Here is a 115,343-nt window from a genome sequence, read left to right as displayed (position 1 = left end):
TTTTGTAGTAAACGAAAAAAATAGTTTAGAAGGCGAAATCAAGGTGGGAATAATTACTACGTTATCTCCATATTTAATCCCATTGTTTATTAATCGTATCAAAGAAGCTACTCCAAAAGTTCATTTTATAATAAAGGAAGCCAATACTGGTCAATTAATGAATGATCTCGAAACAGGTTTATTAGATGTTGCAATAATGGCTACCCCCACAGGTAATACAAATCTAATTGAACATCCCATTTTCAAAGAGCCCTTTATGGCCTATTTAAATGCAAATCACCCAATGGCAAAAGATGATTTTTATGAAATGCAACCCGCTGATAAAGCAGAATTATTATTACTTCATAGTGAATTTTGCTACAATGCTCAGTTACTTGATATTTGTGGATTAGAAAATCCTGAAAAGATAAAAGCGCAGTTTACATACGATGTTAGTTCAATTGAAACTTTAAAAAATTTAGTGCGTGCAGATCTAGGATTTGCAATAATTCCTGAATTATCCATTGTTTACGAAAAGGATTCTAGGCTTATTAAGCCTTTTAAAGAGCCAGTACCAGTTAGGGAAATTAGTTTAGTTGTTTCAGATTCTTTTTCAAAAAAATTACTACTTGAAAAAATGAATGAAGCCATCTGGAGCTCTTTACCTGACTCCATCAAAAAAGACTTTGCCTATCGAAAAATAAGATGGAATGATTCTCCATACTTTGTAAAATCTATAAATAGTTTTATGTAATGTAAAAAAACCTGACAGGAATGTCAGGTTTTTTTAATGTATAATTAAATAACATGTTATTTTTGTACAATTGTATTTTTAGAAGCAGTTACAATTACTTTTGCAACGCCTTCAGGCTGGGACATAAATACTACATGACTACCTTTAATTTCAGTAATTTTTGTATTAGAACGTTTGTACATCATACGTTGAATTTGTGGGGCGATACTTTTATCATTTGTAGCAACTACTGCATAGGTTGGTTTATCTCTCCACGATGCTTTTATAATTGGTGTTGCAAATCCTTTACCATAAAAAGCCCCTTGTGAAGCAAACATAAAAGCAGCTTCTTCTTTACTTATGTCAGCACAGAATCCTGCATGATATTTTGCTTGGTCATAATAAACAATTCCTTTTGCATCAGGAGCTAAGACTCCATTTTCTGGAGATGGTGGCACTGTTTGGAACCACTGCAGTGCTGTTTCACCATTATCAGGCTGAAAGGCTGCAATATAAACTAGAGCCACAACATTTTTATGATTACCAGCTTCTGTTATTACAGCACCTCCCCATGAATGTCCTACAAGAATTGTTGGACCAGTCTGTTTGTCAAGTACTACATTAGTTGCTGCAACATCATCCTCAAGAGACGTCAGCGTGTTTTGAACAATCGTAACATTATATCCTTTTTTGCTAAGTGATTCATAAAGTGCTTTCCATCCAGAACCATCAGCAAATGCACCATGCACAAGCACAATGTTTTTTACGGATTTTGTTCCAGTCTGTGCTATCGAAGTAGTGTTTACTAATAAAAAACTAAATATAAATAGTGCAAATAAGTAACAAGGATTCAACTGTTGTTTTAAATTAATTGGTTTCATTTTTTTAGGTTTTAAAATTATTATTTTTAACTACAAAATTAAGGTTGCTAATAAGCTGATTTCGGTGTTTAAAAGTTTCGATATAGGACAAATTTCTTTAGCTTTTTTTGCTAAATTCTGAAACTCTTCCTCACTAATTTGTGAAACTTTCCCACTAAGTTCTAACGCAATTAACGTTATGGTGCCATCTTCAAAAGTTACTTTAGCTTCTGTTCTCAAATCTTCTGCTATATACCCTACTTCACTTAATAGAAAGCTTAATTGCATAGTAAAACAACTAGCATGTGCCGCAGCAATTAATTCTTCAGGATTCGTTCCTATGCCTTGTTCAAAGCGAGTTTTAAATGATACTTGAGTACTGTCTAAAGTCTTGCTTTGTGTAGTGATAGTTCCATTCCCATCCATTCCAGTACCCTTCCAATTTGCATTTGCTTTTCTTGTAAATTTCATAATCTCAATTTTAATAATTATTATTTATTTATGTTTCAAACCATTCTTTTGATTTGATGGGACAAATTTATGTTTGATGCTTTCATAAATCAAATTAATAATTTTTGAACTTCATAATTTTTTTTTATAATTAGTTGATTGTTTTAAATAAATATTTGAGTTTATTTCTTTGATACATATAATACTTACCTAGTTGTTTATAGATTATACTTTTATAGATTATACTAAATTAAGTCAACTTTATCATCAATATTAATTGAGTTATTTTATTATAATATCAAACCTAGCATTACGATTGGCAATGTTTTAAAACGATATTAAAAATGCAGAGAAATGATTTACATATAGTAAGGGTTTATATAAATAAAATTCTAGTCCAGTAAGTGGTAATAAAAATTAAAAGTGGATTATTTTATCTTGAACTTTTCCTTGTCCTTTGCAACTTGTGTTGAATTTTAATAAGTAGATGTAAATGGTTTAAATCTTAATTCTAGCTATGGACATTAAAGAAGATATAAAAACTGAAGAAAATATAAAAACATTAATTTATGCTTTCTACGATATAGTGAGAAAAGACGAGTTACTGTCTCCCATTTTTAACGAAGTAATAAAAAAGGATTGGGACACTCATCTTGAAACAATGTGCCGGTTTTGGAGTACGATGCTTTTATATAGCCGCACTTACAAAGGAGATCCCATGTCAAAACATATACCACTTATACTTTCAAACGAACATTTTGAAAGATGGTTTTTACTTTTTACAGAAACTGTTGACAAGCTATTTCAAGGAAAGACTGCTAACGATGCTAAAAGAGCAGCAGAGAATATTGGCAGAATAATGCAGAAAGTAAAAGGTATAAATACCAAAAATTAAAAACTATGTTATCCATAAGAAAAATAGCAATAACTGCAATTAGCTTCACTTGGTGTGGTTTAATTATAGGAATAAGTTTTATCGAAAGTTGGTTAAAATTTAGAGCACCTAATGTTACTTTATCTATAGGACTGGGCATTGGAAAACTAGTTTTTGGAGTACTAAACAAAATAGAAATACTTCTATTATTTACGATAATTATAATTTCATTTAATATTATGTCTCAAATTTTAAAAATTAATAAACTTTTGTTTTTAATAGTAATAATTGCACTAGTGTTACAAACATTTTGGATACTTCCAATACTAGATTTCAGAGCAAAAAGTATAATAGAGGGATTGAAACCAATTCCATCGTTCTTTCATTTATATTTTATTTTACTAGAACTTATTAAGTTAGTCGCTCTTTTCACTTTTGGACTTCTTATCAATAAATCAATTAATAAAAAAATATAAAAATTAAATTATGGAAGATCAATGGCTTAAATCATTAATAACAAAAACGCCTCAAGAAGGATTTGAATTAGCAATAACACTCTCGAGAAAAGGGGTACGATATACCCAACCTGATCCAGAGGTGTTAAAAAAACTTAGACCAGAATATGCAAATGATCCTGAAAAATTAACTGCAGCATCACATGTAATAGCAGTAAATTTTCAAACGATTGCAGCAGCAAACAATTATTGGAAATAATACTAAAAAAGCTTTTCCTAAATCAAACTTAAACTAATATTTTCAATGTACTCTTTATAAAAATTAGTTTAAGTTATGGGCAGGTTGAATTTTCAGAGTTAATAAGCGCTTAATAAAATATGGTGATCACTTATAAAGAAATGAATTAAAAATAAAATAACTGCTATTACAGGCTAATGAAGAATTACAATTCATATAAAAGATGAATTGGGTCAAATCAATATTTATAGGAGCTTTTAAAAAACTTAACTATTTTAACAAGTTTAATGATCAAATTCTACAATATAAAGCTTTACGAACTCGAAACCACAATCATCGAAATGGAGGTTGACACAAATGGTTCAATACTTAAAATTGAGTCTGTTATATTCATTATAATACAGTGTCTTGCCGAATTGAAAGAATATGTTTTAGAAAACAAATTTAAAAATATTGAAGAAGAAATCAGCTTCTTTAAACATCAAAAGCCGGTTATTGTCTCAAAACTTATTTATTACAACGCTATTTATAAGATCGAAACAAAAAAGCCTAACGATAAAAAAGCTGTTAGAAAATATTTGAACGCCGAGTTAAAAAAGCTTAAAATATATTTTGATAACAACCTTGAATTCTATAAATATTACCGAACAAACAATTCATTTATTGATGAAAAGCTTTTTGTTCGGGGGAAACACGATATTAAACTAAGCTTGGATACTGTCTATTTTGAAACAGATCATAGGTTTTCAACCTCTCACGATTATAAAGCTGCAAAAATTATTGCAAATGACCTGATACAAGTATATCTAGAAGACCAACTTAATAATAATAGGCATAAGCCAACGGATAAAACTACTCTAAAATGGACAGGAAGCAAAACTGCGCTAATAGAATTGATATATTCACTTTATTCAAAGGGTGTATTCGATAATGGCAATGTAGATATTAAAGTCATTGCAAAAGTATTAGGAAGTGCGTTTGATATCAATTTGGGTGATTTTTACCACACCTTTATGGAAATTAAAAGCCGAAAAATAAATCGAACCAAATTTCTAGACAGTTTGCGTGATGCTTTGATTAAAAAGATGGATGAAGATGACAAAATTTAGAATAGTTTCGCTATCTACTGCCTGGACTATGAAAACTTTTTGTTTTTAAAATATCTGGATTTTCTGTCTTATTTTCAGTCAAATCCTTAATTTCCTTTTTTTCAGGAGCAATAGACAACTGTATCTTTCGTTCAATGGCCGCCAGTTCGGTTTTTAGTTCGCTCAATCTGATTTCTTTTGTCCAAGTACCATTGACCACTTCTTGAAGAACAGGTAAATCTTTTTCCAGTTCAGCAATTTTCTTTTTTTTTTGCTCGATATAGCTGGGCAATTTTTCCAATGCATTGAGAAAGTTCATACAAGCCAATTTTTCATCTTTGGCAATGATACCATTATTGTAGGTATATTTGATATTGCCCTCGCCCATTACCAAAAAGCGGTTTACCCGTAAATCTACACCCTCTTTTTCGGAGATTTCGGTTTTGACTAATAAGGTAAATCCGTATAAACTGCCGATTTCTTCATACTGACCTCCGGTTCGGGCTTTATCTGCAAGTTGATTGAGCTTTGCACCGATTTGTTTGATATCAGCATTGGACGGTAAACTGTCCAATCGCAACTTATTTTCTATAGTACCATCCGAAGATTTTTGTATGCGTTGCAGTAAGTTTTCCCAATCAAGGCTCATTCGGTTAAAACTGGATTGAGCACTTTCAAGTAATTCAGTAAAGTCCTGCAGTTTGTATTTGGCACTGAATTTAGAACGATTGAATGCCTGTTTTTCGCTTTCCAATCCTGCAATCTGCTTTTCTAATTTGGCTTTATCTAATAGGTCAGTATTTCCCGAAAGGATAGCGACGTATTCCGAGAAGTTCATTCCTGATTTTTCATCCATACTTCCTTCGTCAATCGTTCGCTTGCCAAGGTTATTGTTTTTTAATTGGTCTATGAATAGTTGCTTATTGTACAGGAGGTTAAACTTATAGCTATCCAATGATTTTTCTACGGCATAGATAATCACATCTACTTTATTGTCTGCAAAATGTTTCGCAATTTCATTGCCTTTGCGAACAGCCCTTCCGTCACGTTGAGCAAGGTCGCTTGGTCGCCACGGTGTATCGAGATGATGAACGACAACGGCTCTTTTCTGTGCATTAACACCTGTTCCAAGCATACTCGTAGAACCAAAAAGTACACGAATTTTTCCCTCATTCATTCCTTTGATAAGTTCCTTTCGTTGCTTATCACTTTTAGCTTCTTGTATGAAGCGAACTTCGTGTGCAGGTATGCTGTGGTCTTCCACGAGCTTGCGTTTGATTTCGGAGTACACATTCCATTCGTTTGATTTGTAGGTTCCTAAATCGGAGAAAACGAACTGCGTTCCTTTCTGTGCATTGTATTGGTTGTAATATTGGGCAATATTTTTTGCACAATGCGAAGCCTTGTTGTCGGGATGGTCTTCATATATTGCACTTACCATCCGCATATCCAAAGACATTTTTCGGGCATAATCTGTAGCGATGAGCATTTTTGCTTTTTCTTCACTTTGTGACAATGGAGGTCTTCCGAGCAATTCGCCATTTCCTGTTTTGGCAAAATCCATTAATTTTTGAATAAACACAGACTGGTCTGGAGTTGGAGGAATGTTGTATAAAACCTCATTCTTATTCGGTCGGTCAATGCCTATATCTTTTGCCGTTCGGTAATCTGTAATTTCCGAATAGAATTGCGCCAATTCTGGCACTTTAATAAAAAACCGAAAACGTTCTTTTGCAACAATGTTATTAGCAACAGAAAATTCATAATCGGTCGTTTTTCTTGCATAGATAGCCGCCCACGCATCAAAAGAATGAATGCCCTGTTTTTCCATTGCCCTTGGTCGCAGATATTTGAACAGCAGGTACAGTTCAGTTAATGAATTACTGATAGTTGTCCCCGAAAGAAAAGTGGCTCCCATATCTGCATTGGTACGTTCCTGAATGGTGCGGATAGCGAACAACAGGTTCATTGCCTTTAAACTTCCGTCCACGTTTCCCAATCCAGCAACCCTTGTATGCCTTGTGTTGAACATTAGGTTTTTAAATTGGTGGCTTTCGTCCACAAACAAATGGTCTATTCCCATCATCTTAAAATCCACTACATCATCTTTGCGGTTTTCAATATCGTGTTGTAACGTTTTCAGTTTGACTTCCAGGTTTTCTTTCCGCTTGATAACTCCGGCAAGCTTACCTCTGGTAACTTCCTTGCCCTGTGCTTGAAGTGCATCGAGGTTTCGTTCTACGCTGTCTAATTCTACTTGGAGAATTTCTTTTTGCATTTCTGGCGATTGCGGTATCATTCCGAATTGGTCGTGTGTGAGGATGACACAATCCCAATCGTTATTTTTAATGTCTCCAAATTTTCGCAAGCGTTTTTGAGGTGTGAAATCTTCTTTGCCCGGAAACAAAATTTTTGCATGTGGATAGGCAGTACGGTAGGCTTCGGCGATTTCGTGAACATTGCTTTTCAGCCCGATTATCATTGGTTTGTGTGCCAATCCCAAACGCTTCATTTCTTGTGCTGCGGTACACATTACCAACGTCTTTCCTGCACCTACTTCGTGGTCACAGATAGCACCGTTGTTCAGTTTTATCATCCAAACGGTGTCCTTTTGGCTTGAATACAGGTCGTCAATACCTAATGCTTTACGGTCTAATCCTGGAAAGTCTTGATGCGTTCCGTCATAGTTTGGTCGGACGAAGCAGTTAAAAGTATCGTTGTATTGATCGGTCAGCCTGTTTTTAAATTCATCATTTTGGTCGTGAAGCCAACCGGTAAAGGCGGTACGAATTTCGTCAATCTTGGTGTTCGCCATTTGTATAGCTTCCATATCCCGCACCTTAACCTCTTGGTCTCCAACCTTAATTTTCTTGGTAATGTCTGGTGTGGTATTGACAAGTGCGTGTTTGAGCAAGGCAATTCCGTCAAACGTCCTGCTTTCGGCTTTGACTGCATATTTATCCCAGATATGAACATTCTTCTGGTTACATGTTACGTAAAAGTCATCGGCGCTTTCGGAATAATGAATGGCTACCTCTGTATCGAACAGGTGCGAAGCAAATCGTGCATAAAGGCCTGTGGGAATCCAGCGTTCGCCCAAATTAAAATCGAGTTCCTCAAATTCTATACGTCTTGGTCTGGCTTCTTCCAGAACAGTTAGGCTTGCTTTGGCTTGACTATCTTCAGGATTCTTTTCAAGGTAGGCTTTAACCTCTTGAGCTTTTTCTATTACGTTACCTGCAATCCAGCGTTCGGATATTTCGTATTCTTTTTGCAGAGGATTGTAGTAAATACGACCGTGTAAAGCTTCTTTCAAAGCATCTTTAGGCATACTACTGACTTCGGACATATATTCCAAATCCACGCTTCCGTATTTGTTCAGCGAATTCGCTAATGCTTCTTCGGGATTGTCTGTCGCTATTGTTAAGGTAGAGAAACTCACTGGACGGCTGAAAATATCCGCTTTATGAACTACACCGCCAACAACACGTTCCAAATAAGGGATTTCCTTACCAGAACTATCTGTTTTAATCAATTTAGCATTATCGGCACTGTTGAGATTGCCGTACTTTTTGACAAAGGCATCGTATAAACGGTTAAGGTTTTCCCTTTCTCCTTTGTGTTCGGTCTGAAGCGATGCCTCTTTATTGTAAAGCTCTTGGTAAACATCACGTACAGCAATGTATGCTTCGGCTCTTGCTTTTTGTAAAGGTGGTAATTGCAAAGGGTTAAAAACAGCAGTACCGTTTGATATATCTACATCTTGCAGATGACCGACCCAGCCATTATCCACGACAAGGCAATCGTTACGGTAGAACGGTTGGAGTTCGCTACTATACGGAGAAGGTTTGGGAATGGTGTCGAGTATGGCTGACTTATCAGCTTGTCCGTTCCCGTTGCTACTCGAAAACAGGTCGACGATAGCTTCCTGTTTTTTGCCGTTGACTGATGTACTTCCGTTAGTAATTCTATTTGTGATTGGAGGTGTATAAGTTTGTTGCATCGCATTAAACAGATCGGTTTGGCGGCCTATTGCACGGCTACTTTTTTTAGTACTTTGTCTTTTGGCTTGTGTCGTTGTTTTGGGTGAAACAAGAACCATTACAGGTTCTCCCTCATTTTCAAACAGGTCAAAAAAGCTTAACTGTTTAAATTCCTGTGGGTTTTGTCGATTGATTGATAAAGGTTGTTTTTCTGACTGAATGTTTACTGGTTGGACAATTGGAGGTGTTACCTTTGGAGTAGTGGGAATTTGTACAATGGGTTCATCGTTCCGTTCGCTTTTGTATAAAATCAAATTCAGATGCTTGCCAAAATCTTCGGAAAGCATTTGTTTGAGGTCTTTGGCAATTCCCTCAACACCCTCTTTATGTGTATAGATCATAGCAGGTTGTCCATAAGGGTCGGTATCTAATTTGCGAGAGGTATGTACAATTCTTGTGCTGTCCTTAAACAATGTATTGCTTGGAATATCGTATTCCGTTCGGTTGCTTTGGCAAAACAAATCTTCCCTTTCTGTCAGACCTTGTTTTGCTGTGTTCTTTTGCAGTATAATCAAATCACTGCCAACCTCCGTACCTGCATATTGTGTAAAAAGGTTGTTGGGTAATCGTACAACCGAAACCAAATTATTATCCTGCATTAACGCCCTGCGTATCGGTTCGTTCTTTGGGCTATTTAGAATGCCCTGTGAAGTAATGTAAACCAACAAACCGCCTTCTCGGAGCATATCAGTACCTTTGAGAAAGAAGTAATTGTGTATGCTTCGGGAAGCCTGTACTTTTGCACTATCTCTGCTTCGGGAATAGGAAAGGTCAAATATTGAAGTGTCCCCAAAAGGAATATTGCTGGCAAGTACATCATAGCTGTTTTGTTCCTTTTCAGGAATTTCCTCAAAACCACTTATACGGATATTGCTTTCAGGATAAAGCAGTTTTAAAATTTTACCTGTGAGCAAGTCTTTTTCATAAGCGGTAACACTGGCTTTTTGATTTTCTGAAAAGGATTGTATGAATGAGCCGTTACCAGCGGAGGGGTCGAGAAATTTATCAATGTTCAGACCATTATAACGTAAGGTTGCGGAAATAGCATCTATAACCTGTGGCGGTGTATAAAAAGCCGTCAGTACGGAGCTTTTCATACTATCAACATACCTGCGGTATTGCTTTTCGTCTTCGGAATTTTTCTTTAGTAATTGATGGAGTTCCTGCGTGAGTGGAAAAAGATCGTGTTCCGTTTTTCTCCAATTGTTGATGTCTATTTCGTTTGCTATGGGGTTCAACACGAATTTAAGACCGCCAAATCCGCTGTATCGCATCATTAGCAATCTTTCGCCTGCGGTGGCTTGTCGTTTCTCCTTTTCAAGTTTGAAAGCAATTCGTAAGGCATCAATATTCTGTTGGAGATGTTGCTTTTTACTGAAGCCCATTTACAGCTATCCATATTGCGATGGTTCCCGTTATTTCGGTATATAGCAAGTCAAACTCATAACCGTATGCGAAATCATCGGTTAGTTCATAATTGGAGAAAACAGACTCACAAACAGGAAACATTTTCAGAGCAAACGGGCGCAATTCCTCATCTGCCATTATGGTATCAAACTCATTGCATACCACCTGAAACAAGGTATCGAATTTGGAGAAATGCAGTTTTTCAAACAGGATATGATGGGCTATTTCGTTGCATTGCTCAATTGTATTTCCCGTACGAAAAGCACTCTCATAAGCATTGGAAGCCCACGAGGAACGTTGCTCAATAAATTTTTGGTCGTTTGCTTTTTCGGGAAAGCTGGTGTTTAATAATTCTTGCAGTCGTAATCCGAAATACGATAAGTCTTTTTGCTGTGTATTCATAACTATACTCTTGTTTAGAATTTTACTTAAAGCCTAAAATTATAGCAGAGATTAACAGGGTTTAAAGAAGTGGCAGGGTTTGGCTTTGAGAGGTAGAATTTGGCGTGAAACAAATTACTATCAAGGGTATTAATTTGTACTTTTAACATTTCAATAAATAAGCATTTATAAATCCAGTATTAAAATGAATGAACAAATAGAAAACCTTGAAACACAATTATCTTATGAGGACTTATCAGAGTTAAATGACATGAAGCAACATGCTGATAAGATTATTCAAGGGATAAAAAAATTGGAAGAAAATGACGCCAATCGTGCAATTTGGGAGCTTTTTCAAAATGCCATCGATTTAAGTGACAATTGCGATATAACTATTACTCTAACAGAAGAATATTTAGAGTTTAAACACAATGGACAGCCATTTACACCTATGACACTTGACTGTCTTTTCAAACAAGTTAGTTCAAAAACACTCGAAGAAAGAAAGATAACTTTTGAAGATAATGAGCCAGTTGGTCAATACGGTACAGGTTTTATTACTTCTCATACATTTGGAAAGAGAATTGAGGTAAGTGGGGCACTCATAAAAGATGAGGGATATGTAGCTTTAAATAATTTTTTTATTGATAGAAATACAGATAATTGGAAAGAACTTGGACAAAGGATTAGACTTCTAAAAAAAGAGGTAGGCAGATTACTAAAAAAAGAAAGTACATTACCACCGTATCCAGATACCGTATTTTCATTTCAAACAATTTCAAAGAATAATAGAGATTGTGCAATAAAAGCAGTAAACTCTTTACGAACAATTTTGCCCTACGTAATAACTTTAAATCCAAGATTGCAAAAAGTCAAGGTAAAAGATTTATTAGGTGAAACAACAGTTTATCAACGCAGTGGATATTCTTGTGAAGAAGGACTTCACGCTACTTCCATTCTTATTAATAGCAATAGTGTTGAGGTTTTCTATCTAAAATCAAAAGACAATAAAATCACTGTAATCTTACCTTTTTCTGGAAGTCTGACGGCCACAGACTTAAGTGGCGAATTACCAAAACTATTTTTGTTCTATCCGTTGGTCGGAACTCAGGATTTTGGAATTAATTATCTTTTGCATTCAAGGCATTTTCTACCGAATGAACCAAGAAATGGGTTATACTTGAAATCGAGTAATGAGGACAACCAAAATGAAGAAGAAGCAAACCGCAACTTAATAGATATTGCGTCACAGTTAATTTTTGAATACGTGGAATCAAATGCAAAAGAAATAAGAAATCCAATCAAATTAGCTCGTATAAATTTTAGAACAGATAGTGATAAACCTTTATTAAATGAATACTTTAAAAGTTTAAAATATTCTTGGATAAACAGCTTTAAATCTTTTCCATTAGTTGAGTCCAAATCTGGAAATATTCTTGTGTCTAAATCCGTTTTTATTGCTCCAGTTTTACTCCAAGACGACAGTGTTTTTGAATCAATTTTTACATTAATAGATTTCTTCTGGGATAATACACCTCTAAAACACTTAACAAAAGAATGGTCATCAATTATTCAAGAATGGAATCTCGATGAAATTGAATACATCGGCTATAAGGATCTTGCTATCAAAATTAAGGAGGTCGGTAATCTTACAGCGATTCCACACATACAAGAACTTAAAATTCTATATCAACATTTGATTAAAGAGGAGCATGGAGATTTGTTCAATTCATTTGAACTCCTTCCTAATATCAAAGGAGAATTTAGATTGCTATCGGGTTTGAACAATAATATCAGTTTACCAAAAGAATTGATTGATATTGCAGATATTGTTATGCCAGATATACCAAAAAGGCATATAGATCCAGAATTTAGATTTGAATTGGAGCTAAACCCTTACACGAGAAAAAATTATACAACCGACATTAATGCAACAATAGGTGAAAAAATCAAGGACAAAACACTCACTTCTGAGATCTCGTCAGAATTTTTAGAAGCATTAATCAGCTATTCAAAAATATGTTCATCAGTTGAGTCTAATAGCGTACCTACAAAATTAGTCAAACTGATTTGCGATTATTATCACTCTGATAGTTCCATTTTAGAAATCCCCAGTGTAAAGGATGATGAGTTAGATAATAGAGTATCACAACGTCGGCTAATCCGTTTGTTCTTAAATGATTTAAGTAAGGAAGATTCCCAGTGGGTAGTTGAAAATCGAGAATTTTTAAAGGACATATTAGAAATAGGGCCTTCATATTATGATTATGAAGAAATGTTCAGCACTTTGGCAGTATTTCCAAATCAATTAAACGAGCTTACAACGCAGAATTTTTTAAAGGTTGATGATAATATTCCTGAAGAAATTAAAGATCTTTATGACAAAATAGTAAAACCAAATTTTCCGGTTAGAGCAAATCTAATTCAAAAGGAATTTGCTAAATACTTAAAAGTTCAAGACAAGAAAACCGTTAGAAATCTTACAGAGAAAATCGAAACAGTATTTTTTGAGACTTCCCAATTCACCGCTATAGAAAATCATCCACTTAAGGAATATATTATTGATATAATTCAAAAGTTCAAAACCACAGATGAATACGAAAAGTATTTCCCAATCGTGTTCAGTAAACGATCATCTATCCTTGTTGAACTTGCGGATGGGGATGACTCATTCTCAATCTTAAGTCTTGATTCTTCAAAAATTAAGAAGCTTGCTGAACTTGGTAAAAATCCTAATATTGAAGAAATTATTAATCTTGGTAAGGAAGCATTTATGCAGAAGCAACAAGAAAATGCTAACTTTCAACACAAATATACCATAGGAACGCACATTGAAAATGTTTTAAGGAATGCGATAACAACTCTAATCCCTACCGCTATTAAAGCTGATATTAAAAATGTTCAGGATGGACAGGATATCGTTATTTTAATAAATACAGTTCCCGTATATTTTATTGAAGTTAAATCAAGGTGGGACGCTAACAATTCCGTAAGAATGTCAAAAAATCAGACACTTCGAGCATTTGAGCAAAAAGAAAACTATTCATTATGTTCTGTCGATATGACAAATTACAATGGAGATAATAAGTATAAGGTAGAAGATATTAATGAGATTAAAGACCTTATAAAATTCAATACGGACATAGGTAATAACGTTGTACATTTAATTGATGTATTGAACAAATCAAGTGAACCGGAAACGATACATCTCGATGGTGATTTTAGAACTTTAATTCCACAAACTTATATTGGGAAAGGGATGAATTTGGATAAATTTGAAACTTTTATCATTGATTTTCTAAAAATTAAAATAAACTAATTAGTTGTAAAACATTCAATTAATGATTTTCCCGTTACGTCAGGAAACTGAGCATCCTACCAACCTCAATATCCATTCTAGAAAACGCAAACCATTTTTTACCTAGGTCTTTCAGTGATGCTCCGATATGGTAAAGTTCCGTATTGTCAATAATCAAGAAGCGGTCGTGAGCATCGGAAAAAACTTCAATTTCAATAGGAGGATATTGGCTGTTGTATCGTTGCACATCCAGCCGTAGCTGATTGCTGATGCTTTTGGTATAGATTGTCGCGATTACATCATCGCTTCGCTTGCCTAATAAGATCAATACCGTATCATCAGTATAATTATCCAAAAGAATAATAGAACTTTTGGCACTCCGGATAATATCCGAAACAAATGTATAGGCATCAAAAATCTGCCCGTTGTAGAAAATACCTTTTTCGCTGTGGAGCTTATCGCTTTCCAAAGCCTTAAAAAGCTCTTCAAATTTTTGGTCAGCTTCCAGTTGTTTTAGTTCAATTTTATCCAAACGATGAAATAAAGAAACATTGCTCATTAGTATTCTACGCATTTCTACAAAGGCTTCCATAATTTCAACGCTGAGTTTAACAGCTATATCTGAACGGAGTATTGCAGAAGCCATTGCGACCCCTTGTTCGGTAAATACATAGGGCAAATAACGTCTTCCGCCGTAGCTCAAACTTGAGGTTCCAATTTGGAACCTCAAGTTTTCAACTTCCTCTTCGGTCAGTTGAAAACAAAAAGAAACGGGAAATCTTTCAATATTTCTTTTTACGGCTTTGTTAAGGTTCTTTGTTTCCACTTGGTATAATGACGCAAGGTCACTATCCAACATCACTTGTTTATCACGTATGGTATAAATGAGGTTTCTGATTTCCATTGGGCTAATGGTAGATTAATTTTCCATTACTTTTTATAGCTTTTGTTTTTGGGAAACTCAAAGGAACTTTCGGCTTTGTCATTCAATACGATATAAGCATCGAATTTCTTTCCTGCCTTGCTTTTCATCCCTTTGATGAGTGAAGTTTTTCCCTTGCTGACAAGGCTTTCAATATCGGTTATACCAATTTGTATGCCACAGATATTGCGGAACTGCACCCAATTACAAACCTCATCGGGGCATTTGACAATTTTATCACGGATAAAGAGTTGTTGGCTTTTGCATTTCGGACAAACCAATTTAGGCAGGTTATTTTGGGCAATGGAAGTTTGCAACAATTCATTGGTAATAGATGAAGCGTAAGTTTCCATTTCCTTTTGAAATGCTCCTGCATCTGCTTCGTTGTTCTCGATTTTCTGGAATGCCAATTCCCATTCGGCAGTCATTGCTACATCTGCAATTTTCCTATCTTTTACCAATTCAAAAACTTGGAATCCTTTTTCGGTTGGGATTAAATACTTCTTTTCCCGTTGGATATAATTGCGTGTAAACAATGTTTCGATAATTGAAGCTCTTGTAGCTGGAGTGCCGATACCGATATTTTGCAGGGCTTTCCGTTCCTCTTCATTTTCGATTTTCTTTCCAGCACTTTCCATAGCCGACAAAAGACCTGCTTCGGTATATAACACAGGCGGTTTGGTTTGCTTTTCCAAAACGGTAGCTTCCTTGATTTTGAGCTGATCGCCTTTTTTCAATTCGGGTAAATCCTGTACAGATTCTGTATCATCATCAGAGAAACTGCCTTTAATGGAACGCCAGCCTGCTTCCAAAATCTTGCAACCTTTTGCGGTAAAATCGTAATGTAATACCTGTAAATCAACATCGGTTATCTCTTTGATGCAGGCTTGTGAAATGGCTTCGAGTAAGCGAAAGGCAATCATATCATAAACGGCATTTTCCTTTGCATTCAGTGCTGACGGGATTTTATCTGTAATCAATAATCCGTGATGGTCGGTAACACGCAAATCATTCACGATACGTTTATTGAAACGTCCCCATTTCATTTTTGATACGGCTTGCTTGCAGGTTTCTTTGTCCTGCAAAGCCCTCACTAGGTTGGGAATTTCAGTCCATACATCTTCAGGAATATATTTGCTTCCGGTACGTGGGTAAGTGACAAACTTTTTTTCGTACAAACTTTGGGCAATGTTCAGGGTTTCTTCAGCAGAAAGGTTCAGTTTTTTATTCGCTTCTTTTTGCAAGCCAGTAAGGTCGAATAATAAAGGTGGTTGTTCTGTAACACTTTTTGTTTCTACCGATGTAATTGTTGCTGTTTCGCTTCGCTGAATGGCTTTCAGAGCATCATCGGCAATTTTTTGGTCTTCCCATTTGGTTTTGGAAAGACTTTTAAAATCTAGCAACTCTTTGTTGTGCGATAACTGTATCTGCCAGTATTTCTTTATAGAGTAACTCTTGTTTTCCAGATAGCGTTTGCATATCAAAGCCAATGTAGGCGTTTGCACCCTTCCGAGTGAGTAAATGCCATTTCCTGCAACAATGCTCAACGCTTGTGTAGCATTGATGCCCACCAACCAATCGGCACGGCTTCTGCCTTGTGCGGATTGAAATAATCCGTCAAATTCTTTTCCATCTTTAAGATTATCAAAACCCTGTTTGATGGCTTTTTCGGTAAGCGAACTAATCCAAAGGCGTTCAAAGGGCTTGTTACATTTCAGGTATTCATAAATGTATCGAAAGATGAGTTCGCCCTCACGACCTGCATCGGTTGCCACAATAATACTATCGCTTCTATTAAAAAGTTGTTCGATAACTTTCAGTTGTTTTAATGCTCTTGTATCGGTGGTATAGCCTTTGTCTTTTTTGACCTTGCGAATGGTCAGCAAAAAAGGGTTGGGAAGTATTGGTAGTGATGCTTTGTCAAATCCCGTAATCCCGTAATCTTCTGGCATTCCTAATCCTATTAAATGACCGAATGCCCACGTAACATAATAGCCGTTACCTGTCAGGTAGCCGTCCTTTTTCTCGGAAACTCCCAACAAGCTGGCTATTTCTCTTGCTACGCTTGGTTTTTCTGCAATTATTGTTTTCATACTTTATTACATTTTTCTGCCTTTGGATTTTGCAGGTGCTTCTGGTTTTTCCTGTTCTTCCTGTTGCTTTTTACTATCAGGATTTTTTTGTCCTGATTTTAATGGCTCTTTGATGTTCTTGGTTGCCTCATTGGTTTTACCTTCTGAATTGACGGCAGTTTGTGTTTTATGAGCTTCAGTAGGTTTTATCCTTTCCTTGTATTGATTGGGAAATTCAAAATTGGTTTTCCCATTTTCTTTATTGAAAGTGATATAGCCTTGATAAGGTTGTCCTTTTTTATCTGTCAAGCCGTCAATGTAAATGGTTTGACCGTTTTTGAAATCCTTATTTTGCTCATCGGTCAGTTCCTTACCACGGAATGTTTTTGGAGCTTCCTGTGGTTGATTTTGCTGATTGCTTTGTTGATTGTTCTGTCCGTTGCTTTGCGTTTGCTGATTAGAATTACTTCTATCAAACAGAAACTCAACATAACGCTTGTCTGCATTGAACTGTACTGTTGCCGAAAATTCTGTTCCTTTCGTGGAAATCATACCCTCTAACTTTAGCGGTTTACCCTCCATTAAGGTTTGCTTTTGGGTATCGTCCAATTTAACGCCTTTAATTTCATCTGGGATTTTTATAAAATCCGTTCGTAATGCCACTAGCTCATTAGTAAGCCTGTCCACACTGATAATGGAAGGCATTAGTTCGCCTGTTTTGGAGTTTTTCAAATCAACTACTCGACCCATATTTCCAGTTTCGAGCAGGTTTTTCTTGTCCTCATTCGTAAACTTGTGTCCGAAAAACTCAAAGTTAAGGTTAGGTTCTTTACGGATGCCGTTCAATGCAGGAACTACTCTTCCGTCTTCGGTAGCCTGTAAAGACAAGCGTACATCTGTGCGGAGAATGGCTGTACCGAAATTAACGCTCACAGGTATAAGTTCATTGGTTTTGTAACCTTTCAATAAAGGTTCTAAGAGGTTTCTTTTTTCAAGGTATTCCTTACTTAATCCTAGATTGTTCATTGTATCCCAATCAATCTGTTCCGGCTTGTAGCGGAATTCGCTTGCTTCCGGCGTTGTTTGTGCTGTTTCCATATTATTTTGATTTTCTTGTTTACTATTTTGTTTTGCTTCGACTTTTACTTCGTGTTCTTTCATCACTTTTTCACCTTTGGGAGTTGGGTTATCTACCTGCTTTTGCATTTCCTTTGCTTTATTTACAGCTTCATCAGCCGATACTTTAAAAAATGACAAATTGGTTGGGTTCTTCAGTTGGCTAAAAAAATTGGAGAAGAAGTTGGAAAAGAAATCACCACTTTTGTCCACACGCATAAATTGGTTTTGGTTCTTTTTCGTTGGTTCAACGGTTTCCATTTTTCCGTTTTCGTCAATACTCTTTACTGCTTGGATTTTCATTTTTTCTTTATCCAGCACCAATAATATGTCCGATAGCTGTTCGGGCATTTCCTGTTTATTTGTTGTTTCTTCACTCATAGCCTGAAAATTTTAAAATTCACTGCCGAATGTAAAAGAAGCTTTTATTGCATTACCCAAAGTGGCAGTCAAAGGCAGTGTTTGTCACTTATTGGCGTTCAGTTTAGTTACGGAAGGATTAAAACTCTCCCTTATAAACTGATGAACATCAGACAGCTTGTAATACAATTTTCCGCTAATGGTATAATAGCGCAGTTTTCCGATTGAGCGGTACCGTTGCAGAGAACGGTTACTGATTTTTAGCATTTGGAGCAAATCCTGATTATCCAACAATTCCTCACCGTCTATATTGTTGCGTTTCTTTTGTAATTCGGCTATAGTGTCGCCCAGCATATCAAGGCGACCCATTAGGCGTTCCATCCACGCCAAAAATTCCATTCTATCTATATTCATAGGGATATACTTTAAAGGATTCTTCCTATTTTTTATCTGTCTTTAGCTTTCTGCCTTTTTCGATATAGCTTTTGCCTTTTGCCATAAGTTCCTGTACAAACTCATCGCTACTCTGAATAGCATTGGCATTAAGCATATCCTTAATAGATCCAATAGTATAGAAGTATTGACTATATATTTTTGAATACGTTATCTCTCCTTTGGTACGCATACGCCAAAGGGTTTTTTCGCTGATATGCAGGTATTGGCATACTTCGTGGTTATTGAGCCAAAGGCCATCATAGCTTTTATCTTCTTGTCTTTTCAGATAATCTGCAATGGCGTTGATACGGCTGTTTAGCTGTTGCCAAGCTTCTTCTTCAATGGTTATTATTTTCATTACACAGCATTTAAAGTTCACTATGCAAAATTGTGAAAGGTGGCAGTGGTTGTCTGCCAATACTTGCCAATTGGTTTGGCGTTTTTTTGATTTTTTTTACAATTATGAAAAACCCTTGTTTGGTAAAGGTTTTGGAGGATTAGGGATGTTTTGTAGATGAGTTTTGCCCATATTTACCAATTGGCAGATATGGGCAAAGAAAAAGCTGTACATTTTGTGTACTGCTTTGAACAGGGTTGTTTAATTTAGTTAAAGCTCTTTGTCCATATACTCTTCGAGGGATATCTTTAGTTGGTCTAAAAATGTAGTTCTAGAACCTGTGCGGGTTTTCATACGATGGAAAGCATGATGCAAATCTACGAGAGGAACCCGGAAGAGTATCTGAAACATTAAGCTCATTTTTCGGATACCAATTTTACCGTGAGAAATCGCTCCAGAAGCATAAAGAGCATAAACCAATTCTATGAGTGCATTTTTACTATTTGTCCAAAAAACATCATTTGTTGATTCAGAATTTTTTAAAATGGCATCGGGGTTTTCGTCGAGGTTAATTTTTGTAAGCAAGTAATTATACAATAATTCATTTGCTATAATATAAGCTTTCTTGTTATCATAATAAGTTGAAAAACTAAGATCAATTTCAAATACGCCACTCTTTAAACCATCGTGGTAATTAACTTGACCTAGCCTAAAATATTTATGGTCACGGTCTGTCCTGCCTGCGCGATAGTATCTATAAAAATCCTCATTGCAAATCCTTTCTTTATATTCTGACTTAAGGATTTTTAATAGGTTCCCATAGTAACTTTTATATATCTTACCATTGCTCACAGGGCAGGATGTTTCAATACGGAATACTTTATTGTAATAAATGAGTTTTCCTAAAATTTGCGGTTTAATATTCTTGAAAAAATCAATTTCCTGTTTTTCATTCGCAAAGCTATTTTGTAGTACTTTATCTTTTATGATGTACAACATCTCGTTTAGAAACAAGGTCATTTGGTATGCCTCATCTGCCGTTAGCATCATTGTAGAAGAAATTTTATCTTCCTGAAGATGAATTTGTGTTAATATTTTACTCAACATTATTTCCATAGCATAATCTTTTTTAGTTATCCTATTTATTTCGGATACACAACGATTGTTGCAATGCCAAAATTTCGAAATAATATTGAAAACAATGCCACAGTTTACCCCCTATGGGGTTATATTTATTGATAGTGTAAGTAAAAAGAAGTAAAATAAATAGTAAAGTACTATTATATCTTACTCTTTATTTCATTACATTTGCAGTGCTGATTTACAAGGTATTGAAATGAAAGAAAGTGCAGTAAGCACCATTACTAAATCGTTACTGATAATGTTAACGAATGTTATAAACTACTATTAATAGCGACTTTTATCTTTACTTATTTTTTTAAAGAAAAAAGCTAAAGGATACCGCTTCTATCCCTAACCCAATCTCAGGTAATGAAAAGTTTTAAGGTTTTCAATTTTTATAGTTAGGGAGAGGAAAAATAAAAAAAGACTCGCTTAGTAACTCAGAACCTAAGCGACTTAGTATCTTCTTCCTTAATCTAAAACATTCAAAATCTTAATTCCAAGAACAATTCCGTTTTGCTCGATGCCGCTTTGGTAAGAATGAACATAATCTAATCTGAATAATTTAAATTTTCCAAATCCTAAATTGTCTAATCCCACTGTAAATTCAGAATACGGTTTTCTATCTGGGATAGCCAGAGCATGAAAACCAATATTCATAGTCGACTTTAAAAGGTTCAATAACGGAATTTTATTCATAATAAAACCTTGGTCATTGTGCTCCAAATGTGCTTCAAAATAACTATTATTGGTACTGTTGCTGTAATACGGCATTAGATTAAAAACATTCAGATAACGATCTGCCTGACCAATATGAGTTTGATTTCCGTTAAAATGTCTGTAATCTATAAACGAAATATTCTCGGCATTAAAGAACTTTCCGGCCTTAAAATTCATTCCTAAAATTCCTTTGTTTCCAATTGGTAAATCGTATTGTACAGCAGCGCCAATGCGTTCAAATTCATATTTTTTTTCACTTCCTGCAAATGCTTTTTCAAAGGCCAATAGTACCGTTGGATATTTATCATCTTTAAAATTATACCTGCCATCAGGTCTCGAAATATATTTATTTCCAAAATTGATTCTGGCACCTAAAGTAGCTTTAAATAAATTATGTTTTTCAAAAGCTGAAGTAGTAAAATCATTTGGCAACAAAGGATTGTTAGAAGAGTAGCTGTCGTCTCTCTTGAAGAAAGAATAATCGGTGGTGTTGAATAAAGGTTTGCGCTGCTCGTAACCAAGTTTTGCATTCAGATTTACACCATTTGCAATGTCCTGGACATAGTTTATTTGAGCAAATTCTAAGTTGTAAAGCTTCATATAATTGTCTTTAAAAAATAAAGAACTTACAGAATTGATTAACTTACTGATGGGGTTGGCGTTGTTAAATTGTGCCACTTTTGTCCCTCCAGAAACCGAAAGTGTTGCATAATTGATACTATTAAATCGATGTGTAAAATTTCCTGTAACACGTAAGCGTTCCTCAGAAAAACCATAATTAACATCAGTATTTATAGTGGTGCTTTTTCCGTTTTCTTCATTCCATTTTTTGAAAGTAAAACCACTACCGATATTAAGCCCCTGAACAGTGTTGAAACTTGCCGAAGTGAGGTCCAGTAAACCTTTGTATTCAAAAGAACGACTTTTGAAAGTGTTTTTGTAATCATATCCCATCATGATATCCAAAATTTTAAATTTATTGTTTTTGGCATCAACAGAATCAATATATTTTTGCGATTTACGAATCGTAAGCAGGCTGTCTTTTTTGACATAATCAGTGCTTTCTTCGATTGTCAAAGGTATAGGGCGAATTTCATTCCAGAACGAATCGTCTTTTTTGTTGGCATTTAATTCAAAAGCCACAATTTCGTTGCCAAAAGTCTTCTTCTCAAAAGAACTTGGAAATTCATAATTAGAATAGATATAATTAAATTGTCCCGAAAATTTAATGCCAAACGCACCTGCATTAAAAGCTAAGGTTTGGGAGTTTTTAGACCAAATTTTATTTTTCTGATTATAAGTGAAAGTCTGTTTAAGATTCATTTTTTCGGTAAATTCCTGCTTCATTCTGTAGCCTGGTATGTCTACATCTACGGCATAAATAGCAAAACTATCCTCGACAATATAAATATAGCCCTCAAAAACGGGTTCTTTATCACGTTTCGGTTTGACCTTTATTTTGTTAATCTGCTGATTATTTTCATCAAAAAAAGTACCTTCAAGGGTATAGGTGTAATAATTAAAGGCATTAAAAGCTATTGGCGAAATAATATTAATGCTAAATTCTAAAGTATTTTCATAAAAATCATAAGTTGATAAACTGGCTGTATTGTAGCTGTAACCTCTGTTGTTTCCGGAAATTTTTGAAGCTATAATTTTCTCTTTTATTTTGTTGGGTTTTTCAAAAGTAATTTTTGATAATGTCTCAGATAAATATAAAATTCCCGTTCCGGTAGAGTCGAGATTAGAGGCCATATCTGCACCTAGATCCACTTTTTGTCCAAAGAGTTTTTTAGGTAAGTCTTTGACTTTAAACATTCCTTTCGAATAAAAATCGGCAGTATATCGTGCTGTTTTTTCAGAATTTTCTTTCCTGTTGGCTATCGCACTTTTTATAATGGCGTTTGCAGGATTGTTTTTGGGGTCAATTATTACTTCGTTTAGCGTAAAACTTTCCTCTAGCATTTTTACATTCAAGGTTAGAGTTTTCGCTTCTGGAGCAACATCTATTTTTTGAGTTTTGAAACCTAAATATTGAAAAATAATTTTATTTTGCCCAAGTTTTTTCACATTCAACTGATAAACTCCCTGCTCGTTTGATGTAGTGCTGCTATAGGTGTTTTCTTCAAAAACAGAAACAAAAGGAAGCGGGTTTCCTTTTTCGTCTGTAATAGTCCCTTTGATTTGGGAAAAATGCGAAATCGAAAAAAATAAAAGGGCTAGTAGGTAGTGTTTTTTCATGAAAGTTTTTTCTCTCACAAAAATAGGATAAGTTAGTGGTGTGGTTATTAAAAATTTGTTAAAAATCAAACCAGAAAAAAGGATTGAATGGCTAATTCATAACTTTTTAATCCAAAACCCAGAATCACGCCTTTTGCATTTCCAGACAAATACGATTGGTGTCTGAAGCTTTCGCGTGCATACGTATTCGAGATATGTACTTCTATTACTGGTGTTGTAATGGCTTTTATAGCGTCACCCAAACCTATAGAAGTATGTGTGTATGCACCCGCATTGAGAATAATTCCGTCGTATGAAAAACCATATTCCTGAATTTTGCCTATCAATTCGCCCTCAATATTACTTTGAAAGTAGGCGAGCTCTGCATTCATAAATTTCTTTTGCAGGCTTTCAAAATAATCTTCAAAATTCTGACTTCCATATACTTCGGGTTCTCTTTTTCCAAGAAGGTTTAAATTGGGACCGTTGATAATTGCAATTCTCATAAAAATAATTTTTGTAAAAATAAAAAAAACCGTCCTAATTAGAACGGCTTTTATAAAACTATATGTTTTTTTAGAATAAAAATCCTGCAGATAATTGTACTGTTGAGTTTTTAACATCAGCATTTTTTGAAGCTTCTGTCAATCCTAAGCTATAACGTCCCTGAATAAACAAACTTTTTGTTATTTTAAAACCTAATCCTGCATTAACTCCAAACTCAAAAGTTTCAGCATCTTTAACATCAAAATCGTTTTTTTCGCTTAATAAAAATGAAGCTTGTGGCCCAACTTCTAAGCTGAATGAATCTGTTAAATATAATTTAGCCATTACAGGAATAGATAAATATCCTAATTCGTTTTTAAATTCGTCTACAGCATTTTTATAGCTTGCTCCCTGAGTTGAGTATAAAAGTTCTGGTTGTATAGCAAATCTATCTAGTAGCTTGAGCTCTGCAACTAAACCTGCATGAAAACTCGTAATGCCATCTTTATCAAAAGCGACTCCTTCCAAAGAAGCATCTCCCGTTTGATTTGCAAAATTTACTCCTCCTTTAACTCCAATTCTTAAAAACTGCGCTTGCAGGGTTGCAGATGTTGCTACCAATAATACTGCTGCTAATAGTATCTTTTTCATAAATTTTGTTTTTTTGATTAAACTTGATACCATTAAAAACTATAGAATTGTAATTTTATTGTCTTCTAATGAGTGCAGATTTGTTAAAAAACAAACATAATCACTGTTTTTTATTAAATCAGCATATACTTTTTTAATCTATATAATGATAATGTATGGCTATTTTCTGGACTTATTTTTGCTTATTTACTGCTTTATTTCTAAAAAAACAAATTATTCTTTAAAGAGAATGGTGTTATATTTGACCTTTGTAACCCCAAAAAAAAATTGTAATGAAAAGAATTATTTTGACTGCAGTTGCAGTAATTTCCTTTGCATTTGCGAATGCACAAAGTACTAGATTTGGAATAAAAGGCGGATTGAACATCGCGACAATTGGCAACGCTGAAAACGCTGAAGCTCTGGTTGGTTTTCAATTAGGAGGTTTTGCAGAAATCAATGTTTGGAAAAAATTATTTGTTCAGCCGGAACTTTTGTTTTCTACACAAGGTGCCAGAATTGATAATTATGGTAATGCTGCCGATTATACTGTAAATTTAAATTACATAAATATTCCGGTTTTGGCAAAATATTACATTACTAAAACTTTTAGCGTTGAAGCAGGTCCTCAGATTGGATTGCTAGTTTCTAGCGAAAATATTGACGATGAGCGTACTGTAGATGCCGCTTTTAATATTGGTGGAGGATATAATTTTACTCAAAATTTCTCTGTAGGTATTCGCTACACAGTTGGTTTGTCTAATGTTTACGACAATGACAGATATAATGACGGATACTATTATGATGACAGATATACCAACAATGTTTTGGCTTTGACTGCAGCGTATAAATTTTAATCTTCTCAGATTCAAATTAGATTCAAAAACCTTCCCTAATTCGGAAGGTTTTTTTGTGCCAAAATGTTTTACTTTGCAAGCATGAACTGGTACACCTATATAAAAGACTATCAATCGTATTTGCGAATCGAGAGAGGTTTGTCTAAAAATACGATCGAGAATTATAGTTTTGATATTGAACGGCTCTGTGTTTTTTTAGAAATCAATCAAATCGAGGTTTCGCCTGTAAAAATTAAAGAGGAAACTCTTCAGGAATTTATCTATGCCGTTGCCAAAGAGGTGAATCCTAGGTCGCAGGCCAGAATCATTTCTGGGCTAAAAAGTTTTTTTAATTATCTGGTTTTCGAAGATTACAGAATTGATAATCCGTTGGAGCTGATAGAGAGCCCCAAAACAGGTAGAAAACTTCCTGATACCTTATCGGTTGAAGAAATTGACCGACTTATTGAGGCAATTGATTTAAGCTCTAACGAAGGAGAGCGAAATCGTGCTATGATGGAAACTTTATACGGTTGCGGCCTTCGTGTCTCGGAGTTGATAGCCCTAAAAATATCAGATTTGTTTTTTGAGGAAGGTTTTATAAAAGTGACAGGAAAAGGAAATAAAGAACGATTTGTGCCTATTGGTATGCAAACTCAGCACTATATTGAGCTTTACCAAAAAACGGTCAGAATACATCAAACTATTAAAAAAGGCGCGGAGGATACTTTGTTTTTAAACCGCAGAGGCAATCAGCTTACAAGGGCAATGATTTTTACGATCATCAAAGATTTGGCATCCAAAATCAATTTAAATAAAAATATTAGTCCACATACGTTACGCCATTCCTTCGCAACACATTTGCTCGAAAATGGTGCCGATTTGCGGTCTATTCAGTTAATGTTAGGGCATGAATCTATTACAACTACAGAAATCTATGTACATTTAGACCGGCGTTTTTTAAAAGATATCGTCAATAATTTTCATCCTAGAAAATAATGTGTATATTTATACTATATTTCGTGTTAATTTATTTATAATAATAACTCTTTCTTGAATGTATTGCTGATTGTTTTAGGTCCTGATGATTGATAATTTATTCCATAAATATGGCTTTTGATTTAAATGAAAATGATGACAGTGTGAAAGCAAATAACTTTTATAAAAAATTATTTGCTCAGATTCCCTATTTTTTTTTCCAGTTGGTAGTCGATTCCAACTTTAATTACACTCTTCCTTTCGTCAGTAAATCGGTCAGGGAAATTTTTGAATTGAATGATGAAGACTTCTTAAAAAATACCGAACTGATGCTTCACGGAAGAATTTTTCATCTTGACAAACAACGTTTTTTTGATAGTTTTCTAGCCTCAAAAAAAGAGTTGGTAACATGGGAAATGGAGTTTAGAGTGGTCTTGCCGCAGAAAGGATTAAGATGGTTTAAGATAATGGCCACACCCGAAAAGACTGCAGAAGATAGTGTTGTTTTTCTGGGTCATGTTTCGGATGTAAGTGATTTAAAGGAACACGAATTGCAGCTTAAAATTTCTGAAGAACGATTTAAATTTGCGCTTGAAGCTTCTACGGTCGGAATTTGGGATTGGAATTTAGTTACCAATGATGTTTTCTATTCTTCGCTTTCGCTGAAGATTTTAGAGTTAGATTCTGCTGATGTAATGGATAATCCCGAGCGTTGGGATAAGATTGTGCATCCGGATGATTTGAATAAATATTATGCCGACATTCACGAACATTTTGATAATAAAATTCCGTTTTATGAAAATTATCATCGTGTAATGACTTCCAACGGAAAATACAAATGGATTTTGGATCGCGGTAAGGTAATCGAAAGGGATTCCAGCGGATCGCCTTTACGGGTTATTGGTACTCATACCGATGTTTCGGCTCAAAAAGAAAAAGAACTCGAACTTTTAAAAACTATGAAGTTATACAGCGATCAAAACAGTCGTTTACTCAATTTTTCGCATATTGTTTCGCATAATTTACTAACACAGGCAGGTAATATAAAATCGATTTTAGACTTTATAGACGCCGATCAGAAGAAAGAAAACGTAGATGAAATGTTGCTCCATCTACGAACGATTTCTAATAGTTTAAACGATACTATTTCAGATCTGGCGCAAATTGTAAAAACGCAAACCAATATCAATATTATAGTAAAGTCGTTAAACTTGCATGAGTATATAAGCAGAACCATTACGGCTATCACGGGTTTTGAGAATCATGAAAATAAATTTACCGTTATCAATAATGTACCTGAATATGTTTTTATTGATTTTAATCCCGCTTATCTCGAAAGTGTGTTGTTAAATTTTGCTACAAATGCTCTAAAATATGCACATCCTCAGCGTGATCCTGTTATTATTTTTGAGTTTTCGATAGAATCAGATGGTCATAAAGCCTTAAAAATAAAAGACAATGGGCTGGGGATAGATTTGACTGTCTATGGCGATTTGCTTTTCGGAATGTATAAGACATTTCATAAACACGAAGACGCAAGGGGTTTGGGTTTGTACATCATCAAAAACCAACTCGATGCGATGAAAGCCAGTGTCTCAGTAGAGAGCGAAGTAGAAGTTGGAACCACTTTTAAAATTATTTTTGATGATCTCTAAAAGTCTCAAAACAAAAAAAGCTGTCAATTGACAGCTTTTTTTGTTTATAAAGAAGGAATTATTTCGCAATATTTACTGCTCTTGTTTCTCTAATTACCGTAACTTTTACCTGACCTGGATAAGTCATTTCTGTTTGAATTTTTTGTGAAATTTCAAAAGATAAATTGGCTGCGTTTTCATCAGAAACTTTTTCGCTTTCTACAATGACACGTAATTCTCTACCAGCCTGAATTGCATAAGCATTTTTAACTCCGTTGAATCCATAAGCAACTTCTTCAAGATCTTTTAAACGCTGAATGTAAGAATCTAAAACCTGACGTCTTGCGCCTGGTCTCGCTCCCGAAATAGCATCACAAACCTGAATAATAGGAGACAATAATGATTTCATTTCAATCTCATCGTGGTGTGCTCCAATTGCATTGCAAACTTCTTCTTTTTCGCCATATTTCTCTGCCCATTGCATTCCTAACAAAGCGTGAGGCAGATCACTTTCTGTATCCGGAACTTTACCAATATCGTGAAGTAAACCAGCTCTTTTTGCCAGTTTTACATTCAATCCTAATTCGGCGGCCATGATACCACAAAGCTTAGAAACCTCTCTCGAGTGTTGTAGTAAGTTTTGTCCGTAAGAAGAACGGTATTTCATTCTACCCACAACTTTTATCAATTCAGGATGTAATCCGTGAATTCCTAAGTCGATAACGGTACGTTTTCCAACTTCAATAATCTCATCGTCAATTTGTTTGGCTGTTTTTGCCACAACTTCTTCAATTCTTGCAGGGTGAATTCGGCCGTCTGTTACTAATTTGTGCAAAGACAAACGGGCAATTTCTCTACGAACCGGATCAAAACAAGAAAGAATAATAGCCTCAGGTGTATCATCTACAATGATTTCTACTCCTGTTGCAGCTTCAAGAGCTCTAATATTACGACCTTCACGACCAATAATTCTACCTTTTACATCGTCAGACTCAATATTGAATACAGAAACACAGTTTTCAACCGCTTCTTCCGTTCCAACTCTTTGTATCGTATTAATGATAATTTTCTTAGCTTCCTGTTGTGCAGTCAATTTTGCTTCTTCAATAGTATCCTGAATATGCGACATTGCTTTACTCTTGGCTTCGGCTTTCAAACCTTCTACCAATTGCTCTTTTGCTTCTTCTGCAGATAATCCCGAAATAACTTCTAATTGTTGTAATTGGCTTTTGTGTAATTTATCAACTTCGGCCTGTTTTTTGTCTAAAACTTCAATTTTGTTATTGTATTCCTGTGTTTTAGCTTCAAAATCGTCGTTTACTTTTTTAGCTTTCGAAAGTTCATTCGAAATTTGTGATTCCTTGTCACGTACTCTCTTTTCTACTTCTGCTACTTTTTTATCTCTCGCTAAAATTACTTGTTCGTGCTCTGATTTTAGTTCGATAAAACGCTCTTTTGCCTGAAGTATTTTATCTTTTTTAATGTTTTCGGCTTCTAAATTGGCATCTTTTAAAATTGACGCTGCTTCCTTTTTGGCGTTTTTTATTAAGTTTGAAATATTGCTTTTTTCGATAATTTTAGCTATTCCAAAACCTCCTGCAATACCTATTATACCTGAAATAATGATCGTTATAATGTCCATGTTTGTTAAAATTTATATATAAAAAAAGCCTACATTAATTGCTTGAATAAACTCGTAAAGACAAGTTTTGAGCTAACTCACTGTTCAAGTTTCCTTGCCAAAGCAGGGCATGCTATAGTAGTGATGATTCGCTCATTCTAAATTGTTAGTGTTGAGTTTACCAAAAAATGAACTAATGTAGGCAGTATCTTAGTTGCTGTAAAGAACGTTTAATTTTCGAGATATTGATCTAAAAGCGAATTTAATCTTTTAATTCTGTCAATGGTTGCTACTCCATCAACTGCGCTGTCAATTTGTTTTTGTTCTACTTGCGAAGCAAATTGTAAAGCACACATCGCCAACACATCCTGTTTGTCACGAACAGCATAATTCTCCTCGAATTGCTTGATCATAGCATCAATTTTTTTTGAAGCACTTCGCAGTCCTTCTTCCTGATTGGGTTCAACCGTGAGCGGATAAACTCTGTCTGCAATTGATATTTTGATTCGTAGCTTTCCGTCCATGTGTCTAATCTGATAATTGCGCTATACAGTAATCAATTTCGCGAATTAATGAATTTATCTTAAGCTTTGTCTCTCTCTTATTATTGTCACTGCCCAGTAACGAATTGGCTATTTTAAGTGTGTCATATTGCTTTTGCAAAGCCTCAATTTCTTCAGATTGTTTCTGGATAATTTGCGCAGCTTTGGTGAGTTCTAATCGTAAGTCTTGATTGTTTTTCTCTAAACCTTTTATTTTCGAAAAAAGTTTTTCGACTTTATATTCAAGAGTATCAATTATTTCGGCAATTACACTCATTATAAATCCTATTCATTACTTAATCATACAAAGTTAGTATTCCTTTTTATTAATGCAATTTTTTATCGATTTTTTTACATTAAAAATAGATAAATAAATGAAATTCAAACAATTGTATTTTTATCGATTTTTTAAGCTTTTTTGGGTCTTATTTTTTATCTTAGCAAAAAGCTTACCCATGAAACTGACTATTTTTTCCTTGTTATTTTGCAATTTCATTTTTTCGCAGACAGAATATCCTAAAGATTATTTTCGTTCACCGCTTGATATTCCGATGCAGCTTTCTGGAAATTTTGGAGAACTTAGACCAAATCATTTTCATGCTGGTTTCGACTTAAAAACCAATCAAAGAGAAGGCTTAAATGTTTACGCTGTGGCGGATGGCTATGTTTCGAGAATAAAAATTTCTACTTTCGGAAACGGTAAATGCATTTATATTACGCACCCAAACGGTTATACTTCTGTATACGGACACTTGCAGAATCCGGTTGGCGCCATTCAGGATTATGTTCAAAAAAACCATTATAAAGAAAAGGCTTTCGAGATAGAGTTGTTTCTAAAACCTGATGAGTTGCCCGTGACAAAAGGACAAATAATTGCGCTTTCCGGCAATACGGGTTCTTCTGAAGGCCCGCATTTGCATTTCGAATTTCGTGATTCTAAAACCGAATTTATAATCAATCCGCTATTTTTTGGGTTTGATAAAGAATTTAAAGATACCAAAAAACCAACTATTTCGAGTTTATACGTTTATCCACTAAAAAATACCGTCGTAAATCAGTCAAAACTACCTTTATTGCTGAATCTTTCTCTTCAAAAAGACGGAACGTATCTTGCCAATAAAGTAAAAGCCAACGGAGCAATTGGTTTCGGAATCAATACGGTCGATTTTGATGATGTTTCCTTTAATAAAAATGGTGTTTATAATGTGACCGCTTTTTTAAACGGAAGCCAGAATTATCAATACACCTTCAACACATATTCTTTTGATGAAATGCGGTATATTAATGCTTTTATAGATTACTCAAAATACAAAAAATCAGGTCAGCGCATTCAGAAACTTTTTATGGAAAAGCCTTTTGCCCTGAGTATTATCAAAACAGATTCGCTGCACGGGGAAATTCCTGTGGTTCCAAATTTAAGTTCGACTTACCGAGTTGAAGTTTCGGATTATTTTGGCAATCAAAATTCGGTAACAATTCCTGTAGAGTTTGATAATCTTTCACCAATCGTCAAGGCTGAAAATGAAACGGCGCCGTATTTTATTCGTTCAGACAAAGATTCTAATTTTGAAAAGGACAACATGTCGGTCTTTTTTCCTGCAGGCACATTTTATAATGATTTTAAAATGAATTTTGATGTAAAAAATAACCGAATTTACATTCACGACGATACGGTTCCGGCGCATTCTAATTTTACCATAACCATTCAGGATAGCACTTCTTACACAGCGGCGCAACGCGAGAAAGTATTCATCGGAAAATTTTCGGGAAATAGTATCAGCTATTATTCGACGACAGAAAAAAATGGTGTTTTTTCAACTAAATCTAAAATTTTAGGACAATATGGTTTGGCGATCGATACAATTGCTCCTACAATAAAAATACTAAAACCGATTCAGGACAAATGGATTTCGGAGATGAAAACCATTCAATTTATTATTAACGATAATTTGTCGGGCATAAAATCGTATAACGGATATCTAAATGGAAACTGGATTTTGTTTGAATATGATAATAAAACGAGAAAAATCACCCATAAATTTGATGATACTTTATTAGCGGAAGGAGCTAATGATTTAAAAATTGAAGTGGTCGATAATATGGGTAATTCTGCTATCTTTGAGACTCATTTTTTTAGAAGTCAACAAAAATAAAATCATAAAGATTGAATAATAATAAGTTACTTTTTGTTTTCCTTTTTTTAGGCATTGGTTATTTTTCGATGGCGCAAAATGCTCGTGTAAAAGGAGTTATTTTAGATATTGAAAATCATCCGGTAACTGATGTTAATATTTCCTGTTCCGGAAATGTTTCGCAATCAGATGCGAATGGTTTTTTTGAAATTGAAGTGGCTTCCAATAAAAAAACAGTTTTGGTTTTTACACATATTTCGTTAAAAATGATGACTTTAACGGTGACTTTAAAGCCAAATGAAACCTTTGTTTTTAATCCCGTTATGAGTGGATCAGAAGAACAAATGGGCGAAGTTTTTGTAAGTTCTCGAAACAAAAAACGCGTACAAGGCATCACGATTATCAATTCAGAAACCATCAGAAAAATTCCGGGTGCCAACGCCGGAATCGAGAATATCCTTAAAACATTACCGGGTGTAAATTCTAATAACGAATTGAGTACGCAGTATGCCGTTCGCGGGGGAAATTATGATGAGAATTTAGTGTATGTAAACGAAATTGAAGTCTATCGTCCTTTCTTAATAAGGTCAGGGCAGCAAGAAGGTCTGAGTTTTACAAATACTGATCTGGTACAAAATATAGATTTTTCTGCGGGAGGATTTTCGGCCAAATTTGGCGATAAATTGTCTTCGGTTTTAGACATTACGTACAGAAAACCAACCGAATTTGGAGCTGTTCTCGAGGCAAGTTTTCTTGGCGGAAGCTTTGCAGTTGATGCCGTTTCTAAAAATAAAAAATGGTCTGCCGTAACAGGTGTTCGCTATCGAAATAATAGCCTTTTGGTAAACAGTCAGGATACGCAAACCAATTATACTCCGACTTTTGCAGATATTCAGACGAATATAAATTACGATATTTCAGAGAAATGGCAAATGAGTTTTTTAGGGAATATTTCGCAAAATAAATATTTGTATCGTCCTCTCACACGGGAAACAAAATTTGGAACCATAGACCAGCCAATGTCGCTTGCCGTATACTATGAAGGTCAGGAAAAAGATCAGTACGATACTTATTTTGGTGCTTTTAAAACCATTTACAAAGTATCGCAAAGTTTTAATTTGAAGCTGATAAGTTCCCTATTTCATACAACCGAACAAGAACATTTTGATATTTTGGCGCAATATCGTTTAGGTAATGTAAATCCGGACGGGACAACAAATCCTGATAATGTAGATTTTACACGTGGAATCGGTTCTCAACTCAATCATGCAAGAAATGATTTAGACGCTTTGATTGCCAATATTGAAATAAAAGGTTTTAAAGAATGGCAGACGAGTGAGTTAGAATTTGGTTTAAAATATACCCGAGAATCCATTCGTGACCGAATAGTCGAGTGGGAAGTAATTGATTCGGCAGGGTTTTCTATAAATCCTCCAATTATCGTTTTACCTCGAAATAATCAGCCCGATGTGCCTTATACGGGTCCGCTTTTGCCTTATCAGGATATTCGTGCGACTAATTTTAATACAATCAATCGATTTTCGGGGTTTACACAGTGGAGCAATAAAGGAGCGTTGGGTTCTAGCGAAATTTGGTATACGATTGGTGCTCGTTTTCAGAGTTGGCAGGTGAGTGGAGCTGCCGTAGAAGGTAAAAATCAAGTTGTTTTTAGTCCACGTGCGCAATTTGCTATAAAACCCGATTGGGAGAAGGACATGGTTTTTAGAATTTCGGGAGGATTATACCATCAGCCTCCTTTTTATAGAGAGCTACGTGATGCAGATGGGGTGGTAAATCCTGATGTAAAAGCACAGCAATCTGTTCATATTGTCTTGAGTAATGATTATAGTTTTAAGATGTGGGACCGCCCTTTTAAGTGGGTAACAGAGCTTTACTATAAATCGCTTACAGATGTTAATACCTATTCTATCGACAATGTTCGCATCCGTTACGTAGCAGATAATAATGCCAAAGCGTACGCACAAGGACTTGATTTTAGATTGAATGGTGAGTTTGTTCCGGGAACTGAATCGTGGATTAGTTTTGGCTATTTAAAAACGGAAGAAAATTACCAAAATAAGGGATTTATAGCGCGTCCAACGGATCAAAGGTTGAAGTTTGCGATGTTGTTTCAGGATTATATGCCGAATATTCCGAGTGTAAAATTATACCTGAATTTGGTTTACAATACAGGTTTGCCTGGAGGCTCGCCCTCATATTCTGATCCTTATTTTTATCAAAACCGCCTCAATGATTATCGTAGAGTAGATGTTGGTTTTTCTAAAGTTTTTGTCAATACCAACACAAAAGTAGCCAAAGCCAATTGGCTTAAAAACTTCAAAGAATTGTCATTAGGTTTAGAGATTTTCAATTTGTTTAACAATCAAAACGCGATAACCAATACTTGGGTGCGAGATGTGTATTCTAAAAACCAATATGCTATTCCGAATTATATGACTTCGAGAGTTTTTAATTTAAAACTGAACGCAAGGTTATAAATGGATAAAAAACTTAAAAGAAGGAAAATTTTTTACGTTCCGGGAATGATTTCTTTGATTTTTATTCCTCTTATGTGTTTTTATTATTTTTATAAAATTGATGCTTTTAAGGTTTATGGTTCTTTGGAATTCGGCATTCCCGATAAAGAAGATTTTGAAAAATATAAAGTTGAAGATTTAAGAAAATATAGGACTTTTAGTTTTAACGAAAAGAAATCAAAACATAAACAACAGTTAAACGAATTGAGATTCTTCACCCGTGATTTAGTGAAAAGATTTGATAGTATAAATGGAGCTAAAATTCATTTCGGATCAAAAACAGATTATGATACTTTTGTTAGTATAATGGATATAATGGTTGAAGAAAAAATGCCTGTTTGGGCATTGTTTTCAGACAATATGTATGCATTCGCACATGCAAAGCCGAAAAAGAAACACGGGTTTATTTGTGGAACTATGGCAAGTACAAGAGAAAATACGCTTAGAATGGAAGAAGAAAATCAAAAAAAAGAACTTCATGTTTTTCAAGTTTCTTTTTTTAAAGAACAATGGATTCTTTTTCTAGGCTATCTCGGAATTGCACTTCTCAATATCTTCGCGCTAGTAAAATTCAATAAAAACAAATAATACAATCAAAAATACTATATTTGATATTCTAATAGAATTTTGTCAATGAAAAATTATTTTAAATATATAGCCCTAGTAATCGTTGGAACCTTAATGAGTTGCAAAGACGAAGCCCAGAAGCCAAAAGTAATTTATGATGGTTCTAGTAAAGTAAATGTAGCTGTTAAAACCGATTCTACGCAGATAGAAGTGGCAGATTTGCCAATTCAGATGGAAGGAACGAATTATTTGATCCATCCGGTTGGTGATTTACGCGTTTTCGAAAAAGGATCAAAGTCACGATATGGCTCTTCAAGTGTTAATGATGTGAGTTTTACAATTTCGAATTTAGGTGAATATGAAATCACGGGTTATTTGCAAAATCTAAAATTTCAGGAGGTAAATTCAGACTCTATTCGACCTTTGTCTGACAAGCCAATTCTAATTTTAACAGCGACTTATTTAAAAGCGGTTGCCGATAAAACGCAAAACAAAATAATGGTGTATACTTTAACCGATTCGGACACCAATAAAGACGGCAAAATAGATACCGGAGATATCAAAACGTTGTACCTTAGTGATATTAGCGGGCAAAATTTCACGAAAGTGTCAACCGACTTAGAAGAATTGGTAGATTGGAGTTTGATCGAGTCTAAAAGCCGATTGTATTTTAGAACTATTGAAGATACCAACCAAAATGGGCAGTTTGATAAAAATGATGTCCTGCATTACAACTACATTGATTTAGGTTTGAAAAAATGGGAAGTTAAAAATTATAAACCAATCTGATCTAAGATGCTAAGGTTCTGAGATTCTGAGATTTTTTTTAAATCTTTCTGAATAATATAAAAAGCCATTTAAAAATTAACTAAAATAATTTTAAATGGCTTTTTATATTTATAAATAAAATAAGTCCTTTTAATCTGAGTAATCTGTGGCAAAAAAACTTAGTATCTCAGCAACTTAGAACCTTAGATTAAAATATCGCTTTCCAGATCTGATTTCTCGATCTCAAACCCAAAACCAAGTTGTTCCACCAGTTCGATCACCAATTTTTTGTACCAGTTTTCAGATTTGGGATGAATGTAAATCTTTTCAATTAACTGATTGAGATCGACGTTTATTTTTAGACCATCATTTAGTTTTTGATTGCTTTTAGAAGTATCTGTAATAATGCGGAGTTCACGCTCGTACTGAAAACTCTTTCGCTTAAACAAAAACGGAAAAAACAAATCATCAAACGGAATGTATTCTTTTTTGTAGTCAATGTAGTTGACTTCGCCGATGTATTGATCAAAATTATTCTCGGGATTTAATGCTTTTTGTAACCTCCCAATCGTAGACTGAATCGCCAAACCTTCGCTGTTTTGGGTAAATATTTGCCACATTGCAAACGATTCGTACTCGTTGATGTGCCAACTGCTCACCGCTACTTTTTCGCGATGTGTTTTATAATAATTTAAAAAGTCAGGATTGTCTTTTGCCAGCTTTTTAATCTCCTCAAAAGTAGGTTCACTAAAAGTACCTTCATACTGATCCTCAAATTTATCCGAACGGGACATAAATAATTTTTTAGACAGCAATAAATCCAGGAATTTAGACAAATCCAAATACTTCCAAACTACTGTATCTTGATCTTCTGGCAACTTTATATTTGGATTGTTAAGATACATTTTTGTCGATTTAATGGATGTTTAAAAAAAAACAAGCCACAGATTACAGGATTAAATGATTTTTTTTCGTTAAAAAATTAATCTGCGTTAATCTTGTAATCTGTGATTAAAATTTTATTTATGACTCGAATGACTGCATCGTAACCAGTTTGTTGTAGGTGCCGTTATGCGCAATCAATTCGTCATGTGTTCCTTTTTCAACGATTTTTCCTTTTTGCATGACCACAATAATATCTGCTTTTTGAATGGTAGACAAACGGTGTGCAATGACGATTGAAGTTCTGTTTTGCATCATGTTTTCAAGAGCCACCTGCACAAATTTTTCGCTTTCGGTGTCTAATGCAGATGTTGCTTCATCCAAAATCATAATAGGAGGATTTTTTAGTACCGCTCGAGCAATCGATAAACGTTGTTTTTGACCACCCGAAAGTTTATTTCCGCTATCGCCAATATTGGTGTAGATGCCCAAAGGCAAATCTTTTACAAATTCGTAAGCATTCGCGATTTTCAGCGCTTCGAGAATTTCTTCATCGGAAGCATCCAATTTTCCTAAGGCGATATTGGCTTTAATCGTGTCATTAAACAAAATACTGTCTTGTGTAACCAGTCCCATCAAACCTCGAAGCGACTGCAAATTCATGTCTTTGATATTAATGCCGTCAATCGAAATGGTTCCGTCATTCACATCATAAAAACGAGTTAGTAGATTGGCAATGGTACTTTTTCCGCTTCCGGATTGCCCCACAAGTGCAACAGTTTGTCCTTTTTTAATTTGAAGTGAAAAGTCTTTTAAAACAGTTTCTTCTTCATACTTAAAATTGATATTTTGAATCGTAATCTCGTGCTCAAAACCTGTTTTTTCGATAGCATCTGTTTTGCTTTGAATAGGATTTTCCTGATCCAGAATCTCCAAAACGCGATCGGCAGCTGCATTTCCTCTTTTGACACCATAAGAAGCTTTAGAAATTGCTTTTGCAGGTGTCAAAATATTATAGGCCAATCCCATGTAAGCAATAAATGAGGGTCCGTCAAGTGTTTTTTCAATCAAAACCATTTGCCCTCCATACCATAATAATACCGCAATAACCGTTATTCCCATAAACTCACTTGCGGGTGAAGCTAAGTTTTGACGATTTCCGATACTATTAGACAACGCAAAAAAGCGTTCTGTAGAGTTTTGGAATACTTTATTAAAATAGTTTTCAGAATTGTACCCTTTTACTACTTTCAAACCGCCAATAGTTTCTTCTATGGTAGATAAAAAAGTCCCTTGTTCCTGTTGTGCTTTGCTTGATTGCTTTTTAAGTTGCTTTCCGATCAGTGATATAACATACCCGGAAATAGGAATAAAAATGAATACAAATAAAGTAAGTTTAACGCTGATTAAAAGCATGGCAATTATCGTAAAAATAATGGTTAAAGGTTCTTTTACGATAAGTTCTAAAATCGCTAAAAATGAAGTTTGAACTTCATTCACATCAGCAGAAATTCTTGAAATGACATCACCTTTTCTTTTTTCAGAATAAAATGCTAGAGGCAATTCCAGTGTTTTTTTATATAATGCATTTCGCATATCTCTTAAAACGCCATTTCGCAAAAAAGTAATGAAAAACATTGCTAAATAATCAGCCAAATTTTTTAATAAAAATATAGAAATAATCAGCGTAACCATTACCGAAAGTACAAAACCAGGATTACTAGGATCTGTGTTTTTTGTGATATAATAACTTAGATAATTTTCGCCATAATCTTTTATATGTGTAATTCCTTCGTAAGTTGGCATTGTATAATTCTTCTTTGTTTTATCAAATATAACCTGAAGCATCGGAATCAGTGCCATAAAAGAAAGCGTGCTGAAAAGCGCATACAAAACATTGAAAAAAATGTTTAAGAATGCGTATTTTTTATATGGATATATAAAAGGAACTATTTTTTTGAAATTACTCATTTAGGTCGTTTTTTATCATTAAAACCCGACAATGTTTAAAACATGTCGGGTTTATGAAAAATATATTTTTTATTGTGTTAATTCAATTGCATTCCTGCAATGATATTTTGTATTTTCTTATCTAAGAAACTTTCTGCTTCGTCAAAATGCTCTACCGAATCCAACTCGGCATTGACACTAATGTAGAATTTAATTTTTGGTTCGGTACCGCTTGGTCTTGCGCAAATTTTCGAACCGTCTTCAGTATAATAAATCAATACATTCGATTTTGGAATATCCATTATAGATTCTTCGCCGGTCAATAAATTCAAAGCGATAGACGATTGATAATCTTCTACCATAATTACGCGTTGTCCGCTAATTTCTTTCAAAGGATTTTGACGTAAATTAATCATCATTTGGTTGATTTCTTCCAAGCCTTCGATTCCTTTTTTGGTTAATGAAACCAAATATTCTTTATAAAAACCATTTTCTACATACAATTGCAAAAGCTCTTTATAAACAGAGCTTCCGGCAGCTTTTGCTTGAGCAGCAACCTCGCAGATCAATAGGGTAGCGGCAACAGCATCTTTGTCTCTTACTGCATCACCAACCATAAAACCAAAACTTTCTTCACCACCACCAATAAATTGCAGTTCAGGAAAATCTTTAATCATTTTGGCAATCCATTTAAAACCGGTCAGGCCTACTTTGCATTCTACACCATAGCTTGTTGCTAATTCCATCATCATCGGAGTAGAAACAATGGTAGAGCCTACAAATTGTTTTCCGTTAATTTTTCCGGCTTTTTTCCATTGTTTCAATAAAAAAGCAGTCATCAAAATCATGGTCTGATTTCCGTTAAGCAAAATCATCTTGCCTTCGTTGTTTCGTACAGCAACACCCAAACGATCGCAGTCAGGATCAGTTCCTACCACAATATCAGAATTGGTTTTATCGGCCAGAGCCAATGCCATAGTCAGGGCTTCCGGTTCTTCTGGATTCGGCGATTTAACTGTTGGGAAATCACCATTGGGTATGGCTTGTTCAGGCACGATATGCACTTTGGTGTAACCTGCCTGAGATAAAGTGTCCGGAATCGATTTTATCGAAGTGCCGTGCAAAGAAGTAAAGACAACCTGTAAGTTTTCTTTCGCGGCAGCTGGTGTATTAAAACTGGCATTTTCGATAGAGGATTTTACAAACGCTTTATCAATTTCGGTGTCAATATATTTAATTAAACTTTCGTTCGCATTAAATTTTATTTTATCGTAGTTTAAGCTTTCAATAACTTTAATAATCGCGGCATCTTCCGGAGGAACAATTTGTCCGCCGTCTTCCCAATATACTTTATATCCGTTGTATTCTGGTGGGTTATGCGATGCTGTAAGTACGATTCCGCATTGGCAATCTAGGTATTTTAGCGCAAAAGACAGCTCTGGAGTAGGTCTCAAATCAGAGAATAAATACACCTGAATTCCGTTGGCAGAAAAAACATCAGCCACCACTTTTGCCAAGGTATTGCTATTATGGCGACAATCATACGCAATCACCACCTTTATGGGCTGATTCGGAAAAACTTCATGCAAATAATCCGAAAGACCTTGTGTGTTCTTCCCGAGCGTATATTTGTTAATTCTGTTGTTCCCAACGCCCATGACACCTCGCATTCCGCCAGTTCCAAATTCCAGATTTTTATAAAAACTTTCCTCTAGTTCCTTGGGCGATGTAGTCATTAATTCCTTAACGGCATCTTGTGTTTCTTTATCAAATGTTGGTGTTAACCATTCATTTACAGCATTTAAAATCGGAGCTTCAATATTCATATTCTATATTTTTTACAATTAAAATAAAAAAAATAATTGTGGTATTTAGGAGCTATTTCCTGCTGTCCGCTTTATCTTTTTCTGTCTGAAAAAAGCCAGAAAAAGGATATCGCTTCCATCAGGGCTAGGGCTTTTGTATTAAAAATTAACTTCTCGGGACACTTTATAGCGTTCTTCGTTATTTTTAGTTCGTAAAATAATTTCGCCCAAAAATCCCGCCAGAAACAACTGAGTTCCCAAAATCATGGTGGTGAGTGCAATAAAAAACCAAGGATTACTGGTTACCAGGCTGTATCTCATTCCGTTGTACATGTGGTACAATTTTGAAACTCCAATATAACCGGCCAATAAAAATCCTATGATAAACATCAACGAGCCCATCGCACCAAATAAATGCATCGGTCTTTTTCCGAATCTCGATAAAAACCAAATTGTAATCAAGTCAAGAAAACCGTTGATGAATCGCTCCATCCCAAATTTGGTCTCACCATACTTACGGGCCTGATGAATCACCACTTTTTCTCCAATTTTATTAAAACCTGCATTTTTTGCCAAAACCGGAATGTATCGGTGCATTTCGCCCGAAACTTCTATATTTTTTACAACAGTATTTTTGTACGCTTTTAAGCCGCAATTAAAATCATTCAATTCAACTCCTGATGTTTTTCTTGCTGCCCAATTAAATAATTTAGAAGGAAGGTTCTTTGCTACAACAGAGTCGTAACGCTTTTTTTTCCAACCCGAAACCAAATCAAACTTTTCGGCAGTAATCATTTCATACAATCCCGGAATTTCATCCGGACTGTCTTGCAAATCGGCATCCATTGTTATAATAACATCGCCTTTTGCTTTGGCAAAACCAGCATGTAAAGCCTGAGATTTACCAAAATTCTTCATAAAACGAATGCCTTTTACATTCGAATTTTCATTAGAAAAACCTTCAATAATAGTCCAAGAATTGTCTGTACTTCCATCATCCACAAAGATAATTTCATACGAGTAATTATTAGATTGCATCACTTTAATAATCCAATTGTAGAGTTCTTGCAGTGATTCCTCTTCGTTAAGAAGCGGGATAAGTATAGATAAATTCATTTATTTTTATTATAAACTTTAGGGTTTGTCGTTTTTTACGATGGCTCCGATGATTAAGGAATATATCAGGCCGAAAAAGGAATACATAACAAGTGTTGCCGGAAAAACAATAAACGGATTCATGAATTTTTTGACCATGCCAAGACCCATCTCTAGTTCTTTTGCACTTACTTGTGGGTTTTTGGCAATCATTCCATCTCGGGTAATTTCCAACATTTCATTAATAAATTCAGGAAATATAAGGTTAAAAATCAAATTGAAAATAGCGTAAATTAAAGCAGCCATGACTGTTATCGAAACTCCGGTTTTTAAGGATTCAGAAAAAGATATAAATCCGTTATTGATATCTTTTTTGTAATGGTTGCAACCTAAATATATAAAGATGATAGGTAAAACCAGATAATTGGCAATATTGACAATCATTCCCGCACTTGAATTCATTAATGATTTCATGCCAATTACATACATAATGACAAATTCTAAAACCATTATGACACCGAACAAAACACCATACAAAATTCCTGACTTGGCAGGAGATATATTTTTATCCATAAAACCATAATTTAATTAATCTACAAATATAACAATTCCCAAATTATAGAGAGATAAAAAAGCTTATTGAATTTAATTAAAAAAAGTGGTACAAAGATTTGTTTATTAAAAAATAATTGTAAATTTGCACACTCAAAAATAATTAAATTTTTAAACAAAAAAAGAGTGGTGCTGTTTACACCTTTTTCTAACCATGAAAAAGCTTCAAAACAAAAATGCTCTAAACAATAAATAAAAAGAAAGATGAAAAAAGGAATTCACCCAGAAAATTACAGATTAGTTGCGTTTAAAGACATGTCAAATGACGATGTATTTATCACTAAATCTACTGCAGATACTAGAGAAACAATTGAAGTAGACGGAGTAGAGTATCCAGTTGTAAAAATGGAGATTTCTAGAACATCTCACCCTTTTTATACTGGTAAATCTAAACTTATCGATACTGCAGGACGTATTGACAAATTCAAAACTAAATACGCTAAGCTTGCTAAAAAATAATAGCTCGCTGCTTACTATACTAAAGCCTTCCATTCGGGAGGCTTTTTTTATGGACAATTTTATATGTTTTTAAAATTGAACCGCAAGGAGCGCAAAGATTTTTTTACCTGGTAGTATGTTTAAAAAACATAAAGTTCGCAAAGCATTGTGTCGATCTAGCTTTGCGAACTTTGTCTTTTTTATAAAAATTCAATAGCAAAAATCTTTGCGCGCCTTGCGGTTAAATAATTATTAATATGAAGACCATGTTTCTTTGCGATATTTAGCTTTAACTCTAGAAAGTAATTGTTTTCTTTATTTTGGATAAAATGCTTTTTAATGAAACTCATAAATATTTGTAACTTTGAATTCGGTAACCAAATCAATTTTAACAATATTAAATCAATTTTATGAACTACATTCTTTTTGACGGTCCCGTCCGGAATGCGTTATTGCCTTTTACATTTACCCGCCCTGTCGCCGATATTTTAATAGGAATTATGACTATTCGACAAAAATGGGAAATGCGTTTAGGGTCTACTACAACTACGATTACCGAAGAGTATTTGTCTGAGAAATTCCCAATGGTGGAGCTGGAAGAAAATATAATGATTAATGCTTCTTTTTTGCCTAATGATACGCTGGCCGAAATGGTTTCGGATCTAAAAGTTAATCAGGCAATTTTTAAAGGTGATGAAGTAATTGCTTTTTTTACGAACGAAAATCAGGAAGAAGTTGATTTTGATAGTTACGAAATCATTCAATATGACGGCGATTGTTTAACTGTTGAACATACTTGGGATATTTTTTCTAAAAATGATTTGGCGATTCGCGAAGATTTTAACTTTTTGACTGAAGATAGAAAATCACAAGCCATCCCTAAAAGTGTGAACGTAATAGCGCCAGAAAATATTTTTATAGAAGAAGGAGCAAAGTTGGAGTTTGTGACTCTTAATGCTTCGGCTGGTCCTATTTATATCGGAAAAAATGCCGAGATTATGGAGGGTACAGTAATTCGTGGGCCTTTCGCTTTGTGTGAGAATGCACAAGTAAAATTGAATGCAAAAATATATGGTGCGACCACTGTTGGACCAGGTTCTAGAATTGGAGGAGAAGTAAAAAACTCTGTTTTGTTTGCAAATTCTAACAAAGGTCATGATGGTTTTTTAGGAGATTCTGTTTTGGGCGAATGGTGTAATATTGGAGCAGATAGCAATAATTCAAACCTAAAAAATAACTATGAAGAAGTGAAATTATGGAGCTATGAGACTGAAAATTTTGCGAAAACAGGACTTCAATTTTGTGGTTTAATGATGGGAGATCATAGCAAATGCGGTATCAATACAATGTTTAACACGGGTACTGTAGTAGGGGTAAGTGCGAATATCTTTGGTTCTGGTTTTCCGCGCAATTTTGTTCCGAGTTTTTCGTGGGGAGGAGCTGCAGGCTTTACAACTTACATCACAAAAAAAGCTTTTGAAACGGCTAAATTAGTAATGGGTAGAAGAAATATCGATTTTGATGCAACCGAAGCAGCTATTCTGGAACATGTTTTTGAAGAGACTAAAAAATGGAGAAAGGATTAATTAGATAATTGGTCAATTTGAAAATGAGATAATTTTTGCGAACCCGACAGGTTGTTAAAACCTGTCGGGTTTCGCTTTTTAGTAGGTTTAGAAAATTATCTAATTCGTAAATTCTCAAATTGACACATTTTCTAATTGCCTAATTATCTAATTAATCTATCTTTGCACCACAAAAAAATGGGTGATCAAAGAAACGATTAACCGATTAAACCAATTCATATAAAATAATGATTACAGTTAACGATATTTCGGTTCAGTTTGGCGGAACTACATTATTTAGCGATGTTTCTTTTGCTATCAATGAAAATGATAAAATTGCCCTTATGGGTAAAAATGGTGCGGGAAAATCGACGCTTTTAAAAATAATTGCAGGTCAAAGTAAGCCTTCTACCGGTAGTATTTCGACTCCAAAAGAGGCTGTCGTGGCCTATTTGCCACAGCATTTATTAACTCAGGATGGGTCAACTGTTATGGAAGAGGCATCCAAAGCGTTTGGTGAAATTTTTAAAATGAAAGCTGAAATGGATGAAATCAACGAGCAGTTGACGATCCGTACTGATTATGAAAGTGACGCTTACATGAAATTAATCGAAAGAGTTTCAGATTTAAGCGAAAAATTTTATGCGATTGAAGAAGTAAATTACGAAGCTGAAGTAGAGAAAATTTTGGTTGGTTTAGGTTTCGAACGTGAAGACTTTGGACGCCAGACTTCTGAATTTTCCGGAGGTTGGAGAATGCGTATCGAACTTGCAAAAATTTTATTGCAAAAACCAGATTTGATTTTACTCGATGAGCCAACCAATCACATGGATATCGAAAGTATTCAATGGCTGGAAGAGTTTTTAATAAATCAGGCAAAAGCAGTGGTAGTTATTTCGCACGATAGGGCTTTTGTAGACAATATCACCAATCGTACTATCGAAGTCACAATGGGAAGAATTTACGATTATAAAGCAAAATATTCTCATTATTTAGAACTTAGAAAAGATCGTCGTGTGCACCAGCAAAAAGCGTACGATGAGCAGCAAAAAATGATTGCCGATAACCGTGCTTTTATTGATCGTTTTAAAGGTACTTTCTCTAAAACAGATGCGGTGCAGTCTCGTGTAAAGATGCTCGAAAAATTGATTATCGTGCAAGTTGACGAAGTAGATAATTCGGCATTAAAATTAAAATTTCCGCCTGCAGCGCGTTCAGGACAATATCCTGTTGTGGTAAAAGATTTGTCTAAATCATATGGTGATCATGTGGTTTTTAAAGATGCAAATATTGTAATCGAAAGAGGTCAGAAAGTAGCTTTTGTGGGTAAAAATGGTGAAGGGAAATCGACTATGATCAAAGCTATTATGAAAGAAATTGGCATTGATGAAGGTAGTGTAGAAATTGGTCATAATTCACAAATTGGATATTTTGCTCAAAATCAAGCTTCCTTATTAGACGAAAATGCTACCATTTTTGAAACTATTGATAATATTGCAGTTGGAGATGTTCGAACTCAGATTAAGAATATTTTGGGCGCTTTTATGTTCCAGGGTGACGATATTACCAAAAAAGTAAAAGTGCTTTCAGGTGGAGAAAAAACACGTCTTGCGATGATAAAATTGTTGTTGGAACCAGTAAATTTATTAATTCTGGATGAGCCTTCAAATCACTTAGACATGAAAACTAAGGATATTATCAAAGACGCTTTGCGCGATTTTGATGGAACTTTAATTCTGGTTTCGCACGATCGTGATTTCCTTGACGGATTGGCAACTAAGGTTTTTGAGTTTGGAAATAAACGTGTAAAAGAGCACTTTGAGGATGTTGCTGGTTTCTTAGCACACAAAAAAATGGATTCGATGAGAGAAATTGAGAAGTAATTTTCGATTCGATATAAAACCAAAAAGCACAAGATTCAACTTGTGCTTTTTTTATGAAATTACATGCGTATTCCTGGTGGGAGTAACTCTTTATAAATAGGGTTTTTTTTGATAAACTGTACAACTCTGGGAAAAATAGGCATCAATTTGAATTTTTTCTCGGTAATAATTTCCATGATGTTGGTTAGTACTTCATCAATAACGGCTTCGTCTTCAAATAGATCAGGTTTGTTGATTTTTGTTAGAAAAATTTTCTTTTCTTGAAATGAATATTCTACTGTCAGTAATCCTTCAGGGACTGTAATCTCAAATTGTCGTGCAAACGTATTGTCTTTGATTTCCATAGAGGCGAGAGGTTTCTTAATTATTGGGGATGATTACAAAGATAATCATTTGATTTTCAATATTGAACTATTTAACAAAGTGGTAATTTTAACTTGTTTTACAACTGAATATAATTTTAAGACAATTAGGTATAAGATTTGCTATCGGTATTACTAAAAAAAGTAATTTTAGCTTTAAATTTTTAAAACATAATTCTAATTCCTTTTCAGAATAATGAGTAAGATTCCCGTTTATTTTATGCCAGGTTTAGCAGCAAGTTCGACTATTTTTGAAAGAATCAAATTGGATGAGTCTGTTTTTGAAATGTGTTTGCTGGAGTGGGAAATTCCGCTTGCAAAAGAATCGTTATCAGATTATGCGCTTCGAATTACTAAAAATATCAATCATGAAAACCCAGTTTTGATAGGGGTTTCTTTCGGTGGTATTTTGGTGCAGGAAATGTCAAAACATATTAAAGTCAGAAAAATAATCATTATTTCGAGTGTAAGGAGCAATGTAGAGTTTCCGAGAAGAATGAAAATCGGAAAAACAACAAAAGCTTACAAATTGATTCCGATGAAATTATTACTGAATATAGAAAATCTGGCTAAATTTTCTTTTGGAGAAAAAATTAATAAACGAATTAAGCTCTACGAGAAGTTTTTAGCTGTTCGTGATTTGACTTATTTGCAATGGGCAGTAGAAGCAGTAATTTGTTGGGAAAGAAGTGAAATTGACGAAAAAGTTGTTCACATCCACGGAGATCAAGATGATGTTTTTCCTATAAAATATATCAAAAAATGTATTATTGTAAAAGGTGGAACGCACATAATGATCATCAATAAATACAAATGGCTGAATGAAAATTTGCCCTCGATTATTTTAGAGGATTAAAATTTTAAAAATTCCAATTTTTTGTAATTCCAAATTCCAATTGTTTTTTACGCAAACAAAGTCCTTGCGAGGAACGAAGCAATCACACTAATAATAAAACATAAAGTTTGATCTGGCAAGTGAGATTGCTTCGTTCCTCGCAAAGACAAACTAAGGGGTGAAATTTTTTAAACGTTTCTGCGAAATTTTTACGCAAAGTTATTTTGCACAATCTTGTCATTCCGAGGAGCGAGGAATCTTAGCGAGAAACTAACACAAAGTTTGTCTTGCTTGTCGAGCTGCTTATGGAGATTCCTCGTTCTTCTGGATCACAAACTACACGATAAAGCTTCTTTTGAAACGGAGAACCCTAGCCCTGATAGCAGCGGTATCCTTTTTCTTGCTCCTTTAGCAAGGAAAAGATACAAGCGGATAGCAGGAAATAGCTCCTGATTGTTTTGATAATAGGCTTAGTGAGGTTGTTTCGTTGCTCACAATGATAAAAAAAATCCCAAACTCTTTAGAATTTGGGATTTTGAGATATTTTTAAAGAAGTTTAGATTTTCTTCATTTGATCTTTCATCATTGTGATTTGCTCTTTTAGCATGCCTTGTTTGTCTAATTTTTTTGCTTCGTTTAATAAATTAGTAGCTTCCAATTTTCTGCGTCTTGACATGGCAACACCTGCAAGATTTAATTTAGCAACTGCCAAGTCCATATCCATAGAAAGTCCCAGTTCGATTGCTTTTTTAAAATGTTTCTCTGCTTGGTTGATATTGGTCTGCGATAACATGATTCCGTGCAAATAATTGAAGTATCCTTGTTGTTTTCGTACCAATGCAGTTTCAGGATTTTTGATGTATGCCAGCCATTTTTTTGCACCTTCGAAGTCTTGTTTTCTTAATTTAAGGAAGGCCAAAAGAATAAATTCGTTTTTGAAATAAAGAAAAATTGGAATCGCAGTCAATAAAATAAGGAAAATTCCATTCCCGATATTGCTCTCTGTAAATTGCCAAACGCCTGCGACTACAAGAAGTCCGGCTAAAATAAGTTTAATATTTTTGTGAAACATAATAGATGTATATTTGTGATTGCAAATATAGTAAAATGAATTAAAAATATTTTTATTAAAGTACTTGCCAGAAAAAAAAGTCTTTGTATATTTGCACTCGGTTTTAGAATAACGATATTCTAAAACAGAAAAGAGATATTAGATACCATTTTAAAGATACAAAGCAATGAGCAAAAGAACATTTCAACCATCGAAAAGAAAAAGAAGAAATAAGCACGGATTTATGGACAGAATGGCTTCTGCAAATGGAAGAAAAGTTCTAGCGCGCAGAAGAGCAAAAGGAAGACATAAATTGACTGTTTCTAGCGAACCTAGACACAAAAAATAATGTTTGTATAAACATAAATAAGGCGTTACTTTTTTAGTATCGCCTTTTTTTATACCTTGTCGGTAAAAAATCTGCAACGTTCTAGTATAGAATACACTACGAATGTTTTTTAAAGTACTTTATATAACTACACAATACAAATAAAATGCCTAAAGACACATCAATAAAATCAGTTTTAATAATAGGGTCAGGACCTATTGTTATTGGTCAAGCTTGCGAATTTGATTATGCAGGTTCTCAATCTGCACGCTCTATTCGTGAAGAAGGAATTGAAGTTATCTTGATCAACTCAAATCCAGCGACAATTATGACCGACCCAACTATGGCCGATCATATATATTTGAAACCATTAACTACAAAATCGATTATTGAAATTCTGAAGGAACATCCACAAATTGATGCCGTTTTGCCAACAATGGGAGGACAAACAGCTTTGAATTTATGTTTGGAAGCGGAAGAAAAAGGAATTTGGCAGGATTTCGGAGTAAAATTGATCGGTGTTGATGTAAATGCTATTAATATTACCGAAGACAGAGAGCAGTTTAAACAGCTTTTAGAAAGAATTAATGTGCCAACTGCACCAGCCAAAACAGCTACTTCTTACCTTGAAGGGAAAGAAATTGCTCAGGAGTTTGGTTTTCCGCTTGTAATTCGTCCTTCGTTTACCCTTGGAGGAACAGGAGCTGCGATTGTGTACAAAAAAGAAGATTTTGATGAGCTTTTAACTCGTGGTTTGGAAGCTTCTCCAATACATGAAGTTCTGATTGATAAAGCTTTGATGGGTTGGAAAGAATATGAGTTAGAGCTTTTAAGAGATAAAAATGATAATGTTGTAATCATCTGTTCGATCGAAAATATGGATCCGATGGGAATTCATACCGGTGATTCAATCACGGTGGCTCCAGCAATGACCTTATCAGATACAACATTCCAGAAATTACGTGATTACGCGATTTTGATGATGCGTAGTATCGGAAATTTTGCAGGAGGATGTAATGTACAGTTCGCAGTTTCGCCAGATGATAAAGAAGATATCGTAGCCATCGAGATCAATCCTCGTGTGTCTCGTTCTTCTGCTTTAGCATCAAAAGCAACGGGTTACCCGATTGCAAAAATTGCTTCTAAACTGGCTTTAGGATATAATCTTGACGAATTGCAAAACCAGATTACAAAATCAACTTCGGCGCTTTTTGAACCGACTTTAGATTATGTAATTGTAAAAATCCCTCGTTGGAATTTTGATAAATTTGAAGGTGCCGACAGAACTTTAGGACTTCAAATGAAATCGGTAGGTGAGGTAATGGGGATCGGAAGATCTTTCCAGGAAGCATTACACAAAGCAACCCAATCATTAGAAATTAAACGTAACGGATTAGGTGCTGACGGAAAAGGATATAAAAACTACGAACAAATTATCGAGAAACTGACTTTTGCAAGTTGGGATCGTGTTTTTGTAATTTATGATGCCATCGCAATGGGGATTCCGTTGAGCCGCATTCACGAAATTACTAAAATAGATATGTGGTTCTTAAAACAATACGAAGAACTTTATACTTTAGAGAAAGAAATTTCGAATTATAAAGTATCCAATCTTCCTAAAGAATTATTGCTTGAAGCGAAACAAAAAGGTTTTGCCGACAGACAAATTGCGCACATGATGAATTGTCTGGAAAGTGAGGTTCATACGTTGCGTATGGATCAGAAGATCAACCGTGTGTTTAAGTTGGTAGATACGTGTGCAGCTGAGTTTAAAGCTAAAACACCGTATTATTATTCGACTTTTGAAGCCGAAATCGAGAAAGCAAACGGCGAGCGTTATGTAGATAATGAAAGCATTGTTACAGACAAAAAGAAAATTATAGTGCTTGGTTCTGGACCTAACAGAATCGGTCAAGGAATTGAGTTTGATTATTCTTGTGTACACGGAGTTTTGGCTGCTAAAGAATGTGGTTACGAGACAATTATGATCAACTGTAATCCTGAAACGGTTTCGACTGATTTTGATACAGCCGATAAATTATACTTTGAACCTGTTTTCTGGGAGCATATTTACGATATTATTCAACACGAAAAACCAGAAGGTGTTATCGTTCAGTTAGGTGGTCAGACGGCTTTGAAACTGGCTGAAAAATTATCTAAATATGGAGTAAAAATCATCGGAACTAGTTTTGATGCACTTGATTTGGCCGAAGATAGAGGACGTTTCTCTGACTTATTGAGAGAATTACACATTCCTTTCCCACAATTCGGGATTGCCGAAACGGCTGACGAAGCTTCTGCTCTCGCCGATACCTTAGACTTCCCATTATTGATTCGTCCTTCTTATGTATTAGGAGGTCAGGGAATGAAAATTGTAATCAACAAGAAAGAATTGGAAGAGCATGTTATCAATTTATTGAAAACGATTCCGGGAAACAAACTGCTTCTGGATCACTATTTGGCAGGAGCGATCGAAGCCGAAGCAGATGCAATCTGCGATGCCGATGGTAATGTTTACATCATTGGGATTATGGAGCATATCGAGCCTTGCGGAGTGCACTCCGGAGATAGTAACGCTACTTTGCCTCCTTTTAACTTAGGCGAATTTGTAATGCAACAAATAAAAGATCATACTTATAAAATTGCGAGAGCTTTAAAAACAGTTGGTTTGATCAATATTCAGTTTGCGATAAAAGATGATACGGTTTATATTATCGAGGCCAATCCTAGAGCTTCTAGAACGGTGCCATTTATTGCAAAAGCTTACGGAGAGCCCTATGTTAATTATGCTACAAAAGTAATGTTAGGACATAATAAAGTAACCGACTTTGATTTTAATCCACAATTAAAAGGATACGCAATCAAGCAACCCGTTTTTTCTTTCAGCAAATTCCATAATGTTAACAAAGCATTAGGGCCAGAAATGAAATCGACAGGAGAAAGCATCTTGTTTATCGATGACTTAAAGGATGATCAATTCTACGAATTGTACTCAAGAAGAAAAATGTATTTGAGTAAATAAAACTCAAATTCTGATATAAAAAAAGCTCCAACTAAATTGGAGCTTTTTTTGGTCTTGTATAGTTACTTTATTATATGTTTATTCATTAGACGCCATATTGTCTCTAGTGTTTTTCTGTACCGAAATGGCACCAAAAAGAGCTAATAAAAATGCAAAAGCATAAAAACCTTTTTCACTTGGTAAAATAGTGGCGTTCCAAAGTCCTACCACCAATAAAACAATGGATAAAAGGGTTCCGAACCAGCAAATCCCATAATACATGTCTGTAACAGGCAATTTTTCTAGTCTGTCTCTAACGCTTTTTTGCAATGAAACTACAGCAAACAATCCGAACATTAAAACGGTAAAATAATAACCTTTTTCGTTCAATAACATTTCTGCTCTTGCAAGTCCCACTATAAATCCGATTGTTCCTGCTCCAAGAGCTACCCAAGATGCCGCTATAAAGGCATTCGATGTTTTTTGTACCATGTTTTAATTTATTTATATTTCGAAAAAATTCCTGAATCTGTCGCTGTCCATAAACAACATTTCTGACCGCTGCTTTTTAAGCCACTATTGGCCCAGGTGTTGCAGGTGCGCAACAAACTGTAACTTCCGTTGGCTTCGTAAAAAGCATCGGTTTTACCATAATTGGCATCGGTTGTAATGAGTACAAAATTGCCTGAAGCATCTTTTTGAAAACTTTCGTTAATGTATTTTATCAAACGATTGTATTGCTCTTTACTGATCATTATTTTTTTGCAATCTTCACCTTCTTTTAGGCTTTTATAGTACGTAGCATGTATGGCAGTGGTGCTTAAACCCGAAGCAGCTTTTAGCGCAACAGAAGCTTTTAGATCTGACCATTCTGGAGTTTCGAGGTAAAAACCTTTGTCACCCCAACCCATTGCTAAGTATTGATAAGTTGTGTCTGCCGACTTGGTGTTTTTAAATTTTATCTGTTTACTCCAATCTATCTGATCATTTTTTGCGGGCATCACAATATCAGTATGAACACCATTTGTCAGGATGTAGATAGGAACTTCTGATTTTGTATCGGATTCTCTTTCAATAGTTATTTTGGAAATTAAATAAGCAGATACAGCATATAAAAAGATAAATCCAACAAAGATTAGGATTGTTTTAAAAAGTACTTTTGCTATTTTTTTCAATTGAATGTATAGTTTTTATCGAAAGAATAAACTTATAAATAAATAATTGTAATTTGAATTATTTTCATCAAATTTAACTAAATATATTTCATATCAAAATAAAATTTAAACAATTACACAGAAAATTCTTTTTAAATATAAAGCATAAAAAAAGCTCCGATAAAGGAGCTTTTAAGTGCTAAAGTAAGATGATTTTATTATTTCATTAATTGCTGCAAAGGCTTCAATTGTTCCATGTCGATCTTTGATTCTTTCAGCACAGACAGTAAAGTCATGATGTTATTCGGATTCATGTCTTTTCCTAAGACACGAACGACTGCAAAGCCATTTTCTTTTCTGTTGGCAAAAACAACAAATTCTTCTATGTTTTCATCAGTGCCAACATAACTTATAGATGCACCGTCTTTACCTGACCCAAATTTCATTAATTGCTGGTATTTTGGATCTTTTAAGATTGTATTGACTTTGATTCTTTCTGCTTCAAATTCGGCTTTATTTTTATCAGTAACTTTAAAAGCTAGAATATTCATTTTATCAAAAGAATTTAAAGCTTCGGTTTGAGTTGCTGATAATTTTGCTTTATCCAAATTTAGAATATTTGGCGAAACATCTAAGGCAATAAAATCTTTGTTCTCGCTATTTTCTACAAAATATTTTTGCAAAGAAGGTTCAGAATTACAACTTATTAACGTTAGTAAAACCAATAGGGCGGAGGTAAAAACACTTATTTTCATCTTATTTTTTGCCTTTAGAGGCTTTTTTTAAGTCTGCACCTCCAGGAAGTTGCATCTTGTCTGTTAGTACTGAAATTTCGTTTAAATCAAAGTTACCTGTTAATGATAATAAAACCGATTCCTGATTTTTTGCTCCGTCAATAAACATTAGTAATTCTTTTACTTGTGTGTCACTAGCGCCAGATTTTACCAATATTTTTACATTTCTTCCGCCATCGTTAATTCGCATCAATTCTTCTAAACCTGCTGTTTTTATGTATTTATCAGCGGTAGCTTTCATATCTGCTTCAACATGGGAACTTTTGGTGGTAAACACTTTTAAATAATCTAATTTTTTGATTAGATTGATGTACTGTTTCATTTCTTTATCCGATGTGTCTACTTTTACTTTACTCATTAAGTCAAACATTTTTTTGTTGACAATTACTGAAGTTACGTCGTCCTGACCATCAAATTTGTCAAAGGCACTTTGGGCATAAAAAGCTGTTGTAAAAAGAGCAAAAACCAGGGTTATGATGAGATTTTTCATGATATATTTTATTTAATTATTGTTTAAAAATTTTGTTTTTTGATTGTTCGTATTCTTTAATGTATTGTACACTTTCAATACCTACATTTACATTGTTTGACAATAACGCCAAAGCTTTTTGAGTAGCCTCTAATGCTTCTTCGGGATTGTCATAGGTTCCTAATTCTGATTGCGCTACAACCGGTGTTGTGTTTTTTTCGCTCACATAAAAAAAGGTTCCTGCTGCCAGTAAAACAGCAACTGAAGCTGCAATTGATAACCACGCCACATTTCGTTTTTTAGTTTGTAGTGGAATCTCCTGCATCGATTTTTGCTCTTTTACTTGAGAGAAATAACCAAACATTGGTTGGTATTGTTCTAAATGCTGCGCAACATTCGATGAAGAAAAATAGTCTTTTAATTGTTTTTCTTCTGCAATACTGGTTTCTCCCTGAAAGTATTTTTCTAGTATGTTTTCTATATTATTTAATTCCATATTGATGTGTATTAAGCATTGATTCTCTAATTTTTTTTCTCGCTCTCGAAAGCGCTACCCGGATAGCGGTTTCATTCATGTTGACAATTTTCGCAATTTCATCAAATTCATATTGTTCAACATCGCGTAACTGAATTAATATTTGCAACTGTTCGGGTAATTGACTTATAATTTTTTCTACCCATTCTAAACTATTACTGTCTTCTAATTTTTTGTCTAATTGTGGCGCCCGATCGGTATAATTATCGTGAACTATTTTAAGATTTCCGGCTCTTTTAGATTTTAACTGATCCAAACAATAATTTTTAGTCATCGTCATCGCCAGTGCTTCTACATTATTATAATGGTTTAAATCTTCTTTTTTGTTCCATAATTTTACCATTACTTCCTGAGTGGCATCTTCTGCTTCTTCAGTACTGGTGAGTAATCTTTTTGCTAGACGAAATACTTTGTCTTTAAAAGGATTTATTAATTCGATAAACACAATTTGATTCATAAATCAAAAATTATTCGTTAGCTTATATAGTCAAGACGAGGTACAATTATTTTTGTTACAACAAGAATAATTTTTTTTTATAAAAAAGAGATATAAATTTCTAGTTGTTAAAACTAAAGGTAGTATTTTTACGTTAATACTATAATTGAAACCTTCTTTTATGAAACCAATATTAAAAACCCTACTATTACTATTTGTCGCTGTTTTTGCTTTGCAATCTTGTGAAGATCAGGATGATGTTCGTGTTTCGTCAGATTTACAAGTAAATGATTTCATCTGGAAAGGACTGAATCAATTCTATTTGTATCAGGCTGATATTCCTAATTTGGCAGACGATCGTTTTGCTAATCAGGATGCTTTAAATTCTTTTTTAAGCGGTTATGACGAACCAAAAACGTTATTTGATGCACTATTGTATAAATCGCAAGATCGTTTTAGCTGGATTGTAGATGATTATACGGTGCTTGAACAAGAGCTTCAGGGTACTTCAAAAAGTAATGGTGTTGATTTTAGACTGGCACGCATTAGTTCGGGTTCTGATAATTTGGTGGGTTTTGTACGCTATATTATTCCAAATTCTGATGCTTCTACAAAAGATATAAAACGTGGTGAACTTTTTACGGGTATAAACGGAACGCAGCTTACTATTTCTAATTATCAAGCTTTGATAGCTGCCGATACTTATACTTTAAATTTTGCGACTTTAAGTGGATCAACGATTCAGTCTAACGGAAAAACGTTGTCTCTGACCAAAACAACTTTAGATGAAAATCCTATTCTTATCAATAAAGTGATTACTTCCGGAAGCCATAAAATTGGATATTTAATGTATAATGGTTTTTATGCCAATTACGATACTCAGTTAAATGCTGCTTTTGGAGAATTAAAAGCGCAAGGAATTACAGATTTAATTTTGGATTTGAGATACAATGGTGGTGGTTCTGTACTAACGGCAACTCGTCTGGCAAGTATGATTACAGGTCAGTTTACAGATAAAATATTTGCTAAAGAAAAATGGAATGCTAAAATTAATACTTATTTTGAAAGCGATGATCCCGAATCATTAAACAATAGATTTGTTGATAAAATAGATGGAACGGCTATTAATAGTCTGAATTTGACAAAAGTTTATGTCATTACAACAGATGCAACCGCATCTGCAAGTGAACTGGTTATAAATGGTTTGGTGCCTTATATTTCTGTGGTACAGGTAGGAGAGACAACAGTTGGTAAAAATGTGGGTTCTATTACGTTGTACGATTCTCCAACATTTGGAAAAGCAAACCGAAATCCGAATCATAAATATGCCATGCAGCCTTTGGTTCTTAAAATCATTAATGCTTCTGGTTTTGGTGAATATGCTAATGGGTTAACACCAACTTATGCCCAGAACGAACAAGTGGAGACTATGGGTGTTTTGGGAGATCCGTCGGAACCTTTATTAAGTACGACTATTTCAAAAATTACAGGTTCGGGTAAAAAAGCAATTGAAAATAAAAGTAAGCAATTTAGCGCTGTGGCTGATTCTAAAATATTAAGCGGAATACGCAATCAAATGTATATCGACGAAGCGCCTGAAGGGCTTTTAAGATCGCTAAAGTAAACACAAAAAAAGCTCTCAGAACTGAGAGCTTTTTTTTTAATAATAAAATTCCAAAAACTATTTAATTATTAAAGTAAAAACCGTTTGGGGCTATACCAACCATTAATTCTTTTTCTAAAACTCCGTTGAAGTTGTAGATATAAGCTTTACTGTCTGATGTATAATTTCCACTATCTGCCATGTAAATGCGATTGTTGTTAACAGCAAATCCGTATAAATTAGCAACCGAAGCCGCTGTAACAATTGCCGTTGTAGAAGCAGTAGTGGCAGAACTGTTTATGGCGTACACAGAATTACTTACAGTATAATAAACTTTGTCATTATAAATGTCTAAATATCCTGCTCCGTCTAATGCTTCAGGAAATGTGATTTTAGAAGTTGTTTTGTCTGATAATTTTACTTTTACAATTTCACTTCTGTCGCTGCTTGGACTTCTTAAAATATATAAAACGCCATCTTTTACATCCATACAATCGGCACTAGTACCAATTGTCACCGGTGTTTCAAGTGTGTTTGTACTCGGATTAATTACTAACAATTTGTCGTTGTTGTATGGTTCTGTAATGTATAATTTTCCGTTTTCTAGTATTATTCTGTTAGCTGTAGCATTTAGCTCAATTTTAGTATCTACAGTATTCGTAGCCAAATTGATTACTGCAACGTAATCATCTGTGATACTTGGAAAAGAATTTGCATTTGTTACATAAGCCTTTCCGTCTTTTGCAACACCATATCTTGGGTTTGCAATTCCAGTCTCTATTTTTGCAATTAATTTGAAAGTATATCTGTTTACGACATTAATTACATTAGAACCACCAGCAATAATATAAGCTCTGTCACCATCAAAAAAGATGTTTTGAGCATATTTCCCGAGCAAATCAGTTCCGTTGGCAGTAGTGTAAGCATCTTTTGTAAAGGCATTGAAATCATCACTTGAGAACGAAACGGTACCTTGTCCTGAAGATCCTTCATTCAAAATAAAAAAACCATTATCATAGATTCCTTTTGGTTCATTAGATTCATCATCATTCGAACATGAAACAAATAACGAAACGCTAAGTGCTATTAAAAATAATTTGCTAAACTTCATTATATTAAAATTTTAAGGTTAAATACATATTAAAATTGCGACCCGGCATCGGTCTGTCTTCAAGACTCTCATACTCTTGATTAAAAAGATTCAAAACCTGAATACCAAGTTTGAAAGAGTCTAGAAATTTAAAATCATAATCAATTCCAATGTTGGAAATCAAATACGCATCTATAATTTCGTTAGGATCATTATCTGCCCTTGTGTATACAAAACCATTGTACAGGATTTGATAATTGGCCGAAATGTTGTTTCTGGAATAGGATATGGCTCCCGTGATTTTGTGAAATGGCACAAAGAAAAGTTGCTTTTTGGTGTCAATATTTTCAGAAATCGTGTAAGCGTAAGTCGCATTTGCTGCAAAATAATTTTTGTCAAACTGTTTTTTCCAACCTAATATTGTTTCGGTTCCGTAGCTTCTTACTTTGTTTGTGTTTTGGGGAGACCAAATACCGTTTTGGCCCGGAACCCACTGTAATAAATCATTGATTTTAATGTAATAGAAGGTCTGAGTCAGCGATAAGTTTTTAAATGTAAAAACATTCCCGATTTCTGTTTGATACGAGTTTTCAGGTTTTAGATTTGGATTACCTCCTTGTTCCCAGTATAAATCATTATAGGTTGGAATTCTGAAATTTCGGGAAAAATTAAATTTCAAATTATATAATTTACTAAACTGATAAGACGATCCTAGTGAGAATAAAATAGGTGATTTATAATTGTCGGTAAACTCTTTTCTAATACCAAATTCATTTTTCCAGTCTTTTGAAACATCTTGTTTGATCAATAAAGAAGCCGAGCTAATTTCTCTTACATGACTTCCAAAACCAGAGCCGTAACCTTTGGTTCTATTATAGTCTACAATCCCGTTTATTTCTACCGATTTAAAAAGCTGGTAACCCAAATCGACTTTGGTAATCAAACTTTCGGTTTTACCATACGTGAAATCTTTACGAGTATTATCAGCAAAATATTGATAATTTTCAAAAATATAGGCCGTTTTAAAATTGGTCGTTAATTTGCCAAAATCACCATTGTACTCAAGTAAATTTCGATTAAAACCATTGATGTATTTGCTCTTTGTTTCGTTTTCAGAAACCAAAGAGGTATTTCGATCGGTGTTAGACGTTTGACTGTATAGTTTTAAGCTGTTTTTAGCATCAAATTTATATCCTAAATTAGCGCTCATCGTAATTATATCATACTGCCCATTTTGGTTCCAGCGCTGTTCGCCTCTCCAGGTATAACGGTTGAGATATTTGTAATCATTGGTAGAGCTGTTTTTTGAAAAACCAATTTGCGTACTCCACTTTTCGTTAGAAATATTTGTTTTGTAATTGATTCCGATAGTGTTGAAGCTACCATAATCTAGTTTTAAAGTATTCTCAAAACGTTTGTAGAAGCTCATGTCATTATCCAAATGAACGGTTCCTCCAACGGCACCACTGCCATAGATCACGCTTCCGCCGCCAGCTTTCACACTGACAGAATTGTAATCAGCACCAGAAATCGTGTTAAAATCAGTACTTCCATTCATTTGCGAATTGATGTTGATTCCGTTCCAGATTACGGCAGTCTGCGAAGACGTCGTTCCTCTAAAGGATACTGTCGACAGCATTCCACGACCGTATTCTTTAAAATAAATAGAAGAATTGAAATTTAATAAATTGGTCAGTAATGCTGCATTTTTGGTAATAACCGAATCGCTAAGTTTTAATACCGATTGCGAATTGGAATATTTTTTGAGATTTTTGTCAGCAACGATAACTTCCTTAAGATTAAGAATAGAGTCTTGCTGCGCCAAAAGTATCTGGCACAAAAATAGAAAGCAAAATGCAAAGCGTTTTTTTAAAGTCATAATTTCTACACTCTTTTTCCCGAGAGCTCGATAATTGTTTCAAAGGCAGGTCTCCTGGCTTGCGTCTTGTTGTTTACCTTCCCACTCGCGGCGGCGAGCAGTGGTTTGTAGCTAACAACAAGCATTCTTTTTACAGAACTAAGCTTACAGTTGCGGGTACAGCTCAAGATTTGAAGCGATCGATTTTTTAGACGATGGCTGTTAACTTGATTCCCTTTTAATGTGTTTTGAAATTAAAACACAACCTTAATTGGCTGCAAATATAAAGTTAAAATTATATAATTATCAAATTTCTTTGTTTTTAATTGTCAAATTTTAGGCAAAACAATATTTACAGAGCAATTTTTATGACTTGCCCAAAATCTACTTTGTTTTGAAAAGCATCTTTTAAGTGCAAAGAAGTATGATGGCACAAGAAGCTTCGAATGGCGCCAGCGTGTGTAACGATAACAAGAGGTTTGTTTGTTTTTTTTGAAAGTTGCTCTGATAGAAATTCGCCGATTCTTTGATGTAAATCTGTAAAAGATTCACCATTATAAGCAGGAATGTTTACAAAATCTTCCATCCAGGGATTGAGTTGCTCTGGAGGGATTTCGTTCCAGTTTTTCAATTCCCAATTTCCAAAATTCATTTCCATTAATCGAAAATCTTCCTGATACGAAATAGTTTTTATGTTGCTTTGAATGTGTTTTGCTAAAATAGTACAACGTTGCAAAGGGCTAGAGAAAATAATAGCTTCTGATGGCAATTGGGTAAGAATTGCATCAAAAGCAGGTTCAAAATTTTCAGCCAAAGCTACATCAGATTGTCCGTAGCAAATTCCTTTTTCACAGGTTGTTTCGGTATGACGAACTAGATAAATTTCCATAGAAAAAGAAGGCTTACATAATAAACAATTTCACAAACCTGTTGTGTTGCGCCGAGACAATCTCCCGTATAACCGCCAATCCATTTTTGGAAATAACGAGCCAAAAAATAGCGCATGACAAAAACTGGAATCAAGGCAAGAAGTATTTTATATTGAAAAGTGGCAAGTGCTACTAAGGGCAAAAGCCCAAAGAAAAAAGCACCCAAAACCTCTTTCCAAGTATAATTTTTAGCAATAGGTTTGCTTTTGCTGGTGGCGTCATCACGCGAATATTCATGTGTAAAAATAATCGTTATTGCCGCCAAACGACTCAAAGCATGAGCGGAAATGAAGAGCAGATAAATTTTAAAAATAGTATTTGTATCGGATGTTTGAAGCAATACAATTGAGTCTGAAAGCAATTTATATTTTAATAAAAAAAGCAAAACCACGCCAATCGCTCCATACGCTCCAATTGCACTATCTTTCATAATTAGCAAAATCTTTTCTTTGGTCCAGCCTCCGCCAAAACCATCACAAACATCTGCAAACCCATCTTCGTGAAAAGCACCTGTTGTAAGCACCGAGGCAATAATTGCCATAATGACAGCGATTTCTATAGATAGAAAAAGTGATGAAATATAGAAGATTGAAAACGAAATGGTTCCCACTATCCAACCAATCAAGGGGAAATAGCGGGTCGCTTTGTTGAGGTAATCTGGATGGTGATCGATGTTTTTTGGACAAGGAATACGCGTATAAAACATCAGAGAGGTAAAGAAAATATGGAGTTCTTTTTTCATTAAAAAGAAGGTTTTTATTGGGGTTAAAATTATTTTTTAAATGACATCAGTTTATTTTTGACTCACGCCAGCGCTTTCAAAACTAGCCATTTTATTCAAAAAGGCTTCCGCTGATTGTAAAATAGGAAAAGCAATCGCACAACCTGTACCTTCGCCCAAACGCAGATCTAGTTGCAAAATAGGTTTTGCGTCTAAATAATCTAGTAATTTTTGATGTGCCTTTTCAGCAGAGCAATGGCAAAAAATGGCATTGTTTTTAATGGCAGGATTTATTTTGGATGCAATTAAAAAAGCGACAGTACAAATAAATCCATCCACCAAAATCAACATTTTTTTCTCGAAAGCTGTTAGCATTCCGCTTGCCATTTGTAGAATTTCAAAACCTCCAAAATAGGCCAGTTGCTCCATTAATTCGGCTTGACCGGAATAATTTTCAATCGCTTTTTGAAGTAAGTTTTGCTTTTCGATAAATTTTGCATCATCAACTCCAGTGCCTTTTCCAACACAATCCTCAATAGTGTAACCTGTTAAAACACTCATTAATACAGCGGCTGTAGAGGTATTTCCGATCCCCATTTCTCCAAAACCGATGCAGTTGGAATCATTTTCAGCAATGTTTTCAACGATGGATTTTCCTTTTTCAAAACACAATTGCAATTCAGCTTCGCTCATCGCTGGAATATGCAGAAAAGACTGTGTTCCCTTGGCAATTTTAGCATTTATTAAATTGATATTTGTTGGAAAATCATAATTCACACCAGCATCTACAATGGATAACTGGATATTATTTTGCTGACAAAAAACATTTATTGCAGCACCACCTTCTAGAAAATTGGCGACCATTTGTCGCGTTACGTCCTGTGGATAGGCACTTACGCCATGATTGGCAATGCCGTGATCTGCTGCAAAAACCACAATATTAGGGTTCGTTATTTTAGGTTCTAAAGTTTGAAAAACTGTCGCCATCTGAAAAGCAAGTGTTTCTAAAACTCCCAAAGCACCGAGTGGCTTTGTTTTTGATTCGATTTTGTCCTTTAAAAGCCGATCAAAATTAGCTGTTGTTTTAAAGATTTTGGCAGATTGTAGAGGCAAATCTACAATACTACTTTCCATAATATTTTTTATTTCGGTACAATCCGGTGCTTCCGATTTTTGTTTCCAATGCAATTGTTGCAACATTGGTTGATTGTCATAGTTGGTAGCTGGTTTTCCGATGCAAAAATAACCTAGCGGCTCTATTTCTTCGGGTAAATTTAGTATTTTCTTAAACTGATAATAATCCAAAATCGAAACCCAACCCATGCCATAACCTTGCTCTGTAAGGGATAACCAAATGTTTTGTGCGGCACAAACCGAACTAAATTTTACCGCTTCATTACTTCCAACAGTGCCAATCGTAAATTGATTCAGAACCGAGCGATCATAAGCGATAATAAGTCCGATGGGCGCTTCTTCAATCGCTTCTAGTTTCAATGATTTATAATGTTCTTTTTGTTCTGGATTGTCAGTGAGCGCTTCTGCTTTTTTATTATAATCTAAAAACAAATTTTTAATGGCGCTTTTTACATCAGCAGACTTGATAATATAATATTTTGTGGCATCAGTCAAACCCACAGATGGCGCCCAATGTCCTGCCTGCAAAGCGTTCTGAATGACTTCATCAGGAACTTCATCAGCTGTAAAGTGGCGAGTATCGCGACGTGATTTTAATATATTATCTAAATAACTCATAAGTTTTAACAATCAAGTACCATTATTTATCCCTTTATTTTGACAGGAATTCCAGAAACCATTAAAACAACTTCATCAGCTTTTGAAGCTAGAAATTGGTTCATCCAGCCTTGCAATTCGGTAAATTTTCTGCCAATATGTGTCTCCGCATGTATGCCCATCCCGATTTCGTTTGTTACAATAATTAAAGTTGTATTTTCTTGGCCGGCCATCATGAGGAACTCTTTTTTGGCTTCTTCAAGACTAATATCTACATCGTTTTTTGTGTCAACAAAAAAGTTCGTTAACCAAAGTGTTACGCAATCAATCAGGGCTACTTTTCCTGAAAAATCAATTTCACTCACGTGTTTTTCTTTTTCAATATTCGTCCAGCGTTCGTCACGTTCTGATTGGTGTCTGTCAATCCTGTTTTGAAAGTCTGTGTCCCATTTTCTTGCTGTTGCCACATACATTGGCGAATTAGAAAGGCTCAATGCCAAATTTTGAGCGTAACTGCTTTTTCCTGAACGTTCGCCTCCGGTAATCAAATAGATCATGTTTTTAAATGGTGTTTTTTATGTTTTTATATTGGTTTTGGTTTTTATTCGAAATGAGTAGTAAAATTTATTTTTTCCAGCTTAATACGGGCAATGTCTGCATTTGTTTCCACAGCAGGAACCTCTTTTCAAGTGAAACCAGGATTTAAATACGAACTTTTCGTCTTCCAAATAATAATCGATTCCCTCAATTAATTTTTCTGTCTTAGGCAAAGATAGGGCTTTATTTGTAAGTGCTTTTTGGGGTGTAATGGTTGCTACATAGTCATTTATTTTGTCGTTACAGGCCTTTTTGAAACAAGAAGGGCACAGACAATCTGCCGATTCTGAGAGCGTAAAAATAGGAGGAAAATCATTGCACCAGCATTTGTTTTCCTTAGAAATATCTCCGCAGCTAAAAGCCGTTTGACAATTGGAACAAACTTTTCTTTTTATGGCATTCATGATGTAAAGATATTATTTGTTTAATTTTTTACAATTAAAAATAAACACTAAATTTAGAAATAGCGCTACCTTTGTCACTATCCAAAACCTAAATCATGAATTTTTATTTGAAAAAAATAGTTTTTTTGGTACTTTTTTGTACCCTCATCGGATGTAAAAAAACGGAAACCGCAGAGGTTGCAAAAACCGCAATAGCCAAAAATAGTATAGAATATGCTTCTGGACTTTCGATTGTAAAACAAGAAGGATATTCTGTAGTTACGGTGACGAATCCTTGGCCAGAAGCCAATAAAAATTTTACTTATGTGCTAAAAGAAAAAGACGTAAACCTACCGGATAGTTTAAAAAGTTATACCACAATTCAGGTTCCTTTAAACTCGGTAGTAGTGACTTCTACAACAAATATTCCTTTTTTAGAAATGCTGGAAGTAGAAAGTAAACTTGTTGGTTTTCCGCATACCGATTATATTTCTTCAAAAAAAACAAGAGCTTTAATTGATAAAGGCGCCGTTAAAAACGTGGGGCAAAACGAAAAATTAAACATTGAACAATTAATTGCATTAGCGCCTGATCTGATTGTTACGTTTGGAGTAGATAACAATAATCCGACTTTGGATAATTTGAAAAAAAGTGGTTTAAATGTCTTTATTCAGGGCGATTGGATGGAGCAATCTCCTTTAGGAAAAGCAGAATGGATCAAACTTTATGGAGTCTTATTTGGTAAAGAGGAAAAAGCCAAAGAATTGTTTGACAAAATAGTACTCAGCTATAATCAATCCAAAAAATTAGTAGCCAGTAAACAGGTTACTTCTACCGTTTTGTATGGGTCAATGTATCAGGATTTGTGGTACGTAGCGAAGGGGAATAGTTGGGTGGCACAATTTATAAAAGATGCGCAAGCCAACTATTTATGGGCAAATTTAGAAGGAACCGGGAGCGAAGGTTTGTCTTTTGAGAAGGTTTTGGATAAAGCAAAAACGGCTGATTTCTGGATTGCGACAAGTTCTTTTAAATCTTTAGACGAATTAGGAAAAAGCAATCCGCATTATAGCGAATTTGATTCTTTTAAAAAGAAAACAATTTATACTTTTGAAGCCAAAATGGGAGCTACTGGCGGAACGATTTATTACGAATTGTCACCAAGCCGTCCTGATTTGGTTTTAAAAGATTATATCAAGATTTTTCACCCCGATGCATTGCCAAGTTATGAGTTTACTTTTGCAACAAAATTGAATTAAATTGGTAAATAAAAACCGAAATATATTTTTATTCCTGTTATTGGCTTTTGTGCTTGTAATCATGTTTTTTGTTAGTATCAGTTTAGGTTCTGTAACGATTCCTTTTAAGGAAGTTTGTACTAGTTTAACAGGTGGTCATGCCAGTAAATCTACCTGGGAATATATTATTATCAATTATCGCTTACCCAAAGCAATTACGGCTGTTTTGGTAGGTATGGGATTGTCAGTTAGTGGTTTGCTGATGCAAACTTTATTCAGAAACCCGCTGGCGGGACCTTATGTTTTAGGATTAAGTTCCGGCGCCAGTTTAGGGGTTGCTTTTGTGATTTTGGGAGCAGGGTTTTTGCCTTCTTTTTTAAGTGAAATTGCCTTATCGTCTTACGGGATCGTCCTCGCCTCTACAGTTGGCAGTAGTCTTGTTTTGCTATTGGTTCTAGTAGTTTCGCAACGATTGCGAGACACCATGGCTATCTTGATTGTAGGTTTGATGTTTGGAAGTTTTACCACCGCTATTGTCAGTGTTTTAACGTACTTTAGTACGGCAGAACAGCTTCAAAAATTTACTTTTTGGTCTATGGGAAATCTTGGAAGCCTCTCATGGAGTACGATTTTTATTTTGACTGTTTGTGTCGGTTTGGGTCTGACTTTAAGTGCGGGAAGTATAAAACCCTTAAATGCGTTGCTTTTGGGCGAGAATTATGCTAAAAGCATGGGTTTAAATTTTAAAAGAGCCCGTTTAGTCATCATTCTGGCTACTAGTATTTTAGCAGGAAGTATCACTGCTTTTGCGGGGCCAATTGCGTTTGTAGGTCTGGCTGTTCCACATATTGCAAAGCTAACATTTCAAACCAGTAATCATACGATTTTGTTTTGGAGCACCTTGTTTTTGGGTGCCATAATAATGCTTTTTTGCGATGTAGTTTCACAAATGCCAGGTTTTGACGTCACCCTTCCTATCAACGCAATTACTTCTATAATCGGAGCTCCGGTCGTAATTTGGCTTTTGGTTCAAAAAAGAAATTTTCAGTAAAAAGGATTCATCTGGCAACGCAGTAAAGCAGTAAAAATGAAAAATATTTTAACCACTTCAAATTTAACTATTGGCTATAAGTCCAAAAATAATACGGTGACCATTGCAGAAAATCTAAATTTGAATTTCGCTTCTGGAAAACTCATCTCGCTAATCGGTGCAAACGGAATCGGAAAATCAACTTTGTTGCGCACTATTACGGGGATTCAGAAACCTTTGGCGGGACATGTTTTTCTCAAAGATAAAACCATCACGGCATACTCACCCTTAGATTTGGCACAAAATTTAAGTTTGGTTTTAACCGAAAAACTGCCTTCAAGCAATCTGTCTGTTTTCGAGCTCGTAGCTTTAGGAAGGCAGCCCTATACCAACTGGATAGGGACTCTAACTTCAACCGATATCCAGAAAGTTCAGGACGCGCTGGAACTCACCCAAATCTCGGATCTGGCCAAAAAAAAGCATTACGAAATTAGCGATGGACAATTGCAAAAAGTATTAATAGCAAGGGCTTTGGCACAAGATACGCCGCTCATTATTCTCGACGAACCCACCACACACCTCGATCTATTGCACAAAGTATCGTTATTCAAATTACTAAAAAAACTCACGCACGAGACCAATAAATGCATTTTATTTTCTACTCACGACATCGATTTGGCGATACAATTAAGTGACGAAATGATTATTATGACGCCCAATTTAGTCGTGCAGGACGAACCGTGTAACTTGATTTCAAAAGGAAATTTCGCAACATTATTCAAAGACGAACACATTGCTTTTGATGCAGAAAAAGGCAAATTTGTAATTACCTAATACTTTTCTCAGGAGCTCATCCTGCTGTCCGCTGTATCTTTTGTTTTTTAAAGAAAAAAACAAAAGGATGCCGCTCCCATCAGGGCTAGGGCAGTCGTATTCATAATTAAAAAAAAATATATATTAAAGTTTCAACCCAATTTGCCTTTTGGCTTCACCAAGTACAAAAGCCACAGAATTGGCAATATTAAAACTGCGTATCAATTTTGACATCGGGATTGTCAGATGATTTTCAAAACGAGCCAACACTTCCTTGCTCAGGCCAACGCTTTCTTTGCCAAAAACCAACCAGTCTCCGTCACGAAATTCGGTTTCCAAATACGATTTCTCAGCATGCGAACTCATCAAAAAAACACGTGATCGATCCGGAATTTGCTGCATCCATTCTTCTATATTTTCATATTCAGTTACATCAAGGTGTACCCAATAATCCAAACCGGAGCGCTTTAGGTTTTTATCATTAATCACAAACCCAAACGGATGGATCAAATGTAATCTGCTTTCGGTACCCACACATAATCGACCAATATTTCCCGTATTGTTTGGTATTTCAGGTTCTACAAGAACAACATTTAGCATTTTTTTATATTAAAAAGATTAAAAAATTAAAGCTTTTGAGTAGCATCATCGATGTTAAAATTAGAAACCTCTAAAACTTCCCCAGCTTTTAAGTTTTGCAAATATACATTTCCAATGCGTACACGAACCAATCGCAACGTTGGAAATCCTACTGCTGCAGTCATTTTTCGTACCTGACGAAATTTTCCTTCATTTACTGTTATAGACGCCCATGTAGTTGGTCCATGGCGCTCATCTCTGATTTTTTTTGCTCTTGGCCCGAAATCAGGGACTTCAGTAACGATAAAAGCACGGCAGGGTTTTGTAATGTATTTGCCACCGTCAAATCCAATTTCGACCCCTTTTTGCAATTGCTCAATAGCTTCGGGAGTAATTACACCATCAACCTGAACATAATATTCTTTATCTACTTTTTTACTTCTTATTTGCTCACTTACTTTTCCGTCAGTGGTTAGCAAAAGCAATCCTTCTGAGTCTTCATCCAGTCGGCCAATGGCCATAGTGCCTTGAGGGAAATTATAAATTTCGCCTAAAAGTTTTTTCTTTCTTTTAAGTTCATAAATAAATTGACTTAAATAGCCATAAGGTTTAAAAAGTATAAAATGTTGATGCCGGGTATTTTCTAACATTGTGCTGGTTTGTAATGATGCTTTGGTGTGCAAAAATAAGTAATTATCGAGCGACATAGGTTTTGTTTCGAAAACATTATACTCGTTTTCGTTTTATTATTCAAACCTAAAAACAGGATTTCTATAGTTGCTGTATTTGTTTTTATTACAATTGACATAAATTACCTGTTAATTAAATATCGTTCGTGCTAAGTTAGCCGTTAAGTGTTGTTTTTTGTAAGTTTTTGAATATAATTATAGTATTTTTACTGTATTAAATTACTACAAATTAGAAGATGATTTGTGAGGTGAAAATTATTATCATGCGACTAAAATTTGAATATCGTAAAGCAATACATTACACGTTGTTGTGTTGTGTTATTATTTTGCAGATGGCGGTAATTTTTATTTGGTATCATCAAACATCAAACGAGGATAAGATTGCGAAAAAGTTTGATGAAATGGCTGTTTTGGACAAATTATCGGAGTTTACAATCAAGGTCAATAATTCTTTTATTACTTCTCAAGGATATTTTTATGATTATCTGAATACTAAAGACGAGAAGGCATTAAACAAATACACAAATTCATTAAAGCAAATGAGTTTTTTGATAGATAGTCTTGAGTCTATCACCAAGAATAACAATGCTTTGAAAGAAAAATTATTAAAAAGAGATCAAACTCAGCGGGATATTTCTCTCCTAAAACATGCTATAGATTCTGTCTTGGATCACGGTCTAAAGTCAGGCAGTAATCAGCAATCGAGAATTGCAGATTTTACTAAATTTGAATCAGAAAAAATAATAGATAGTATAAAAGTACATTCGACTTTAAAAATAGACAGCATTGCAAAAAAAGGACTTCTTGCCCGTTTAGGAAGTGCCATAGCCGGAAAAACCGAGATACAAAAAGAGCAATTGAATATCATAGTGACCATGAAATACAAAAATAAAGTGGTCTCAGGAAGTTTAGAGGAGCAAATAGCGAATCTTTTTGCAGAAACTAATGCATTTTATAAAACTGAATTTGATAAAATAAAAAGTACATTTTCTAATTTAAGAGAGAAAGATCAGGAGCTTATCGGCGTTAATAAAGATGTATTTAAATTAAGCCAGAGCATTCTGCCTAGTTATATCAACACAATAAACGATTTGCAAAAAAAGAATAAAGAAAACATTCTAAATCAATATGAAGTCAACAAATCTGTACGAAGTTATCATATTGTGATATTGATTTTATTGATGTTGTTTATCACGATAATGCTTTTAAATTTTACCCGCATCTCATTTGATTACGAAAAAAGACTAACTATTGCACAGCAAAAAATCAGTCAAAGTTTGAGTTTTAAAAATAGAATTATGGGAATGATTAGTCACGAAATCAGATCTCCGTTAAGTATTATTTCGATTTACAGTTCAATAATTGATTCGATGGTAAAAGAAAAAGAGGCGAAAGAAGTTTTTAAATCAATTGAGTTTACGACCAATTCCTTATTGCTTCTGGCCAATCAAATTTTAGCTTATTCAAAAGATGAAAACCGCAAATTTGATTTGCAGCACAAGGAAATTATGCTGAAATCAGAACTGGATCAAATTATTAGTTCTTTGGCATATCTGGCCGAAAGTAAGGGTAATAAGGTAGAAATGCAATCGAATATAGATGCAAATTGTAAAGTTTACTCTGATGCAGGAAAAATTCACCAACTTTTTTATAATATTATAGGTAATGCCAACAAGTTTACTAAAAATGGACTAATTTTAGTGGTGCTTGATTTAGAAGACAAATCAAATTTGGAATATAATTTGAAAGTGTCAGTAAAAGATAACGGAATAGGTATTGCAGACCAGGATTTGAAAAACATTTTCGAATCGTATTATCAGGGTATGGTCTCAGAAAAAGTATATGATTTGGGTGTTGGTTTGGGACTGAATTTGTGCAGAGAAATAGTGACTTTGTTTGGAGGCGAAATCCATGTTGAAAGCCAGGAAGGAAAAGGAACCACAATCACATTCAACCTGTTGTTAAATAAAATGTAAAAGAAATTTTTAATCAAATAAAATAATTAGTCAAAAAAATAATGACACAACTATCAAAAAAAAATAATTTTTTATTATCAGATGATCATAGTGTTGTAAGGCAGGGCATTGCTTTGTTGATAAAATCTGAATTTCCCAGCGCAGAAATTTATCAGGCAGGAACTTTCAAAGATACTTTTAAAGTACTGAACGAAACTAAAATTGACATCATGATTTTAGATATCAATTTTCCTGACGGAAGCAGTTTAAATTTAATAAGCGATATTTTAAATATTCAGCCAGAGATCAAGATTTTGATGTTTTCTGCCTATGACGAAAATATTTATGCCATGCGATATCTGAACGCGGGTGCTTCAGGCTATCTTAATAAAGGGAGCACGATGGAGGATATGGCGGCAGCGATAAAAAGTATGGTACTCACAGGAAAATATTTGTCTGTTAATGTAAAGAACAAAATTTTGGATACATACATTTCTAAAAAGTCAATAAATCCAATTGATCACTTGTCTAAAAGAGAGATAGAGGTTGCAAAACTGCTCATCAGGGGTTATGGAAATCTTGAAATTTCTGAATTACTCGATATTAAAAAAAACACGGTAAGTACCTTTAAAAACAGGATTTTTGAAAAATTGGACCTTGATAACGTTGCCGATTTGATTATGTTTTTTCAATTGTATTATGAAGAAAGTCAGTGATCAAATGGCTTTTTTCGGCAGTAATCCAAAAGAAATATTTTAACTGCCATTGTTGTGTTTTTTGTGCTTGCTTGCTGGTGGTTTCGTCCCAAGGCGGATAAACCCGAATTGCTCGCTTACCTTCTTTATTTGAGGTAGAAAAAACTCCTTCTTTAAGTAATATGTGTTTAGGAAAAATAAATTGCCCCAAATCGTTTTCCTTTCTAACACTAACAATTACGGCGTCTATAGGATCATCCGAATCAAAAGGCTCGATAATTTTATCTTTATTTCGTTTCCATAAAGTAACAAACTGCCCCGTTTTTGTAGGTGTGATTTTGGCTGTTCGATAACAAATTTTTATCGAATTAAGAGTAAATCTAAACGCATTATAATCCTGGCTTTCAGGTTCTGACAAAGGTATAGTACATTCTAATTTATGCCTGTCGTAAATCAATTCTTTTGCAATAATTAAATCATTTGGTACGCTTTTTTCAATCCAATTATTGTGTGGTGTCATTTTAATAAGTATGGTAAATATGGGACTAAAAATACATCAATTTTTTTAGAACGAAACATTTAACCCAAAATTGAATGACCACTGAAACTGGTTGAACGACTGATTATCCAACGGATTTACATAATAATTCATCCCAGGTTCTACAAAAATATTTGTTTTTTTGTACAAACGATATTGTAAAGTACTGCTTAACAACGAGCCATAGACAAAACTGTTCGCATTCTGGTTCTCGCCAATAGCGCTGCCGTTTAGATACACATCATTCGAAATTAATTTTCCAACAAAACCTCCCGTATTCAGACTTACAGTCGTTTTATTTTTGTTCAGAATAAAGTAGGAAACTTCAAAAGGCATTTCAAGATATTTCAAACGCTGATCTACATCGCCACTTTCAAAACTAGCGGTATTCATGACTCCGTTATTTACATTATTAGTTACATTGTCATTGGTAGCAGAAGCTACAAAAACAAAATCAGTACTGTTTGAAATTCGGGTTGATGGTGAGCGATCGGCAGAGACTTCTTCTGGCTTCATAAAAGCAATGCTTTTTGTATCGATATACGAAACATTGGCGAGACTTTGCCCGAGTTCGTTAATTTTTAGCCCAGAACTTACTGCCCATTTTTTATTGAGTTTATAATTTGTTTTTACTCCGTAAGCATTACTTTGTTTAGGCGAGTTTACATTGCCCAAAGTTTTGTCGTTTTTATAGTTTTCAGAATTGGCGATACCTGCAAATACCTCTACAGACCATTTTTCCGCTTTAGAAATCAGACTTGCTTTTTCGTCTATTTCCTGCTCTTTTTTCGGGTTTTTTAGTGATTCTTCCAAGTTATGAAGTTCGGCTAATTGAAGAGAATCGGTTTTGGTCAATAAAACAGTTGCATCGGTATTTTTTCTTTCAGTAAAAGCAATCGCCTTCTGACTAGGTAAATTTTCGGTTACTATTCCAGATTGACTTCCGTTTGTTTTATTTTGAATGTTATCATTTGCAGCGATTGCCGTTTTATTTTCAGTATCGAATTTATCTTTTGCTATAAACTCTTTTGAAATGTTTTTATTTTGAATGTTATCATTTGCCGCGATTGCCGTTTTGTTTTCAGCATCGAATTTATCTTTTGCTACAGACTCTTTTGAAATGTTTTTATTTTGAATATTATCATTTGCCGCGATTGCCGTTTTATTTTCAGCATCGAATTTGTCTTTTGCTACAGACTCTTTTGAAATGTTTTTATTTTGAATGTTATCATTTGCTGCGATTGCCGTTTTGTTTTCAGCATCGAATTTATCTTTTCTTACAGCTTCTTTTGAAGCATTTTTATTTTGAATATTATCATTTTCCGCGATTGCCGTTTTGTTTTCAGCATCTAATTTATCTTTTGCTACAGCTTCTTTTGGAGCATTTTTATTTTGAATATTATCATTTGCCGCGATTACTGTTTTATTTCCTGCATCGAATTTTTCTTTTGCTATAGACTCTTTTAAAATATTTTTATTTTGAAGAGAAGAATTTAAAACGACGGCATTAGCATTTTTTAATCCTTTATCATCATTACTTTTAAAGGATGTATTTTGATTAGGAGAAAATCCATTTGGAAGTTTTTCTTCCGTCAATGTTGATTTTGCTGCTATAGTTTCAGATTTGATATTTTCTTTGGTTTTTTCGTGCGATGTTTCAGCATTCACTTTACTTGAAGAATTTGCTTCTACAACAACCAAATTGTTTTGATTGGCCGCATTCTGATTTGATTGTTCTGATTTGTTTTTGATGCTTGAAACTCTGATTGTTTTTTCAGTTTGAATATTTGTATTACTTTTTATTGTACTGTTTTTAGAATCTTGATCAGTATCTATTTCTTTATTTAAAAACACATTTTTATTTTCTATCGCTCCGGGAGAAATTGCTTTGTCGGATTTTGAATTAAAATAAAGCACAGACGGAATCGATAGACCCAACAGTAAACTTGCGGCGGCAGACCACCACAGAACAGCTCTTTTTTTCTTTTTGGGTTGGTCCAACTGCTCTTCAATTTTGTCCCACAATTCGGGTGGCGGAACGCTCGAAAAGTGTTCTATCGATGAAAAAATATCTTCTATATTTTGCTTTTTCATGCTGTCTTAAAATTTTTAATACTCAAAATTCTTTTTTGCAAAATTCCTTTGGCTCGGTTTAAATTTGATTTTGAAGTTCCTTCTGAAATTTTCAATAATTCGGCGATCTCTTTGTGTTTCATTTTTTCAAAAACATACAAATTAAAAACCATCCGGTATTGATCGGGTAAATCCCTTATGTATTCCAGTAATTTTTCTTGTTCTATCGGGAAAATTTCCAGCTCTTCTTCATCAGTAACATTGACATCGGGATCAAAAACATCCAGAAAAAAACTTTCTTTTCTTTTTTTATTCAATGTTTCAATCAGTTTATTGATGAAAATTCGTTTTAACCATCCTTCAAAACTTCCTTCAAATTTGTATTGATGTATTTTTTCAAAAACAATGATAAAAGCTTCTTGAAAAACGTCTTTGGCATCATCTTCGTTTTTCATGTATTTTAGACAAATACCATACAAAACAGGAGAGAACAACTGATAAATTTTCAGTTGTCCTCCTCTGTCATTTTGAACGCATTGCTTGATATATGTCTCTAAATCGTTTTTCAAAAAAGTATTAATTTGATTGTGCAAAAATAAGCTTTTCTATTGTATAGAATTATCTTTTATAAATAGACTTTGCTCCGTCTGTTGCGTTTATTACAATAGTTAGATGTTCATTATCAAGGTTTTCGATCACGTACGTTGTGCCCTCAAAACTGATTAAATCGTGTTCTAAACTATCGATAGCACTAATGCCTTTTTTGAGCTCATATGTACTGTTTCTAATTTCTACATTGTTCTTAAAAGTAATAACTCTGCCATCGCTGGTAAAAGTAATTTTTTTGTTATACCCAATGCTTTTTGGTGTTGAGACATAAGGATTGTTTGCACTGCCAATAGATTTTTCCCAAACCCATGTATCAATAATGGTATTAGACTTTTTGGTGGCAGATTCTAAAGAATAGGCATTCGAAAAAATACTTAATAAGATAAGGAATATGAAGTTTTTTTTCATGATGAGCTGTATTTTTTTAGAGCTGTAATTTTATCCTGAATCGCTTTTTTGAAAGCTTTGATTTCGACACTCTGGTCTGCTGTGTCTTTGTTATCAATATAAATTTTGGTTGTATTGCCATCTTGACGTAGCTCAAAATAAACACCTCCCTGATCTGATGATTCTGGAGCACCATAGGTTTTTGTTTGTCCTTTTAAGTTTAAAATTTCGGCAGGAACGCTTTTTAGAAACAACGTATAATCGCCTACTTTTCCTGTAGTTGTATTTTTGTATTGGCTAAAATTGTACTGATTAAGAACTACGTTTTTAAACTCAATAGTGTTGTAATCGTTTATCTGAAAAAAGTTCAAACAACCACCACCGGCGCAAACACTAGAATAATTACCCACAATCATCGTATTGGCAGACTGTGTAGTTTTGTTAAAATAAATAGTTTTAGAAGTCTTCGGAATCAAAATAAAGTCTGTTGGGTAAGTAGTTCCGTCTGTGATCACTTCGTTTGGAAGTGGCGACTTCTCATAATAATTAATCACGATCTGGCAGTTGTTTTCTACAATAGAACTCATTTTTATAGCATAACCACTAGTAGGTTTGGCTCCGGCGTAAATACCTATCAAATAGTTTTTTGTAAAATCGATGGCTGGATCGCTTGGTACCGTGCAAGTATTTTCATGTTTTGTAAAATTGACTTCCAGTTTTTCTTGCGAATTTACGATTAGTGCGGTTGCATTATTAGGCATAGTTTTTACGCTATAATTGCATAAAAGAGGAAATCCCGTAAAAGAAACGTCTTCATACGCTCCGCATGTATCTTGAATATCATCACCAAGAGAACAAGAACTTAATCCGAAAGCGATCAACAAACTCAACATAATTTTTTTCATGGTCAATATTTTTTTAATAGATTATATGTTAAATAGATGCCTGATATTTGAAATGGTTGCGTCAAAAGAATTATTTTTTTGAGTCCGACTTCGATTTGTTTGTTTAATTTAGGGCTACAAATAAATAGTGAAATTTTATTTTTTGAATCCAGAACTAAGTTTTATGGCGTACTTTTACTCTAAATTAACTGTGATATGTTGCAACAGATTCCGCTTTTCGTAGCTTTTATAATAGCATTATTTTTAGGGATTTACTTGGGTAAATTGCTGTTTTCAGCTCGTTTTCAATCCGAGAAAGTGAGTTTGGATGAAAGATTAAATGCCGCAAACTTTCAATTGCAGGCCTTAAAAGAACAACTGGAACAAGAAAGGAACAATTTCGATAAAAATTTTTCGCAGCTAAATTTCGAAAAAGAAAACATTCGAACAGAAAAAGACAGTCTGGCCATTCAGCTTTCTAAAAAAGAAGTAGATTTTGAGAATTTATGGGAGCGCCACAAAGAACAAAAAGCAGAGATAACAGAGTTGCAGGAAAAATTTACCAAAGAATTTGAAAATCTGGCCAATAAGATACTCGAAGAAAAATCGGCTAAGTTTACAGAGCAGAATAGCGAAAACATGAAGAACATTTTGTTGCCTTTGCAGGATAAAATTCAAGGTTTTGAGCAAAAGGTAGAGCAAACCCATAAAGAGAGTATCGATTATCATGCGGCATTGCGCCAACAAATTTTGGGTTTGAGTGAGATGAATGCGCAAATGAGCAAAGAAACCTTAAACTTAACCAAAGCTTTAAAAGGCGACAGCAAAATGCAGGGCAATTGGGGAGAGCTGGTTCTGGAGCGCGTTTTAGAAAAATCAGGTTTAGAAAAAGGACGTGAGTACGAAGTCCAGCAAAGTTTTACCAATGCCAAAGGAAGTCGCGTATTTCCTGATGTGGTAATCAATTTGCCGGACGGGAAAAAGATGATTGTAGATTCTAAAGTCTCGCTAACGGCCTACGAAAGATGGACAAACGAAGAATCGGAGATTTTAAAAATCGATTTTTTAAAAGAGCATGTCAACTCGATAAAAAGGCATGTCGAGCAACTCGGCAGCAAAAATTATCACGATTTGTATCAAATAGAGAGCCCCGATTTTGTTTTACTTTTTATTCCGATCGAACCTGCTTTTGCGATTGCGCTCAACCAAGATTCCTCTTTATACAACAAAGCCTTTGATCGCAATATTGTTATCGTAACGCCGACTACTTTATTGGCTACTTTGCGCACGATTGATAGTATGTGGACCAACCAAAAACAGCAGGAAAATGCCTTTGAAATTGCACGTCAGGCGGGTGCCTTATACGATAAGTTTGAAGGTTTTGTAGCCGATCTGGTTAGAATAGGAAACAAAATTAAAGATACCAAAACCGAATACGAAAGCGCCATGAGCAAACTTGTTGACGGAAGAGGAAACTTAATATCAAGTGTAGAAAAATTAAAAAAAATGGGGGCAAAAGCCAAAAAATCGCTTCCCGAAAATATTATCGCCAGAGCTAATAATGCCGAGGAAAATCAATCTTTAAATTAGAATAAGATGAAAAAGTTTATCATAATTAGTGTCGCTGCGGGTCTGTTTGTTGCTGCGGTTTATTTTGCATTTGTTTATTATGTGCCTTATAGCGAAGGGTATCGCTCTGGCGAATTGTTCCGAATGAGCCATAAAGGCGTGCTGATGAAAACATGGGAAGGCGAGCTGAGTCAAGGGGTTTCAGGCTCTCAGATTTTCAGGTTCTCTGTTCTCGACACAGATCAAAAAGTAGTAGACGACCTCAACAAATTTCAGGGGCAATATGTAAAACTTACCTACGAAGAGCGCTATAAAACGTTTAGCTGGTGGGGAGAATCTCGGTTTTATGTTACAGCCGTAGAAAAAGAAAGTTCCCCATTTAAATATAAATAATAGAATATGACTTCAGATTTCAAACCCGTTTCTTCCTCAAAAATTAGTATCTCAGAATTAATGCTGCCGTCACACACCAATTTTAGCGGCAAAATCCACGGAGGATACGTCTTGCAATTGCTCGATCAGATTGCCTTTGCCTGTGCCTCAAAGTTTTGCGGAAATTACTGCGTAACAGCCTCTGTCGATACCGTCAATTTTTTAAAACCCATAGAAGTCGGCGAGTTGGTAACCATGAAAGCTTCGGTCAATTATGTCGGGAGAAGTTCCATGATTGTAGGCATTCGAGTAGAAGCCGAAAACATCCAGACCGGCGCCATAAAACATTGTAATTCCTCTTATTTTACAATGGTTGCCAAAGACAAAGAAGGCAAAAGTGTACAGGTTCCGGGGCTTATTTTATCCAATCTTGACGAGGTGCGCCGCTTCAGAAAATGCATCAAACAAATTCAGGCCAAGAAAGAAGTCGAAGAACACGCAAAGCGCACCAATGTCAATTCTATTGAAGATCTGGCGAGTCTCGATCAGTACAATGTGCTTCTGGAAATCAATTAGTATTTCGGCAATTTATCCCAACATAAATAATAAAAAACGCAACTCTTCAATCGCTTAAAAATGCAGCACTTTTTGTTGGGCGTGCCACCATCCCAATAAGAGGGCTATAGTACTGTGCGCCTATACGCCCTCTTATCGGGATGCTGTCGGGCTATTCGCGCTACTTCGGTAGCTTGCTGCTATCCCTCACGCAAAACCACACCAGAAGAAGAGCTTTTTCAGGTTACAATCTTCAAACAGAAGTTTATTTTCGAGCTTTACACGTCAAATTTCACGTCCATGACGCCAAACTTCACGTCCCTGACGTCAAATTTCACATCCCCGACGTCAAATTTCACGTCTCTGACGCCAAATTTCACGTTCCTGATGTCAAATTTCACGTCCTTGACGCCAAATTTCACGTCTCTTACGTAAAACTTCACATTTATTACCCATAAAATAGAGTGCTACTTCATTACCTACTCCAGAGGGCAGACATTCAAAGCCAATAACTCACAATTAAAAAACATCTCACCTTTCACATTTTTACCTCCCAAAAACATTTCACAAATTTTTAGCATACTGCAAACAACTAACTGCCATTAAATTGCGTAACTTTAAGTATGATCATTTGGTTACAGGATAATAGTTACGGAGTACTGCCATCCGATTTTTTTTTTGTTGAATTAATTTCTTTTTTTCCTTCTTTAAATAAAAAAATCGCTTGACATAATTGTTTAAATACTTACGATTATGAAAAAAACTACATTAATTATGTTACTTTTTACTGCTTTTTCAACGCTTGCGCAAGGAAAATTTAAAACCACCACAGCAATCGTAAACTTTGAAGCATCGGTTCCTTTTTTTGAAGAAGTAAAAGCAGTAAATAAGCAGGGGAAGATTGTGTTGGACCCAAAGACAGGCTCGCTCACATGTGTGCTCGTTATGAGAGATTTTCATTTTAAAATGGAACTTATGGAAGAACATTTTAACGAAAATTATATAGAAAGTCATCGCTATCCTAAAGCGGTTTTTAAAGGTAAAATAGTAAAATTTGATCTTAATGATATCGATGAACTCGATAAAGAGTATAAAATTGCAGGAAAATTATACCTGCACGGAAAATCAAAAGAAATTGTAGTAAACGCATTTCTCAAAAAAATTGGCGGAGGTATTCAGATTGTATCAAATTTTCAGATTATGGTAGACGATTTTGATATTGATATTCCGTACATGATTGCGAACAAAATCTCAAAAACGGTCAATACAGACATAATCGGCATCCTGCAGGGAGAAGGTTTTCACTCTAACCCAGTTGCAGTAGCTAATAAATAATAATACAGGAAAAACAAATTACGATAAGCAACTTGATAATGCGGTTTTTAGGTCGGTAAATTCAAACTGAAAACCTGTTTTTTCTATTTTTTCAGAAGAAACTCGCTGACCTTCCAGAATGGCAAGACTCATTTCGCCCAAAATGATTTTCAATAAAAATACGGGAACTTTAGGCAACCAAATAGAGTACCCCAATAGTCTGGCAAATGTTTTTGAAAAGCTTTGGTTGGTTGTGTCATCAGTAACTGCAGCGTTGTAGGCACCACTCGTTTGTTGATCCTGGATGGTTTTTAGGTATATTTTGCACAAATCCTCGATATGAATCCAGGGTAGATATTGTTTTCCGGTTCCTAGAACAGAACCCAATCCTAATTTGAAGCTTGGCTGTATTTTTTCTAAAAAACCTTCGTTTCTGCCCAAAACAATTCCAGTTCTGATTTTTGCGGTACGTATACCCAAAGCACTAATAATATCGACAGCTTTTTCCCATTCCTGGCAAGTATGTCCCAAAAAGTCATCGGCCGCAGGGGAGGTCTCGGTACAGATTGTATCGTTGGTAATCGCACCATAAATACCAATTGCAGATGCAGAAACAAAAGCATCTAATGGTTTATTATGTTTTTTTAAAATAGAAGCAATGAGCTCAATTGGGCGCACACGACTATCTAAAATGGCTTTTTTTCGTCGAGCAGACCATCTTTTTTCTACAATGCCTTCACCGGCAAGATGAATAATGTAATCTGCTTTGAGAATGGCTTCCTCTTCGATGTACCCGAGATCTACATTCCATTTGTAGTAGAAGGTTTTCGAAGTGTTTTTTCTTTCAGAACGACTTAAAATAGATACTGTGTAGCCGTTGGCAATCAAGACATCGGTGAGGTATTTGCCAATAAAACCAGTACCTCCGGTAATTAAAACATTTTTAGCCATATCTTTTGGAATATTTAACAAATTGTTTTGTTTAACAAAATGTAAATATACTTAAACATTTTGTATCTTTATAGCAAATTTTAAATTTTATAAAAATGGCAGCTAAAAAAAAGATTCTGACAAAAGAGGATATTGTTTCAATGTACATGAATGATGTTTTGGAGAAGGGAGAAAAGCTAAAATCGGTTTTTCAATTTGTGAAGGGAAAAGATTTTTCGGAGGCAGAATTTTATGCCTTTTTTGGAACTTTAGAAGGATTAGAAAAAGAAATTTTCAAATTGTTTTTAGTCAATACAATTGATTTATTGCATAAAAACACAGATTATCAGGACTATGACATGAAAAATAAAATGTTGAGTTTTTACTTTACTTTTTTCGAAATATTGACAGCCAATAGAAGTTTTGTGCTTTTAGCATTAAAAAACGATTCAAATCCAATCAAGAATTTAAAGCAGTTGAGCGCTCTTCGCGAAAGTTTTAAAGAATATGTTGCCGAAATTCTAACGGATGATTATAGAATCGAGCAGGAAAGGCTTCAGAAATTCCAGGAAAAATCACTTCAGGAATCTGCTTGGATACAACTGATGTTAACAATTAAATTTTGGATGGATGATGTTTCTCCTGCCTTCGAGAAAACAGATATTTTTATCGAAAAGTCTGTGAATGCTTCATTTGAATTGATGAATATCGCACCGATCAATCATCTTATTGACTTAGGAAAATTTTTATTTAAAGAAAAAATATACAGCAAATAATGAAAACAATAGATTATATACCCACCTCAAAAATAGAAAGAGCCAGTAAATTGGTTCAAACAGGAGCCAAAGTTGGCGTGAACTACATTAAACATTATGCCGAAAAAATGGTCAATTCTGACCTGACGCGTGATAAACTCAACGAGAATAATGCAGAAGACATTTACGACGGACTAAAAAGCCTGAAAGGAAGCGCCTTAAAAGTAGCTCAAATGTTGAGCATGGATAAAAACTTTTTGCCACAAGCCTACGTAGAGAAATTTTCTTTGTCTCAGTTTTCTGTGCCGCCACTTTCGGCACCATTGGTTTTAAAAACGTTTAAAAACAATTTTGGCAAAACACCTTATGAGGTTTTTGACGAATTTAATGCCAATTCTGTCAATGCGGCCAGTATTGGGCAGGTACATCTGGCGGTGAAAGAGGGTAAAAAATTAGCCGTAAAAATTCAGTATCCCGGTGTTGCCAATAGTATTTCATCAGACTTAGCTTTGGTAAAACCAATTGCCATCCGTATGTTTAACCTTCAAGGCAAAGATTCTGATAAGTATTTTAAAGAAGTAGAAGATAAATTGATTGAGGAAACCAATTACTTGCTTGAGCTAAAGCAAAGTCAGGAAGTGGTTGCGGCCTGTGGGAAAATAGAGAACATGCTTTTTCCTAATTATTATCCGGAGTTTTCGTCAGAAAAAATCATCACGATGGATTGGATGACCGGAATTCATCTTTCTGAATTTACAGCCAAAAATACCGACCGTATTGTTGGGGACAAAATAGGTCAGGCACTTTGGGACTTTTATATGTATCAAATTCATGTGCTGAAAAAAGTACACGCAGATCCGCATCCGGGGAATTTTTTGGTAGACGATCAAAATAATCTGATTGCCCTTGATTTTGGATGCATGAAACAAATTCCGGAAGATTTTTATGTCCCGTATTTTGAGTTAATCAATAAAAATGTAATTACAGATCCGAAGCTTTTCAATCAAAAATTATTCGAACTAGAGATTCTTCGCCCGGATGATTCTCCTGCAGAAATTGATTATTTTACCGAAATGTTTCACGATTTGCTATCTCTTTTTACCAAACCTTTTCAGGAAGAAACTTTTGATTTTTCAGACGAGACTTTTTTTGAAAGCATCGCAAAATTAGGGGAACGTTTTTCAAACGATACCAACCTTAAAAAAATGAATGGAAATCGTGGTTCAAAACATTTTATATACATGAACAGAACTTTCTTCGGACTGTATAATCTTATGTTTGATCTGAAAGCGAAAATTGTAGTAACTAACTTTTTAAAATATTAATATTTTTTACAAAAAAAGAAGAAACAATGAGGAATATTGTAGTTATTGGCGGAAGTAAAGGCATCGGAAGTGCCGTTTTATTGCAGCAATTAGAGACAAATAAGGTATATAATATTAGCAGGAGCGCTCCAGATCTTTCGCATCCAAACCTTACTCATTATGGTTTGGATATTTTGCAGGATGATCTTCCGGATATAGAAAACATCGATGCTTTGATTTATTGCCCTGGTTCTATTAATCTAAAACCTATTGCCAGATTAAGTGTTGATGATTTTAGAAATGATTTTGAAATCAATGTGATTGGCGCTGTAAAAGCAATTCAGAAATATTTGCCTGCTTTAAAAAACGGGAACGAGCCTTCTATTGTTTTATTTAGCACCGTGGCTGTAAAATTAGGAATGCCTTTTCATGCAAGTATTGCAACGGCAAAGGCTGGGATAGAAGGTTTGGTAAAGTCGTTAGGGGCAGAGCTGGCTTCTTTTGTTCGTATTAATGCCATTGCGCCGACTATTACAGAAACATCGCTTGCGGCTTCTATTTTAAGAAACGACCGTATGAAAGAAAATATGGTAGAACGTCACCCGATGAAAAGTTATTTAAAACCCGATGAGGTGGCCGGTATGGTTGATTTTTTAATCTCTGAAAAGGCAAAATCTATTTCGGGTCAGATTTTCGAAATGGATTATGGTTTGGTAACTTTTAAAATGTAAACCAGTATGAAAATTCTCTTAACAGGTGCAACAGGTTATATAGGTAAACGTCTTTTGCCGATTTTAGTGGCGCAGGGACATCATGTAATCTGTTGTGTTAGAGATAAAAACAGGTTTTATATACCCGAAGATTTTCAGCAGAATTTAGAAGTTATCGAGGTCGATTTTTTAGAAAAAGATTCATTAAAAGCGATTCCTGAAGCTATTGATGCTGCTTTCTACCTTATTCATTCAATGTCTGGTCCAGATACGAATTATGACGAATTAGAGAGTCAGTCGGCAGCCAATTTCATAGAAAAAATAAATCAGACTCAGGCGCAACAAATCGTTTATTTAAGCGGAATTGTAAACGATAAATCGCTTTCTAAACATTTGTCATCCCGCAAAAATGTCGAAACTATTTTGTCGCAATCCACGGTACCATTAACGACTTTGAGAGCTGGAATTATTGTGGGTTCAGGTAGTGCTTCTTTTGAGATTATCAGAGATTTGGTCAACAAACTTCCGGTCATGATTACGCCCAAATGGCTCAATACCAAATGCCAGCCCATTGCTATAAACGATGTTTTGGAGTTTCTTTCTAAAGCATTACTAAACCCAGCAACGTACCATCAAAATTTTGACATTGGCGGGCCTGATATTCTTACCTACAAAGAGATGTTATTGGGCTTTGCAGAAGCAAAACGCCTCAAGCGATACATTTTTACCGTTCCGGTCATGACGCCAAAACTGTCGTCATATTGGTTGTATTTTGTTACTTCAACGTCTTATAAACTGGCTTCGGCGCTGGTAAGCAGCATGAAAGTGGAAGTTGTTTGCAGCAATCAGCATATCAACAAATTGCTAAACGTCACTCCTATGACGTACAAAGAGGCACTTTCCCGCGCTTTGCAGAAAGTAGACGAAGATAAAGTGGCTTCGAGTTGGAAAGATTCTCTGGTAAGCGGTCGCTTTAAAAGCAATATTTCTGGCTATTTAAAGATTCCGAAAAAGGATTGTTTTATTGACAGGAGAAAAAAAGAAATCGTAAACCTCGAATATACGATCAATAAAATTTGGGCCATAGGTGGAGAAAATGGTTGGTATTACGGTGATTGGCTGTGGAGTTTACGCGGATTTATTGACAAGCTTTTTGGTGGAGTCGGCTCTCGTCGCGGTCGCACCCACAAAAACCAAATTTATTCTGGTGATGCGCTGGACTTTTGGCGTGTTTTGTACGCCAATAAAGAAGAAGGCAAATTGATTTTGTATGCCGAAATGAAACTGCCGGGCGAAGCGTGGCTCGAATTCAAAATCATTCACAACACGCTGTATCAGGCTGCAACCTTTAGGCCAAAAGGTTTTTTAGGAAAATTGTATTGGTATTCAGTGCTGCCATTTCACGGTTTTATTTTCAACGGAATGCTTAATAAATTGATAAAAGAGTAGGAGCTATTTCCTGCTATCCGCTTGTATCTTTTGTTTTTTAAAGAAAAAAACAAAAGGATACCGCTCCTATCAGGGCTATGGCTTTAGTTTTCATAAGGCATTGCGAGGAACGAAGCAATCTCATGCACTATATTCTTGTTAATGAGATTGCTTCGTTCTTCGCAATGAATTCTGCGTAAAAAATTAGAGTTTACTTTAAAATTCCTGCTTTGTATGTTGCAATAGCTCGCTCTCTGGCAAAAGCATGATCAATCATGGGTTTGTTGTAGCCTAAAGAAAATTCCGGAATCCATTTGCGAATGTAAATTCCTTTTTCGTCAAATTTCTTCAACTGAATTTCTGGATTAAAAACTCTAAAATAAGGTGCCGCATCACAACCTGTTCCCGCTGCCCACTGCCAGTTTCCTACATTCGATGCTAATTCGAAATCTAATAATTTTTCAGCAAAATAAGCTTCTCCCCATTGCCAGTCGATGAGCAAATGTTTGCATAAAAAGCTGGCCACGACCATACGCACACGATTGTGCATATAACCCGTTTTGTTTAACTGACGCATACCTGCATCGACCATCGGGTAGCCTGTAGTTCCTGAGCACCAGCGCTTAAAATCGTCTTCGTTATTTTGCCACTCAATACCGTCATACGCCGATTTGAAGTTGCGATTGGCCACATGTGGAAAGCTATAAAGGATCTGAATAAAAAACTCTCTCCAGATCAATTCACTCAAAAAGGTTTGGTTTTTGCGGTTGGCCCAATTGACTAATTTTCGGACACTTACTGTTCCAAAACGTAAATGCGGAGACAAATACGAAGTACTGTCTAAGGCCGGAAAATCGCGTGTTTCTTTATAATTAGCAATCTGACTCAGGTTATGAGGAATAACTTTTATTGAGCTTCTTTCAAAACCAATGTCTGAAAGTTGTGGAAATAAATAGTGGTTTTTAGCAAAATTTGCAAAAAAAGGCTGCGTATCATTTTCGGCAACGCTTCCCAAAATACGATATTGTTCCAGCCATTTGTTTTTGTAAGGCGTGTAGATGGTATAAGGCAACCCATCTGATTTGCTGATTTCTTTTTCTTCAAAAATAACATGATCTTTAAAGGCAAAAGAGCCAACATTGTTTTCTTTTAATAAAGCAGAAATGTCCACATCACGTTTGATGGCATAAGGCTCATAATCTTTATTGAAGAATACGTTCTGAATGTCAAATTCTTCTACCAGCGATTTCCAAACTTCGGCAGTTTTACCTTTTTTTATCAAAATTGAGGCTTGCACTTTGGCAAGTTCTTCATTTATTTTTTGAAGAGAATCATAGATAAAACTCACCCTCGCATCGTTTTGAGGAAGTCTTTCTAGAATTGCATCATCAAAAATAAACACAGGAATGACAGGTAAATCAGATTGCAGGGCGTGAAATAAAGCGGTGTTGTCATCCAGGCGCAAATCACGTCGGAACCAGAAGAAGTTAACTTTTTGTTTCATTATTTTTTTGAGTTGAACAATTCTTCGATTTTATTGTAACGGTAAGCAAAAATGGTTTTTATTTTTTCTCGTACCATAAGTGTGTTCATAATGCGGCCTAAAAATCCTAAAGGCAAGGCGTAGTGTACAACATCGGTCATTTTTACTCCAGTATCCGTAGCTTCAAAAAAGTGTTTGTGGTGCCATAATGCATAAGGGCCAAAACGTTGCTCGTCTACAAAGTATTCGTTTGTTTTGGAAGTAGTGATGATGGTCATCCATGAAATCTTGATGCCCAATAGCGGTTTTAAGGTGTAAGTTATAACTTGTCCTGGATACATTTGTTTATTGTCGTAATCCTGAATTTCGAAACCCATAGTGTCTGGTGTTATCGTTTCGAGGTTTCTAGGGCTTGAGAAAAAATTCCAACATTCTTCTATTGTGGTATTGAGGTGCTGAACTGTTTCTATTTTATAAATTTTCATTGTTCCTGAAAGTTATTTTGTGATCAATAATTGTTTTGAAAAGCATTGTGCGTTAGGGATAGTAGTGGAGCTCTTTTATGGCGGGCTTTTTTGCCTGCCATAAAAAGCGGGAACGAATAGCCCGACCTTTAGGGAACGCCCAAATAGTGCTACATTTTGTAATATTTGAAAGGAACAAACAACATCCCGAAACATTCTCCGTCTTCTTTACCGAGGTGTTTATGGTGTATTTTGTGCGCTTTTCGCAAACCGATGAGGTATTTGTTTTTGGTGTTTTTGAACCATTTAAACCTTTGATGAATCAATACATCGTGAATCATAAAGTAGCAAAATCCGTAGGCCGTGATGCCACAGGCAATAAAAAATAAATAATTGAAGCCGCCGATGACACCAAAATAAAACAGGGTGATGCTGGGAATGGCAAAAATGACAAAGAAAATGTCGTTGCGCTCGAAGGTATTTGCGTATTTTGGCTGATGATGATCGGCGTGAAAATACCACATAAGACCGTGCATGATGTACTTGTGTGTGAGCCAAGTTACACATTCCATAAAGAGAAAAACACCTAGAAATATTAAAAAAGAAATCATTTTGGTATGTGTTGAATTGTTAAAATTGTGATTGAAATATTAAACTAATTTGAGTTTATAAGTTACGAAAGATTGTGCTAAAAGTCCTGCTTTTGTGTAATTTGAAACCCTGATTCTGGAGTTTCCAATTTCGTAATACGGCGTATTTTTGAGTTTTTTTAATAGTTTTTGATAATAAACATACGCTGTGTAAACGCCAAATTTGGCTTCCATAGGCAATTTTACGATACCTTCGTAAGCGACTCTGAAATCTTCTTCGATTTCGGCGATGATGGCCGTTTTGGCATTTTCATCAAATGTTTTTAGGTCAACTCCCGGGAAATAATTTCGGTTTAAAACGAGATTATCATCTTTTAAATCTCTCAGAAAATTTACTTTTTGAAAGGCCGAACCCAATCGCATGGCTTCGCTTTTAAGCTGCTGATATTTCTCTTCATTTCCGTCTACAAATACTTTAAGGCACATTAATCCTACCACATCGGCAGAGCCATAAATATAGTCTTCGTACTCGGATTTGGAGCTGTAAGTCGATTTGATGAGGTCTAATTTCATGCTTTTTAGAAAAGCCTGAATAAGATCATCTGTGATATTGTATTGTCTTACAGTATGCTGGAATGAATTGAGAATAGGGTTAAGGCTAATATTCAATTCGATTGCTTTGTAATACTCTTTTTCAAAATCTTCGATTAAAATTTCTTTATCATAACCATGAAAAGAGTCTACAATTTCGTCTGCAAAACGCACAAATCCATATATACTATAAATGGCGTCGCGAATAGTTGGCGACAGCATTTTTACCGCCAAAGAAAAGGAAGTACTGTAGGTTTTGGTTACCAACTTGCTACATTTAAAGGAAACAGTGTCAAATAATGATTTCATTTTTATTGAGTTCTGATTGATTTCTTAATTAATTCAGCTACTAATTTTCCTGAAATTAAAGCAGGAGGAACACCAGGTCCAGGCACGGTTAATTGTCCTGTAAAATATAAATTTTTTACTTTTTTGCTCTTTAATTTTGGTCGCAGAAAAGCAGTTTGCAAAAGCGTATTTGCCATGCCGTACGCATTTCCTTTGTACGCATTATAGTCTGCCACAAAATCGTTTTTGCAAAATGATTTCTTAAATATAATATTATTTTTTATCTTTTGCTGCGTAAGTTCCTCAAAACGAGTAATTATTTTGTCAAAATATTCTTCTCTTAACTCTTCAGAATCTTCAATCCCGGGAGCCAAAGGAATGAGGAAAAACCCGCTTTCCATTCCGTCAGGTGCGGCAGTTGTATCTGTTTTTGACGGAAAGTTGGCATAAAACAAAGGAGCTTCAGGCCACTTTGGCTTATCGTAAATATCGGAAGCGTGCTGATCAAAATCGACATCAAAAAATAAAGCATGATGACTAATATTCTCTATTTTTTTATCAAAACCTACATAAAAGAGTAAAGACGAAGGGGCGAAAACACGACTGTCCCAGTATTTTTCAGAATAATTGCGATGTTCGGCGTCCAGTAAAGTTTCGGAATGGTGATAATCGGCTCCACTCAAAATAATATCAGCTTTTATTACTTTTCCTTCAATTACAATAGCTGTGGCTGTTTTTTGCTCGACGATTATTTTTTCGATTACCGAGTTGGTTTTGATGGTAACGCCCAATTCAGTAGCGAGTTTTTCCATGCCTCGTACGACGTCAAACATTCCGGTTTTAGGATGCCATGTACCCAAACCAAAATCAGCGTAATTCATAAAATTGTAAAAGGATGGCGTTTTGGTTGGTTTAGCGCCTAAAAAAAGTACCGGAAATTCTAGAATTTGAATTAATCTCTGATTTTTGAACTTCTTTCTAATATCATTACTAACGGTGCCAAAAAACTGATTTAATTTTAATGCCGTTTCAGGTGTTATTAACTCCAGCGGAGAAACACCCGGTCGGTAGACCAAATCTTTTATCGCAACATCATAATTGCTTTTGGCTTGATTGATAAAGTTTTCCAGTTTTTTGCCACTTCCTTTTTCAATACTTTCAAAAGTAGTTTTGATTTCTTCGAGGTTGTCAAAAATACTTACGAAATCATTTACGCCAAAATAAACCCTGTATGCAGGATTTAGCTTAATGAGTTCATAATAATCGGCAGATTTTTTATCAAAATCATTAAAAAACCGTTCGAAGACATCTGGCATCCAGTACCAGCTTGGCCCCATATCAAAGGTAAAACCTTCTTGTTTTAATTGACGGGCTCTTCCGCCAATGGTTTCGTTTTTCTCATAAACAGTTACTTTATGCCCTTGCTGCGCCAAGTAACATGAGGCTGCGAGAGAAGAGAAACCAGATCCTATTATTGCTATTGTCTTTGTCATTTGTTTAACAAATATACAAAAACTTAAAACAAAAAAAATTAAATTTGATTAATTGTTTCATCCATAGAACTGAATATTCGAATTTTCTCTGATAAATTGTCACGATCTATATGTTCTGTCATGCTTCCCATAAGCCAAATTTCGTTATTGCCTTTAAGTAGTTTTTCTTCCATCGTTTTTACATATTGGTTGATAATATTGCGATCGGGCTGGATGGTCATAAAGGAAACAAAGGTGATGTTCTCAAAATGTTTGGTCAGGTCTTCTAGATTTTCTATCGGCATGCTTTCGCCTAAATAAACGGTTTTATAACCTTGAAGCAGAATTTCGTATTGCAGGTATAACAGGCCTATCTCATGTATTTCGTTAAGTGGCAACGAAAGCACAAATACTTTGTCTGTTTTGGTTGGTTTCAGAATTTGTAAACTTTCGGTATGAATGATTATTTTTTGCTTAATTAAATGGCTCATAAAGTGTTCATTGGCAGGTGTGATGGTTTCGGACTGCCATAATAAGCCCAATTCTTTTAATAAAGGAAGAAAATGATCTTTGAAAACCTCTTTGAATGTTTTTTCTGAAATTAGCCAATCAAATGTATTGAAGAAGATTTCCTGATCAAAATTCATCATAGCCATCTTGAAAGAGTTTATAGCGAAATTCTGAGAATTTTTTTTCGAAATGATTTCTCGAATTAATTGTTGAATTTTTTCTTCTGAATAAGTAGCAATTTTTGAAATTTTATAACCATACTGATGCAGTAATGTAATGTTTAATAATTTCTGTAAATTTTTTAAATTATAAAGTCTAATATTGGTGTCCGTTCGCATAGGCTCAAGGATATTGTATCTTTTTTCCCAGATGCGAATAGTGTGTGCTTTAATGCCAGATAAGTTTTCGAGGTCTTTTATACTGAAAACAGTTTTGATATTGTTTATCATTCTTTGTAATTTGATAAACAAATGTAGAATAAAATTTGATAAAAAAAATAAAACCAGACTAAAATGATAGGTGACTAAAGGTTTACTGAGTTGTAATGGTTAAGTTTGTCCAGATGCAAAATCGTTTTTGAGCCATCTTTGCTTCTGTTATACATGGTCTCAAATTTTGCTCCGTAGATAATTTCTTCAAAAGTATACGAAGTTCGAGCTGCAACGGTATTGCTAAACATGTCATCAAAAGTGGTGATGAATACCAGTATTTCGCCATGAGTTTCTTTAAAATCTTCTTCAGTAAAGTTGTACAACGGGCTGCTTTCTGTTATAGGATGAACCAAAGTCCAGCTTAACGAAAGCGCATTAATGCTATTTAATTCCAGATCTAAAGTATAAAAAGCGTTGGTTCTTTTTCCGTCTTCCTCTACGCTCATTCCTAAAGTAATATTGGCTTTTGCATCTGTAAAATTGGTATTTTTAAAAGGAACTAACCGAATCATTAATGCTTTTCCTTCTCCATAAGGCGAAATTAACGCATTGTGCGAGAATTTTAAAAAGGCTGTGGGTTTGCTAAATCTCCCAAAAAATAAACCTGTGGCGATGGCAAAACTCAGTAACCCAATTAATGCCTCTGCCGCTGACAAAGCACTTGTCAGGAAACCTGTTGGGCTGATGTGTCCGTAACCAACTGTAGTAAATGTTTGGGCACTAAAAAAGTAAGCTTGTCCAAATTGCGTCCATTCACTTCCCGATTTTGCGATTCCATCCAGATGCTCAATTCCGATGGCGTAATAGATTACAGCAAAAACAAAATTTATCGAAATATAAAAACTAAATAAGATGAGCATAAACTTCCAGTTGGGCATCTCAATCATGGTATGGTACCAGCTAATGCGGTGTAAAAAATGCATGCCTCTTTTTTCGATATTTGGAGTGCCGTTTTTGTTGACAAATCTTCCACCGTAGCTATTGGCATTGGTTCCAAAGCCCGAGTTTTTGTCTGTTTGCGCTTTATTATTGGCTTTTTTAAGAAGTTCCATTGAAAATTGAAAGTTACTTCGCAAATGTATGAATATCTTTCAAACAAAAGAATACCACTAAACCACAATAAAAAAAACAAAGCAATTTATAAAATTTCTTTTGTAGATTGCTTTGTTTTATAATTGATTTTGAGTGCTATTTGCAGAAAGTTGCTCTGTTTTTTATAGCGCTTTGGCTGCCCAATTCTATTGCTTTAGAAAAATCTTTACAGGCATTTTTTTTGTCTCCAGTTTTATTATATGCCAAACCACGCAAGTTGTAGGCCACATAATCTCTCGGATTCATTTCCAGACATGCAGAGCAATCATCAATTGCTTCGCGATAATTCATCAATTTATAATTGACGTTGGCTCTTCCTGTAAAAGCATCTGTATTCATGGTGTCCAATTCGATTGCTTTGCTAAAATCTTCAAGAGCGCCTTTTAGATCATTGAGTTTTAGTCTGGCGACACCTCTGTTTTGATATGCTTCTCCAAATTTAGAATTCATTTTAATGGCTCGGGTGTAGTCGTCGATGGCGCCTTTTGTGTTGCCTGCTTCGGCTTTTTTCATGGCTTTGTCAAAATAGCCGGTTGCTGATTGTGCCCAACAAGAGCCGGAGATCAGGAATAATAATGATAGTAAGATCTGTTTCATAAAAAATCTAATTTGGGGTTAGGTTGTTTAATTCTAAAACGAATATAGTAAAGATTTGTTTTGTCAGAGAACTTCTTTTGTGAAATATTAATTAAAGAATCTAATGTATTTTGAAATGTATCCTGTTGAAGATTTTTTTTATTAGATAAAATTTATAGTGAGCCTTTAAAAAAAAACGCCAACTTATATAAATGACTATGATATCTATTTTTGCAAGTTAGTATAAAAAAGACTACTAGATACTTTATTAGAGTTTACTTGCTTTATATTTAAGTCTTTTAAGTCGCTGCAGTTAAAGTCTAAAAAAAATATCAATCATATCGTTTGTTTTTTTCGACATTGACCCTTTAATTGATTTATGAAATTATAAATTAGAAACTTTTATAATAAGACTTTAGGGATGATAGCAAGTTTTTGCTTCCATGACTTACTCTGCTCATTTTGATTGTATTGGATGTTGATGCTTTTAATTACTACATGTGTGTCTCTGGAATCATATTTTAAAAAGATTTAAAGAAAGACATTGCTGTAAATTAAGTATTATTTACAACACTTCTAAACAGCAAATCACGAAAGATATTATAAGAATATTAGCTATATTTGTTATGTGAAAAAATATTTATCCATATTGTTTTTATCTGTTTACCTGCTGTCAATAACACAGTTAGGTGAATTATTAAAAGTGCCGCTGATGGTAGAACATTTTGTGGAGCACAAGGAAAAAAACAGTAAACTAACTATTTTGGGTTTTTTACGTCTTCATTATCAAGGTCAAGATGTTTTTGATGACGATTATGAAAAAGACATGAAACTTCCTTTTAAATCACATACTAATATTTGTTGTATTGCCTTTTATCCATTATTACAAGAATTTAAAACAATACAAAAAATAAACTATAAATATAAAAAGGAGAATCTATATTCATATTCCTTTTTGTATTCCTCAACTTTTCTTTCTTCTATCTGGCAACCTCCCAGAAATTGTTAATCGTTTTTTTATAGCTTACAAATTTTCGCAACAAATTGCGTGTTTTGTGCTATGCTTTACTTTTTATAATCACGATTAACACATAAAAGTATGTTAACTAAAATAATTGAGTTTTCCGTAAGGAATAAACTCATCGTAGGGCTTTTTATAATTGCCCTGATGGGCTATGGCACCTACCAAGCCACCCGATTGCCTATTGATGCTGTCCCTGATATAACCAACAATCAGGTCCAGATTATTACAATAGCACCTTCATTTGGCGCGACTGATATCGAGCGATTGGTCACTTTTCCCATAGAACAGGCCAACAGCAATATTTCGGGAATGAAGGAAATTCGCAGCTTTTCCAGATTTGGATTGTCGCTCGTAACGATTGTATTTGATGATGATATTGATATTTATTGGGCACGACAACAAGTTGCAGAACGATTGCAGCAGGTACAAAATGAGATTCCGCAAGGCATTGGAACGCCTACCTTAGGGCCTATATCTACAGGTCTTGGCGAAATTTATCAATATGTGGTGAAACCTAAAAAAGGGTTTGAGCAAAAATTTGATGTAACCGAATTAAGAACGATTCAGGACTGGATCGTCAGACGACAACTTCTTGGTGTAAAAGGCGTTGCTGAGGTAAGTAGTTTTGGCGGTAAGCTAAAGCAATACGAAATCAGCATCAGCCCCGATAAATTGCATGCTTACGGTTTAACGATTAACGATGTTTTTACGGCTGTTCAAAATAACAATCAGAATACAGGGGGTTCTTATATAGAAAAAGGACCAACCGTACTCTACATTCGCAGCGAAGGTCTCATCGGAAACGTTGAAGATATAGAAAACATTGCTATCCAGAATAAAGACAGCGATCTTCCTTTATTTATAAGAGATGTAGCTGAGGTAAAAACGGGTTTTGCAACACGTTACGGCGCCATGTGTTACAATGACGAGGGTGAGGTTTCCGGCGCAATTGTAATGATGTTAAAAGGAGCCAACAGTAGCCAAGTCATTAAGGATGTAAAAGAAAAAATTGCCCAGATACAAAAAACATTACCTGATGGTGTAGAAATTGAACCGTTTCTTGACAGAACAAAAATGGTCAATAATGCCATTGGCACAGTCGAAAAAAACTTGCTCGAAGGGGCCTTAATTGTGGTGTTTGTTCTGGTGTTATTTCTGGGTAATTTCAGGGCTGGATTGCTCGTGGCATCGGTAATTCCGCTGGCCATGTTGTTTGCAATTTGTATGATGAATCTTTTTGGCGTAAGCGGCAATCTGATGAGTCTCGGAGCTTTGGATTTTGGTTTAATTGTAGATGGAGCTGTGATAATTGTAGAAGCCATTATGCATCAGCTTTCGAGTACCAAACAACATAAGGAACACGCTTCTCTAACTTCCGGACAAATGGATAAAACTGTTACAAGCTCGGCAAGTAAAATGATGAATAGCGCCGTTTTTGGGCAAATAATAATATTAATAGTGTATCTGCCAATTTTTACTTTACAAGGTATCGAAGGTAAGATGTTTAAACCAATGGCACAAACAGTCGCTTTTGCTCTGCTTGGCGCTTTTATTTTATCTCTGACTTATATTCCGATGATGAGTGCTTTTTTTCTAAGTAAAAAAACGGTCCATAAAGAAAATGCATCCGATCGAGTGATGAAATATCTTGAAAATGGCTATCAGCACACCTTAAAAAAAGTGCTTCGTTTTCCTAAAGCCGTTTTGGGTACCGTTGTACTTCTTTTTGTCTTGGCCGTGATTACGCTTACTTCGCTCGGAGGGGAATTTATTCCGGCACTTGAAGAGGGAGATTTTGCTGTTGATACTCGAGTGCTTACGGGTAGTAATCTTAATACAACTATAGAAAGTACGCAAAAAGCAGCGCATATTTTAAAAAGTCAGTTTCCTGAAGTATTAAAAGTTGTCACGAAAATTGGGAGTGGAGAAGTGCCTACAGATCCGATGCCAATGGAAGCCAGCGATATGATGGTGATTTTGAAAGATAAAAAAGAATGGACTTCTGCTACAACTTTTAATGAATTGTCGGCAAAGATGAGCAAAGCTCTCGAAGATGTGCCCGGAATTACTACTGGATTTCAATTTCCGGTACAAATGCGTTTTAATGAGTTGATGACCGGAGCAAGACAGGATGTTGTTCTTAAAATATTCGGAGAGAATCTCGATACACTGGCTGTTACAGCAAGTAAATTAGGTAAAATTATTACCACAGTAGACGGAACGGCAAATTTATTTATAGAACCCATTGCAGGTATGCCGCAAGTAATTATAGCCTACAACCGACCTGCAATTGCGCAACATCGTTTGTCAATAGCCGACATCAATAAGGTGATAAATACTGCTTTTGCAGGACAAAGTACGGGATTGGTTTTTGAGCAGGAAAAAAGATTTGATTTGGTCGTACGCTTAAATGCCACTGAAAGAAAAGATATCGATGATATTCAAAATCTTCTAATTCCTACACCAGGCGGCAGTCAGGTTCCTTTGTCGCAACTGGCTACCGTAGAAATTAAGAACGGCCCTAACCAAATACAGCGTGAAGATACAAAACGCAGAATCGTGGTGGGTTTTAACGTAAAAGACAGAGATGTACAAAGCATCGTGAAGGAGCTGCAAGCCAAAGTAGAGAAACAATTAAAGCTACCAACAGGTTATTATGTTACTTACGGTGGTGCTTTTGAAAATTTAAATCAAGCCAAAGATCGTCTTATGATTGCCGTACCTGTTTCGCTGATCTTAATTTTTATTTTACTGTTTTTTGCTTTCAACTCCGTAAAACATGGGTTGCTTATTTATACTGCAATTCCGCTCTCTGCTATTGGAGGGATATTTTTTCTTGCTCTGCGTGGTATGCCTTTTAGCATTAGCGCCGGAGTAGGTTTTATTGCCTTATTTGGTGTAGCCGTTTTAAACGGAATTGTATTAATAGCGGAATTTAACCGACTTAAAAATAATGGCATGAAAAATCTGGTTCAAATTGTTTTAACAGGTACAAAATCAAGACTTCGCCCTGTATTAATGACTGCATTTGTCGCTTCTTTAGGGTTTTTACCAATGGCACTTAGCAACGGTGCTGGTGCAGAAGTACAACGCCCTCTGGCAACAGTAGTAATAGGTGGTTTGCTGGTGGCGACCTTTCTAACTTTGTTTGTATTGCCTTTGCTTTATATTTTGTTCGAAAAAGGATTTAAAACAAAGAATCTAACACAAAAATTAGCAGTTGTAGTGGTTTTCTTTTCTGTACTTTCTGGTGCTCATGCACAGGAAAAAATAAGTTTGGAGACCGCCTTAAAAATGGCAACAGAGCAAAATAATACCATTAAAAACGAAAGACTGAAAACAGCCTATGCTCAAGCACTTATAAAATCGGCTGCTGATATTCCGAAAGCAACCGTTTTTGCAGAAGCAGGACAAATAAATAGTGCCTACAATGATACCCGATTTGGTATTTCGCAAACCATTGCTTTTCCTACTATTTACAAAAAGCAAAAACAGCTTTTATCTGAACAGTGGAAAACGTCAGAATTGAATACTTCGTTAAAAGAACTGGAAACTAAAAAAGCGGTAACAAATGCGTTTTATACTTTTTTATATTTTAAAGAAAAAGAAAAACTACTGCAACAAGCCGATACCCTATTTAGTGATTTTTATGCAAAAGCAAACCTTCGTTTGCAAAAAGGCGAAAGTAATATTCTGGAAAAAACAACTGCCGAAAATCAGCGCAGTGCAATTACCATACAATTGATGCAATTGCAGCAGGAAATACAAGCTAATTTACTGGAACTGCAAATACTTTTAAACTCGCAAGTTTCCGTGATACCTTCGGAAAAAAGTTTAAAATATCCACTTCTTCTGATGAATGGAGGAATTGATAACAATATGCTTTTAAAACTTTCGCAACAGCAGAAAAGTAATGCCATAGCACAAACAGAATTGGAGAAATCCAAATATTGGCCTGACCTTACGATAGGTTATTTTAATAATAGTTTTAGAGGTATGGGACCCGATAATAATTATTATGATGCGAGCAATCGCTTTAGCTCGATACAGGCAGGATTAGGCATACCTATTTTTACAGGAAGCCAAAGTGCTAAAATAAAAGCGTCTAAGGTAGGCGAAAGTATTGCAGAAAACCAGTACGAAATGCAAAGGCAAATTTTACAAACACGCTACAAACAATTAATGGCTACTTATAAAAGCAATAGCGAGGTAACACAGTATTTTGAAGATACAGGTTTAAAAAATGCCACTTTGATTAAAGAGACAGCCAGCAGGCAATTTAGCAATGGCGAAATTAATTTTCTGGATTTTGTAATGGTAGTCAATCAGGCAATTAGTATTCAAAATAATTATTTAGAAGCTGTACGATTATTAAATGAGAGCAGTATCGAACTTAACTTTATCACTTCAAATTAATACATTAGATGAAAAATATATTATTGTTTTTAAGCATGCTATTTGTTGTAAGCGCATGTAAAAACACAACAGAGAATCAGGAAATAGAACAAAAACCGGCTAACGAAAATAGTGTCACACTTACGGATGCACAGTTCAAAAATGCAGGAATATCAACTGAAGAACTAACAGAAAAAAACATCTCTACCACCATAAAACTGAATGGAAAAATAGATGTGCCGCCGCAGAATTTAGTATCTGTAAATGCTCCTATGGGAGGATATTTAATAAACAGTAAGCTCTTACCGGGTATGCATGTAAAAAAAGGAGAAGTTATTGCTACTTTGCAGGATCAGCAGTATGTACAGTTGCAGCAGGATTTTCTCCTAGCAAAATCTAAACTGCATTTTGCAGAGCTCGAATTTGCACGTCAAAAAGATCTTAACCAGACCAAAGCCAGTAGCGACAAGGTTACACAACTAGCCGAATCTGAGGTGAGTAATCTTCATATAACGGTCAATGCTTTATCAGAAAAACTGAAACTGATTAATGTCAATCCGAATAATTTATCGGCAAATAAAATCTCTAAAAGTATCTTGATTTTGAGCGCTGTAACAGGTTTTGTGAGTAAGGTTAATATCAATATTGGCAAATATATCACTCCTGGCGAAGTAATGTTCGAACTTATAGATCCAAGCGACATTCATTTAAATCTTACTGTTTTTGATAAGAACATTGCACAGCTCGCCATCGGACAAAGAGTAATAGCGTACAGTAATGCGGCACCTAACAAAAAGTATGAATGCACCATTATATTAATTAATAAAGACATTAATGCTACAGGAAATACAGAGGTTCATTGCCATTTTTCAAAATATGACAAATACCTTTTGCCGGGAATGTATATGAATGCTGAAATTGAGACCACAGCTGGTCTTGCCAATGCATTACCAGAATTAAGTATTGTAAATTTTGAAAATAAAGAGTATGTCTTTGTAGAATCAGGTAAGCACCAGTACGAAATAACAGAAGTTACCACAGGTGAAAAAGAAAATGGGTATTTAGAAATTTTAAACCCTAAAAAACTTAAAAACAAAAAAATAGTTACCAATGGAGCTTATACTCTTTTGATGAAAATGAAGAATAAAGAAGAATAAAATAATAACAATTTTTAAAAAAAATAGTATGAACGAAGCGCATTATCACTTAGTATTGAATCACTTGCCTATTATTCTCCCAATTGTAGGTTTGATGGTCATCATCGGCGGATTTATTGTAAAGTCTGAAATTATAAAAAGAACAGCTTATTGCATCTTTATATTTGGTGCACTGACAGCTTTTGCAGCTATGGCAACAGGAGAAGGGGCCGAAGAAGTTGTAGAACAAATGGATGGAATTTCTAAAAGTATAATTCATGAACATGAAGAAAAAGCAGAATTGCTGGCTCTTTTATCGTATGTATTGGGCATAATCTCTGTACTAGCATTGTGGAGCAACTGGAAAGGAAAATCGTATTCAAATTATGTTGCTTACGCCGTGATTGTCTGCTCATTTATAGTTTTATTCTTTGCACAACAAACGGGTACAACTGGTGGTGAAATCAGACATTCTGAAATTAGATAAACGGTAGAATTATGGAAAATGAAAATCATTATATCAACAGAAGCGGCTGGCTCAGGGCAGCCGTTTTAGGAGCCAACGACGGAATTTTATCCACAACCAGTTTAGCCATTGGAGTTGCAGCAGCAAGTGTTACTAGAGAGCCTATTTTATTGGCATCGGTAGCAGGTTTGGTGGCTGGAGCACTCTCGATGGCGGCTGGCGAATATGTTTCGGTAAGTTCTCAGGCTGATGTAGAAAAAGCAGATTTGAAACGTGAAAAAATGGAACTCGAAACGGTTCCAAAATCCGAACTTGAAGAATTGGCTCAAATTTACGTTAAGCGAGGATTAAACAAAGAACTAGCCCAACAGGTTGCCAAAGAACTTACTTCTTTTGATGCGCTTGGGGCGCATGCAAGAGATGAATTAGGAATCAATGAAATCACCCAGGCTTATCCGTTAACTGCTGCTTTTGCTTCGGCGGTTTCATTTGTAATAGGAGGTTTATTGCCGCTTATGGTAGCCATTTTTGCCCCTATAAAAGAAATGGTTTTTTACCAATACGGATTTTCGATACTCTTTTTGGCCTTTTCGGGAATGTTAGCCGCCAAAGCTGGTGGTTCAAATGTTTTAAAAGCGATAATCCGTATTTGCATTTGGGGCACTTTTGCAATGGCGATGTCGGCTCTTGTTGGTTATCTTTTTGGTGTTCAAACTGGTTAAAAATGAATGAATTAAGCTTATTTTAAAAATTAATCGAATCTTAAGCAAATAAAAAAAATAAACCTATTTACTATTCGTTATTTCGTAAGTATCTAAAAACAATCTACAAAATGAAACTAATTGCATTATTCCTTTTTTTTACAGTGCTTCCTATTAATTGGGAACCCGACTTTAATAATGCCAAAAAAAAGGCAAAGGAAAAAAATGAATTAATCTTGCTGAACTTTTCTGGTTCGGACTGGTGCGGCCCCTGTATTGTATTGCGAAGGGATTATCTTGAAAGTTCTGTTTTCTCGGACATGGCAGATAAAAATTTAATTTTAGTGAATGCTGATTTCCCCAGAAAAAAGAAAAATATCGGTACTCCTGAGCAAGTAAAACGCAATGAGGATTTAGCCGAGAGATACAACAAAGAAGGAAGTTTTCCGCTCACGTTGCTTCTTGATGCCGATGGCAAAGTAATCAAAACCTGGAATGGAAAACCAGAAACCAGTCCAGAAGAGTGGACTGCCGAAATAAAAGCAATCTGTGATAGTAGAAAATAACATACAGAAAAAACAAAAATATTCGCAATCCCTGAAACTCATGGGAAACAACTTTACGATTACAGTTGTGGCTCAAAATGAGAAGATAGGCAATGAGAATATTCAGCTTGCTATTGAAGAAATCAGGCGAATTGAAAAACTCCTGACGACATACAAGGAGGATAGTCAAACCAATCTGATTAACCAAAATGCTGGTATTGGGCCTGTAAAAGTTGATGCAGAAGTTTTTAATCTTATCGAAAGATGCCTCGGTATATCGAGAATTACTCAAGGTGCTTTTGATATTTCTTATGGTAGTATAGACAAAAGTCTTTGGAATTTTGATCAATCCATGACCCGGCTTCCTGATGCAGAAACGGCTTTAAAAATGGTACATCTTATTGATTACCGAAACATTATCCTTGACAAAGATAACACAACTGTATTTCTGAAAGAAAAAGGAATGCGTATTGGTTTTGGAGGAATAGGAAAGGGATATGCCGCCGAAATGGCGAAACAAACCTTACTTGAAAATCATGTTGAAAGCGGAATCATTAATGCTAGTGGTGACCTTTCGGCTTGGGGAATGCAGCCTAATGGCAAAAAATGGACGATTGGCGTAGCAGATCCAGATGCTCCAAATGCGGCATTTTCGTATATGGAAATATCTAATAAAGCAGTCGCTACTTCTGGAAATTATGAAAAGTTCGTGACCATTCAAGGCAAAAAATATTCGCATACCATAGATCCAAAAACAGGCTTACCTATTACAGGCATTAAAAGTGTTACTATTATCGCTTCAAATGCAGAATTTGCAGATGCAATGGCAACTCCAATAGCTGTTATGGGCATCAAAGCGGGATTGTATTTAATAGATCAGATACCCGATTTATATTGTATTATCATTGACGACAACAATAAAATTTATACGTCTAAAAACATAAATTTAAAATGAAAAAGCCAAAGCAAAAAAAAATCGCATTCTTATGTAGCATTGTTTTTACAGGCATGTTGCTTACTTCTTGCACTTCGGTAAAAGAATACCAAAAAGGCAAAATTAACGATTCTGAAATGGTGCTTTCTAACAGAAAAATCGAAAAAACAGAACTCAGTTTTCAATCCTACCGTGAAGGCGCTTCCGGAGCAAATGCAGGTAAAAGCGGCGGTGGCTGTGGTTGCAACTAATTCTTATTCGATAAAAAAATGAAAAGAATATTTATTACAGGACTTGCTTTGTTGGGACTTTTTCAGGCAAGAGCACAAAATGTGCCTACAGATTCTACAAGTTATAAAAGCAAAAAATTAAAAATAGAAGAAGTAAATCTAGTTTCTAGTTATTACACGCAAGACGGAAACAATGCTGCTGTTACCGGAGGGATAGGTTCTCAGCACCTTACTGATATCGCCAATACTATTGATGTAAAATTGGTAAAGTACGGAGAAACAGGTATCAAGCATACTTTTGATATTGAAGCGGGTATCGATCATTATACCTCTGCTTCTTCAGATATGATTGATTTGAGTGCCAATTCATCAGCATCTTCAGGAGACAATCGTTTTTATCCTTCCTTAACTTATATCAGAGAAAACGAAGAAAAAGGGCAGACTTTAGCCGTTGGAGTTTCGTCTTCAACGGAGTTTGATTACCAATCTTTTGGAGGGAATATTAGTTTTTCTAAAAAAACAAAAGACAAAAACGGAGAATTTACAGCCAAATTGCAAACCTTTATTGATCAGTTAAAACTTATCGAACCCATTGAGCTTCGAACTCCCGGAGGAGGAGGTTACGATAGTGCCAGCCGAAATACTTTTGCAGGGACCTTGAGCTATTCTCAAATTATAAACCAAAGATTGCAAGTAATGCTGGTTGGAGACATTATTAGCCAAAATGGTTATTTAAGCCTTCCTTTTCATAGAGTTTATTTTACCGATGGATCTGTTCATCAGGAAAAAATGCCCGATACAAGGCTAAAAATTCCTTTGGGACTTAGAGCGAGTTATTTTGTAGGTGACAATGTAATTATTAGGGCGTATTACCGATATTATACTGATGACTGGAATTTGCAAGCGCATACGGCCGATCTTGAAATTCCTGTAAAATTAACTCAGGCTTTTTCATTGAGTCCGTTTTACAGATATTATTCCCAAACAGGGGCCAAATATTTTAAGCCCTACGGAGCGCATACTGCTGCTGATGAATATTACACGAGCAACTATGATTTGTCTAAGTTTGACAGTAGCTTTTTTGGAATGGGGATGAAATTTACGCCTCCTAACGGAGTATTCGGGCTTAAACACTGGAATACCTTAGAGATTCGTTACGGACATTATACCAGAACAACCAACATGACTTCGGATATTATTAGCATCAATATCAAATACAAGTAGTCAAGAGTAGTAACTGAACTACAGGCTGCAAAAAAATGATAATTGTATACGATTTCATTAATACAACCGATCAATTATATTTTGGTATAATTGATTCGGTTTTTTTATTGTTATGACCATTGTTTTGCTTCTAAGTTTTGAATACAATAACATTTCCTCTTTTTAGTAATTTATAGTCAAAATAGCAAGTGTTCAGCGTATGAAAACTACAAATAAGCTCCTGATTTCAGCGGTTAGATTACTTTTTATTTCGTTGTTTTATAACCTACATTTACTTAGAATACAATCATTTTTGTTGAGGATAATTCTTATATTCGTTAAAAAAATAATACTCAAATTCAAACCTTATACTGAAATAAAAAAGGTAAATATTTGTACAAATTCAATCACAAGTAAATGCTAATCGGTTGTAATTTTACATCCTAATACTAGCACTAGATACACAATATTAATAGTAATGATTTTTATATCTAAATGAAACATTTTTTTAAACAAGCTCTTATTGCCAGTACAATTTTATATAGTTCATACAATTCTTTCGCACAAATAAAAGAAGATTATCAAACAAAAATAGACCGCTTAATTCAAGTAACCGATCCAAGAAGTTTTAACGGTGTGGTTTTTATACAACAAAACGGAAAAATAAAATACGAAAAAGCATACGGCTATGCTGATTACAACAAAAAATCAGTATTAAAAATTTCTGATAAATTTTCTACAATGTCAATTGCCAAACAAATTACGGCAACACTTGTTTTGCAAGAAGTAGAAAAAGGAACGATTGATTTACAAATACCTATTCGTAAATATTTACCAGATTGTAAATATTCTTGGGCAGATACTATTACTGTTCACCACTTACTTAACAATACCTCTGGCTTGAGTAGCGACGATATTGAGAAACCTTTAAAGTTTGTTCCAGGAACAGCTTTTAATTACTCAAATATGGGTTATTATGTAGCAGGACAAGTTTTAGAAAAGCAAAGTGGCAAGAGTTTTCAGCAATTAGTCACTGCTTTATTTAAAAAATGTAAAATGACAAACAGTTATTATCCTAATAAAATAACTAGTAAATTTTTAACAAAAGGACATTCGATAAAAAAAGATGGAAGTTTTAAATTGAATGAACAATTGAATTTTGATGCGTCTAATTATTTTGGCAGTCATTTAATAGTTTCGGCTCCGGATTTAGCAAAATGGAATGCATGTTTACATGCTGGAAAGTTGCTAAAACCCGCTACTTACAAAATGATGACCACTTATTCTATAACCAACACACACCAACTTTTTAGTAAAACACCTATCGGATATGGTTACGGGTTAAGAATAAATGACAAAGACAGTATAATGGAGATTGGTCATACAGGTTATCATCCAAGTGAAGGATTTACAGCGGTCAATTTATATTATCCAAAAACTAAAACCAGCGTTATTGTCATAGAAAATCAAGCAAATGAAAATTTTGAGAATGCCTATTATTTTCAAAAAGAAATTAGAAAAATTATTAGAGAAAGTAAGCTTTTAGAATAAGTTATAGCTCTAAAATATATATATTCTTTATCGCTCTTTTATATCATCGCCCATTTTAAAGCGCCATTTTTTTAATTAAAAGAATTTCTAAACTCTAAAGGAGAAACGCCTCTTTTAGCTTTAAACAATTTGCTAAAGGAAGGAGAGTGCTCAAATCCCAACTGAAAAGCAATCTCTGAAATAGATAAATTGGTAGTTGATAATTTTTCTTTTGCTTTTTCTATCAATTTATTATGAATATGTTGTTGTGTGCTTTGTCCGGTCAATACTTTGAGCATCGAACTTAAATAATTGGGTGATACATGTAGCGTTTCGGCAATACTATTGACTGTTGGTAAACTTTTTATTGTTACATCATCATGTTCAAAATAAGTATCTAATAATGCTTCCAGACGAGTTAAAATTTGGTGATTACTAATTTTTCGGGTTAGAAACTGGCGATTGTAAAATCTATCAGCATACTTTAGTAATAACTCTAATTGTGCAATAATTAAATCTTGACTGAACGAGTCAATATTAGATTGGTACTCTTGTTTGATATTCTGTAACATATTGATAATACTGGTTTCTTCTTTTTCTGAAAGAAACAAAGCCTCGTTTATGGAGTAGTCAAAATAATCGTATTTTTTTATTTTTTGTGCCAAACTTGTTCCCCATAAAAAATCAGGATGAACAAGCAACATCCATCCTGTAGTTTGAAAAACCTTACTTTTCTCAGCTTCTATACTGAAAATTTGTCCTGGAGCAATAAAAAACAAAATACCTTCATCAAAATCGTATTTTTGTTGGCCGTATTTAATTTTACCATTAATATTTCGTTTTAGAGCAATTGAATAAAAATCCATAGACCAACTAATCGGACTTTCTTCACCCGAATACTTCATTTCTTCAAAATTGATTAAACTGATTAAGGGATGTTCAGGCTGAGGTAACCCTCTGTATCGATGGTACTCACTAATGGTTTTAAATTTATGAATTGGATTGCTTTTCATTTCTCAAAAATAAATATTTATAGCGAATTATAAGCGTTTGCAAAATCCTTAGCAAAATCTTTCAATTGTATCTTACCCATTTCCTTTGGTTTATTTGCTTTATAATCTTCATACAAAAACCCCGTATGAATAGCAGAATACATTTCGGTTAAACCAACAGCGATTTTTGGTTGTATACCCATTTCTACAAGGCCGTTTTGCATTTCTTCATCAGTAAATTGAACCCATTTCAAGTCTTCTTTGCCAATTGCTGCACCAAGAATACGCGCTAATTCAGTATAAGTTAATTCATCACTAGCGACATAACGAACATTTCTTCCTGAAATTCCGTTTTCAATTTCGTCAACAATCGCGGCCGCAATGTCTACTGGTGAAACCCATGAGTTTACCACATCTTTACCGATATTTGAACCTATAAAACCATTGTTTTTTGCCGAATGAATTTGTGGTAATAAATTATAGTAAAACTCCGTTGGGCGAATGTGTGTTATAGCAACATCTGCAGATAAATTGTTTAAAATATTTTCTACATGATGTGCTCCAAGAAGTATACCGTTTCCGTTATTCAAATTGCCTCCAATTGTACTCAGATTAATGACTTTTTTAATTGCATTTTGTTCAATCGCTTTAGCATAGTTGTTGCCTAATTTTTGATAATAACCTAGTAAATCCAAACTATGATCAAAGTAATTTGCTGGAGGAACCATGCTATAAACAATATCAGCATCTTTAAACGTGTTTACAAGAAAATCCAAATCATTCAATGAGCCAATAGCAGCAACAGCTCCTAAATCTTCAATTGATTTTGTTTTTTCAGCATTGCTGCTTATTACAGTTACTTGATGTCCTTTTTGCACTAACTCTTGTGTTAATGGCTTCCCGACGTTCCCTAAAGAACCTGTTACAATAATTTTCATCTTTTTTATATTTAATTGATGATGCAAATTTCAGTAACATTTGAAGTTTAAAAATAGCCAAATCAACTTTTTAAGTAGCCTTTTATTATTGTTTAGACTATTTTAGATTTGAGTGTTGTTAAAATTAAACAAAAAGTATTTTGCATGTAGTATTCAGAGGTGTTAGGAATGTGGAATACTTCCTTTTTAGACTCACTACTGTTTATGCATAATTTTTATCAATCCACAGGTTTTCGTCTTGATCCAATTATATCCTGATATTCAAAAAGGATACAATCTAACTCAAGAGCTCCGTAACATCTTCGAGAATACAAAAGATAAAATCATTGGTTTTGCAAAATTGGGCAAATGGCATGAAAAAGTAAATCAATCCGGATTTAAGTCTTTCGGTACAATCTCTCGTACCATTATGAATCATTATCAAACCATATTAAATTATTTTGACAACAGAAGTACTAATGCTTCTGCAGAATCATTCAATGCTAAAATAAAAGCATTCAGAGCAAAATTCAGAGGTGTTAGAAATGTAGAATACTTCCTTTTTAGACTCACTACTATTTATGCATAATTTTTATCACTCCACAGGTTTTCGTCTTGATCCTTAAAAATACATAAAATTTTGTAAAATTAAAAAAAGTCTGTAAAATCAATGTTTTACAGACTTTTAAATTTTTTGTGACCACGGTGGGATTTGAACCCACACGCCCTTACGAGCACCACCCCCTCAAGATGGCAAGTCTACCGTTTCTCCACGTGGCCTTTAATAAAAAAAGGTCAAGTAAATAAATACTCGACCTTTTGTGACCCGACTGGGGCTCGAACCCAGGACCCCATCATTAAAAGTGATGTGCTCTACCAACTGAGCTATCGAGTCATTGCATTAAGAATCTTATATTGTGAATCACAATTTGTGACCCGACTGGGGCTCGAACCCAGGACCCCATCATTAAAAGTGATGTGCTCTACCAACTGAGCTATCGAGTCATATTCGATCCTTGAATGCGGGTGCAAATATAAGGAGTTTATTTTATTATTTGCAAGCATTTTTATTATAAATTTGTCTTTTTTTAACCAAAGTTTACAATGCTCTAGTTTATAGGGTTTTATTAGAATGAAAAAAATTATATTATTAGGGTATATGGGGTCTGGTAAGTCTACTATTGCCCAAAAATTATCAAAAATAACCAATATTCCTTTTTTGGATTTAGATATTTGTATCGAAGAAAGAGCAAAAAAATCGATAAATTCAATTTTTGAAGAACATGGAGAAATTTATTTTAGAAAATTAGAACACCAAATTTTTTTAGAATTGCTTCAGTCTTCAGAAAAGAGTATCATCGGTTTGGGTGGAGGAACGCCTTGTTATGCCAAAAATCACGAATTATTAAAAAGAGAAGATGTCATCTCAATTTATTTAAAAGCCTCAATTGATACCTTGTATAATCGATTGGTGCATAATAAAAGCAAACGACCTCTTATCGCTTCGATGAATGAGGATGAAATGAGAGAATTTATCGCCAAACATTTATTCGATAGAAGTTTTTATTACAATCAGGCTCAGAACAAAGTTTCTGTCGATGGTAAAACAGCTGATGAAACTGTTCAGGATATCTTGGCTCTTTTAGCTTAAAAAAGCATAATTAGAACCGTTTTTGTCAAAAACAACTTGTACATGTTCTAACAAAGAGGTAGAAAGCGAGATTCCTTTAAAATCGGCTTTTACAGGGTATTTTTTGTGGTTTCTATCAACAAGTACTGCTGTTTTGAATTTCTTTAAAGGAACGTCTAAAAAGTGGCGAACGGCATAAATTAATGTCGTGCCCGAGTTTAGTACATCATCTACCAAAACCAATCCTTTATTGGTATAGTCGGTAGCTGCTAATGAAGTTTTTATAGGTGATTTTGGATTTTGCTTATCGATAATAACTTCGCATAAAGAAACTTTTAAAGTCGAAATTTTGCTCAATGCAGCAGCTAGTTTTTCTGCAAAAACATATCCATTTGATGCAATTCCGGCAATAATTACCTCTTCTTCGTCGACAAAAGTCTCGTAGATTTGGTAAGCGATACGTTTTATTTTATGCTCGATTTCCTGATTTGTTAAGATGATGTTCTGGCTCATGATTTATTTTTTGTGCTAAAATACAAATTGAATTTTAGATGGAAGATTTTAGATGGAAGATTTCAGGTTTTTAGAATTTGGAATTTAAAAATATTAAAATCTATTCTGTTTCCTCTTCGTCAAATATTTCATTTCCAAATTCGTCAATGTCTCGGCGGTCTTTTTTCGTTGGTCTTCCGGTTCCGTTTTTACGATAGTGCTCTTTTGATAATTTTAGTAGTTCGAGATGTGCGTATGCTTCTGCAGGCGTCTCGTTTTTCCTGTATATATCAACCAGTTTAGCGCCCACACGATTTTCGGGTATGTCCAGAACGGTAATGATCTGGGTGATCTGGTCTTTTCTAAATGTTATTTTATCAGTAGGAAAAACCTCTTTTGATGGTTTTGCTACTTGTCCGTTTACGGTAACGTGATTCTTTTTGCAGGCCTCTGTAACCATATTTCGAGTCTTGTAATATCGAACGCACCATAAGTATTTGTCTATTCTCATATTTTTTCTAAAATCGGAGTTAAAATCTTTACAAAAATAAATCAATATTGTATCTTGCACACCTAAATAATTAAGAATAATGAATAAAATTAAATATTTTTTTATTTTACTAATCGCAGGAGCAAGTTTGGTATCGTGCAGTAAAAGTGATAATAATGCTGATGTTGAGCCAGTAAGAGATTTTGCAGTACAGTATGCAACAGATAAAGCTACTATTGAAAGCTATTTGAATACTCATTTTATTACAGTTACTGAAAATCCTGGTGATGTGTCAGATATGGATATTAAAATTGATTCTATAAAAGATGCCACAACTCAGGTGCCTATTATGTCTTACAAGGCCAATGTAGGAACTCCAACTTTTCCTCAGTTAAAATCTAAAATAGTTAATTTATACGGAGTAGATTTTGAATTGTATTATTTGGTTTTAAGAGAAGGTATTGGCGAATCTCCTATGAATACAGATAATGTTCTAACATCTTATAGTGGTAGTTATTTAACTAATGTTGCTGCAAAAGGAATTTATTCAGCTTATATAAAATCAACCTCATTTGAAGAGGTGAAGTACCCGCAATCTTTTTTTGACTTAACAGGTGTTGTAACGGGTTGGAGTGAGGTTTTTCCAGAATTTAAATCGGGTTCAGTTGATTCCAATTCAAATACTGACGGAACTGTAGTGTACAAAGATTTTGGCGCAGGAGTGATGTTTCTTCCGTCTGCTTTAGGATATTATACTGGTAATGGTACAATACCTTCATATTCTCCCTTAGTTTTTAGTTTTAAATTGTATAAGATTACCAGATTGGATCATGATGCTGATGGTATTCCTGATTATTTAGAAGATCTTAATCACGATGGTTATGTTTATGATTACCGTAGCACCACTTTATATCCAACTAAACCCGCTACAAATCCTGATGATACAGATGGTGACGGAATTCCAGATTTTATAGATGTTGATGATGATGGGGATAGTTTTACAACCAAACTTGAGATAACCAAGCCAACCACAGAAGTTGGAGTAGTAAATGGCGTTAATTTTGGGCCTAGTAAATATTATCCTTACGATGCTTTTACTGTAGAAGATGATCCAGCTACACCTAATATAAACGAAAGTTTAAATAGTGAACCAAAAGGTATTCCGGCATTTGCGGCAACAGGTGAGCCAGATTACACTTCTTCCGGAAGATTGAGAATACATCTTGATAAAGCACATCATACAGCGAAGCCATAATAAGTTTTGTTTTAACCATACAAAAAAACCTCGAAAATGATTTTTCGAGGTTTTTTTGTATAAAGTAAGAAAGTAAAAAATTATTTTCTTTTGATCACTCTTTCTACAGCTTCAACAATCGCTTGATTGTTTAGTTTGTATTTTTCCATTAATTGCTCTGGAGTTCCAGATTCGCCAAAACTATCGTTTACTGCAACAAACTCTTGTGGAGCCGGATGGTGTAAAGCCAATACTCTTGAAACACTTTCTCCTAGTCCTCCTAAAATATTGTGTTCTTCGGCAGTAACCACACATTTAGTTTTAGCCAATGACTTCAAGATAGCTTCTTCGTCAAGTGGTTTTATAGTGTGAATATTGATTACTTCGGCAGAGATTCCTTTTGCTTCCAAAGCTTCGGCAGCAATAAGTGCTTCCCAAACCAAGTGTCCTGTTGCTACAATGGTAACATCGGTTCCTTCGCTTAATAAAATAGCTTTTCCAATTACAAAAGGCTCATCTGCGGGCATAAAATTCGGCACAACAGGGCGTCCAAAACGTAAATAAGCTGGACCATGATGATCTGCCAATGCCAAAGTCGCTGCTTTGGTTTGATTGTAATCGCAAGTATTGATTACGGTCATTCCAGGTAACATTTTCATTAAACCAATATCTTCCAGAATCTGGTGTGTGGCTCCATCTTCACCTAGTGTTAAACCCGCGTGAGAAGCACAGATTTTTACATTTTTATCAGAATAAGCAACCGATTGACGAATTTGATCGTAAACTCTACCTGTAGAAAAGTTAGCGAAAGTTCCTGTAAAAGGAATTTTACCGCCAATTGTTAAACCTGCCGCAATACCAATCATGTTCGCTTCTGCAATACCAATTTGGAAAAAACGCTCCGGGTGGTTTTTCTTAAAATCATCAAATTTTAATGAACCAATTAAGTCAGCACATAAGGCTACTACTTTTTCATTTTTCTGACCTAATTCGGTCATTCCTGCTCCAAAACCAGAACGGGTATCTTTACTTCCTGTATTTGTATATTTTTTCATTTTTTTCATTTGCTGTACGCAATAAGCTGTGGCAATAGGCATAAAGCTTCCTGCTTAGAGCTTAAAGCTTTTTTAATAATCTGCTAAAGTCGATGTGTTTTGAGCCAAAGCATTTGCCAATTGGTCATTGTTTGGCGCTTTACCGTGCCAAGCATGCGTGTGCATCATAAAATCGACACCATTACCCATTTCGGTGTGCAATAAAATACAAACTGGTTTTCCTTTTCCGGTTCTTGATTTTGCATCTGTTAGCCCGGCAATGATAGCATCAATATTATTTCCTTCGGCAATTTCTAAAACATCCCAATCAAAAGCTTCAAATTTAGCGCGAAGACTTCCCATGGCAAGAACTTCATCAGTTGTTCCGTCAATTTGTTTTCCGTTAACGTCAATAGTAGCAATTAAGTTGTCTACTTTTTTAGCAGAAGCATACATGATTGCTTCCCAATTTTGACCTTCCTGTAATTCTCCGTCACCGTGTAAAGTGTAAATTAAGTGCTGATCACCATTTAATTTTTTTGCTTGTGCCGCTCCAAGTGCTACAGATAAACCTTGTCCCAAAGAACCAGATGCCATACGTATTCCAGGCAATCCTTCGTGAGTAGTTGGGTGTCCTTGCAGACGAGAGTTTAATAATCTAAAAGTCGCAAGTTCTGAAACTGGAAAATATCCACTACGAGCTAAAACACTATAAAATACTGGTGAAATGTGTCCGTTTGAAAGGAAGAAGATATCTTCTCCAATTCCGTCCATATCAAAACCTTCTTTGCGGTTCATGATGTTTTGGTAAAGTGTTACCAAAAATTCTGTACAACCTAGTGAACCGCCTGGGTGTCCTGAGTTGACAGCATGTACCATTCGAAGAATATCTCTTCTTACTTGGATAGTTAAATCGCTTAATTGTTGTGTGTTAGGCTTCATTTTATATGTAAAAGTTAAACTGATGCAAAAGTAATTTTTATTTTGCGGTAAGACAAATCATTTTTTGCTTTAGTTGATCAAAATTGTTGCATTTTAGATATTTTTTTATAAATAGTAGAAAAAAAATAGTGCTCTTTTGATTTTTATGAACTGTAAAATGCATTATGTTGCAGATTTGACGTAAAAAATGTATTTTTTTTAAAAAAATAGAAAAATAAAAAAAGCCCTGATTTTTCAAGGCTTTAAAGGTGTTTTTATGAGAACAGTTAATCGTAACTTTTTCTGTAAGAGTTGTTTTCTTCCTCTTCTGAGTCAATTTCTTCCTCATCTTCAGTTTCATTATTAGGAACATCTAAATCATCTTCGGGTTTTTCTTTTTCGTCAATGTTAAAAGTATTTTCGTTCCATTCTCCCTCTTTTTTATCTATCGTTTCTTCGTTCGTAATTTTTTCGGGATCAGTGTTTTCTAGTTTTTCTTCTTGATTGTAAATGTCCTCTGAAGCGGGATAGTTTAATTGCTCAAGATTTCTTTCGATTTCATTTTCGCTTCCTGATTTTTTTTCTTCTGAATTTTTCATTATTACTGTTTTTACTGTATTCTATAAAGTTATGCAATCAAAGTTGTTGCATTGTTATATTTTAGAATCAGTATCTTGCAGTATTCACAGCTTTAACATCACTAATTTTTAACACATAAATAGTAAAAAATGTAATTTAAAATTACTGTTTTGTAAGTTTATTTTAAAGCTTTTCTAATTGCTTTTTCTAATAATGGTTCCATTGTTTTATATCCTACTAAAGTTGGATGTACACCGTCTTGGGTGTATTTTTCATCCAGACCGTTTCTTTGGTCAACCATTGCAGAAAAATAATCTACATACACAATTTGATTTTCTTCGCAATAATTTTTTATCATACTATTTAGTTTTATTACTTTTTCTGCCGGTTCTAAGCCTTTTCTCCATGCAAAATCGTAAGCTGGTAAAACAGAAGAAAGTATTACTCTAATCTTATTTTGTTTGGCTAGCTCAACCATCGAAATGATATTTCCAAAAATGTCTTCGAGTGCTATCGGTCCGTTATTTTGGGCAATATCATTAATTCCAGCAAGAATTACAACCAATTTAGGTTTAAGAGCAATAACGTCGGGGCGAAAGCGCACTAACATTTGCGAAGAGGTTTGTCCGCTAATACCTCTGTTGATGTAGTTTTTGTTAGAAAAAAAATCGGGATCACTGATTTTCCAGCCTTCGGTGATAGAATTTCCAATGAACACTATTCGGTTTTCGGTAGTTTTATCAAGTTTTAAAGTTTGATTTTCTTTAGAATATTTTGAAATATTGGCCCAGTCTGTTTTCATTTCTTGGCTAAAGGTTTTGGTTACGATAAGAAGTAATGCGATGATTATTTTTTTGTTCATTTGGGTTTTGTTGCTAAAAATAGGATGTAAAATATTGATTTTTCTATTTCTTTCCAAGTAAAGAATTGAATGTTGTTTTTTAGTCAAATTTAGAAATTTCTTATGAAACTTTTAGGTCTTTTTTTGCGTTAGGGATAATAACGGCATCCTTTTGTGATAGCCTAAACGTCTTTCTGAACAACTAATAGTCTAGAACAAAAGATATAGTGGATAGCCCGACCCTTGGGTAACGCCAGGAGGAGATTTTAGATTGAAGAATTTAGATTGAAGATTTTTGGAGTTTGTTTTGGTATGTTTGGAGGCGTACTCGTTTGATGAATTGACAAATTTTCTAATTAATAAAATTTCCCTCAAATTAACCTATCTTTGCCGACTGAAAAAAGAAACAGATGAAGTTTGATTTATTACAAAAAGATCCGCAATCAAAAGCCAGAGCGGGGAGTATTACGACAGATCACGGCGTGATCGAAACGCCTATTTTTATGCCTGTTGGAACAGTTGCTTCTGTAAAAGGAGTGCACCAACGCGAACTAAAAGAAGATATTAATCCGGATATTATTCTTGGAAATACCTATCATTTGTATTTGCGTCCGCAGACAGAAATTCTTGAAAAAGCAGGCGGATTACATAAATTTATGAACTGGGATCGTAATATTTTGACAGATTCTGGAGGTTATCAGGTATATTCTCTTTCTAATAACAGAAAAATTAAGGAAGAAGGAGTAAAGTTTAAGTCGCATATTGATGGTTCGTATCATTTTTTTACGCCAGAGAATGTAATGGAAATTCAGCGTACTATTGGGGCTGATATTATCATGGCTTTTGATGAATGCACGCCTTATCCTTGTGATTACAGATACGCGCAGCGCTCGATGCACATGACACACCGCTGGTTGGATCGTTGCATAAGCCATTTGGATAAAGTGCCTTATAAATATGGATATGAGCAAACATTTTTTCCTATTGTTCAGGGAAGTACGTATAAAGATTTGCGCCAACAATCTGCCGAATATATTGCAAATTCTGGTCAACAAGGGAATGCGATTGGCGGATTATCGGTAGGAGAACCTGCCGAAGAAATGTATGCGATGACCGAAGTGGTATGTGAAATTTTGCCGGAAGATAAACCGCGTTATTTGATGGGAGTTGGAACTCCGATAAATATCTTAGAAAATATTGCGTTAGGAATTGACATGTTTGATTGTGTTATGCCAACGCGTAATGCCAGAAATGGTATGTTGTTTACATCAAACGGAACGATCAATATCAAAAATAAAAAATGGGAGGCTGATTTTTCTCCAATTGACGAAATGGGACATACCTTTGTTGATACAGAGTATACAAAAGCATATTTGCGTCATTTATTTGCTGCTAATGAGTATTTAGGAAAGCAAATTGCAACCATTCATAATTTAGGCTTTTATATGTGGTTGGTTCGTGAGGCTAGAAAACATATCTTAGCAGGCGATTTTAGACCATGGAAAGAAATGATGGTTAAAAATATGAGTCAAAGACTATAAAAGGATATGTTGATTTGTTTAATCGGTTATTCGGTTAAACGATTAAACAAATAATCGATTAAACTGTTGCTATGCTGACGATAATAGATAAGTACATTTTAAAAAGATATTTAGCCACTTTCTCGGTGATGATACTGTTATTTATTCCGATTGGAATTGTAATTGATGTCTCTGAAAAGGTGAATAAAATGTTAGAAAATAAAATTCCTTTTACTGCAATTGCGATTTATTATTACAATTTTACGGTTTATTTTGCTAATTCTCTGTTTCCGATTTTTTTGTTTTTATCGGTGATCTGGTTTACCTCTAAGCTGGCCAACAATACCGAGATTATTGCGGTTTTAAGTTCCGGAATTTCGTTTACACGTTTTTTACGTCCTTATATTATTGGTGCATCTATCGTTTCGGTTTTTGTACTTTTGATGGGTTTTTTTATTGTTCCTGCCGCAAGTGAGGGTTTTAATAATTTTAGATATACGTATTTAAAAGGGAACGGAAAAGAGCTCATGCGAGGCGAAAACACCAATGTTTACAGACAGGTAAATGATAATGATTTTATTTTTGTAAATAGTTTTAATGATGAGTCTAAAACGGCTTTTAATTTTACTTTGGAACATTTTGAAAAAGACAAATTAA

The 115,343-nt window shown here is 34.8% G+C and carries 108 protein-coding genes, 3 tRNA genes and 1 riboswitch (2 of these 112 cut by a window edge); of the genes, 48 read left to right on the top strand and 63 right to left on the bottom strand.

The window, feature by feature from the left end; all coding sequences use genetic code 11:
* Positions 1-733 carry the 3' portion of a hydrogen peroxide-inducible genes activator gene (locus LNP22_RS00820; protein WP_229974878.1) on the top strand. It extends 239 nt beyond the left edge of the window, so the window shows 733 of its 972 coding nt (coding positions 240-972); its start codon lies beyond the left edge, outside the window; its stop codon occupies positions 731-733.
* 56 nt (positions 734-789) lie between these two features.
* On the opposite strand, the gene LNP22_RS00815 is transcribed toward LNP22_RS00820, so the two are convergent.
* On the bottom strand, positions 790-1,593 hold the full coding sequence (locus tag LNP22_RS00815; protein WP_229974877.1) for an alpha/beta hydrolase: 804 nt from the start codon (positions 1,591-1,593) through the stop codon (positions 790-792).
* A gap of 30 nt (positions 1,594-1,623) precedes the next feature.
* Positions 1,624-2,043, bottom strand: a complete 420-nt coding sequence (locus tag LNP22_RS00810) for an OsmC family protein (RefSeq protein WP_229974876.1) — start codon at positions 2,041-2,043, stop codon at positions 1,624-1,626.
* A 496-nt stretch (positions 2,044-2,539) separates the two neighbouring features.
* Here LNP22_RS00810 and LNP22_RS00805 point away from each other — a divergent pair, with 496 nt between their 5' ends.
* The 4 genes from LNP22_RS00805 to LNP22_RS00790 all read left to right on the top strand — a co-directional run bounded on the left by LNP22_RS00805 (position 2,540) and on the right by LNP22_RS00790 (position 4,698).
* Positions 2,540-2,917: a group III truncated hemoglobin gene (locus LNP22_RS00805; RefSeq protein WP_229974875.1), complete on the top strand. Its 378-nt coding sequence runs from the start codon at positions 2,540-2,542 to the stop codon at positions 2,915-2,917.
* Positions 2,918-2,922: 5 nt separating this feature from the next.
* Positions 2,923-3,372, top strand: a complete 450-nt coding sequence (locus LNP22_RS00800) for a hypothetical protein (protein WP_229974874.1) — start codon at positions 2,923-2,925, stop codon at positions 3,370-3,372.
* A gap of 10 nt (positions 3,373-3,382) precedes the next feature.
* On the top strand, positions 3,383-3,610 hold the full coding sequence (locus LNP22_RS00795; protein WP_229974873.1) for a hexameric tyrosine-coordinated heme protein: 228 nt from the start codon (positions 3,383-3,385) through the stop codon (positions 3,608-3,610).
* A 266-nt stretch (positions 3,611-3,876) separates the two neighbouring features.
* The gene (locus tag LNP22_RS00790; protein WP_229974872.1) at positions 3,877-4,698 is read left to right on the top strand and encodes an RteC domain-containing protein; all 822 of its coding nucleotides are present in this window, start codon (positions 3,877-3,879) and stop codon (positions 4,696-4,698) included.
* Positions 4,699-4,708: 10 nt separating this feature from the next.
* Here the strand turns inward: LNP22_RS00790 and LNP22_RS00785 are convergent, their stop codons facing one another.
* Together LNP22_RS00785 and LNP22_RS00780 are read right to left on the bottom strand one after the other, a co-directional pair.
* Entirely contained in the window at positions 4,709-10,105 is a 5,397-nt protein-coding gene (locus tag LNP22_RS00785; RefSeq protein ID WP_229974871.1) for an N-6 DNA methylase, read from the bottom strand.
* Positions 10,092-10,529, bottom strand: coding sequence for a DUF1896 domain-containing protein (locus tag LNP22_RS00780; protein ID WP_229974870.1), 438 nt, complete (start codon positions 10,527-10,529; stop codon positions 10,092-10,094). The genes LNP22_RS00785 and LNP22_RS00780 overlap by 14 nt, the downstream gene beginning before the upstream one ends.
* 184 nt (positions 10,530-10,713) lie before the next feature.
* Between LNP22_RS00780 and LNP22_RS00775 the strand changes: the two genes are divergently transcribed.
* Complete coding sequence (locus LNP22_RS00775; protein WP_229974869.1) at positions 10,714-13,827, top strand: protein NO VEIN domain-containing protein; 3,114 nt, start codon at positions 10,714-10,716, stop codon at positions 13,825-13,827.
* 34 nt (positions 13,828-13,861) lie between these two features.
* On the opposite strand, the gene LNP22_RS00770 is transcribed toward LNP22_RS00775, so the two are convergent.
* From LNP22_RS00770 to LNP22_RS00730, 9 genes are all read right to left on the bottom strand, one after another.
* Positions 13,862-14,710 carry an ORF6N domain-containing protein gene (locus LNP22_RS00770; RefSeq protein ID WP_229974868.1) on the bottom strand — a complete coding sequence of 283 codons (849 nt, stop codon included), beginning with the start codon at positions 14,708-14,710 and terminating at the stop codon, positions 13,862-13,864.
* Positions 14,711-14,736: 26 nt separating this feature from the next.
* Positions 14,737-16,821, bottom strand: a complete 2,085-nt coding sequence (locus tag LNP22_RS00765) for a type IA DNA topoisomerase (protein WP_229974867.1) — start codon at positions 16,819-16,821, stop codon at positions 14,737-14,739.
* A gap of 6 nt (positions 16,822-16,827) precedes the next feature.
* Entirely contained in the window at positions 16,828-18,297 is a 1,470-nt protein-coding gene (locus tag LNP22_RS00760; protein ID WP_229974866.1) for a DUF3945 domain-containing protein, read from the bottom strand.
* Positions 18,298-18,381: 84 nt separating this feature from the next.
* A complete protein-coding gene (locus LNP22_RS00755) occupies positions 18,382-18,690 on the bottom strand; it encodes a helix-turn-helix domain-containing protein (RefSeq protein WP_229974865.1) in 309 nt (102 codons plus the stop codon).
* 25 nt (positions 18,691-18,715) lie between these two features.
* Entirely contained in the window at positions 18,716-19,069 is a 354-nt protein-coding gene (locus LNP22_RS00750) for a helix-turn-helix domain-containing protein (RefSeq protein ID WP_229974864.1), read from the bottom strand.
* A 249-nt stretch (positions 19,070-19,318) separates the two neighbouring features.
* A complete protein-coding gene (locus LNP22_RS00745) occupies positions 19,319-20,164 on the bottom strand; it encodes an RteC domain-containing protein (RefSeq protein ID WP_229974863.1) in 846 nt (281 codons plus the stop codon).
* A 477-nt stretch (positions 20,165-20,641) separates the two neighbouring features.
* Positions 20,642-23,131: a DUF5686 and carboxypeptidase regulatory-like domain-containing protein gene (locus tag LNP22_RS00740; RefSeq protein ID WP_229974862.1), complete on the bottom strand. Its 2,490-nt coding sequence runs from the start codon at positions 23,129-23,131 to the stop codon at positions 20,642-20,644.
* A 65-nt stretch (positions 23,132-23,196) separates the two neighbouring features.
* Positions 23,197-23,616 (bottom strand): type II 3-dehydroquinate dehydratase, encoded by a 420-nt coding sequence (aroQ, locus tag LNP22_RS00735; protein WP_229974861.1) that lies wholly within the window; start codon positions 23,614-23,616, stop codon positions 23,197-23,199.
* A gap of 70 nt (positions 23,617-23,686) precedes the next feature.
* Positions 23,687-24,247 carry a porin family protein gene (locus tag LNP22_RS00730; RefSeq protein ID WP_229974860.1) on the bottom strand — a complete coding sequence of 187 codons (561 nt, stop codon included), beginning with the start codon at positions 24,245-24,247 and terminating at the stop codon, positions 23,687-23,689.
* A gap of 272 nt (positions 24,248-24,519) precedes the next feature.
* Here LNP22_RS00730 and LNP22_RS00725 point away from each other — a divergent pair, with 272 nt between their 5' ends.
* The 3 genes from LNP22_RS00725 (at position 24,520) to LNP22_RS00715 (ending at position 27,695) form a co-directional block, all read left to right on the top strand.
* The gene (locus LNP22_RS00725) at positions 24,520-25,083 is read left to right on the top strand and encodes a porin family protein (RefSeq protein WP_229974859.1); all 564 of its coding nucleotides are present in this window, start codon (positions 24,520-24,522) and stop codon (positions 25,081-25,083) included.
* 81 nt (positions 25,084-25,164) lie between these two features.
* Positions 25,165-26,061, top strand: a complete 897-nt coding sequence (gene xerD / locus LNP22_RS00720; protein WP_229976339.1) for a site-specific tyrosine recombinase XerD — start codon at positions 25,165-25,167, stop codon at positions 26,059-26,061.
* A gap of 110 nt (positions 26,062-26,171) precedes the next feature.
* Positions 26,172-27,695, top strand: coding sequence for a PAS domain-containing sensor histidine kinase (locus tag LNP22_RS00715; RefSeq protein WP_229974858.1), 1,524 nt, complete (start codon positions 26,172-26,174; stop codon positions 27,693-27,695).
* A 58-nt stretch (positions 27,696-27,753) separates the two neighbouring features.
* Here LNP22_RS00715 and rny read toward each other — a convergent pair whose 3' ends face one another.
* The 3 genes from rny to LNP22_RS00700 all read right to left on the bottom strand — a co-directional run bounded on the left by rny (position 27,754) and on the right by LNP22_RS00700 (position 30,114).
* The gene (rny, locus tag LNP22_RS00710; protein ID WP_210667567.1) at positions 27,754-29,316 is read right to left on the bottom strand and encodes a ribonuclease Y; all 1,563 of its coding nucleotides are present in this window, start codon (positions 29,314-29,316) and stop codon (positions 27,754-27,756) included.
* Between the two features lie 209 nt (positions 29,317-29,525).
* Positions 29,526-29,819: a cell division protein ZapA gene (locus LNP22_RS00705; RefSeq protein WP_210667568.1), complete on the bottom strand. Its 294-nt coding sequence runs from the start codon at positions 29,817-29,819 to the stop codon at positions 29,526-29,528.
* Between the two features lie 4 nt (positions 29,820-29,823).
* Entirely contained in the window at positions 29,824-30,114 is a 291-nt protein-coding gene (locus LNP22_RS00700) for a hypothetical protein (RefSeq protein WP_210667569.1), read from the bottom strand.
* Between the two features lie 178 nt (positions 30,115-30,292).
* On the opposite strand from LNP22_RS00700, the gene LNP22_RS00695 reads away from it, so the two are divergent.
* From LNP22_RS00695 to LNP22_RS00680, 4 genes are all read left to right on the top strand, one after another.
* Positions 30,293-31,990, top strand: a complete 1,698-nt coding sequence (locus LNP22_RS00695; RefSeq protein WP_229974857.1) for a M23 family metallopeptidase — start codon at positions 30,293-30,295, stop codon at positions 31,988-31,990.
* Positions 31,991-32,058: 68 nt separating this feature from the next.
* Positions 32,059-34,467 carry a TonB-dependent receptor gene (locus LNP22_RS00690; protein ID WP_429670531.1) on the top strand — a complete coding sequence of 803 codons (2,409 nt, stop codon included), beginning with the start codon at positions 32,059-32,061 and terminating at the stop codon, positions 34,465-34,467.
* A complete protein-coding gene (locus LNP22_RS00685; protein ID WP_229974855.1) occupies positions 34,468-35,094 on the top strand; it encodes a hypothetical protein in 627 nt (208 codons plus the stop codon). It abuts the gene before it with no gap.
* A 45-nt stretch (positions 35,095-35,139) separates the two neighbouring features.
* Complete coding sequence (locus LNP22_RS00680; protein WP_229974854.1) at positions 35,140-35,862, top strand: CREC-EF hand family protein; 723 nt, start codon at positions 35,140-35,142, stop codon at positions 35,860-35,862.
* Between the two features lie 182 nt (positions 35,863-36,044).
* On the opposite strand, the gene LNP22_RS00675 is transcribed toward LNP22_RS00680, so the two are convergent.
* The 5 genes from LNP22_RS00675 to LNP22_RS00655 form a co-directional block, all read right to left on the bottom strand.
* On the bottom strand, positions 36,045-36,746 hold the full coding sequence (locus LNP22_RS00675; RefSeq protein ID WP_229974853.1) for a hypothetical protein: 702 nt from the start codon (positions 36,744-36,746) through the stop codon (positions 36,045-36,047).
* Between the two features lie 118 nt (positions 36,747-36,864).
* Positions 36,865-38,694 (bottom strand): ABC transporter ATP-binding protein, encoded by a 1,830-nt coding sequence (locus tag LNP22_RS00670; protein ID WP_210667574.1) that lies wholly within the window; start codon positions 38,692-38,694, stop codon positions 36,865-36,867.
* Positions 38,695-38,771: 77 nt separating this feature from the next.
* A complete protein-coding gene (locus LNP22_RS00665; RefSeq protein ID WP_229974852.1) occupies positions 38,772-40,499 on the bottom strand; it encodes a phospho-sugar mutase in 1,728 nt (575 codons plus the stop codon).
* A gap of 138 nt (positions 40,500-40,637) precedes the next feature.
* Positions 40,638-41,594: a glycosyltransferase family 2 protein gene (locus tag LNP22_RS00660; protein WP_229974851.1), complete on the bottom strand. Its 957-nt coding sequence runs from the start codon at positions 41,592-41,594 to the stop codon at positions 40,638-40,640.
* An 18-nt stretch (positions 41,595-41,612) separates the two neighbouring features.
* Positions 41,613-42,146, bottom strand: coding sequence for a DUF4199 domain-containing protein (locus tag LNP22_RS00655; protein ID WP_229974850.1), 534 nt, complete (start codon positions 42,144-42,146; stop codon positions 41,613-41,615).
* A gap of 243 nt (positions 42,147-42,389) precedes the next feature.
* Between LNP22_RS00655 and LNP22_RS00650 the strand changes: the two genes are divergently transcribed.
* The 3 genes from LNP22_RS00650 (at position 42,390) to LNP22_RS00640 (ending at position 46,071) form a co-directional block, all read left to right on the top strand.
* On the top strand, positions 42,390-42,644 hold the full coding sequence (locus tag LNP22_RS00650) for a type B 50S ribosomal protein L31 (RefSeq protein ID WP_210667578.1): 255 nt from the start codon (positions 42,390-42,392) through the stop codon (positions 42,642-42,644).
* A gap of 389 nt (positions 42,645-43,033) precedes the next feature.
* On the top strand, positions 43,034-44,209 hold the full coding sequence (locus LNP22_RS00645; RefSeq protein ID WP_229974849.1) for a GlmU family protein: 1,176 nt from the start codon (positions 43,034-43,036) through the stop codon (positions 44,207-44,209).
* Positions 44,210-44,436: 227 nt separating this feature from the next.
* Positions 44,437-46,071, top strand: a complete 1,635-nt coding sequence (locus tag LNP22_RS00640) for an ABC-F family ATP-binding cassette domain-containing protein (RefSeq protein WP_229974848.1) — start codon at positions 44,437-44,439, stop codon at positions 46,069-46,071.
* Positions 46,072-46,130: 59 nt separating this feature from the next.
* Here the strand turns inward: LNP22_RS00640 and LNP22_RS00635 are convergent, their stop codons facing one another.
* Complete coding sequence (locus tag LNP22_RS00635; protein ID WP_210666845.1) at positions 46,131-46,415, bottom strand: GNAT family N-acetyltransferase; 285 nt, start codon at positions 46,413-46,415, stop codon at positions 46,131-46,133.
* A 214-nt stretch (positions 46,416-46,629) separates the two neighbouring features.
* Here LNP22_RS00635 and LNP22_RS00630 point away from each other — a divergent pair, with 214 nt between their 5' ends.
* Positions 46,630-47,289: an alpha/beta hydrolase gene (locus LNP22_RS00630; protein WP_229974847.1), complete on the top strand. Its 660-nt coding sequence runs from the start codon at positions 46,630-46,632 to the stop codon at positions 47,287-47,289.
* Between the two features lie 535 nt (positions 47,290-47,824).
* On the opposite strand, the gene LNP22_RS00625 is transcribed toward LNP22_RS00630, so the two are convergent.
* Complete coding sequence (locus LNP22_RS00625) at positions 47,825-48,340, bottom strand: DUF2892 domain-containing protein (RefSeq protein ID WP_210666843.1); 516 nt, start codon at positions 48,338-48,340, stop codon at positions 47,825-47,827.
* A gap of 166 nt (positions 48,341-48,506) precedes the next feature.
* On the opposite strand from LNP22_RS00625, the gene rpmH reads away from it, so the two are divergent.
* Together rpmH and carB are read left to right on the top strand one after the other, a co-directional pair.
* On the top strand, positions 48,507-48,668 hold the full coding sequence (rpmH, locus tag LNP22_RS00620) for a 50S ribosomal protein L34 (protein WP_008464848.1): 162 nt from the start codon (positions 48,507-48,509) through the stop codon (positions 48,666-48,668).
* A 145-nt stretch (positions 48,669-48,813) separates the two neighbouring features.
* Complete coding sequence (gene carB, locus LNP22_RS00615) at positions 48,814-51,669, top strand: carbamoyl-phosphate synthase large subunit (RefSeq protein WP_229974846.1); 2,856 nt, start codon at positions 48,814-48,816, stop codon at positions 51,667-51,669.
* A 78-nt stretch (positions 51,670-51,747) separates the two neighbouring features.
* Here carB and yiaA read toward each other — a convergent pair whose 3' ends face one another.
* The 6 genes from yiaA to LNP22_RS00585 form a co-directional block, all read right to left on the bottom strand.
* Complete coding sequence (gene yiaA / locus LNP22_RS00610; protein ID WP_229974845.1) at positions 51,748-52,140, bottom strand: inner membrane protein YiaA; 393 nt, start codon at positions 52,138-52,140, stop codon at positions 51,748-51,750.
* An 8-nt stretch (positions 52,141-52,148) separates the two neighbouring features.
* Positions 52,149-52,823, bottom strand: a complete 675-nt coding sequence (locus LNP22_RS00605) for a TIGR02117 family protein (RefSeq protein ID WP_229974844.1) — start codon at positions 52,821-52,823, stop codon at positions 52,149-52,151.
* Positions 52,824-53,020: 197 nt separating this feature from the next.
* Positions 53,021-53,557 carry a DUF4252 domain-containing protein gene (locus tag LNP22_RS00600; protein ID WP_229974843.1) on the bottom strand — a complete coding sequence of 179 codons (537 nt, stop codon included), beginning with the start codon at positions 53,555-53,557 and terminating at the stop codon, positions 53,021-53,023.
* A 1-nt stretch (position 53,558) separates the two neighbouring features.
* Positions 53,559-54,086 carry a DUF4252 domain-containing protein gene (locus tag LNP22_RS00595; protein ID WP_210666837.1) on the bottom strand — a complete coding sequence of 176 codons (528 nt, stop codon included), beginning with the start codon at positions 54,084-54,086 and terminating at the stop codon, positions 53,559-53,561.
* Positions 54,087-54,102: 16 nt separating this feature from the next.
* On the bottom strand, positions 54,103-54,561 hold the full coding sequence (locus LNP22_RS00590; RefSeq protein ID WP_229974842.1) for a hypothetical protein: 459 nt from the start codon (positions 54,559-54,561) through the stop codon (positions 54,103-54,105).
* Positions 54,548-55,057 carry an RNA polymerase sigma factor gene (locus tag LNP22_RS00585; protein WP_229974841.1) on the bottom strand — a complete coding sequence of 170 codons (510 nt, stop codon included), beginning with the start codon at positions 55,055-55,057 and terminating at the stop codon, positions 54,548-54,550. The genes LNP22_RS00590 and LNP22_RS00585 overlap by 14 nt, the downstream gene beginning before the upstream one ends.
* A gap of 160 nt (positions 55,058-55,217) precedes the next feature.
* Between LNP22_RS00585 and LNP22_RS00580 the strand changes: the two genes are divergently transcribed.
* Entirely contained in the window at positions 55,218-56,660 is a 1,443-nt protein-coding gene (locus LNP22_RS00580; protein ID WP_229974840.1) for a S41 family peptidase, read from the top strand.
* 61 nt (positions 56,661-56,721) lie between these two features.
* On the opposite strand, the gene LNP22_RS00575 is transcribed toward LNP22_RS00580, so the two are convergent.
* From LNP22_RS00575 to LNP22_RS00545, 7 genes are all read right to left on the bottom strand, one after another.
* Positions 56,722-57,750: a YncE family protein gene (locus tag LNP22_RS00575; protein WP_229974839.1), complete on the bottom strand. Its 1,029-nt coding sequence runs from the start codon at positions 57,748-57,750 to the stop codon at positions 56,722-56,724.
* Between the two features lie 4 nt (positions 57,751-57,754).
* A complete protein-coding gene (locus LNP22_RS00570) occupies positions 57,755-59,608 on the bottom strand; it encodes a TonB-dependent receptor plug domain-containing protein (RefSeq protein WP_229974838.1) in 1,854 nt (617 codons plus the stop codon).
* Positions 59,609-59,635: 27 nt separating this feature from the next.
* A riboswitch (cobalamin riboswitch) is annotated at positions 59,636-59,872 on the bottom strand.
* 67 nt (positions 59,873-59,939) lie between these two features.
* Entirely contained in the window at positions 59,940-60,476 is a 537-nt protein-coding gene (gene cobC, locus LNP22_RS00565; protein WP_229974837.1) for an alpha-ribazole phosphatase, read from the bottom strand.
* A complete protein-coding gene (locus LNP22_RS00560) occupies positions 60,461-61,258 on the bottom strand; it encodes an adenosylcobinamide-GDP ribazoletransferase (RefSeq protein ID WP_229974836.1) in 798 nt (265 codons plus the stop codon). Before LNP22_RS00560 ends, cobC begins: the two co-directional genes overlap by 16 nt.
* 51 nt (positions 61,259-61,309) lie before the next feature.
* Positions 61,310-62,989, bottom strand: a complete 1,680-nt coding sequence (cobT, locus tag LNP22_RS00555) for a nicotinate-nucleotide--dimethylbenzimidazole phosphoribosyltransferase (protein ID WP_229974835.1) — start codon at positions 62,987-62,989, stop codon at positions 61,310-61,312.
* Between the two features lie 26 nt (positions 62,990-63,015).
* Positions 63,016-63,525 (bottom strand): bifunctional adenosylcobinamide kinase/adenosylcobinamide-phosphate guanylyltransferase, encoded by a 510-nt coding sequence (gene cobU / locus LNP22_RS00550; RefSeq protein WP_229974834.1) that lies wholly within the window; start codon positions 63,523-63,525, stop codon positions 63,016-63,018.
* 81 nt (positions 63,526-63,606) lie between these two features.
* Entirely contained in the window at positions 63,607-63,969 is a 363-nt protein-coding gene (locus tag LNP22_RS00545) for a C1orf53 family protein (RefSeq protein ID WP_229974833.1), read from the bottom strand.
* A gap of 95 nt (positions 63,970-64,064) precedes the next feature.
* Here LNP22_RS00545 and LNP22_RS00540 point away from each other — a divergent pair, with 95 nt between their 5' ends.
* Genes LNP22_RS00540 through LNP22_RS00530 form a run of 3 tightly spaced genes read left to right on the top strand, consistent with a single transcriptional unit; the run spans position 64,065 to position 67,050 of the window.
* Positions 64,065-65,207: an ABC transporter substrate-binding protein gene (locus tag LNP22_RS00540; protein ID WP_229974832.1), complete on the top strand. Its 1,143-nt coding sequence runs from the start codon at positions 64,065-64,067 to the stop codon at positions 65,205-65,207.
* 1 nt (position 65,208) lies between these two features.
* Positions 65,209-66,237: an iron chelate uptake ABC transporter family permease subunit gene (locus LNP22_RS00535; RefSeq protein WP_429670529.1), complete on the top strand. Its 1,029-nt coding sequence runs from the start codon at positions 65,209-65,211 to the stop codon at positions 66,235-66,237.
* Between the two features lie 36 nt (positions 66,238-66,273).
* The gene (locus LNP22_RS00530) at positions 66,274-67,050 is read left to right on the top strand and encodes an ABC transporter ATP-binding protein (protein WP_229974831.1); all 777 of its coding nucleotides are present in this window, start codon (positions 66,274-66,276) and stop codon (positions 67,048-67,050) included.
* Between the two features lie 123 nt (positions 67,051-67,173).
* Here the strand turns inward: LNP22_RS00530 and LNP22_RS00525 are convergent, their stop codons facing one another.
* On the bottom strand, positions 67,174-67,629 hold the full coding sequence (locus LNP22_RS00525) for a tRNA (cytidine(34)-2'-O)-methyltransferase (RefSeq protein WP_229974830.1): 456 nt from the start codon (positions 67,627-67,629) through the stop codon (positions 67,174-67,176).
* Between the two features lie 26 nt (positions 67,630-67,655).
* Entirely contained in the window at positions 67,656-68,258 is a 603-nt protein-coding gene (locus LNP22_RS00520) for a pseudouridine synthase (protein WP_229976337.1), read from the bottom strand.
* Between the two features lie 302 nt (positions 68,259-68,560).
* Here LNP22_RS00520 and LNP22_RS00515 point away from each other — a divergent pair, with 302 nt between their 5' ends.
* Complete coding sequence (locus LNP22_RS00515) at positions 68,561-70,273, top strand: sensor histidine kinase (RefSeq protein ID WP_229974829.1); 1,713 nt, start codon at positions 68,561-68,563, stop codon at positions 70,271-70,273.
* Positions 70,274-70,314: 41 nt separating this feature from the next.
* Complete coding sequence (locus tag LNP22_RS00510; RefSeq protein ID WP_210666822.1) at positions 70,315-70,968, top strand: response regulator; 654 nt, start codon at positions 70,315-70,317, stop codon at positions 70,966-70,968.
* On the opposite strand, the gene LNP22_RS00505 is transcribed toward LNP22_RS00510, so the two are convergent.
* From LNP22_RS00505 to LNP22_RS00485, 5 genes are read right to left on the bottom strand one after another with little or no spacing between them, the layout of a single operon-like run.
* Positions 70,931-71,467 (bottom strand): MepB family protein, encoded by a 537-nt coding sequence (locus LNP22_RS00505; RefSeq protein WP_229974828.1) that lies wholly within the window; start codon positions 71,465-71,467, stop codon positions 70,931-70,933. The genes LNP22_RS00510 and LNP22_RS00505 overlap by 38 nt on opposite strands.
* Positions 71,468-71,512: 45 nt before the next feature.
* The gene (locus LNP22_RS00500; protein WP_229974827.1) at positions 71,513-73,579 is read right to left on the bottom strand and encodes a hypothetical protein; all 2,067 of its coding nucleotides are present in this window, start codon (positions 73,577-73,579) and stop codon (positions 71,513-71,515) included.
* The gene (locus LNP22_RS00495; RefSeq protein WP_229974826.1) at positions 73,576-74,127 is read right to left on the bottom strand and encodes an RNA polymerase sigma factor; all 552 of its coding nucleotides are present in this window, start codon (positions 74,125-74,127) and stop codon (positions 73,576-73,578) included. Before LNP22_RS00495 ends, LNP22_RS00500 begins: the two co-directional genes overlap by 4 nt.
* A 49-nt stretch (positions 74,128-74,176) precedes the next feature.
* Complete coding sequence (locus LNP22_RS00490) at positions 74,177-74,575, bottom strand: hypothetical protein (RefSeq protein ID WP_210666818.1); 399 nt, start codon at positions 74,573-74,575, stop codon at positions 74,177-74,179.
* A complete protein-coding gene (locus tag LNP22_RS00485; RefSeq protein ID WP_229974825.1) occupies positions 74,572-75,459 on the bottom strand; it encodes a protease complex subunit PrcB family protein in 888 nt (295 codons plus the stop codon). Before LNP22_RS00485 ends, LNP22_RS00490 begins: the two co-directional genes overlap by 4 nt.
* Positions 75,460-75,654: 195 nt before the next feature.
* Here LNP22_RS00485 and LNP22_RS00480 point away from each other — a divergent pair, with 195 nt between their 5' ends.
* The 4 genes from LNP22_RS00480 to LNP22_RS00465 all read left to right on the top strand — a co-directional run bounded on the left by LNP22_RS00480 (position 75,655) and on the right by LNP22_RS00465 (position 79,269).
* Positions 75,655-77,028: a DNA recombination protein RmuC gene (locus LNP22_RS00480; RefSeq protein ID WP_229974824.1), complete on the top strand. Its 1,374-nt coding sequence runs from the start codon at positions 75,655-75,657 to the stop codon at positions 77,026-77,028.
* A 6-nt stretch (positions 77,029-77,034) separates the two neighbouring features.
* Positions 77,035-77,400 carry a 6-phosphogluconate dehydrogenase gene (locus tag LNP22_RS00475; protein WP_229974823.1) on the top strand — a complete coding sequence of 122 codons (366 nt, stop codon included), beginning with the start codon at positions 77,035-77,037 and terminating at the stop codon, positions 77,398-77,400.
* A gap of 6 nt (positions 77,401-77,406) precedes the next feature.
* A complete protein-coding gene (locus LNP22_RS00470; RefSeq protein WP_210666814.1) occupies positions 77,407-77,955 on the top strand; it encodes an acyl-CoA thioesterase in 549 nt (182 codons plus the stop codon).
* 732 nt (positions 77,956-78,687) lie between these two features.
* On the top strand, positions 78,688-79,269 hold the full coding sequence (locus LNP22_RS00465) for a YceI family protein (protein ID WP_229974822.1): 582 nt from the start codon (positions 78,688-78,690) through the stop codon (positions 79,267-79,269).
* A gap of 18 nt (positions 79,270-79,287) precedes the next feature.
* Here the strand turns inward: LNP22_RS00465 and LNP22_RS00460 are convergent, their stop codons facing one another.
* Positions 79,288-80,199, bottom strand: coding sequence for a TIGR01777 family oxidoreductase (locus tag LNP22_RS00460; RefSeq protein ID WP_229974821.1), 912 nt, complete (start codon positions 80,197-80,199; stop codon positions 79,288-79,290).
* A gap of 95 nt (positions 80,200-80,294) precedes the next feature.
* On the opposite strand from LNP22_RS00460, the gene LNP22_RS00455 reads away from it, so the two are divergent.
* Genes LNP22_RS00455 through LNP22_RS00440 form a run of 4 tightly spaced genes read left to right on the top strand, consistent with a single transcriptional unit; the run spans position 80,295 to position 84,396 of the window.
* Positions 80,295-80,954, top strand: coding sequence for a TetR family transcriptional regulator C-terminal domain-containing protein (locus LNP22_RS00455; protein ID WP_210666810.1), 660 nt, complete (start codon positions 80,295-80,297; stop codon positions 80,952-80,954).
* Positions 80,954-82,258, top strand: coding sequence for an ABC1 kinase family protein (locus LNP22_RS00450; protein WP_229974820.1), 1,305 nt, complete (start codon positions 80,954-80,956; stop codon positions 82,256-82,258). The genes LNP22_RS00455 and LNP22_RS00450 overlap by 1 nt, the downstream gene beginning before the upstream one ends.
* 26 nt (positions 82,259-82,284) lie before the next feature.
* Positions 82,285-82,968 (top strand): SDR family NAD(P)-dependent oxidoreductase, encoded by a 684-nt coding sequence (locus tag LNP22_RS00445; protein ID WP_229974819.1) that lies wholly within the window; start codon positions 82,285-82,287, stop codon positions 82,966-82,968.
* A gap of 6 nt (positions 82,969-82,974) precedes the next feature.
* A complete protein-coding gene (locus tag LNP22_RS00440) occupies positions 82,975-84,396 on the top strand; it encodes an SDR family oxidoreductase (protein ID WP_229974818.1) in 1,422 nt (473 codons plus the stop codon).
* A 190-nt stretch (positions 84,397-84,586) separates the two neighbouring features.
* Here LNP22_RS00440 and LNP22_RS00435 read toward each other — a convergent pair whose 3' ends face one another.
* The 8 genes from LNP22_RS00435 to LNP22_RS00400 form a co-directional block, all read right to left on the bottom strand.
* Positions 84,587-85,882, bottom strand: a complete 1,296-nt coding sequence (locus LNP22_RS00435; protein WP_229976336.1) for a cryptochrome/photolyase family protein — start codon at positions 85,880-85,882, stop codon at positions 84,587-84,589.
* Positions 85,879-86,343: an SRPBCC family protein gene (locus LNP22_RS00430; RefSeq protein ID WP_210666806.1), complete on the bottom strand. Its 465-nt coding sequence runs from the start codon at positions 86,341-86,343 to the stop codon at positions 85,879-85,881. Before LNP22_RS00430 ends, LNP22_RS00435 begins: the two co-directional genes overlap by 4 nt.
* Positions 86,344-86,492: 149 nt before the next feature.
* Entirely contained in the window at positions 86,493-86,933 is a 441-nt protein-coding gene (locus LNP22_RS00425) for a sterol desaturase family protein (protein WP_229974817.1), read from the bottom strand.
* Positions 86,934-86,972: 39 nt separating this feature from the next.
* Positions 86,973-87,812 (bottom strand): phytoene/squalene synthase family protein, encoded by an 840-nt coding sequence (locus tag LNP22_RS00420; protein ID WP_229974816.1) that lies wholly within the window; start codon positions 87,810-87,812, stop codon positions 86,973-86,975.
* Between the two features lie 2 nt (positions 87,813-87,814).
* Positions 87,815-89,284, bottom strand: a complete 1,470-nt coding sequence (locus LNP22_RS00415) for a phytoene desaturase family protein (RefSeq protein WP_229974815.1) — start codon at positions 89,282-89,284, stop codon at positions 87,815-87,817.
* 38 nt (positions 89,285-89,322) lie between these two features.
* Complete coding sequence (locus LNP22_RS00410; RefSeq protein WP_229974814.1) at positions 89,323-90,222, bottom strand: MerR family transcriptional regulator; 900 nt, start codon at positions 90,220-90,222, stop codon at positions 89,323-89,325.
* Positions 90,223-90,296: 74 nt separating this feature from the next.
* Positions 90,297-91,256, bottom strand: coding sequence for an ion channel (locus tag LNP22_RS00405; protein ID WP_229974813.1), 960 nt, complete (start codon positions 91,254-91,256; stop codon positions 90,297-90,299).
* Between the two features lie 136 nt (positions 91,257-91,392).
* Positions 91,393-91,893, bottom strand: a complete 501-nt coding sequence (locus tag LNP22_RS00400) for a tetratricopeptide repeat protein (RefSeq protein WP_229974812.1) — start codon at positions 91,891-91,893, stop codon at positions 91,393-91,395.
* Between the two features lie 691 nt (positions 91,894-92,584).
* Here LNP22_RS00400 and LNP22_RS00395 point away from each other — a divergent pair.
* From LNP22_RS00395 to LNP22_RS00350, 10 genes are all read left to right on the top strand, one after another.
* Complete coding sequence (locus LNP22_RS00395) at positions 92,585-92,881, top strand: hypothetical protein (RefSeq protein WP_229974811.1); 297 nt, start codon at positions 92,585-92,587, stop codon at positions 92,879-92,881.
* Positions 92,882-92,971: 90 nt separating this feature from the next.
* Entirely contained in the window at positions 92,972-97,312 is a 4,341-nt protein-coding gene (locus LNP22_RS00390) for a CusA/CzcA family heavy metal efflux RND transporter (protein ID WP_229974810.1), read from the top strand.
* Positions 97,313-97,320: 8 nt separating this feature from the next.
* A complete protein-coding gene (locus tag LNP22_RS00385; RefSeq protein ID WP_229974809.1) occupies positions 97,321-98,448 on the top strand; it encodes an efflux RND transporter periplasmic adaptor subunit in 1,128 nt (375 codons plus the stop codon).
* Between the two features lie 28 nt (positions 98,449-98,476).
* Positions 98,477-98,914 carry a hypothetical protein gene (locus tag LNP22_RS00380; protein ID WP_229974808.1) on the top strand — a complete coding sequence of 146 codons (438 nt, stop codon included), beginning with the start codon at positions 98,477-98,479 and terminating at the stop codon, positions 98,912-98,914.
* Positions 98,915-98,925: 11 nt separating this feature from the next.
* A complete protein-coding gene (locus tag LNP22_RS00375) occupies positions 98,926-99,615 on the top strand; it encodes a VIT1/CCC1 transporter family protein (RefSeq protein ID WP_229974807.1) in 690 nt (229 codons plus the stop codon).
* A gap of 110 nt (positions 99,616-99,725) precedes the next feature.
* Positions 99,726-100,160: a thioredoxin family protein gene (locus LNP22_RS00370; RefSeq protein ID WP_229974806.1), complete on the top strand. Its 435-nt coding sequence runs from the start codon at positions 99,726-99,728 to the stop codon at positions 100,158-100,160.
* Between the two features lie 40 nt (positions 100,161-100,200).
* The gene (locus LNP22_RS00365) at positions 100,201-101,094 is read left to right on the top strand and encodes an FAD:protein FMN transferase (RefSeq protein ID WP_229974805.1); all 894 of its coding nucleotides are present in this window, start codon (positions 100,201-100,203) and stop codon (positions 101,092-101,094) included.
* Between the two features lie 53 nt (positions 101,095-101,147).
* A complete protein-coding gene (locus LNP22_RS00360; protein ID WP_229976335.1) occupies positions 101,148-101,324 on the top strand; it encodes a DUF4266 domain-containing protein in 177 nt (58 codons plus the stop codon).
* A gap of 18 nt (positions 101,325-101,342) precedes the next feature.
* On the top strand, positions 101,343-102,527 hold the full coding sequence (locus LNP22_RS00355; protein WP_229974804.1) for a DUF3570 domain-containing protein: 1,185 nt from the start codon (positions 101,343-101,345) through the stop codon (positions 102,525-102,527).
* 474 nt (positions 102,528-103,001) lie between these two features.
* Complete coding sequence (locus tag LNP22_RS00350; RefSeq protein WP_229974803.1) at positions 103,002-104,057, top strand: serine hydrolase domain-containing protein; 1,056 nt, start codon at positions 103,002-103,004, stop codon at positions 104,055-104,057.
* Between the two features lie 71 nt (positions 104,058-104,128).
* Here the strand turns inward: LNP22_RS00350 and LNP22_RS00345 are convergent, their stop codons facing one another.
* Together LNP22_RS00345 and LNP22_RS00340 are read right to left on the bottom strand one after the other, a co-directional pair.
* On the bottom strand, positions 104,129-105,049 hold the full coding sequence (locus LNP22_RS00345; RefSeq protein WP_229974802.1) for a helix-turn-helix domain-containing protein: 921 nt from the start codon (positions 105,047-105,049) through the stop codon (positions 104,129-104,131).
* A gap of 17 nt (positions 105,050-105,066) precedes the next feature.
* Positions 105,067-105,966 (bottom strand): NAD(P)H-binding protein, encoded by a 900-nt coding sequence (locus LNP22_RS00340; protein WP_229974801.1) that lies wholly within the window; start codon positions 105,964-105,966, stop codon positions 105,067-105,069.
* A gap of 238 nt (positions 105,967-106,204) precedes the next feature.
* Here LNP22_RS00340 and LNP22_RS00335 point away from each other — a divergent pair, with 238 nt between their 5' ends.
* On the top strand, positions 106,205-106,534 hold the full coding sequence (locus tag LNP22_RS00335; RefSeq protein WP_229974800.1) for a transposase: 330 nt from the start codon (positions 106,205-106,207) through the stop codon (positions 106,532-106,534).
* A gap of 108 nt (positions 106,535-106,642) precedes the next feature.
* Here the strand turns inward: LNP22_RS00335 and LNP22_RS00330 are convergent.
* From LNP22_RS00330 to LNP22_RS00320, 3 genes are all read right to left on the bottom strand, one after another.
* Positions 106,643-106,725: transfer RNA gene (locus LNP22_RS00330), tRNA-Leu, on the bottom strand.
* A gap of 42 nt (positions 106,726-106,767) precedes the next feature.
* Positions 106,768-106,840, bottom strand: a tRNA-Lys gene (locus tag LNP22_RS00325).
* Positions 106,841-106,877: 37 nt separating this feature from the next.
* Positions 106,878-106,950, bottom strand: a tRNA-Lys gene (locus LNP22_RS00320).
* 127 nt (positions 106,951-107,077) lie between these two features.
* On the opposite strand from LNP22_RS00320, the gene LNP22_RS00315 reads away from it, so the two are divergent.
* Positions 107,078-107,596 carry a shikimate kinase gene (locus LNP22_RS00315; RefSeq protein WP_229974799.1) on the top strand — a complete coding sequence of 173 codons (519 nt, stop codon included), beginning with the start codon at positions 107,078-107,080 and terminating at the stop codon, positions 107,594-107,596.
* Here LNP22_RS00315 and LNP22_RS00310 read toward each other — a convergent pair.
* Positions 107,588-108,088: a phosphoribosyltransferase domain-containing protein gene (locus LNP22_RS00310; protein WP_229974798.1), complete on the bottom strand. Its 501-nt coding sequence runs from the start codon at positions 108,086-108,088 to the stop codon at positions 107,588-107,590. The two genes, LNP22_RS00315 and LNP22_RS00310, sit on opposite strands and share 9 nt — an antisense overlap.
* Positions 108,089-108,188: 100 nt before the next feature.
* On the bottom strand, positions 108,189-108,578 hold the full coding sequence (locus LNP22_RS00305) for an RNA-binding S4 domain-containing protein (RefSeq protein ID WP_210666785.1): 390 nt from the start codon (positions 108,576-108,578) through the stop codon (positions 108,189-108,191).
* A gap of 79 nt (positions 108,579-108,657) precedes the next feature.
* Here LNP22_RS00305 and bamM point away from each other — a divergent pair, with 79 nt between their 5' ends.
* Positions 108,658-109,812, top strand: a complete 1,155-nt coding sequence (gene bamM, locus LNP22_RS00300) for a BamM family beta-barrel-assembly machinery protein (protein ID WP_229974797.1) — start codon at positions 108,658-108,660, stop codon at positions 109,810-109,812.
* An 80-nt stretch (positions 109,813-109,892) separates the two neighbouring features.
* On the opposite strand, the gene LNP22_RS00295 is transcribed toward bamM, so the two are convergent.
* The 4 genes from LNP22_RS00295 to LNP22_RS00280 form a co-directional block, all read right to left on the bottom strand.
* The gene (locus LNP22_RS00295) at positions 109,893-110,846 is read right to left on the bottom strand and encodes a transketolase family protein (RefSeq protein WP_229974796.1); all 954 of its coding nucleotides are present in this window, start codon (positions 110,844-110,846) and stop codon (positions 109,893-109,895) included.
* A 72-nt stretch (positions 110,847-110,918) separates the two neighbouring features.
* The gene (locus LNP22_RS00290; RefSeq protein ID WP_229974795.1) at positions 110,919-111,767 is read right to left on the bottom strand and encodes a transketolase; all 849 of its coding nucleotides are present in this window, start codon (positions 111,765-111,767) and stop codon (positions 110,919-110,921) included.
* A 266-nt stretch (positions 111,768-112,033) separates the two neighbouring features.
* Complete coding sequence (locus LNP22_RS00285; RefSeq protein ID WP_229974794.1) at positions 112,034-112,345, bottom strand: hypothetical protein; 312 nt, start codon at positions 112,343-112,345, stop codon at positions 112,034-112,036.
* Positions 112,346-112,503: 158 nt separating this feature from the next.
* Complete coding sequence (locus tag LNP22_RS00280; RefSeq protein ID WP_229974793.1) at positions 112,504-113,187, bottom strand: SGNH/GDSL hydrolase family protein; 684 nt, start codon at positions 113,185-113,187, stop codon at positions 112,504-112,506.
* A gap of 389 nt (positions 113,188-113,576) precedes the next feature.
* Here LNP22_RS00280 and tgt point away from each other — a divergent pair, with 389 nt between their 5' ends.
* Both tgt and LNP22_RS00270 read left to right on the top strand, forming a co-directional pair.
* Complete coding sequence (gene tgt / locus LNP22_RS00275; RefSeq protein ID WP_210666780.1) at positions 113,577-114,707, top strand: tRNA guanosine(34) transglycosylase Tgt; 1,131 nt, start codon at positions 113,577-113,579, stop codon at positions 114,705-114,707.
* A 71-nt stretch (positions 114,708-114,778) separates the two neighbouring features.
* On the top strand, positions 114,779-115,343 hold the 5' portion of the coding sequence (locus tag LNP22_RS00270) for an LptF/LptG family permease (protein ID WP_210666779.1). Its footprint extends 524 nt past the window's final position; 565 of the gene's 1,089 nt are visible here — the first part of the coding sequence; it begins with the start codon at positions 114,779-114,781; its stop codon lies beyond the right edge, outside the window.

It is taken from the genome of Flavobacterium flavipigmentatum (genome assembly GCF_020911905.1).
Lineage (GTDB): Bacteria > Bacteroidota > Bacteroidia > Flavobacteriales > Flavobacteriaceae > Flavobacterium > Flavobacterium flavipigmentatum.
This window is presented reverse-complemented; position numbering and strand designations above follow the sequence as displayed.

Bases quoted from the DNA above. Each gene is read 5' to 3' on its own strand.
- LNP22_RS00815 (WP_229974877.1), bottom strand. From the start codon at position 1,593: ATGAAACCAATTAATTTAAAACAACAGTTGAATCCTTGTTACTTATTT.
- LNP22_RS00810 (WP_229974876.1), bottom strand. From the start codon at position 2,043: ATGAAATTTACAAGAAAAGCAAATGCAAATTGGAAGGGTACTGGAATG.
- LNP22_RS00805 (WP_229974875.1), top strand. From the start codon at position 2,540: ATGGACATTAAAGAAGATATAAAAACTGAAGAAAATATAAAAACATTA.
- LNP22_RS00800 (WP_229974874.1), top strand. From the start codon at position 2,923: ATGTTATCCATAAGAAAAATAGCAATAACTGCAATTAGCTTCACTTGG.
- LNP22_RS00795 (WP_229974873.1), top strand. From the start codon at position 3,383: ATGGAAGATCAATGGCTTAAATCATTAATAACAAAAACGCCTCAAGAA.
- LNP22_RS00790 (WP_229974872.1), top strand. From the start codon at position 3,877: ATGATCAAATTCTACAATATAAAGCTTTACGAACTCGAAACCACAATC.
- LNP22_RS00785 (WP_229974871.1), bottom strand. From the start codon at position 10,105: ATGGGCTTCAGTAAAAAGCAACATCTCCAACAGAATATTGATGCCTTA.
- LNP22_RS00780 (WP_229974870.1), bottom strand. From the start codon at position 10,529: ATGAATACACAGCAAAAAGACTTATCGTATTTCGGATTACGACTGCAA.
- LNP22_RS00775 (WP_229974869.1), top strand. From the start codon at position 10,714: ATGAATGAACAAATAGAAAACCTTGAAACACAATTATCTTATGAGGAC.
- LNP22_RS00770 (WP_229974868.1), bottom strand. From the start codon at position 14,710: ATGGAAATCAGAAACCTCATTTATACCATACGTGATAAACAAGTGATG.
- LNP22_RS00765 (WP_229974867.1), bottom strand. From the start codon at position 16,821: ATGAAAACAATAATTGCAGAAAAACCAAGCGTAGCAAGAGAAATAGCC.
- LNP22_RS00760 (WP_229974866.1), bottom strand. From the start codon at position 18,297: ATGAGTGAAGAAACAACAAATAAACAGGAAATGCCCGAACAGCTATCG.
- LNP22_RS00755 (WP_229974865.1), bottom strand. From the start codon at position 18,690: ATGAATATAGATAGAATGGAATTTTTGGCGTGGATGGAACGCCTAATG.
- LNP22_RS00750 (WP_229974864.1), bottom strand. From the start codon at position 19,069: ATGAAAATAATAACCATTGAAGAAGAAGCTTGGCAACAGCTAAACAGC.
- LNP22_RS00745 (WP_229974863.1), bottom strand. From the start codon at position 20,164: ATGGAAATAATGTTGAGTAAAATATTAACACAAATTCATCTTCAGGAA.
- LNP22_RS00740 (WP_229974862.1), bottom strand. From the start codon at position 23,131: ATGAAAAAACACTACCTACTAGCCCTTTTATTTTTTTCGATTTCGCAT.
- aroQ (WP_229974861.1), bottom strand. From the start codon at position 23,616: ATGAGAATTGCAATTATCAACGGTCCCAATTTAAACCTTCTTGGAAAA.
- LNP22_RS00730 (WP_229974860.1), bottom strand. From the start codon at position 24,247: ATGAAAAAGATACTATTAGCAGCAGTATTATTGGTAGCAACATCTGCA.
- LNP22_RS00725 (WP_229974859.1), top strand. From the start codon at position 24,520: ATGAAAAGAATTATTTTGACTGCAGTTGCAGTAATTTCCTTTGCATTT.
- xerD (WP_229976339.1), top strand. From the start codon at position 25,165: ATGAACTGGTACACCTATATAAAAGACTATCAATCGTATTTGCGAATC.
- LNP22_RS00715 (WP_229974858.1), top strand. From the start codon at position 26,172: ATGGCTTTTGATTTAAATGAAAATGATGACAGTGTGAAAGCAAATAAC.
- rny (WP_210667567.1), bottom strand. From the start codon at position 29,316: ATGGACATTATAACGATCATTATTTCAGGTATAATAGGTATTGCAGGA.
- LNP22_RS00705 (WP_210667568.1), bottom strand. From the start codon at position 29,819: ATGGACGGAAAGCTACGAATCAAAATATCAATTGCAGACAGAGTTTAT.
- LNP22_RS00700 (WP_210667569.1), bottom strand. From the start codon at position 30,114: ATGAGTGTAATTGCCGAAATAATTGATACTCTTGAATATAAAGTCGAA.
- LNP22_RS00695 (WP_229974857.1), top strand. From the start codon at position 30,293: ATGAAACTGACTATTTTTTCCTTGTTATTTTGCAATTTCATTTTTTCG.
- LNP22_RS00690 (WP_429670531.1), top strand. From the start codon at position 32,059: ATGGCGCAAAATGCTCGTGTAAAAGGAGTTATTTTAGATATTGAAAAT.
- LNP22_RS00685 (WP_229974855.1), top strand. From the start codon at position 34,468: ATGGATAAAAAACTTAAAAGAAGGAAAATTTTTTACGTTCCGGGAATG.
- LNP22_RS00680 (WP_229974854.1), top strand. From the start codon at position 35,140: ATGAAAAATTATTTTAAATATATAGCCCTAGTAATCGTTGGAACCTTA.
- LNP22_RS00675 (WP_229974853.1), bottom strand. From the start codon at position 36,746: ATGTATCTTAACAATCCAAATATAAAGTTGCCAGAAGATCAAGATACA.
- LNP22_RS00670 (WP_210667574.1), bottom strand. From the start codon at position 38,694: ATGAGTAATTTCAAAAAAATAGTTCCTTTTATATATCCATATAAAAAA.
- LNP22_RS00665 (WP_229974852.1), bottom strand. From the start codon at position 40,499: ATGAATATTGAAGCTCCGATTTTAAATGCTGTAAATGAATGGTTAACA.
- LNP22_RS00660 (WP_229974851.1), bottom strand. From the start codon at position 41,594: ATGAATTTATCTATACTTATCCCGCTTCTTAACGAAGAGGAATCACTG.
- LNP22_RS00655 (WP_229974850.1), bottom strand. From the start codon at position 42,146: ATGGATAAAAATATATCTCCTGCCAAGTCAGGAATTTTGTATGGTGTT.
- LNP22_RS00650 (WP_210667578.1), top strand. From the start codon at position 42,390: ATGAAAAAAGGAATTCACCCAGAAAATTACAGATTAGTTGCGTTTAAA.
- LNP22_RS00645 (WP_229974849.1), top strand. From the start codon at position 43,034: ATGAACTACATTCTTTTTGACGGTCCCGTCCGGAATGCGTTATTGCCT.
- LNP22_RS00640 (WP_229974848.1), top strand. From the start codon at position 44,437: ATGATTACAGTTAACGATATTTCGGTTCAGTTTGGCGGAACTACATTA.
- LNP22_RS00635 (WP_210666845.1), bottom strand. From the start codon at position 46,415: ATGGAAATCAAAGACAATACGTTTGCACGACAATTTGAGATTACAGTC.
- LNP22_RS00630 (WP_229974847.1), top strand. From the start codon at position 46,630: ATGAGTAAGATTCCCGTTTATTTTATGCCAGGTTTAGCAGCAAGTTCG.
- LNP22_RS00625 (WP_210666843.1), bottom strand. From the start codon at position 48,340: ATGTTTCACAAAAATATTAAACTTATTTTAGCCGGACTTCTTGTAGTC.
- rpmH (WP_008464848.1), top strand. From the start codon at position 48,507: ATGAGCAAAAGAACATTTCAACCATCGAAAAGAAAAAGAAGAAATAAG.
- carB (WP_229974846.1), top strand. From the start codon at position 48,814: ATGCCTAAAGACACATCAATAAAATCAGTTTTAATAATAGGGTCAGGA.
- yiaA (WP_229974845.1), bottom strand. From the start codon at position 52,140: ATGGTACAAAAAACATCGAATGCCTTTATAGCGGCATCTTGGGTAGCT.
- LNP22_RS00600 (WP_229974843.1), bottom strand. From the start codon at position 53,557: ATGAAAATAAGTGTTTTTACCTCCGCCCTATTGGTTTTACTAACGTTA.
- LNP22_RS00595 (WP_210666837.1), bottom strand. From the start codon at position 54,086: ATGAAAAATCTCATCATAACCCTGGTTTTTGCTCTTTTTACAACAGCT.
- LNP22_RS00590 (WP_229974842.1), bottom strand. From the start codon at position 54,561: ATGGAATTAAATAATATAGAAAACATACTAGAAAAATACTTTCAGGGA.
- LNP22_RS00585 (WP_229974841.1), bottom strand. From the start codon at position 55,057: ATGAATCAAATTGTGTTTATCGAATTAATAAATCCTTTTAAAGACAAA.
- LNP22_RS00580 (WP_229974840.1), top strand. From the start codon at position 55,218: ATGAAACCAATATTAAAAACCCTACTATTACTATTTGTCGCTGTTTTT.
- LNP22_RS00575 (WP_229974839.1), bottom strand. From the start codon at position 57,750: ATGAAGTTTAGCAAATTATTTTTAATAGCACTTAGCGTTTCGTTATTT.
- LNP22_RS00570 (WP_229974838.1), bottom strand. From the start codon at position 59,608: ATGACTTTAAAAAAACGCTTTGCATTTTGCTTTCTATTTTTGTGCCAG.
- cobC (WP_229974837.1), bottom strand. From the start codon at position 60,476: ATGGAAATTTATCTAGTTCGTCATACCGAAACAACCTGTGAAAAAGGA.
- LNP22_RS00560 (WP_229974836.1), bottom strand. From the start codon at position 61,258: ATGAAAAAAGAACTCCATATTTTCTTTACCTCTCTGATGTTTTATACG.
- cobT (WP_229974835.1), bottom strand. From the start codon at position 62,989: ATGAGTTATTTAGATAATATATTAAAATCACGTCGCGATACTCGCCAC.
- cobU (WP_229974834.1), bottom strand. From the start codon at position 63,525: ATGATCTATTTGATTACCGGAGGCGAACGTTCAGGAAAAAGCAGTTAC.
- LNP22_RS00545 (WP_229974833.1), bottom strand. From the start codon at position 63,969: ATGAATGCCATAAAAAGAAAAGTTTGTTCCAATTGTCAAACGGCTTTT.
- LNP22_RS00540 (WP_229974832.1), top strand. From the start codon at position 64,065: ATGAATTTTTATTTGAAAAAAATAGTTTTTTTGGTACTTTTTTGTACC.
- LNP22_RS00530 (WP_229974831.1), top strand. From the start codon at position 66,274: ATGAAAAATATTTTAACCACTTCAAATTTAACTATTGGCTATAAGTCC.
- LNP22_RS00525 (WP_229974830.1), bottom strand. From the start codon at position 67,629: ATGCTAAATGTTGTTCTTGTAGAACCTGAAATACCAAACAATACGGGA.
- LNP22_RS00520 (WP_229976337.1), bottom strand. From the start codon at position 68,258: ATGTTAGAAAATACCCGGCATCAACATTTTATACTTTTTAAACCTTAT.
- LNP22_RS00515 (WP_229974829.1), top strand. From the start codon at position 68,561: ATGCGACTAAAATTTGAATATCGTAAAGCAATACATTACACGTTGTTG.
- LNP22_RS00510 (WP_210666822.1), top strand. From the start codon at position 70,315: ATGACACAACTATCAAAAAAAAATAATTTTTTATTATCAGATGATCAT.
- LNP22_RS00505 (WP_229974828.1), bottom strand. From the start codon at position 71,467: ATGACACCACACAATAATTGGATTGAAAAAAGCGTACCAAATGATTTA.
- LNP22_RS00500 (WP_229974827.1), bottom strand. From the start codon at position 73,579: ATGAAAAAGCAAAATATAGAAGATATTTTTTCATCGATAGAACACTTT.
- LNP22_RS00490 (WP_210666818.1), bottom strand. From the start codon at position 74,575: ATGAAAAAAAACTTCATATTCCTTATCTTATTAAGTATTTTTTCGAAT.
- LNP22_RS00485 (WP_229974825.1), bottom strand. From the start codon at position 75,459: ATGAAAAAAATTATGTTGAGTTTGTTGATCGCTTTCGGATTAAGTTCT.
- LNP22_RS00480 (WP_229974824.1), top strand. From the start codon at position 75,655: ATGTTGCAACAGATTCCGCTTTTCGTAGCTTTTATAATAGCATTATTT.
- LNP22_RS00475 (WP_229974823.1), top strand. From the start codon at position 77,035: ATGAAAAAGTTTATCATAATTAGTGTCGCTGCGGGTCTGTTTGTTGCT.
- LNP22_RS00470 (WP_210666814.1), top strand. From the start codon at position 77,407: ATGACTTCAGATTTCAAACCCGTTTCTTCCTCAAAAATTAGTATCTCA.
- LNP22_RS00465 (WP_229974822.1), top strand. From the start codon at position 78,688: ATGAAAAAAACTACATTAATTATGTTACTTTTTACTGCTTTTTCAACG.
- LNP22_RS00460 (WP_229974821.1), bottom strand. From the start codon at position 80,199: ATGGCTAAAAATGTTTTAATTACCGGAGGTACTGGTTTTATTGGCAAA.
- LNP22_RS00455 (WP_210666810.1), top strand. From the start codon at position 80,295: ATGGCAGCTAAAAAAAAGATTCTGACAAAAGAGGATATTGTTTCAATG.
- LNP22_RS00450 (WP_229974820.1), top strand. From the start codon at position 80,954: ATGAAAACAATAGATTATATACCCACCTCAAAAATAGAAAGAGCCAGT.
- LNP22_RS00445 (WP_229974819.1), top strand. From the start codon at position 82,285: ATGAGGAATATTGTAGTTATTGGCGGAAGTAAAGGCATCGGAAGTGCC.
- LNP22_RS00440 (WP_229974818.1), top strand. From the start codon at position 82,975: ATGAAAATTCTCTTAACAGGTGCAACAGGTTATATAGGTAAACGTCTT.
- LNP22_RS00430 (WP_210666806.1), bottom strand. From the start codon at position 86,343: ATGAAAATTTATAAAATAGAAACAGTTCAGCACCTCAATACCACAATA.
- LNP22_RS00425 (WP_229974817.1), bottom strand. From the start codon at position 86,933: ATGATTTCTTTTTTAATATTTCTAGGTGTTTTTCTCTTTATGGAATGT.
- LNP22_RS00420 (WP_229974816.1), bottom strand. From the start codon at position 87,812: ATGAAATCATTATTTGACACTGTTTCCTTTAAATGTAGCAAGTTGGTA.
- LNP22_RS00415 (WP_229974815.1), bottom strand. From the start codon at position 89,284: ATGACAAAGACAATAGCAATAATAGGATCTGGTTTCTCTTCTCTCGCA.
- LNP22_RS00410 (WP_229974814.1), bottom strand. From the start codon at position 90,222: ATGATAAACAATATCAAAACTGTTTTCAGTATAAAAGACCTCGAAAAC.
- LNP22_RS00405 (WP_229974813.1), bottom strand. From the start codon at position 91,256: ATGGAACTTCTTAAAAAAGCCAATAATAAAGCGCAAACAGACAAAAAC.
- LNP22_RS00400 (WP_229974812.1), bottom strand. From the start codon at position 91,893: ATGAAACAGATCTTACTATCATTATTATTCCTGATCTCCGGCTCTTGT.
- LNP22_RS00395 (WP_229974811.1), top strand. From the start codon at position 92,585: ATGGTAGAACATTTTGTGGAGCACAAGGAAAAAAACAGTAAACTAACT.
- LNP22_RS00390 (WP_229974810.1), top strand. From the start codon at position 92,972: ATGTTAACTAAAATAATTGAGTTTTCCGTAAGGAATAAACTCATCGTA.
- LNP22_RS00385 (WP_229974809.1), top strand. From the start codon at position 97,321: ATGAAAAATATATTATTGTTTTTAAGCATGCTATTTGTTGTAAGCGCA.
- LNP22_RS00380 (WP_229974808.1), top strand. From the start codon at position 98,477: ATGAACGAAGCGCATTATCACTTAGTATTGAATCACTTGCCTATTATT.
- LNP22_RS00375 (WP_229974807.1), top strand. From the start codon at position 98,926: ATGGAAAATGAAAATCATTATATCAACAGAAGCGGCTGGCTCAGGGCA.
- LNP22_RS00370 (WP_229974806.1), top strand. From the start codon at position 99,726: ATGAAACTAATTGCATTATTCCTTTTTTTTACAGTGCTTCCTATTAAT.
- LNP22_RS00365 (WP_229974805.1), top strand. From the start codon at position 100,201: ATGGGAAACAACTTTACGATTACAGTTGTGGCTCAAAATGAGAAGATA.
- LNP22_RS00360 (WP_229976335.1), top strand. From the start codon at position 101,148: ATGTTGCTTACTTCTTGCACTTCGGTAAAAGAATACCAAAAAGGCAAA.
- LNP22_RS00355 (WP_229974804.1), top strand. From the start codon at position 101,343: ATGAAAAGAATATTTATTACAGGACTTGCTTTGTTGGGACTTTTTCAG.
- LNP22_RS00350 (WP_229974803.1), top strand. From the start codon at position 103,002: ATGAAACATTTTTTTAAACAAGCTCTTATTGCCAGTACAATTTTATAT.
- LNP22_RS00345 (WP_229974802.1), bottom strand. From the start codon at position 105,049: ATGAAAAGCAATCCAATTCATAAATTTAAAACCATTAGTGAGTACCAT.
- LNP22_RS00340 (WP_229974801.1), bottom strand. From the start codon at position 105,966: ATGAAAATTATTGTAACAGGTTCTTTAGGGAACGTCGGGAAGCCATTA.
- LNP22_RS00315 (WP_229974799.1), top strand. From the start codon at position 107,078: ATGAAAAAAATTATATTATTAGGGTATATGGGGTCTGGTAAGTCTACT.
- LNP22_RS00310 (WP_229974798.1), bottom strand. From the start codon at position 108,088: ATGAGCCAGAACATCATCTTAACAAATCAGGAAATCGAGCATAAAATA.
- LNP22_RS00305 (WP_210666785.1), bottom strand. From the start codon at position 108,578: ATGAGAATAGACAAATACTTATGGTGCGTTCGATATTACAAGACTCGA.
- bamM (WP_229974797.1), top strand. From the start codon at position 108,658: ATGAATAAAATTAAATATTTTTTTATTTTACTAATCGCAGGAGCAAGT.
- LNP22_RS00295 (WP_229974796.1), bottom strand. From the start codon at position 110,846: ATGAAAAAATATACAAATACAGGAAGTAAAGATACCCGTTCTGGTTTT.
- LNP22_RS00290 (WP_229974795.1), bottom strand. From the start codon at position 111,767: ATGAAGCCTAACACACAACAATTAAGCGATTTAACTATCCAAGTAAGA.
- LNP22_RS00285 (WP_229974794.1), bottom strand. From the start codon at position 112,345: ATGAAAAATTCAGAAGAAAAAAAATCAGGAAGCGAAAATGAAATCGAA.
- LNP22_RS00280 (WP_229974793.1), bottom strand. From the start codon at position 113,187: ATGAACAAAAAAATAATCATCGCATTACTTCTTATCGTAACCAAAACC.
- tgt (WP_210666780.1), top strand. From the start codon at position 113,577: ATGAAGTTTGATTTATTACAAAAAGATCCGCAATCAAAAGCCAGAGCG.